General features: G+C 60.1%; 92 protein-coding genes, 1 other RNA gene, 1 pseudogene and 1 riboswitch. Of the genes and pseudogenes, 47 read left to right on the top strand and 47 right to left on the bottom strand.

What is annotated here, in order from left to right; all coding sequences use genetic code 11:
• Window positions 1-233: 233 nt before the first annotated feature.
• Complete coding sequence (locus AO240_RS26015) at window positions 234-1,508, bottom strand: uracil-xanthine permease family protein (protein WP_058414310.1); 1,275 nt, start codon at window positions 1,506-1,508, stop codon at window positions 234-236.
• 2 nt (window positions 1,509-1,510) lie between these two features.
• Complete coding sequence (upp, locus tag AO240_RS26010; protein ID WP_058414309.1) at window positions 1,511-2,149, bottom strand: uracil phosphoribosyltransferase; 639 nt, start codon at window positions 2,147-2,149, stop codon at window positions 1,511-1,513.
• A 165-nt stretch (window positions 2,150-2,314) separates the two neighbouring features.
• On the opposite strand from upp, the gene AO240_RS26005 reads away from it, so the two are divergent.
• Together AO240_RS26005 and AO240_RS26000 are read left to right on the top strand one after the other, a co-directional pair.
• Window positions 2,315-2,872, top strand: coding sequence for a hypoxanthine-guanine phosphoribosyltransferase (locus AO240_RS26005; RefSeq protein WP_058414308.1), 558 nt, complete (start codon window positions 2,315-2,317; stop codon window positions 2,870-2,872).
• A gap of 3 nt (window positions 2,873-2,875) precedes the next feature.
• Window positions 2,876-3,343: a WbuC family cupin fold metalloprotein gene (locus AO240_RS26000; RefSeq protein ID WP_099240353.1), complete on the top strand. Its 468-nt coding sequence runs from the start codon at window positions 2,876-2,878 to the stop codon at window positions 3,341-3,343.
• 23 nt (window positions 3,344-3,366) lie between these two features.
• On the opposite strand, the gene AO240_RS25995 is transcribed toward AO240_RS26000, so the two are convergent.
• A complete protein-coding gene (locus AO240_RS25995) occupies window positions 3,367-4,557 on the bottom strand; it encodes a M20 aminoacylase family protein (protein WP_099240351.1) in 1,191 nt (396 codons plus the stop codon).
• A gap of 165 nt (window positions 4,558-4,722) precedes the next feature.
• On the opposite strand from AO240_RS25995, the gene AO240_RS25990 reads away from it, so the two are divergent.
• Window positions 4,723-5,010 carry a PA4642 family protein gene (locus AO240_RS25990; RefSeq protein WP_099240349.1) on the top strand — a complete coding sequence of 96 codons (288 nt, stop codon included), beginning with the start codon at window positions 4,723-4,725 and terminating at the stop codon, window positions 5,008-5,010.
• A 77-nt stretch (window positions 5,011-5,087) separates the two neighbouring features.
• Here the strand turns inward: AO240_RS25990 and mqo (AO240_RS25985) are convergent, their stop codons facing one another.
• From mqo (AO240_RS25985) to AO240_RS25980, 3 genes are all read right to left on the bottom strand, one after another.
• Window positions 5,088-6,596 carry a malate dehydrogenase (quinone) gene (gene mqo / locus AO240_RS25985; RefSeq protein ID WP_099240347.1) on the bottom strand — a complete coding sequence of 503 codons (1,509 nt, stop codon included), beginning with the start codon at window positions 6,594-6,596 and terminating at the stop codon, window positions 5,088-5,090.
• Window positions 6,597-6,773, bottom strand: a complete 177-nt coding sequence (locus tag AO240_RS28775; protein WP_158231403.1) for a hypothetical protein — start codon at window positions 6,771-6,773, stop codon at window positions 6,597-6,599.
• A 546-nt stretch (window positions 6,774-7,319) separates the two neighbouring features.
• A complete protein-coding gene (locus AO240_RS25980; RefSeq protein WP_058414303.1) occupies window positions 7,320-7,553 on the bottom strand; it encodes a hypothetical protein in 234 nt (77 codons plus the stop codon).
• A gap of 182 nt (window positions 7,554-7,735) precedes the next feature.
• Between AO240_RS25980 and AO240_RS25975 the strand changes: the two genes are divergently transcribed.
• Window positions 7,736-8,320, top strand: coding sequence for a YajG family lipoprotein (locus AO240_RS25975; RefSeq protein WP_058414302.1), 585 nt, complete (start codon window positions 7,736-7,738; stop codon window positions 8,318-8,320).
• A 56-nt stretch (window positions 8,321-8,376) separates the two neighbouring features.
• Here AO240_RS25975 and AO240_RS25970 read toward each other — a convergent pair whose 3' ends face one another.
• Complete coding sequence (locus tag AO240_RS25970; protein WP_058414301.1) at window positions 8,377-8,586, bottom strand: hypothetical protein; 210 nt, start codon at window positions 8,584-8,586, stop codon at window positions 8,377-8,379.
• A 183-nt stretch (window positions 8,587-8,769) separates the two neighbouring features.
• On the opposite strand from AO240_RS25970, the gene AO240_RS25965 reads away from it, so the two are divergent.
• Window positions 8,770-9,027, top strand: a complete 258-nt coding sequence (locus tag AO240_RS25965; protein ID WP_099240345.1) for a hypothetical protein — start codon at window positions 8,770-8,772, stop codon at window positions 9,025-9,027.
• Window positions 9,028-9,272: 245 nt separating this feature from the next.
• On the opposite strand, the gene AO240_RS25960 is transcribed toward AO240_RS25965, so the two are convergent.
• Window positions 9,273-10,436: a 1-acyl-sn-glycerol-3-phosphate acyltransferase gene (locus AO240_RS25960; protein ID WP_177445870.1), complete on the bottom strand. Its 1,164-nt coding sequence runs from the start codon at window positions 10,434-10,436 to the stop codon at window positions 9,273-9,275.
• Between the two features lie 130 nt (window positions 10,437-10,566).
• Here AO240_RS25960 and AO240_RS25955 point away from each other — a divergent pair, with 130 nt between their 5' ends.
• From AO240_RS25955 to AO240_RS25940, 4 genes are all read left to right on the top strand, one after another.
• On the top strand, window positions 10,567-10,749 hold the full coding sequence (locus tag AO240_RS25955) for a CPXCG motif-containing cysteine-rich protein (RefSeq protein ID WP_099240341.1): 183 nt from the start codon (window positions 10,567-10,569) through the stop codon (window positions 10,747-10,749).
• Window positions 10,750-10,760: 11 nt separating this feature from the next.
• Complete coding sequence (locus AO240_RS25950) at window positions 10,761-11,021, top strand: putative signal transducing protein (protein ID WP_058414297.1); 261 nt, start codon at window positions 10,761-10,763, stop codon at window positions 11,019-11,021.
• Between the two features lie 36 nt (window positions 11,022-11,057).
• On the top strand, window positions 11,058-11,678 hold the full coding sequence (locus tag AO240_RS25945; protein ID WP_058414296.1) for an SOS response-associated peptidase: 621 nt from the start codon (window positions 11,058-11,060) through the stop codon (window positions 11,676-11,678).
• Between the two features lie 123 nt (window positions 11,679-11,801).
• Window positions 11,802-12,620, top strand: coding sequence for a M48 family metallopeptidase (locus AO240_RS25940; RefSeq protein ID WP_058414295.1), 819 nt, complete (start codon window positions 11,802-11,804; stop codon window positions 12,618-12,620).
• Window positions 12,621-12,793: 173 nt separating this feature from the next.
• On the opposite strand, the gene AO240_RS25935 is transcribed toward AO240_RS25940, so the two are convergent.
• The 3 genes from AO240_RS25935 to AO240_RS25925 all read right to left on the bottom strand — a co-directional run bounded on the left by AO240_RS25935 (window position 12,794) and on the right by AO240_RS25925 (window position 15,632).
• Entirely contained in the window at window positions 12,794-13,378 is a 585-nt protein-coding gene (locus tag AO240_RS25935) for a TMEM165/GDT1 family protein (protein ID WP_058414294.1), read from the bottom strand.
• An 88-nt stretch (window positions 13,379-13,466) separates the two neighbouring features.
• Window positions 13,467-13,585, bottom strand: a riboswitch (yybP-ykoY riboswitch).
• Window positions 13,586-13,636: 51 nt separating this feature from the next.
• Window positions 13,637-14,635 (bottom strand): class I SAM-dependent methyltransferase, encoded by a 999-nt coding sequence (locus AO240_RS25930; protein WP_099240339.1) that lies wholly within the window; start codon window positions 14,633-14,635, stop codon window positions 13,637-13,639.
• 31 nt (window positions 14,636-14,666) lie between these two features.
• Complete coding sequence (locus AO240_RS25925) at window positions 14,667-15,632, bottom strand: 2-hydroxyacid dehydrogenase (RefSeq protein ID WP_099240337.1); 966 nt, start codon at window positions 15,630-15,632, stop codon at window positions 14,667-14,669.
• Between the two features lie 84 nt (window positions 15,633-15,716).
• On the opposite strand from AO240_RS25925, the gene AO240_RS25920 reads away from it, so the two are divergent.
• The 5 genes from AO240_RS25920 to AO240_RS25900 all read left to right on the top strand — a co-directional run bounded on the left by AO240_RS25920 (window position 15,717) and on the right by AO240_RS25900 (window position 25,525).
• Window positions 15,717-16,349: a LysE family translocator gene (locus tag AO240_RS25920; protein WP_099240335.1), complete on the top strand. Its 633-nt coding sequence runs from the start codon at window positions 15,717-15,719 to the stop codon at window positions 16,347-16,349.
• A gap of 354 nt (window positions 16,350-16,703) precedes the next feature.
• Complete coding sequence (locus AO240_RS25915) at window positions 16,704-18,386, top strand: fatty acid--CoA ligase (protein ID WP_099240333.1); 1,683 nt, start codon at window positions 16,704-16,706, stop codon at window positions 18,384-18,386.
• Between the two features lie 333 nt (window positions 18,387-18,719).
• Window positions 18,720-20,582, top strand: a complete 1,863-nt coding sequence (locus AO240_RS25910) for a DUF1302 domain-containing protein (RefSeq protein ID WP_058414289.1) — start codon at window positions 18,720-18,722, stop codon at window positions 20,580-20,582.
• A 43-nt stretch (window positions 20,583-20,625) separates the two neighbouring features.
• Window positions 20,626-21,990 (top strand): DUF1329 domain-containing protein, encoded by a 1,365-nt coding sequence (locus AO240_RS25905; RefSeq protein WP_099240331.1) that lies wholly within the window; start codon window positions 20,626-20,628, stop codon window positions 21,988-21,990.
• A gap of 805 nt (window positions 21,991-22,795) precedes the next feature.
• Entirely contained in the window at window positions 22,796-25,525 is a 2,730-nt protein-coding gene (locus tag AO240_RS25900) for a LuxR C-terminal-related transcriptional regulator (RefSeq protein WP_099240330.1), read from the top strand.
• Between the two features lie 12 nt (window positions 25,526-25,537).
• Here the strand turns inward: AO240_RS25900 and AO240_RS25895 are convergent, their stop codons facing one another.
• Genes AO240_RS25895 through AO240_RS25880 form a run of 4 tightly spaced genes read right to left on the bottom strand, consistent with a single transcriptional unit; the run spans window position 25,538 to window position 28,974 of the window.
• Complete coding sequence (locus AO240_RS25895) at window positions 25,538-26,098, bottom strand: membrane integrity-associated transporter subunit PqiC (protein WP_099240328.1); 561 nt, start codon at window positions 26,096-26,098, stop codon at window positions 25,538-25,540.
• A gap of 14 nt (window positions 26,099-26,112) precedes the next feature.
• A complete protein-coding gene (locus AO240_RS25890; protein ID WP_099240326.1) occupies window positions 26,113-27,762 on the bottom strand; it encodes an intermembrane transport protein PqiB in 1,650 nt (549 codons plus the stop codon).
• The gene (locus AO240_RS25885) at window positions 27,743-28,387 is read right to left on the bottom strand and encodes a paraquat-inducible protein A (RefSeq protein WP_099240324.1); all 645 of its coding nucleotides are present in this window, start codon (window positions 28,385-28,387) and stop codon (window positions 27,743-27,745) included. Before AO240_RS25885 ends, AO240_RS25890 begins: the two co-directional genes overlap by 20 nt.
• Entirely contained in the window at window positions 28,384-28,974 is a 591-nt protein-coding gene (locus AO240_RS25880; RefSeq protein ID WP_099240322.1) for a paraquat-inducible protein A, read from the bottom strand. The genes AO240_RS25885 and AO240_RS25880 overlap by 4 nt, the downstream gene beginning before the upstream one ends.
• A gap of 513 nt (window positions 28,975-29,487) precedes the next feature.
• Between AO240_RS25880 and mqo (AO240_RS25875) the strand changes: the two genes are divergently transcribed.
• Window positions 29,488-31,140 (top strand): malate dehydrogenase (quinone), encoded by a 1,653-nt coding sequence (gene mqo, locus AO240_RS25875; RefSeq protein ID WP_099240320.1) that lies wholly within the window; start codon window positions 29,488-29,490, stop codon window positions 31,138-31,140.
• Between the two features lie 326 nt (window positions 31,141-31,466).
• Window positions 31,467-32,255: an OmpA family protein gene (locus AO240_RS25870; protein ID WP_099240318.1), complete on the top strand. Its 789-nt coding sequence runs from the start codon at window positions 31,467-31,469 to the stop codon at window positions 32,253-32,255.
• A 68-nt stretch (window positions 32,256-32,323) separates the two neighbouring features.
• Here AO240_RS25870 and AO240_RS25865 read toward each other — a convergent pair whose 3' ends face one another.
• From AO240_RS25865 to AO240_RS25850, 4 genes are all read right to left on the bottom strand, one after another.
• Window positions 32,324-32,905 (bottom strand): BON domain-containing protein, encoded by a 582-nt coding sequence (locus AO240_RS25865; protein ID WP_058414278.1) that lies wholly within the window; start codon window positions 32,903-32,905, stop codon window positions 32,324-32,326.
• Window positions 32,902-33,495: a phosphoheptose isomerase gene (locus tag AO240_RS25860; RefSeq protein WP_007904374.1), complete on the bottom strand. Its 594-nt coding sequence runs from the start codon at window positions 33,493-33,495 to the stop codon at window positions 32,902-32,904. Before AO240_RS25860 ends, AO240_RS25865 begins: the two co-directional genes overlap by 4 nt.
• Before the next feature lie 92 nt (window positions 33,496-33,587).
• A complete protein-coding gene (locus tag AO240_RS25855) occupies window positions 33,588-33,959 on the bottom strand; it encodes a YraN family protein (protein ID WP_099240316.1) in 372 nt (123 codons plus the stop codon).
• The gene (locus AO240_RS25850) at window positions 33,959-35,770 is read right to left on the bottom strand and encodes a penicillin-binding protein activator (protein WP_099240314.1); all 1,812 of its coding nucleotides are present in this window, start codon (window positions 35,768-35,770) and stop codon (window positions 33,959-33,961) included. Before AO240_RS25850 ends, AO240_RS25855 begins: the two co-directional genes overlap by 1 nt.
• 176 nt (window positions 35,771-35,946) lie before the next feature.
• On the opposite strand from AO240_RS25850, the gene rsmI reads away from it, so the two are divergent.
• From rsmI to lpxC, 18 genes are all read left to right on the top strand, one after another.
• Window positions 35,947-36,852, top strand: a complete 906-nt coding sequence (rsmI, locus tag AO240_RS25845; RefSeq protein ID WP_177445869.1) for a 16S rRNA (cytidine(1402)-2'-O)-methyltransferase — start codon at window positions 35,947-35,949, stop codon at window positions 36,850-36,852.
• 96 nt (window positions 36,853-36,948) lie between these two features.
• An RNA gene (gene rnpB, locus AO240_RS25840) (RNase P RNA component class A) lies at window positions 36,949-37,302 on the top strand.
• Between the two features lie 355 nt (window positions 37,303-37,657).
• On the top strand, window positions 37,658-38,113 hold the full coding sequence (gene mraZ, locus AO240_RS25835; protein WP_058414275.1) for a division/cell wall cluster transcriptional repressor MraZ: 456 nt from the start codon (window positions 37,658-37,660) through the stop codon (window positions 38,111-38,113).
• Window positions 38,110-39,057, top strand: coding sequence for a 16S rRNA (cytosine(1402)-N(4))-methyltransferase RsmH (gene rsmH, locus AO240_RS25830; RefSeq protein ID WP_058414274.1), 948 nt, complete (start codon window positions 38,110-38,112; stop codon window positions 39,055-39,057). The genes mraZ and rsmH overlap by 4 nt, the downstream gene beginning before the upstream one ends.
• The gene (gene ftsL / locus AO240_RS25825; protein ID WP_058414273.1) at window positions 39,054-39,347 is read left to right on the top strand and encodes a cell division protein FtsL; all 294 of its coding nucleotides are present in this window, start codon (window positions 39,054-39,056) and stop codon (window positions 39,345-39,347) included. Before rsmH ends, ftsL begins: the two co-directional genes overlap by 4 nt.
• A complete protein-coding gene (locus AO240_RS25820) occupies window positions 39,347-41,089 on the top strand; it encodes a penicillin-binding protein 2 (RefSeq protein WP_177445871.1) in 1,743 nt (580 codons plus the stop codon). Before ftsL ends, AO240_RS25820 begins: the two co-directional genes overlap by 1 nt.
• Window positions 41,089-42,552 (top strand): UDP-N-acetylmuramoyl-L-alanyl-D-glutamate--2,6-diaminopimelate ligase, encoded by a 1,464-nt coding sequence (locus AO240_RS25815; RefSeq protein ID WP_099240310.1) that lies wholly within the window; start codon window positions 41,089-41,091, stop codon window positions 42,550-42,552. Before AO240_RS25820 ends, AO240_RS25815 begins: the two co-directional genes overlap by 1 nt.
• Window positions 42,545-43,915, top strand: a complete 1,371-nt coding sequence (gene murF, locus AO240_RS25810; RefSeq protein ID WP_099240308.1) for a UDP-N-acetylmuramoyl-tripeptide--D-alanyl-D-alanine ligase — start codon at window positions 42,545-42,547, stop codon at window positions 43,913-43,915. Before AO240_RS25815 ends, murF begins: the two co-directional genes overlap by 8 nt.
• Window positions 43,915-44,997, top strand: a complete 1,083-nt coding sequence (gene mraY / locus AO240_RS25805; protein ID WP_058414269.1) for a phospho-N-acetylmuramoyl-pentapeptide-transferase — start codon at window positions 43,915-43,917, stop codon at window positions 44,995-44,997. Before murF ends, mraY begins: the two co-directional genes overlap by 1 nt.
• A 6-nt stretch (window positions 44,998-45,003) precedes the next feature.
• Window positions 45,004-46,350 carry a UDP-N-acetylmuramoyl-L-alanine--D-glutamate ligase gene (gene murD / locus AO240_RS25800; protein WP_099240306.1) on the top strand — a complete coding sequence of 449 codons (1,347 nt, stop codon included), beginning with the start codon at window positions 45,004-45,006 and terminating at the stop codon, window positions 46,348-46,350.
• The gene (gene ftsW, locus AO240_RS25795) at window positions 46,347-47,564 is read left to right on the top strand and encodes a putative lipid II flippase FtsW (RefSeq protein ID WP_099240304.1); all 1,218 of its coding nucleotides are present in this window, start codon (window positions 46,347-46,349) and stop codon (window positions 47,562-47,564) included. Before murD ends, ftsW begins: the two co-directional genes overlap by 4 nt.
• Window positions 47,554-48,624: an undecaprenyldiphospho-muramoylpentapeptide beta-N-acetylglucosaminyltransferase gene (murG, locus tag AO240_RS25790; protein WP_099240302.1), complete on the top strand. Its 1,071-nt coding sequence runs from the start codon at window positions 47,554-47,556 to the stop codon at window positions 48,622-48,624. The genes ftsW and murG overlap by 11 nt, the downstream gene beginning before the upstream one ends.
• The gene (gene murC, locus AO240_RS25785) at window positions 48,617-50,062 is read left to right on the top strand and encodes a UDP-N-acetylmuramate--L-alanine ligase (protein WP_099240300.1); all 1,446 of its coding nucleotides are present in this window, start codon (window positions 48,617-48,619) and stop codon (window positions 50,060-50,062) included. Before murG ends, murC begins: the two co-directional genes overlap by 8 nt.
• Window positions 50,059-51,015, top strand: a complete 957-nt coding sequence (locus tag AO240_RS25780) for a D-alanine--D-alanine ligase (protein ID WP_099240298.1) — start codon at window positions 50,059-50,061, stop codon at window positions 51,013-51,015. Before murC ends, AO240_RS25780 begins: the two co-directional genes overlap by 4 nt.
• A gap of 4 nt (window positions 51,016-51,019) precedes the next feature.
• Window positions 51,020-51,889, top strand: coding sequence for a cell division protein FtsQ/DivIB (locus AO240_RS25775; protein WP_099240296.1), 870 nt, complete (start codon window positions 51,020-51,022; stop codon window positions 51,887-51,889).
• A gap of 15 nt (window positions 51,890-51,904) precedes the next feature.
• The gene (gene ftsA / locus AO240_RS25770; protein WP_057724626.1) at window positions 51,905-53,167 is read left to right on the top strand and encodes a cell division protein FtsA; all 1,263 of its coding nucleotides are present in this window, start codon (window positions 51,905-51,907) and stop codon (window positions 53,165-53,167) included.
• Window positions 53,168-53,297: 130 nt separating this feature from the next.
• Window positions 53,298-54,503 (top strand): cell division protein FtsZ, encoded by a 1,206-nt coding sequence (ftsZ, locus tag AO240_RS25765; protein WP_058414262.1) that lies wholly within the window; start codon window positions 53,298-53,300, stop codon window positions 54,501-54,503.
• A gap of 112 nt (window positions 54,504-54,615) precedes the next feature.
• Window positions 54,616-55,527 (top strand): UDP-3-O-acyl-N-acetylglucosamine deacetylase, encoded by a 912-nt coding sequence (gene lpxC, locus AO240_RS25760; protein ID WP_058414261.1) that lies wholly within the window; start codon window positions 54,616-54,618, stop codon window positions 55,525-55,527.
• Window positions 55,528-55,806: 279 nt separating this feature from the next.
• Here lpxC and AO240_RS25755 read toward each other — a convergent pair whose 3' ends face one another.
• The 6 genes from AO240_RS25755 to AO240_RS25730 all read right to left on the bottom strand — a co-directional run bounded on the left by AO240_RS25755 (window position 55,807) and on the right by AO240_RS25730 (window position 65,381).
• Window positions 55,807-57,300: a sensor domain-containing diguanylate cyclase gene (locus tag AO240_RS25755; protein ID WP_099240294.1), complete on the bottom strand. Its 1,494-nt coding sequence runs from the start codon at window positions 57,298-57,300 to the stop codon at window positions 55,807-55,809.
• Window positions 57,301-57,386: 86 nt separating this feature from the next.
• Complete coding sequence (locus AO240_RS25750; protein ID WP_099240292.1) at window positions 57,387-58,709, bottom strand: OprD family porin; 1,323 nt, start codon at window positions 58,707-58,709, stop codon at window positions 57,387-57,389.
• A gap of 320 nt (window positions 58,710-59,029) precedes the next feature.
• A complete protein-coding gene (locus AO240_RS25745) occupies window positions 59,030-60,394 on the bottom strand; it encodes a heavy metal sensor histidine kinase (RefSeq protein ID WP_099240290.1) in 1,365 nt (454 codons plus the stop codon).
• On the bottom strand, window positions 60,384-61,091 hold the full coding sequence (locus tag AO240_RS25740; protein WP_099240288.1) for a heavy metal response regulator transcription factor: 708 nt from the start codon (window positions 61,089-61,091) through the stop codon (window positions 60,384-60,386). The genes AO240_RS25745 and AO240_RS25740 overlap by 11 nt, the downstream gene beginning before the upstream one ends.
• A gap of 31 nt (window positions 61,092-61,122) precedes the next feature.
• Entirely contained in the window at window positions 61,123-64,218 is a 3,096-nt protein-coding gene (locus AO240_RS25735) for a multidrug efflux RND transporter permease subunit (protein WP_099240286.1), read from the bottom strand.
• Window positions 64,215-65,381 (bottom strand): efflux RND transporter periplasmic adaptor subunit, encoded by a 1,167-nt coding sequence (locus AO240_RS25730; protein ID WP_099240284.1) that lies wholly within the window; start codon window positions 65,379-65,381, stop codon window positions 64,215-64,217. The genes AO240_RS25735 and AO240_RS25730 overlap by 4 nt, the downstream gene beginning before the upstream one ends.
• Window positions 65,382-65,599: 218 nt before the next feature.
• Here AO240_RS25730 and AO240_RS25725 point away from each other — a divergent pair, with 218 nt between their 5' ends.
• From AO240_RS25725 to AO240_RS25715, 3 genes and pseudogenes are all read left to right on the top strand, one after another.
• Window positions 65,600-65,833: a hypothetical protein gene (locus AO240_RS25725; RefSeq protein WP_058414254.1), complete on the top strand. Its 234-nt coding sequence runs from the start codon at window positions 65,600-65,602 to the stop codon at window positions 65,831-65,833.
• A gap of 158 nt (window positions 65,834-65,991) precedes the next feature.
• Window positions 65,992-66,786, top strand: coding sequence for a transporter substrate-binding domain-containing protein (locus AO240_RS25720; protein ID WP_099240282.1), 795 nt, complete (start codon window positions 65,992-65,994; stop codon window positions 66,784-66,786).
• Between the two features lie 220 nt (window positions 66,787-67,006).
• Window positions 67,007-67,747, top strand: a pseudogene (locus tag AO240_RS25715) (transporter substrate-binding domain-containing protein); the annotation flags it as partial.
• A 7-nt stretch (window positions 67,748-67,754) separates the two neighbouring features.
• Here AO240_RS25715 and AO240_RS25710 read toward each other — a convergent pair.
• The 5 genes from AO240_RS25710 to AO240_RS25690 form a co-directional block, all read right to left on the bottom strand.
• Window positions 67,755-68,498: a YkgJ family cysteine cluster protein gene (locus AO240_RS25710; RefSeq protein ID WP_099240278.1), complete on the bottom strand. Its 744-nt coding sequence runs from the start codon at window positions 68,496-68,498 to the stop codon at window positions 67,755-67,757.
• A gap of 109 nt (window positions 68,499-68,607) precedes the next feature.
• The gene (locus AO240_RS25705) at window positions 68,608-69,090 is read right to left on the bottom strand and encodes an N-acetyltransferase (RefSeq protein ID WP_099240276.1); all 483 of its coding nucleotides are present in this window, start codon (window positions 69,088-69,090) and stop codon (window positions 68,608-68,610) included.
• A 3-nt stretch (window positions 69,091-69,093) separates the two neighbouring features.
• Complete coding sequence (locus AO240_RS25700) at window positions 69,094-69,996, bottom strand: chemotaxis protein CheV (protein ID WP_058414250.1); 903 nt, start codon at window positions 69,994-69,996, stop codon at window positions 69,094-69,096.
• Between the two features lie 129 nt (window positions 69,997-70,125).
• Window positions 70,126-71,100, bottom strand: a complete 975-nt coding sequence (locus AO240_RS25695; protein ID WP_099240274.1) for a D-glycerate dehydrogenase — start codon at window positions 71,098-71,100, stop codon at window positions 70,126-70,128.
• A 627-nt stretch (window positions 71,101-71,727) separates the two neighbouring features.
• Window positions 71,728-72,696: a LysR family transcriptional regulator gene (locus tag AO240_RS25690; protein ID WP_053254489.1), complete on the bottom strand. Its 969-nt coding sequence runs from the start codon at window positions 72,694-72,696 to the stop codon at window positions 71,728-71,730.
• A gap of 182 nt (window positions 72,697-72,878) precedes the next feature.
• On the opposite strand from AO240_RS25690, the gene AO240_RS25685 reads away from it, so the two are divergent.
• Genes AO240_RS25685 through AO240_RS25670 form a run of 4 tightly spaced genes read left to right on the top strand, consistent with a single transcriptional unit; the run spans window position 72,879 to window position 77,639 of the window.
• Window positions 72,879-74,390, top strand: coding sequence for an efflux transporter outer membrane subunit (locus AO240_RS25685; RefSeq protein ID WP_099240272.1), 1,512 nt, complete (start codon window positions 72,879-72,881; stop codon window positions 74,388-74,390).
• Window positions 74,391-74,400: 10 nt separating this feature from the next.
• On the top strand, window positions 74,401-76,578 hold the full coding sequence (locus AO240_RS25680; RefSeq protein WP_099240270.1) for an FUSC family protein: 2,178 nt from the start codon (window positions 74,401-74,403) through the stop codon (window positions 76,576-76,578).
• Window positions 76,568-76,768 carry a DUF1656 domain-containing protein gene (locus AO240_RS25675; protein WP_099240268.1) on the top strand — a complete coding sequence of 67 codons (201 nt, stop codon included), beginning with the start codon at window positions 76,568-76,570 and terminating at the stop codon, window positions 76,766-76,768. The genes AO240_RS25680 and AO240_RS25675 overlap by 11 nt, the downstream gene beginning before the upstream one ends.
• A gap of 10 nt (window positions 76,769-76,778) precedes the next feature.
• Window positions 76,779-77,639 carry an HlyD family secretion protein gene (locus AO240_RS25670; protein ID WP_099240266.1) on the top strand — a complete coding sequence of 287 codons (861 nt, stop codon included), beginning with the start codon at window positions 76,779-76,781 and terminating at the stop codon, window positions 77,637-77,639.
• A 1,157-nt stretch (window positions 77,640-78,796) separates the two neighbouring features.
• Here the strand turns inward: AO240_RS25670 and AO240_RS25665 are convergent.
• Genes AO240_RS25665 through AO240_RS25655 form a run of 3 tightly spaced genes read right to left on the bottom strand, consistent with a single transcriptional unit; the run spans window position 78,797 to window position 80,489 of the window.
• Window positions 78,797-79,198 carry a hypothetical protein gene (locus tag AO240_RS25665; RefSeq protein WP_058414244.1) on the bottom strand — a complete coding sequence of 134 codons (402 nt, stop codon included), beginning with the start codon at window positions 79,196-79,198 and terminating at the stop codon, window positions 78,797-78,799.
• On the bottom strand, window positions 79,199-80,011 hold the full coding sequence (locus AO240_RS25660; protein WP_099240264.1) for an SDR family oxidoreductase: 813 nt from the start codon (window positions 80,009-80,011) through the stop codon (window positions 79,199-79,201).
• A 13-nt stretch (window positions 80,012-80,024) separates the two neighbouring features.
• Window positions 80,025-80,489, bottom strand: coding sequence for a multidrug transporter (locus AO240_RS25655; protein ID WP_099240262.1), 465 nt, complete (start codon window positions 80,487-80,489; stop codon window positions 80,025-80,027).
• Between the two features lie 543 nt (window positions 80,490-81,032).
• On the opposite strand from AO240_RS25655, the gene AO240_RS25650 reads away from it, so the two are divergent.
• Window positions 81,033-84,395: a dermonecrotic toxin domain-containing protein gene (locus tag AO240_RS25650; protein WP_256586057.1), complete on the top strand. Its 3,363-nt coding sequence runs from the start codon at window positions 81,033-81,035 to the stop codon at window positions 84,393-84,395.
• A gap of 50 nt (window positions 84,396-84,445) precedes the next feature.
• On the opposite strand, the gene AO240_RS25645 is transcribed toward AO240_RS25650, so the two are convergent.
• The 14 genes from AO240_RS25645 to yaaA all read right to left on the bottom strand — a co-directional run bounded on the left by AO240_RS25645 (window position 84,446) and on the right by yaaA (window position 104,621).
• Window positions 84,446-84,721: a DUF3077 domain-containing protein gene (locus tag AO240_RS25645; RefSeq protein ID WP_099240260.1), complete on the bottom strand. Its 276-nt coding sequence runs from the start codon at window positions 84,719-84,721 to the stop codon at window positions 84,446-84,448.
• Window positions 84,722-86,385: 1,664 nt separating this feature from the next.
• Complete coding sequence (locus AO240_RS25640; protein WP_099240258.1) at window positions 86,386-87,837, bottom strand: mannose-1-phosphate guanylyltransferase/mannose-6-phosphate isomerase; 1,452 nt, start codon at window positions 87,835-87,837, stop codon at window positions 86,386-86,388.
• Between the two features lie 170 nt (window positions 87,838-88,007).
• On the bottom strand, window positions 88,008-88,661 hold the full coding sequence (locus AO240_RS25635; RefSeq protein WP_058412017.1) for an alginate O-acetyltransferase AlgF: 654 nt from the start codon (window positions 88,659-88,661) through the stop codon (window positions 88,008-88,010).
• 16 nt (window positions 88,662-88,677) lie between these two features.
• Window positions 88,678-89,862 (bottom strand): alginate O-acetyltransferase, encoded by a 1,185-nt coding sequence (locus tag AO240_RS25630; protein ID WP_099240256.1) that lies wholly within the window; start codon window positions 89,860-89,862, stop codon window positions 88,678-88,680.
• 10 nt (window positions 89,863-89,872) lie between these two features.
• Window positions 89,873-91,405, bottom strand: coding sequence for an MBOAT family protein (locus tag AO240_RS25625; RefSeq protein WP_099240254.1), 1,533 nt, complete (start codon window positions 91,403-91,405; stop codon window positions 89,873-89,875).
• Window positions 91,406-91,633: 228 nt separating this feature from the next.
• On the bottom strand, window positions 91,634-92,743 hold the full coding sequence (locus tag AO240_RS25620) for a mannuronate-specific alginate lyase (RefSeq protein ID WP_099240252.1): 1,110 nt from the start codon (window positions 92,741-92,743) through the stop codon (window positions 91,634-91,636).
• 8 nt (window positions 92,744-92,751) lie between these two features.
• Window positions 92,752-94,200 carry an alginate O-acetyltransferase gene (locus tag AO240_RS25615; protein WP_099240370.1) on the bottom strand — a complete coding sequence of 483 codons (1,449 nt, stop codon included), beginning with the start codon at window positions 94,198-94,200 and terminating at the stop codon, window positions 92,752-92,754.
• 11 nt (window positions 94,201-94,211) lie between these two features.
• Entirely contained in the window at window positions 94,212-95,801 is a 1,590-nt protein-coding gene (algG, locus tag AO240_RS25610) for a mannuronan 5-epimerase AlgG (RefSeq protein WP_099240250.1), read from the bottom strand.
• Window positions 95,801-97,288, bottom strand: coding sequence for an alginate export family protein (locus AO240_RS25605; RefSeq protein WP_099240248.1), 1,488 nt, complete (start codon window positions 97,286-97,288; stop codon window positions 95,801-95,803). The genes algG and AO240_RS25605 overlap by 1 nt, the downstream gene beginning before the upstream one ends.
• The gene (gene algK / locus AO240_RS25600) at window positions 97,285-98,808 is read right to left on the bottom strand and encodes an alginate biosynthesis TPR repeat lipoprotein AlgK (RefSeq protein WP_371918680.1); all 1,524 of its coding nucleotides are present in this window, start codon (window positions 98,806-98,808) and stop codon (window positions 97,285-97,287) included. Before algK ends, AO240_RS25605 begins: the two co-directional genes overlap by 4 nt.
• An 8-nt stretch (window positions 98,809-98,816) precedes the next feature.
• Window positions 98,817-99,983, bottom strand: coding sequence for an alginate biosynthesis protein Alg44 (locus AO240_RS25595; protein WP_099240246.1), 1,167 nt, complete (start codon window positions 99,981-99,983; stop codon window positions 98,817-98,819).
• A 35-nt stretch (window positions 99,984-100,018) separates the two neighbouring features.
• Window positions 100,019-101,500, bottom strand: coding sequence for a mannuronan synthase (gene alg8, locus AO240_RS25585; protein WP_177445868.1), 1,482 nt, complete (start codon window positions 101,498-101,500; stop codon window positions 100,019-100,021).
• Between the two features lie 113 nt (window positions 101,501-101,613).
• On the bottom strand, window positions 101,614-102,930 hold the full coding sequence (locus tag AO240_RS25580; RefSeq protein WP_058412009.1) for a nucleotide sugar dehydrogenase: 1,317 nt from the start codon (window positions 102,928-102,930) through the stop codon (window positions 101,614-101,616).
• A 911-nt stretch (window positions 102,931-103,841) separates the two neighbouring features.
• On the bottom strand, window positions 103,842-104,621 hold the full coding sequence (gene yaaA, locus AO240_RS25575; protein WP_099240242.1) for a peroxide stress protein YaaA: 780 nt from the start codon (window positions 104,619-104,621) through the stop codon (window positions 103,842-103,844).
• A gap of 119 nt (window positions 104,622-104,740) precedes the next feature.
• Between yaaA and AO240_RS25570 the strand changes: the two genes are divergently transcribed.
• From AO240_RS25570 to moaE, 5 genes are all read left to right on the top strand, one after another.
• Complete coding sequence (locus tag AO240_RS25570) at window positions 104,741-105,865, top strand: polysaccharide deacetylase family protein (RefSeq protein WP_099240240.1); 1,125 nt, start codon at window positions 104,741-104,743, stop codon at window positions 105,863-105,865.
• A gap of 346 nt (window positions 105,866-106,211) precedes the next feature.
• The gene (locus AO240_RS25565) at window positions 106,212-107,606 is read left to right on the top strand and encodes a PhoH family protein (RefSeq protein WP_058412006.1); all 1,395 of its coding nucleotides are present in this window, start codon (window positions 106,212-106,214) and stop codon (window positions 107,604-107,606) included.
• A gap of 96 nt (window positions 107,607-107,702) precedes the next feature.
• Window positions 107,703-108,176 (top strand): cyclic pyranopterin monophosphate synthase MoaC, encoded by a 474-nt coding sequence (moaC, locus tag AO240_RS25560; RefSeq protein WP_058412005.1) that lies wholly within the window; start codon window positions 107,703-107,705, stop codon window positions 108,174-108,176.
• Window positions 108,173-108,415, top strand: coding sequence for a molybdopterin converting factor subunit 1 (gene moaD, locus AO240_RS25555; protein ID WP_099240239.1), 243 nt, complete (start codon window positions 108,173-108,175; stop codon window positions 108,413-108,415). The genes moaC and moaD overlap by 4 nt, the downstream gene beginning before the upstream one ends.
• A gap of 2 nt (window positions 108,416-108,417) precedes the next feature.
• Window positions 108,418-108,867, top strand: coding sequence for a molybdopterin synthase catalytic subunit MoaE (moaE, locus tag AO240_RS25550; protein WP_099240237.1), 450 nt, complete (start codon window positions 108,418-108,420; stop codon window positions 108,865-108,867).
• The last annotated feature ends 850 nt before the right edge of the window (window positions 108,868-109,717 follow it).

The raw sequence follows: 109,717 nt of genomic DNA, 5'->3' as shown, positions 1-109,717 counted from the left end.
GGCACCGAGTGGTGGGGCGAGGACCTTTTGGTTACTTTTGGCTGGGCCGGCTTCCGGTCCTTTCAAAAGTGACCCGCTGTAAGAGCGGAACCGATATAAGCCATAAACTCAACAACGGATATGCACTCAAAACCCAAGCCACAAACCTAAATAAACTTTAATAGCAAAAACAATAGCTTATTTGTAGTTTGTCAGGAAGTGGCTTGCTCCCACATTTGGTTTCGCGGCGTCAGTTACAGCAGCGGCTCATCCGGCTTTTTGTTCTTCCAGCCGTCATTGCCCGGCAGCAGCAGGTTCAAACCAATCGCCACCACCGCACACAGGGCGATGCCCTTGAGGCCGAAGTCATCCGGGCCGGTGCCGGTGCCGACCAGCACACCGCCAATACCGAATACCAGCGTCACCGACACAATCACCAGGTTGCGCGCTTCGCCGAGGTCGATCTTGTGGCGGATCAGCGTGTTCATGCCCACCGCCGCAATCGAGCCGAACAGCAGGCACAGAATGCCGCCCATCACCGGCACGGGGATGCTCTGCAGCAGTGCGCCGAACTTGCCGATAAACGCCAGGCTGATGGCAAACACCGCCGCCCAGGTCATGATTTTCGGGTTGTAGTTCTTGGTCAGCATCACGGCGCCCGTGACTTCGGCGTACGTGGTGTTCGGCGGGCCGCCAAACAGGCCGGCGGCCGTGGTGGCAATGCCGTCACCCAGCAACGTGCGGTGCAGGCCCGGCTTTTTCAGGTAGTCGCGACCGGTCACGCTGCCCACCGCAATTACACCGCCAATGTGTTCAATGGCCGGGGCCAGGGCCACCGGCACGATAAACAGAATCGCCTGCCAGTTGAACTCCGGCGCGGTGAAGTGGGGCAGGGCGAACCAGGGCGCGGCGGCGATCTTCGCCGTGTCGACCACGCCGAAGTAGAACGCCATGGCAAAGCCGACCAGAACGCCGGAGATGATCGGCACCAGGCGGAAAATACCCTTGCCGAATACCGCCACGATCAGCGTGGTCAGCAGCGCTGGCATCGAAATCAGCATCGCCGTCTGGTAATGGATCAACTCGGCACCGTCGCCGGATTTACCCATCGCCATGTTCGCGGCAATCGGCGCCATGGCCAGGCCAATGGAGATAATCACCGGCCCGATGACTACTGGCGGCAGCAGCCGGTCGATAAAACCGGTGCCTTTGATCTTCACCGCGAGGCCCAGGAAGGTATAAACGAAACCGGCCGCCATCACCCCGCCCATGGTCGCCGCGAGGCCGAACTGGCCTTTGGCGAGAATGATCGGCGTGATAAACGCAAAGCTCGACGCCAAAAACACCGGCACCTGACGCCCGGTTACCACCTGGAACAGCAACGTGCCCAGGCCCGCGGTGAACAGTGCAACGTTTGGATCCAGACCGGTGATCAGCGGCATCAATACCAGCGCGCCAAATGCTACGAAGAGCATTTGTGCGCCAGACAGGATCTGGCGCCAAAGCGGGTCATTGAAATCATCCTGCATGCTCACGCGTCCTTCTGCTTGGTGCCGAAGATCTTGTCACCGGCATCGCCAAGGCCCGGGATGATGTAGCCGTGTTCGTTGAGGCGCTCATCAATCGAGGCGGTGTAGATTTGCACGTCCGGGTGGGCTTTCTCGACGGCGGCGATGCCTTCGGGCGCAGCCACCAGCACCATGGCGCGGATGTCTTTGCAACCGGCCTTTTTCAGCAGGTCGATCGTGGCAACCATGGAGCTGCCGGTGGCGAGCATCGGGTCGATGATCATTGCCAGGCGCTCGTTGATTTCCGGGACGAGTTTTTCCAGGTAAGTGTGTGCCTGCAAGGTTTCTTCATTGCGGGCAACGCCTACGGCGCTGACTTTGGCACCCGGAATCAGGCTGAGTACGCCTTCGAGCATACCGATGCCGGCGCGCAGAATCGGCACCACGGTAATTTTTTTACCGGCGATTTTCTCGACCTGGACGGTGCCGGCCCAGCCAGCAATCTCGTAGCTTTCCAGGGGCAAATCTTTGGTGGCTTCGTAAGTGAGCAGCGCTCCGACTTCCTGAGCAAGCTCACGGAAGTTCTTGGTGCTAATGTCGGCGCGGCGCATAAGGCCGAGTTTGTGTCGGATCAGCGGGTGGCGGATCTCGCGAGTGGGCATGGGAAAGGCTCCGGCGGCGGGCAAAAAAACCGGCTTAGATTAATCTATCCGAGGGTGTTGTCCTATAGACATCTAGTACGTTAGTCCATTAAGGCTTGAACGTTACGCCTCACATGCGTACCTTTGCCCGCTTTTCTTGCCACAGCATCCACCTTGGAGAGCGCCATGTCCGCTGATCTCGAGCATATCCGTCAAATCATGCGCGAGGCTGACTGCCTGTACAGCGAAGCGCAAGTCGAAGCAGCGATCGCCAAGGTTGGCGCGCACATCACGCGTGAAATGGCCGACACCAACCCGGTGGTCTTTTGTGTGATGAACGGTGGCCTGATCTTCGCCGGCAAATTGCTCACGCATCTGCAGTTCCCGCTGGAAGCGTCCTACCTGCACGCGACGCGTTATCGCAACGAAACCACCGGCGGCGACCTGTTCTGGAAAGCCAAGCCGGAAGTCTCGTTCATCGACCGCGATGTGCTGATCATTGACGACATCCTCGATGAAGGTCACACCCTGGGCGCGATCATCGACTTCTGCAAACACGCCGGCGCGCGCAACGTGCACACCGCCGTGCTGATCGACAAAGACCACGACCGCAAAGCCCGGCCCGACCTAAAAGCCGATTACGTGGGCCTGCCGTGCATCGACCGCTACATCTTCGGTTATGGCATGGACTATAAAGGCTACTGGCGTAACGCCAATGGCATCTACGCCGTTAAAGGAATGTAATTGATGGTGCGCTTTCTTGATCAGACCCTGTTTGCCGAACTGGCCGAGAAGGCCACCGAAAGCCCGCGTGGCCGGCATCATCACAACTTTCACCAGATGGAAGAGCCGTGCCATCGCCTCGCCGTCGCGCTGCAGCCGAGCACTTATGTGCCGCCGCATCGGCACCTGAGCGCAGACAAGGCGGAGTCCTTGCTGGTGCTTAAGGGTAGCCTGGGTTTGTTGGTTTTCAGCGAGACCGGCGAAGTGCTCGCCAAGCGCGTGATGCAAGCGGGTGGCGAGTGCGCTGGTGTCGATTTGCCGCCGGGCGTGTTCCATGGCCTGGTGGTGCTTGCGCCCGACACCGTGATGTTCGAATGCAAGGCCGGGCCGTACCGGCCGGTGGGCGAGGGCGAGTTGGCTGACTGGGCGCCGCGCGAAGGCGATAGCGGCGTTGCCGAGTATGCGCGCTGGATGCGTGCCCAGTTCGATTGAACCATCGGCTGAGTCGCCGGCAGTTATCGTGGTAGCCCTTGCTCCACCAATGAGGCCAAAAGCCCGGCACCCAGGGCGATAACGTTGTCGTTAAAGTCGTAGCGGTCATTGTGCAGTTGGCAATGGCCTGCGCCGTCGCTTTGCGCGCCACCCTGGCCGAGGTAGATGTAGGCGCCCGGACGGGCCTGCAGCATGTACGAAAAGTCTTCGGCGCCCATGGTCAGCGGCTCATTGCACCTGACGTTTGCGCTGCCGACCACGCTACGTGCAACGTCGGCGGCAAACAGTGCCTCTTTGGTGTGGTTAACCGTTGCCGGGTAACCGCGCTGGTAGTGAAAAGTCAGTGTTGCGCCGAACGCCGTCGCGACAGACCGGGCAATTTCACCCATTCGCCTTTCGAGCAGGTCGCGGTTGGCCTCGGTAAAGCTGCGCGCGGTTCCAATCATCTTCACGTGGGCCGGGATCACGTTATTGGCTGAGTGCTGGCTGGTTTCCAGGCTGGCGACCGTGATGACACCGGCTTCCAGCGGGTGCAGGTTGCGGCTGACGATGCTCTGCAAGGCGACGACAATATGGCTGGCGACCAACACCGGGTCGATGGCCATATGCGGGATCGCCGCATGCCCGCCGCGACCGATCACCACCATTTCAAAGCTGTCTGACGCGGCTTCCACTGGGCCGGGCTGCACCGCAATCACACCGGCCGGGTAGTCCGGGTTGTTGTGCAGGGCGTACACCGAATCTACCGGGAAGCGTTCGAACAAGCCTTGCTCTATCATCACCTGTGCACCGCCGCCGCCTTCTTCGGCGGGCTGGAAGATCACCACCGCAGTGCCGCTGAACTGGCGTGTTTGCGCAAGGTAGCGGGCCGCCGCCAGCAGCATGACCGTGTGCCCGTCATGGCCACAGCCATGCATCAGGCCGGGGTGCACCGAGCGATGCGCGAACTCATTGGCTTCACGCATCGGCAGGCAATCCATGTCGGCTCGCAGGCCCATGCTCGGGCCAGGTTTGGCGCCCTGAATAACCCCTACGACACCGGTGCCCGCCAGCCCCAGGTGAACTTCAATGCCCAGCGCCTGCAAAAAGGTCGCAACAATTTTTGAGGTCCTGTGTTCATCAAAGCCCAGTTCGGGGTGAGCGTGCAGGTCACGCCTCAGTGCGGTGAGTTCTGCAAGGTAGGGTTCGATGGCCGCGACTGGATTCAAAGGCATTTTTGGATTCTTCTTGTTTTGGATGAGCGCAAACGCTACAGGTTGCGAAGGGTACAGGGCGCAAGGTAGTGCAACCAAACGTGTCTGCTACCGGCGCCTACACAAGCTCGCGCCCCGCAGGTAGACTTCAAGCCCCGTGTAAATGTCTGCAGGCTGGAGTCGGTAATGCGTAAAGATAAGCAACAGGTGATTGGTGACGAGATCGGCGACGATCAAATCAAGTTGTTCCTGGCTTTCGAGCCGGTTGACGCGACTTCACCGTCCCTGCACAAACTGATCAAAGCCTACCGTGGCCTGCGTATCGATGACTTTGAGCGTTTCCTGGGCTTTTTCAGGGAAGCCGGCCTGGACCTCGACGGCAAAGACGAACAGGGCCAGACGTTTGTTGAACTGATCAAGGACCAGCGCAACGCCGCCGAGTACATTGAGCTGATCGAAAAAGCCCGCGGCTGATTCCCGGGCATAAAAAAACGCCCGACGCTCATCACGAGCGCCGGGCGTTTTTTATTGCCTTCCCGCAGGAGGCAGCCTCAAGCGTAGCTTTCGGCCTCGTTGCTTTGCTCAACCAGTTCCAGGCTGATGTTGTTCTGCGCGTTAACCTTGCGATACAGCTCTGCATCGGTTTCCAGCAGTTTTTCGCGCGCCGGGAAAATCTCTTGCAGCTTGGCCGCCCACTCACCGGCAGTTTTGCCCGGGAAGCAGCGCTCGATCAGTTCCAGCATGATCGACACGGTGACCGATGCGCCGGGGGAGGCGCCCAGCAGCGCTGCCAGCGAGCCGTCTTTGGCCGCGACCAGCTCGGTGCCAAATTGCAGCACGCCGCCTTTTTTCGGGTCTTTCTTGATGATCTGCACGCGTTGGCCAGCCACTTCGAGGCGCCAGTCTTCAGCTTTCGCTTCGGGGTAGAACCGGCGCAGCGATTCCAGGCGCTGTTCCATCGACTGGCGCACTTCGCTGACCAGGTACTTGGTCAGGTCCATGTTGTCGCGGGCCACGGCCAGCATCGGGCCGATGTTACCGGCGCGAATCGACAGTGGCAGGTCGAGGAACGAGCCGTGCTTGAGGAACTTGGTGGTGAAACCGGCATACGGTCCGAACAGCAGGGACTTTTTGCCATCAACCACACGCGTGTCCAAATGCGGCACGGACATCGGCGGCGAACCCACCGCAGCCTGGCTGTAGACCTTGGCCTGGTGGTGTTTGACCACTTGTGGGTTATCGCAACGCAGCCACTGGCCGCTGACCGGGAAACCGCCAAAACCTTTGCTTTCTTCAATGCCCGAGGCTTGCAGCAGCGGCAGCGCCGCGCCGCCGGCGCCGAGGAAGACGAACTTGGCGTCGATTTCACGGCTGTCGCCAGTGTTGACGTCCTTGATGCTCACGGTCCAGCCCGCGCCGTTGCGGGTGAGGCCCGTCACGCGTTTGTTGTACTTGACCTGGGCGTCCGGCGCGCTGCTCAGGTGGCTGAGCAACTGATTGGTGAGTGCACCAAAGTTGACGTCGGTGCCGTTCATCACGCGGGTGGCAGCGATTTTTTCGTCGAGCGGGCGGCCCGGCATCATCAGCGGCATCCACTCGGCCATCTCGCTACGGTCTTCGGTGTAGTGCATGTCCGAGAACGCATGGTGCTGGCTGAGGGTTTCAAAACGCTTCTTGAGGAAGGACACGCCTTTTTCGCCCTGCACGAAACTCAGGTGCGGCACCGGGCTGATAAAGGATTTGGACGAGCCAAAGGTGCTCTTTTTGGTCAGGTACGCCCAGAACTGCTTCGACACCTCAAACTGAGTGTTGATGTGCACCGCTTTTTTGATGTCGATGGAACCGTCGCCCGCCTGCGGGGTGTAGTTCAGCTCACACAGGCCGGCGTGGCCGGTACCGGCGTTGTTCCACGGGTTGGAACTTTCCGCGGCACCCGAATCCATCAGCTCAACGACTTCCAGCGTAAGGCCGGGGTCGAGCTCTTTAAGCAGTACGGCCAGGGTGGCACTCATGATGCCGGCCCCAACCAGTACTACGTCGACTGCTTCGTTATGCGCCATTTAACGCGTCTCCAAAATCTGCAGCACCAAATTGTCGGCATGGCTGCCAGGAGTGACAGGGCGGTTCACGTATTGCCCCAGGTTACCCATGGCCAGGATCGCCATGTCCGATTCGCAATTCTTTGCAACTTCAGCGCACGCGTCCTGCCGGGCTAATTTGCCTATGAACGCATTCATGGGCGCCTGTGGCAATTCGACTTATGGTCAACGCGTGCGATTTGTGCAATCAATCCGTAGCGGACATGCTCAAGCTCCGGTTTTTGAGGCGTGCTCGGTCCTGTGTGGTTGGGCTGTTCCAGACGCTGATGGTGCTTGTACAAACGCCAAACTATTCATTTGCTCGCCACACTCTTGTGAAGTTGTGAAAACCCGTTTTTTCACGCTCTTTTGAAGACGTGAACCTCAAAAAAGGGCTGCCCAGCCTGGCACCTGGCCCGCAAACCTCTGCCGACGCGCGGCAAAACGGGCAAACAACTCAAGTGGCCGAGCGCAATGGCAGCTCTGGCAGATTCGGTAAAGAGGGGAGGTTTGCAAAAAAACAGCAAGCACGCCAGCTTCACTCGATCTGTGTGGGCGGCTCTCTGTGGGCGATTTTGGGGCTAATGCCGAGGCATTAACGATGCTGCGAGGCCCGATCAGGAGACGTCCTTATAATCGGGGGGAGATTGTAGCGAAGAACGCCGGGGAAATGGGCGTGTTTTATGACTTTTATTAGCGCTGCGGTCAGGAAGCCATCGAGTGTCGGGTTTGCGCGTGCATTACCTTCGGGCTGACCCGGGCACTCGTCGGCAGCGGGCGGTGCATCCAGCCTATGTGAGTCTCCGACACTTCCACCCAGCCTTCGCCGACAGGCGGCAGAGTGCACTGCTTGAACGCCAGGCAATAGCCACGCGCATCAAGCAGCGCGTAGTTGCGGTGACGAGGATGTTGCATAAACAATGACTTGAGAAGGCGCATGGCGGTGTACCTGTTTCGTTACATGCTCAGAGCTTGTCAGTCTGCCATGACACTCGAATGACGGATTTATGCGAAATTGTAATTTGAGCATCGCTTCAGCCTGCGTTCAGGATGGCTGGTGAGTGGCGCGCGTGCACCGTTATACTGGCGGCCTGTTTGCATCTAGTCCTGGAGAAATGAGTATGTTGCAACGCCTGTTGTTTGGTTTGATCACTGTGACCAGTTTGACCCTGGTTGGCTGCGCCAACAGCCCGCAACAACTCAGCCCGCAACCTAAAGTCACCGCACAGTTGGCGGCCGTGGGCCACGGCCAGCCAGTGTCGGTGCGGGTAGTGGATGGTCGCCCGTCGCCGACCCTGGGTTCGCGTGGCGGCCTGTACCCGGAGACCGCGCTTATTTCGGTGACCGGCCAGGATGTGCTGCCCAAGCTGCAAGCCCAGGCTGAAGCCGCCGTGCGCCTGCTGGGGTTCACCCCAACCAACTCGCCGGGCGCGCCGCAATTGACCGTCACCCTGGCCGAACTCAAGTACCAGTCGCCCAAACAGGGCCTGTATGTGACTGAAGCGTCTATCGGCGCGACGTTCAAGTCTGACGTCAGTGCCGGCACCCGTCGCTACAGCGGCCGTTATGCTGCCTCGCTGAATCAGCGCTTCGGTATGTCGCCTAACGAGGAGACCAATACCAAGTTGGTCAGCGACGTGCTGAGTGACGCCCTGACTCGCCTGTTCAAAGACCCGAGCATCGGCCAGTTGCTCAGCGCGCAGTAACCGCTGCAAAAAAACCGGGCTCAGCAATGAGCCCGGTTTTTTTACGCCTGGCGCTTTCAGGCAGCCGTTTCTACGTAGAAGTCCAGCATGCTTACGCCCGTCAGCAAATCCAGCTCCGGCAGGTCGGCATGTTGGTGCCCGCCGAGTGCGCAATAGACCAGCCAGTGGCGATCCTGAACGTTGAATGCGAGGCCGCCGACCAGCGCTTCCTGCTCATCGTTTTGGGCGATCAGATACAGCCGATCCTGGTTTTGCGCATGCAGCATGACAAGCTCCCGAGCGTTCGAAGGGCAACAGAGTGGCTTGTTAAGGTGACGTTCAGGTGACGCTGTAAATTACTCGATACATTATTGGCGAGTGGGGGATGGAGCGTTTAAGTGGAGGGACGCCACTATCGTTCAGGTTTGTATCTGAATCGATACCCAGACACTGATGCACCGAGGTTTGCGATGGCGCTGTCCGCACTGCTGATTAATGCTGTGGCTTTATTGGTAGCCTGCCCAGGGGCAGCGCTGCTGTTTGTGACGCGTTTGCGTGAGCAACGTGCGATGGCGGAGTTGACCGCGCAGAGTGAAGAGCGCGCGATTGATCAGCCGATGTTGTTTCTGGATGTGCGTACCGAGCGGGCGCACCGGTTGGCTTACCGCGTGGGGTTTGCTTGCCTTGGGCTGGCGCTGGTGGTGTCCTGGATTAGTGCGCACCTCTGAGGGCGCTGCACAAGCCATGATCGTTCCCACGCTCTGCGTGGTAGAGCGCCGCTCTGGGCGGTCCGCGTCCCGTTGGGATGCAGGCCGCTTGGTACATCAGGTGTACCGAGTGGATGCTATCGCGAGCAAGCCCGCTCCCACACAAGCCCGCTCCCACATAAGCCCTCTCCCACACAGGCTTGCTCCTACACAGGCCTGCACCTACAGAGGCTTGCTCCTACACGGGCCTGCGCCTGCACGTTTGTTTACAGGGCTAGCCCTGCCTTCACCCGGTACTGATTACGCACGGGCGTGGCGTATTGCACCACCAGATACGGCCGATGCTCGGGCGGGCACTGGTTCAAGCGCCGCTCCCACTCCGCTGTCGCCTTGGCCAACTCGTCGGCCGGGAATACGTCGGCTGCGCTGGGCACCTGCAATTGCGGTTCGGCGTCGCTCCACTGCGCGTACGCCAGGTAGTGCACCGGGAATAACCGATAACCGCCGAGAATCTGCCGATCCATTTCTATGGCCAGCAGCTTGGTGTCTTCAAAACGCTCGGTGATCGGCGGTGCAAAGTTCACGTGCACGCGGCCCTTGTAGCCGGTGATGCCCAAGGCAATGCTCACATCGTCCTCGCCGGGCGCTTTGCTGTAGGTGCCGGTGGTGGCGCGGATATACAGCTCGCGGGCCTTTGCGGTGTCGCACGGGTCGTATTCGTAGCTGATCGACACCGGCGTCAGGTTCAACGACTGGATCACCTCGGCGAACGGCTCGTCTTTGCGGCTGACGTGGAACATCTTGAGGATCGCCGACTCGGTGCGGTCATCGCCATCCTTGGCACGGCCTTCGGCCTGGGCTATCCAGATCGACTGGCAATCGTTGCGGATCGAATGGTTGATATAGGCCGACAGCAAATTGAACGCCGCCATTTTTTCCTTTCGCCCAGTGATCGAGCGGTGCACGATAAAACTCTTGTTCAAGCGCATCAGGTCGCTGACAAATGGCTTTTGCAGCAAATTGTCGCCGATCGCGATGCGCGGTGTTGGCAGGCCAGCGTGGTAGACCGCGTAGTTGACGAAGGCCGGGTCCATCACGATGTCGCGGTGGTTGGCCAAAAACAGGTACGCGGTGCCCGACTTGAGCTGCTCGACGCCGGTGTAGGTCACCCCGTCGGTGGCACGGTCGATGGTGTGGTCGACGTAATACTCGACTTTGTCCTGTAGGGTCGCCACCGTGGTGACGCCGGCGAACTCACGGCGTAACTTGCGCGCGATCATAGGCTTGAGCAACCAGCCCAGGGCGCCTGCGAACCGCGGGAAGCGGAAATGGGTCAGGATGTCTAGAAAGGCCTTGTCACTGAACAGCCGTGCCAGCACTGCCGGGACTTCGCTGTCGTTGTAAGGTCGGATGGTATCGAATTCGCCCATCATGCTCTCTTGTTAGAAACGGCTAGGGTAAGTAAAGGAAATATCGGCATGCGGCAAAAGTTTGGCTCTGCCGGGAATAGCCCTGTAAATAGACCGGCGATTATACGCACAAGTCACTTGGGAGACCGTGATGCTGGAAACCGAGCCGTACGATTGTCCTTATTTTGGTGAGCCCGCCGAGGCGGTGTTGGACCTTTCTGGTGGCGATCAGTCATACATAGAAGACTGCCCGGTGTGTTGCCGGCCGATTAATTTCACCCTGCAAACGGATGGGCAAGAATGGATGCTTGAAGTCCGTGCCGAGAACGACTGACAGGTGCGCCTATGCAGCGAATTTACGAACCTGAAAACCTGATGGAAGGCGAGTTGCTGCAACAAATGCTCGCCAGCGAGGGCATCGAGGCACACCTGGTGGGGCGCCATTTGCTCGGTGGCACCGGCGAGCTGCCGATTTTTGGCCTGCTGGGGCTGGAGGTCGGCAACGACCAGGCCGCTTACGCCCGCGAGCTGATCACCGCCTACATCGGTGCGCAGCCGCTGCCTGGCGAAGAACCCGACAGCTTCCCCGACGTGTTGGTCTGTTAGGCTGTCGGTCGGTTTACCCAAGAGTCGTGTTACCCCATGTGTGGACGTTATGCCCTGTTTCGCTGGAACCCCACGTTTGCTGCCTTGCCGGGCTTTCCGGCTGACCAGCAGGCCCAGTGGAACATCTCCCCCAATGATTCGGTGCTGATTCAGCGCGCCACCGACGGTCAGCACACCCTCGCTCGCGCCCGCTGGGGCCTTACGCCGCCGTGGCTGACAGACCTGTCGCGCACCCCGGCTCACGCCCGCGCAGAAACCCTCGCCGAGCAACCGATGTTTCGCGAAGCCTTTCGCCAGCGCCGCTGCCTGCTGCCGGCCAATGGTTTTTACGAATGGCGTGGCACGTTGCGCAAGCGCCCGTACTGGCTGACGCCGGGTGAAGGTTCGACGCTGTTTTTTGCCGCAATCTGGGAGGCGTATCCGGTGCAGGAGCAGGTGTGGCTGAGCACGGCGGTGGTCACCCAGGCCGCGCAGAGTCAGCGCCGGCCATTGATTCTGGATGCGGCGGGGCAAGCGGCCTGGCTGGACCCCGAAACTCCATTGCCGGTGTTGCAGAGCTTGCTGGCGAGTGAGCCGGCGGCGCTGCGCGAGCGCGTGCTGGCGAATATGGTGAATGATCCGAAATTGAATGGCCCGGAGTGTTTGACGCCGGGTTGACAGGTCACGCGTTCAGCCAGCGTGTGCGATGTATCGGTTATTGGGCGGTTACACGTCTTTTGTATCTGGCGCCGATACACATGACCGCCTACGATACGCGCCATGTTTTCAGGGAGCGTGTTCATGAAGAAGTCATTGGTCGTAAGTGGGTTGTGTGCGGCGCTGCTGCTGGCCGGTTGCCAGTCGGTTAATACCACCAGCGGCGGGGCCGTTGGGGTCGAGCGCAAGCAGTACATGTTCAGCATGCTGTCGAGTCAGGAAGTCGACCAGATGTATGCCCAGTCTTATCAAAAGACGTTGGGCGAGGCGAGCGGCAAAGGCATGGTCGACAAAACCAGCGCCAACGCCAAGCGTGTACAGGCGATTGCCGACCGCTTGATCGCCCAGGCGCCGAACTTCCGCCCGGATGCGGCGCAGTGGAAGTGGGAAGTTAACCTGATCAAAAGCGACGAGATGAACGCCAACTGCGGGCCTGGCGGCAAGATCTTCGTGTACAGCGCGTTGATCGATAACCTTAAACTTACCGATGACGAACTGGCTGCGGTGATGGGCCATGAAATCGCGCATGCCCTGCGCGAACACGGGCGTGAAGCCATGTCCAAGGCCTACGGCATCCAGATGGCCAAGCAGGGCGCCGGCGCCTTGTTCGGTCTGGGCCAGGACAGCCTGGCGTTGGCTGATACCGTGGCCAACTACGGCATGACCTTGCCCAACAGCCGCGCCAATGAAAACGAAGCCGACCTGATCGGCCTCGAACTGTCGGCCCGCGCCGGTTACAACCCGAATGCGGCCATCACGCTGTGGAACAAAATGGCCAAGGCCTCGGAAGGTTCGCCGCCGGAGTTCATGAGCACGCACCCGGCTTCCGACAGCCGAATCGCCTCGTTGCAGGCGGCGATTCCGAAAGTGATGCCGCTTTACCAACAAGCCAGCAAGTCCTGACGGCGCGAACGGCAAGCCGCAAGCCGCAAGCTGCAAGCTGCAAGCTGCAAGCCGCAAGCTGCAAGCTGCAAGCCGCAAGCTGCAAGCTGCAAGCTACAAGCCGCAAGAAACGGCGCTGCTTCTTCTTGCAGCTTGCAGCTTAAAGCTTGGAGCTTAGTGCTTGCCGCTTAAAGCTAGATCCAGCCGCTGCTTTGCATGGCTTTGTAGACTGCCACCACGGCCAGGATGAAAAACGCCGTAGCCGCCAGTCGACGGATCAGCGTCAACGGCAGTTTGTCTGCAGCAAAATTCCCCGCCAGAACCACCGGCACGTTGGCAATCAGCATGCCCAGCGTGGTGCCGATGATCACCAGCCACAGCTCCGGGTATTGCGCCGCCAGCATCACCGTGGCGATCTGCGTTTTGTCACCGATTTCTGCGAGGAAGAACGCAATCAGCGTGGTCAGGAACGGCCCGAACTTGCGTGTGGTACTGGCTTCGTCATCGTCGAGTTTGTCCGGCACCAACGTCCACAGCGCCGTGGCGCAGAAGCTCGCCGCGAGAATCCAGTGCAGCACCGCATCCGAGAAGAAGCTGCCGAACCAGGCACCCACGGCACCCGCAGCGGCATGGTTGGCCAGGGTCGCGGCGACGATGCCGGCGATGATCGGCCAGGGTTTGCGAAAGCGTGCGGCAAGGATGAGCGCGAGCAATTGCGTCTTGTCGCCGATTTCGGCCAAGGCAACGACTGCGGTAGGGACGAGCAGAGAATCCAGCATCAGGTAGGTTCCAGGGGCGGGTCGACACGGCTATGACACGTACAGCCTTCCCGCCCCGGGTAAGGTGTGCGTGTCATAGGTCTTGTCAAACCCCGGCCCGTCTGTGCGGACTCCTGGGTCGCATACGCCATGGTCTGTTGACCAAGTATGTTGACGTATGCCGGACGAGCGTGGGCTCGTGGGAGACTACTCCCCTAGGACGGAGCGGATTCTGCCTAGGCAAAATCCATTCGGCAAGCCTTCATTGGGAAAAATATTTCAGGGGCGCTTGGCACGATAAATGCGAAAACCCTGGCCTTGCGCCTTGACTGCGCACACGCCCAAGTGCTCCTCGATCAGCGGTTGGTACTTCAGGAAGCTGTTCGCGACCAGCCGCAGTTCGCCGCCTTTTGCCAGATGTTTGCCTGCTTTTCGCAGCAAGTTCTCCGTTGCTAAATAGTCGGTGTGCACCCCGACATGAAACGGCGGGTTGCTCAAAATCGCGTTCAAACCCATCGGCGCAGCGTCAATCCCATCACCGGTCAACACCTCGGCTTCCAGGCCATTGGCCGCCAATGTCAGGCGGCTGCTGGCAGCGGCGAAGGCATCCACGTCGAGCATCGTGACGGTGTTATGCGGATACCGGCGTTTTACCGCCGCCCCCAGCACGCCGGCGCCGCAACCGAAGTCGAGCAAATGGCCGCTGGGCAATTTATCCAGATGCTCCAGCAACAGCGCCGTGCCGCGGTCCAGCCGGCCATGGCTGAATACGCCCGGCAAGCTCACCACCTTGAGTGGCCCATCGGCCAATGGCACCTCGAAAACTTGGGCTAGGCTTTCCAGTTCGACCGCTTGCGGCGCGTTGGCCACGGTGATCTGCCACAGTTGGCAATGCCGCGCGTTGTCCAGCTTGCGCGGTTTGCCGAAGGGGCTCATCTGCTTGGCGGCGCTTTCGATACCGCTTTTTTTCTCGCCCACCAGGTACAGCTCGGCGCCGGGCAGGCGTGCGGCCAGGGCGTTGAGCAGGTAGTCGGTGAGGTCTTTGGACTTGGGCAGGAAAATCACCGCCGCATCAAATGCCCGCTTGGGCACGTTCACGCCGAACTGGCTGCGCTCGGCGAAGCGCGCGTCGAGCGCCGCCTGATCACCGGCATGCCAGCTCCAGCCGTGCGCATTGGGCAAGCGGCCGAGCAAGTCGTCGGCGGGCAAACCTGCCAGCAGCACGTTGCCTTGAAAAAGGTTGGCCTGACGAAGCAGTACTTCACTGCGCGGATCCATGGTCTGCTCCTTGAAAAAGGGGCGCAGTTTATCAACTGACGACGCGCAGCGGGGCGCCGCTGAAAAAGCCTCGGGCGTTTTCGGCCAATTGGCCGACGATTCGTTGCCGCGCCTCGCGGCTGCCCCAGGCGTTGTGGGGTGTGACGATCAGCCGAGGGATGTCGGCGGCCAGCAGCGGGTTGCCCTGCACTGGCGGCTCCACGCTGAGTACATCGGTCGCCGCGCCGCCCAAATGGCCGCTGCGCAAGGCGTCGGCCAGCGCCTGTTCGTTGATCAAACCGCCGCGCGCGGTGTTCACGACAAACGCGCCCGGCTTGAGCAGCGCCAGCTCACGCGCGCCGATAAAGTCGCGGGTGTGTTCGTTGAGCGGGCAATGCAGGGTCAGCGCATCCACTTGCCCGAGCAATTCGGCCAGCGGCACGCGGTCGGCGCGGGCAGGGCGGCCAGGAATCGCGCCGAGCAGCACGCGCATGCCGAAGGCTTCAGCCAGCCGCGCCACGGCGCTGCCCAGTTCGCCATGCCCGAGCAGGCCGAGGGTTTTGCCTTGCAGCTCGACGATCGGATGGTCGAGCAGGCAGAACTGTTTGGCCTGTTGCCACTTGCCGGCGCCGACGTCGCGTTGATAGTCCTGCAAACGTGTGGCCAGGTTGAGCAACAGCATGATCGTGTGTTGCGCCACCGACGGCGTGCCGTAGCCCTGGCAATTGCTGACGGTAATACCCTGGGCGCGCGCGGCTTCGAGGTCGACGTTGTTGGTGCCGGTGGCCGACACCAGAATCAGCTTGAGTTCAGGGCACGCCGCCAGGGTTTGCGTGGTGAGGGCGATCTTGTTACTGATCACCACGTGGGCGCCTTGCAGGCGCTCCAGCAGATTTTGCGGCGTGGTGTCAGTAAACAACTCAAGCTCGCTGAAGCTGATATGCAACTCGCTGAGGTCGAGGTCGCCCAGGTCCAGCGACGGGTGATCAAGGAAGACGGCGCGGCGATTGTTCGTCATCAACTGTACCTTTTGCGACAGGGTTCGAAGGCGTAATCTGCCGAGCCTATCAGATGGGTTAATCCGTTACGCAAAGGAGTGAGCATGTACGCCACCGAGTTTTTGACCGTAGCCTTGATTCACTTGTTGGCGGTGGCCAGCCCAGGTCCCGATTTCGCCGTGGTGGTGCGCGAAAGTGTGACCCATGGTCGCCGCGCCGGAACCTGGACCGCGCTCGGCGTGGGTTCGGCGATTTTCCTGCACGTGGGCTACTCGTTGCTCGGTATCGGTTTGATCGTGTCGCAATCAATCGTGTTGTTCAATGCGCTGAAATGGGCGGCGGCGGCGTACCTGCTGTACATCGGCTTCAAGGCCCTGCGCGCGCAGCCGGCCAAACCTGTCAACGAAGGTGACTTGCAGCTTGAAGTGGGCGAGCGCACCCCGCGTGGCGCGTTTACCGCAGGTTTTGTGACTAACGGTTTAAACCCTAAAGCCACGTTGTTTTTCCTGTCGCTGTTCACCGTGGTGATCAACCCGCACACGCCGCTGGCGGTTCAGGCCGGTTACGGTGTGTACCTGGCGGTGGCGACGGCGTTGTGGTTCTGCCTGGTGGCGATGTTATTCAGCCAGCAGCGCGTGCGTGCCGGGTTTGCGCGGATGGGGCATTGGTTTGATCGAACCATGGGCGCGGTGTTGATTGCCATTGGGGTGAAGCTGGCGTTTACCAGCATGAAATGAGTGGCGCCCTGGCGGTGGGTCAGCCAAGTATTTTTCAACGCCCGAAAGCCGACCCAATCCCCCAAGCAGAACTCGGTCAAACTGTGGGAGGGGGCTTGCTCCCGATGGCGGTGGGTCAGTCAATTCATGTATCAACTGTAAAACTGCTATCGGGAGCAAGCCCCCTCCCACACAAAGCAAAAATCTGCTGTGTACTGCACACCCGCTTTTGATCTGCTTTAGCCCTGGATAATGGCGCAAAGCTAGCATTCATTGGGGTCTGCAAATCATTCCTTTGGCTGATTTAGCCGAAACATAACGTCTCTAAAGTGAGGTGCTTCACGCCAAGACGTGCCGTCATAAAAAGGGATTCCTATGTTGCAGACTCGTGTTATCCCACCCGCCGAAGGCGCTTACCAATACCCGCTGTTGATTAAACGCCTGCTGATGTCCGGGGCCCGCTACGAGAAAACCCGTGAAATCGTCTACCGCGACAAACTGCGCTATTCCTACCCGACACTGATCGAGCGGGTCGCCCGTTTGGCCAATGTGCTGACCGCAGCCGGGGTCAAGGCCGGTGACACCGTCGCGGTGATGGACTGGGACAGCCACCGGTACCTGGAATGCATGTTCGCCATCCCGATGATTGGCGCAGTGGTCCATACCATCAACGTGCGCCTGTCACCGGAACAAATCCTCTACACCATGAACCACGCCGAAGACCGCTTTGTGCTGGTTAACAGCGAGTTCGCGGGGCTCTACCAGGCCATCGCCGGGCAATTGACCACGGTGGACAAAACCCTGCTGCTGACCGACGCTGACTCCAAAACCTGCGAGCTGCCCAACCTGGTCGGCGAATATGAAACCCTGCTGGCCGCCGCCAGCCCGCAGTACGACTTTCAGGATTTTGACGAAAACTCGGTCGCCACCACCTTCTATACCACCGGCACCACCGGCAACCCCAAGGGCGTGTACTTCACCCATCGCCAGCTGGTGCTGCACACCCTCGGCGTGGCGACCATCATGGGCAGCATCGACAGCGTGCGTCTGTTGGGCACCAACGATGTGTACATGCCAATCACGCCGATGTTCCACGTGCATGCGTGGGGCCTGCCGTACGTGGCGACCATGCTCGGTTTGAAACAGGTTTACCCCGGCCGTTACGACCCGGAATACCTGGTGGAGTTGTGGCGCAAGGAAAAGGTCAGCTTCTCTCATTGCGTGCCGACCATTCTGCAAATGCTGCTCAACGCCAAGGCTGCGCAAGACGTCGACTTTGGCGGCTGGAAAATCGTCATCGGCGGCAGTGCGCTCAACCGCTCGTTGTATGAAGCGTCCAAGGCACGTGGCATTCAGCTGACCGCCGCGTATGGCATGTCCGAGACCGGGCCGCTGGTGTCGTGCGCTCACCTCAACGAAGAACTGCTGGCCGGCACCGAAGACGAACGCACCAGTTACCGCATCAAGGCCGGCGTGCCGGGGCCGTTGGTGGAAGCGGCGATCGTCGACGGCAACGGTCACTTCCTGCCCGCCGATGGCGAGTCTCAAGGCGAGTTGGTGTTGCGTGCGCCCTGGCTTACCGAAGGCTATTACAAAGAACCGCAGAAGGGCGCCGAGTTGTGGGCCGGTGGCTGGATGCACACGGGCGACGTGGCCACCCTCGATGCGTTTGGCGTGATCGATATTCGCGACCGCATCAAGGACGTGATCAAGACGGGCGGCGAATGGATCTCTTCACTGGCGCTTGAAGACCTGGCCAGCCGCCACCCGGCGGTACGCGAAGTAGCGGTGGTGGGCATCGCCGACCCGCAATGGGGCGAGCGCCCGTTTGCGTTGCTGGTACTGCGTGATGGCCACGTGATAGGTGCTCGCGAGCTTAAAGAACACCTCAAGCCGTTTGTCGAACTGGGCCATTTGAGCAAGTGGGCGATTCCAAGCCAGATCGCCGTTGTTACTGAAATTCCCAAGACCAGTGTAGGAAAACTCGACAAAAAACGTATCCGTATCGACATCATTGAATGGCAGGCCAACAACAGCACGTTCCTCTCCACGCTATGACACAGCGCAGCGTGCCCTTTTGGGCACGCACTGCTCTATCTCGCGCCTTCACTTGTGATTTTAAAATTTTCAGCCATCCTTCTCGCGTCGACCTTCGTCGGCGTGGCGAAAGGGCTGTGGCAGACGGGTTGGTGATGCAAATCACACTTTAGAGGGATCAAGCGATACCCCCTGCTGGCTATAGTCCCAACCAGAGTTTTGCAAGGATGTTGCGCTTCGGGCCATGGGGGCCTGGTTGCCGAGCGGCATTGGAATAGTTGTATTCCGGCTGTTACATGCATCCACGAAGCAAAAACTCACTGCCATAACAATAATGCACATGGAGTAGCGTCGATGACCTCAGTAAACCAGTTCTGGCGCCGGGCAAAACTGCCCCTGGCCGTCAGTCTCGCTTCTACGCTCGCCGGGCCCGCATTCGGCGTCAGTTTTAATATCGGTGAAATCGAAGGCAGCTTCGACTCATCCCTGTCGGTGGGGGCGAGTTGGTCGACTGCCGGTCGGAATAAAGACCTGATCGGTGCCAACAACGGCGGCAAGGGGTTATCGCAAACGTCTGATGACGGTCACTTGAACTTCGACAAGGGTGATTCCTTCTCGAAGATCTTCAAGGGTATCCATGACCTTGAATTGAAATACGGTGACACCGGCGTGTTCGTGCGTGGCAAGTACTGGTATGACTTCGCGCTTCAAAACGAAGACCTGGATTTCAAAAACGTCAGCAACAACAACCGCAAAGAGGGCGCCAAGTCGTCTGGCGGGCAGATTCTTGATGCGTTCGTCTACCACAACTACAGCATCGCCGATCAGCCGGGTAACGTGCGCTTCGGCAAACAAGTGGTGAGCTGGGGTGAAAGTACGTTCATTGGTGGCGGTATCAACTCCATCAACCCGATTGACGTGTCCGCGTTCCGTCGTCCGGGCGCCGAGATCAAGGAAGGCTTGATTCCGGTCAACATGTTCTATGTGTCGCAGACCCTTACCGACAACCTGTCGGCCGAGGCGTTTTATCAGTTGGAATGGGACCAGACCGTAACGGATAACTGCGGTACGTTCTTTTCACAGCCCGACATCGTTTCCGACGGTTGCTCCAACAACCTTAGAGTGTTGAATAAACGCTCGACTATCCCGGCGGCATTTTTGCCGGCACTGGCAGCGCGCGGGGTTGATATAAACAATGAAGGTGTCCTGGTGCGACGCGGCGCTGACCGTGACGCGCGTGACAGCGGCCAGTGGGGCGGTGCGCTGCACTACAATTTCGAACCGCTCGATACCGAGTTCGGCGCGTTTTTCATGAACTATCACAGCCGCGCGCCGATTTTCAGCGCACAGGGCGCTTCCCGCGCTGCGTTCGCCAGCGCCGCGCAATTAGGCCAATTAGCGCCGCTGGTGGTGGCGGGTAACTCCAACTACTTCATCGAATACCCGGAAGATATTCGCCTGTACGGCTTGAGCTTTTCCACAACCTTGCCCACCGGCACCGCGTGGAGCGGTGAGTTGAGCTATCGCCCGAACGCGCCGGTACAACTGAACTCCACCGACATTCTGTTTGCGGGCGTGAAACCGCTTGGCGGTCCGGTATTGGGCAATGCTTCGCTGCTCAACGGCGTCCCTGGCCAAGACTTGCACGGCTATCGTCGCAAGGAAATTACCCAGTTCCAAACCACGTTTACGCACTTCTTCGACCAAGTGATGGGCGCTACTCGCCTGACACTGGTAGGTGAAGTCGGCGTGACCCATGTGGGCGGTCTGGAAAGCAAGTCTGACGTTCGTTACGGCCGTGACCCGGTGTTTGGCCCAGGCACTTTGCCGAATGGCGCGTGCGCTGCGTTGAACACCTCTACCGCTAACGGTGCGGGCCTTCCCAATTCCAATGGGCTGAACACCAACTGCAATAACGATGGCTTTACCACGGCAACTTCCTGGGGCTATCGCAGCCGTGCCATCTGGGAATACCCGGACGTGTTCGCCGGTGTAAACCTTAAGCCCAACGTTGCGTGGTCCCACGACGTCAAAGGCTACTCGCCAGGCCCTGGCGGCAACTTTGAAGAGGGCCGCAAGGCCGTCAGCATGGGCGTCGATGCCGAATACCAGAACACCTACACCGTTAGCCTGAACTACACCAACTTCTTTGGTGGCAAGTTCACCACCGTGGATGACCGTGACTTCATCGCTTTGAGCGCCGGTGTGAACTTCTAAGCACACTCTTTTCAAGCTGTATGTTTTCAGGAAGAGCCAGACTATGAGAATAACTAAAAATCTGTTGCAGGTGAGTGTGCTGGGGCTGTCGATCATGGCGGGTAGCGTGATGGCCGCCGTCTCGGCCGATGAAGCCGCCAAACTGGGTACCAGCTTGACCCCGATGGGCGCCGAAATGGCCGGTAATGCGGCAGGCACCATTCCTAAATGGTCGCCGCTGCCAACCAACGCCGGCGCGGTGGATGCGCGTGGTTTCCTGGCCAACCCGTATGCCAGCGAACAGCCGCAATTCATCATCACCGCGAAGAACGTGGAACAGTACAAAGACAAATTGGCGCCGGGGCAGTACGCGATGTTCAAGCGTTACCCGGACACCTTCAAAATGCCGGTGTACCCAAGCCATCGCGGCGCCACGGTGCCGGCTGATGTGTTTGCCGCCATCAAGAAAAACGCCACCACCACCAACCTGGTGTCGGGCGGTAACGGCCTGGAAAACTTTGAAACCGCCGTACCGTTCCCGATTCCGAAAACCGGTGTGGAAGTGATCTGGAACCACATCACGCGTTATCGCGGCGGCAGCGTGACGCGCCTGGTGACCCAGGCCACGCCACAAACCAACGGCTCGTTCAGCCTGGTGTACTTTCGCGATCAGTTCGTGTTCCGCGACAAAATGAAGGACTTCGATCCAAAAAATCCGGGCAACGTGCTGTTTTACTTCAAGCAGCAAGTGACCGCGCCGGCGCGTCTGGCCGGTGGTGTGCTGCTGGTGCATGAAACCCTGGACCAGGTTAAAGAGCCGCGCTCTGCCTGGGTTTACAACGCCGGGCAGCGCCGGGTACGGCGCGCGCCGCAAGTGTCGTATGACGGCCCGGGCACCGCCGCCGATGGTCTGCGTACTTCGGATAACCTTGATATGTATAACGGCGCGCCAGACCGTTATGACTGGAAGCTGGAGGGTAAAAAAGAGATCTACATCGCGTCCAACAGCTACAAGATCGATGATCCGAAGCTTAAGTACGCTGACATCATCAAAGCAGGCCACATCAACCAGGACCTGGCACGTTATGAGCTGCGCCGCGTTTGGCATGTGGTTGCGACCTTGAAGGAAGGCCAGCGGCACATTTACGCCAAGCGTGACTTCTTTATCGACGAAGATACCTGGCAAGCGGCGGTGATCGATCATTACGATGGCCGGGGCCAGTTGTGGCGCGTTGCTGAAGCACATGCCGAGAACTATTACGATAAACAAGTGCCTTGGTACGCGATCGAAACGCTGTACGACTTGCAGTCTGGCCGTTACTTGGCATTGGGTATGAAGAACGAGGAGAAGCAGGCGTATGACTTTGGTTTTACCGCGACTACCAGCGACTTTACTCCTGCAGCATTGCGCCAGGACGGGGTTCGCTAAGCCGAACTAGTGAGTGTTCAAATGTGCGAGGCGCTACGGCATCTTTGATGTAGCGCTGTCGCGCTGCGAGCGGGCTTGGGGTGTTTTTTAGGGTGGGTATATATCCTTTATTTGGGTGATGGCTTATATCGGTTTCGCTCTTACAGCGAGTCACTTTTGATAGAGCCCAAAAGTAACCAAAACGCTCTCGCCCCACCACTCGGTGCCTCGCTTAGGCTCGGCATGCCCGCCCACAGGCTTGAATCCGTGGGCCGCCGCGATGGGCCATCCTTGGCCCAGCGCGGCTACCCCGGCGTCCTGCCGGGTTACCCACGGATTCAAGCCTGCGTGCGGCCATCGTGGTTTAACGGGGCGCTTCTTAGATCAAAAGCAAGAGCACGGCGGCCTGAAAGCCGACCTGAGTGGTTGAAGCGGATCAAGGGCGGGTTTGCATGCACAGCAGATCTGCTTTTTTTGCTTTTTGTGCTTTTTGTGGGAGGGGGCTTGCTCCCGATAGCAGTGTGTTAGTTGAAAAATATTTATCTGACACACCGCCATCGGGAGCAAGCCCCCTCCCACAGTTTGACCACATTCGGCTTGGGGGATGATCGTTCCCACGCTCTGCGAGGTAATGCCGCTCTGGACGCTCTGCGTCCGGCTTTAAAAAGCGGTTTTGTGGGCCTCCCGTTCAGCCATGGAATCTCCCACATTTTTTGTCGCAGTTCTTTTTCAGCCAATTTTTGCAAAGTCCTACAACCCCGCCGCGTTTACCGCTAGTCTGCGGACATCTGCAATGCCGACGACAGCCTTCTACAAGAGCCCGGCGATGACTGATCTGTCCCGAATCCAAGGCCCTGCAAACGCTGTGATTCCGACCCTGGAAGCGCGCTTTTACAGGCCTCCGCTGCCTGACGGCTATGTGCTGCGCCCGCGCCTGTGCGAACGGCTGAGTGCCGGTTTGCACGGGCGACTGTTGCTGGTCAGCGCCCCGGCCGGGTTCGGCAAAAGCTCGTTAGCGGTGGAGTTCTGCCAAGGCCTGCCGGCGCATTGGCAAAGTTTGTGGCTGGGCCTGAGCGCTCGCGATAACGACCCCGGGCGTTTCCTTGAGCGCCTGCTCGAAGGCTTGCAACACTACTTCCCGCAACTCGGCAATCAGTCCCTGGGCTTGCTGAAAATGCGCCAGCGTCACCAACCTTTTGCGTTTGAAGAATGGCTCGACGGTCTGCTCGATGAGCTGACGGTGCACCTGTCCACGCGTGCGCCTTTATTGTTGGTGCTCGATGACTACCATTTGGCCCAAGGCCCGGTGCTGGATCGCTGCCTGCAGTTTTTTCTCAATCATTTGCCGGATGGGCTGGTGGTCATGGTTACCAGCCGCCAGCGCCCGGACTGGCATCTGGCGCGGCTGCGGCTGTCGCGGCACTTGCTGGAGCTGAGCGAACAAGACCTGCGCCTGACACACGACGAGTCCCTGGCGTTACTGGACCGGCACAGCAGCTCGTTGCGCGGCGAGGCACTGGACAACTTGATCCGTCGCAGTGAGGGCTGGGTGGCCGGGTTGCGTTTCTGGCTGCTGGCGGTCTCCGAAGCCGGCAATGAAGGCGCGTTGCCGCAGCACTTGAACGGTGGCGAAGGGCTGATTCGCGATTACCTGCTGGAAGAAGTGATCGACTGCCTGCCGGTCGAGGTTCAAGCGTTCTTGTACGACACCGCTCCGCAGGATCGTTTTTGCAGTGAACTCTGCGACGCCGTGCGCGAAGCCCATGACAGCGCGGAAATCCTCGGTTATTTGCAAGCCCATCAAGTCTTTCTGGTGCCGCTGGACGAGCAGGGCCACTGGTTCCGGTATCACCACCTGTTTTCCGATTTGCTGCTCACCCGCCGTGCCAGCAATGCCACGTTGTCGATTGCCAGCCTGCACCTGCGTGCTTGCCGCTGGTTCAACGCGCAGGGCTTGATCGATGAAGCGGTGGAGCAGGCGTTGCGCGCCGGCCACCTCGACGTGGCGGCAAACCTGGTGCAAAACCTGTCGGAAGAGCAACTGCTGGCTGAACAGAATGTCGGCATGCTGCTGCGCTGGAAAATGGACTTGCCCGAAAGCCTGCTGGTCAGCACGCCGCGGTTGATCGTGCTTTACAGCTGGGCGCTGGGGCTGGCCTGCCAACTGGATGCTGCCGAAGAATTATCCGGCTACCTCAGCCGTTACCTGCCGGCACCGTCGGCGACTGCGCAAAAATCGATGCTGGCGCAATGGCTGGCGCTGAGCGGGATTATCGCGCGGGGCCGAGGGGACCGCGAGTTGACCCAGCGTTATTGCAGCGAGGCGTTGGAAAGCCTGCCGCAGAAACGCTACGGCCAGCGCCTGATGTGCCTGTCGACCCTGTCCAACCTGGCCATCGTCGATGCCGACCTGTGGCGCGCGCGCAGGTTGAACCGCGAATCGCTGGAGCTGGCGCAGCGCGTCGGCAACCCGCTGTTTGAAGCCCTGGCCCACTACGACCGTGCACGTGTGTTGCAGGCGCGCGGCGAAATCCTGCGCTCGCTCGACGAGGTGCGTCAGGGCCTGCAACGCTTGCACGGCGTGGCGCCGCAACGGCTGTACGCCGTGCGCGCGCGGTTGTCGCTCTACGAAGGTTATTTGCTGTTGCTGCGCTGTCAGCCTGAAGCCGGTCTCGCTCGCCTGCGCTCCGGCCTTGGCGAAGCCCGCGCCTGCCGGGACATCAGCGTGCTGATCGGGCATTGCGTGATCGCCAACTTCGAAGGGCGGCGTGGGGATTTCCCCAAGGCCTTTGCCGAACTCGCCGAGGCCGAGCGCTTGATGCATATCTGGGATGTGCCGCCGATCTACTACCTGGCGATGATCACCCTGATCAAATGTGAATTGTGGCTGGCCCAAGGCCGTACCGACCTCGCCGACGCCTGGCTGACTCGGCTGGGGCAGACCTACAACGGCGAACATGCCGCCGCCGCGCCGGAGTTTCATCCACACTTGGCGCAACACATAGGGCTGCAACACGCAGCACTCGATGCTATTCGCCATCAACCTGCTGCCGCGCTGCAACGCCTCGAAGCGCTGGCGCAACAGGCGCAAAGCAGCGGGCGCCAGATGATTGCCCTGATGGCGCTGACTCAGCAGGTGCACTTACTCTTGGCGTGCGGCCAGGAAACCAAGGCGCGAGCGACCGTCGCTCAGGCCCTTGAGGCTGGCGCCGGTGGCGCGCTGCAACCGTTTGAGCGCCTGCTGGAAACTCACCCGGTTTGGATGCGCGAACAGTTGGGCAAAGAGCCCAATGGGGTATTGAGCCAAAGTTTGCTGGCGTTGTTGCCGGTTGTCGCGGTGGTTGAGGTGGCGCCCAACCACGAAACCCTCAGCGCCCGCGAACTGGCAGTGCTGCAACTGATCGCCCAAGGCTGTTCTAACCAGGAAATCAGCAATCAGTTGTTCATTTCACTGCACACCGTGAAAACCCACGCCAGCCACATCAACAGCAAGCTGGGCGTGGAGCGCCGTACCCAGGCGGTGGCGCGGGCCAAGTCGATGGGCTTGCTGGCCTGAACCTGCAGCCGTTTATTGCGCCGCCGGGCACGCTTTGAGCTGCTTGTCGACCACCTGGCTGACCAGCGTGGCGAAGCGCTTGAGGTTGTTCTGGTGCGCCGCCACCACCTCGTCAATGCTCGGGCCTGCCGGCGACTGCAAGGTGCTGCGGCAGGTCAGCGTCGGGCGATCACCGCCACTGGTTTGCCGCAAGCGCCAGCGCACGTCGAGCAGCGCGTATTGGCCGGGCACCGAGTCAAAACGTTGCACGTCAAGGCGCAACGACACGGCTTGGCGGGCATCGCTGTTGGCGAACTGATCGACCAGCGCACTTTTCAGCTCATCCGCCAGGCTGGCGGCCCACCATTGCGTCTCAAGAATCGCCACGCCACTGTTGCCCTGGCGAATCACGATCTGCGGGCGGTCGACTTGCGGCGGCACGCTGATGCTTTCAATGCGAATACCACCCGCGTCGGCGCGCGTCGCGTTACTCCAGTGCGCCGGGGTCAGCGTGTGAAATGCAATTGGCTCACTGCTGCACGCCGCGAGTAGCAGCAACGCAGTCATCAGCGTGATCTTAAACGGAAACGTCATGGCTGCTCCAATAGTCATTTGCGTGGGGGCGCCTGCAGGTCCAGTGGCGCGGCATTTTCAGGGCGACCGCGAATCAGCGATTCCGGGTGCCTGCCCAAGTAATCCGACAGCTCGCGCAAGGAGCGCGACATGCGGCCAAGTTCATCCAGGGTTTGGGTCAGTTGCTCACGCTGCGGCGAGTCTTCGGCCAGGGTGGAATTGGCCGACTGCAATGTCTTGCTCACGTCACCCAAGGTGTTTTGCACGGCGGGCAAGGTCTTGGCGTTGAACTGGGTCAGGCCCTTGCGCAACTCGACCAGGTTGCTGTCGAGGTTGCCGGCAATCCGGTCAATTGGTAGCTGGCTGATCTTGTTGACGATGCCTTCGAGTTTTTCCTGCAACTGTTCCAGGTTACCGGGGATGGTCGGGATGCTGACCGGCCGCTGGCTCGCGTCAAACCTGACTTTTTCGGCCTTCGGGTAGAAGTCCAAAGCGATGTAGAGCTGGCCGGTCAGCAGGTTGCCGCTGCGGGCCTGGGCGCGCAGGCCGTTTTCGATAAACGTGCCGATCAGGCGTACGCCGCTCGCCTCATCGTCAATTTTATGGTCCATGGCTTTAAGCAGTTTGGTATGCGCCTGCCCGAGCAGTTGTGGGTAGATCACGATGCCGACGTTGATCGGAAAGCTGCGTTTTTTGGCATCGAAATCCATGTTGATCGACACCACCTTGCCGAACTCGACGCCGAGAAACTCCACCGGCGCACCGACTTTCAGCCCACGCAGTGCCTGATCAAACCGCAGGACCATGTATTGCCCCTCACCGTTAGGCGGGGCGAGGGCGCTTTGCTGGTCGTCGAACAGTTCATAGGCGTGATTTTCGTCGGCCGGCTTGTCGTTGGGGCTGTAAGGCGGTGCCACAAAAGCGATTCCACCGGCGAGCATCGAGGACAACGATTCGGTTTTGAGTGCGAAGCCATTCGCGCCGACACTCAGGTCTATGCCGCTGGCGTTCCAGAAACGCGTGTTGTCGGTGACATACACATCATTCGGCGCATGCACAAACACGTCGATATTCACGCCTTTGCCTTCGTTATCAAGCGCGTAGGCCACGACCTGGCCGACCGGGATTTTCCGGTAGTAGACCGGCGAGCCAATATCCAGCGAGCCGAGGCTTTGGGTATGCAGGGTGAAGCGTTTGCCCGGTTCGCCGTAGGTGATCGGCGGCGGGTTTTCCAGGCCCTTGAATTGGTGCGAGCGCGTATCGGACTGGCCGATGTCGGCGCCGATGTAGTCACCCGAAAGCAGGGTGTCGATGCCGGACACGCCCCCCGCGCCAATGCGCGGCCTGACCACCCAGAACTTTGAGTCTTCACGGGTGAAGCTTTCAGCCTGCTTGACCAGTTTGATGGTGGCATTGACGCTTTTCTGGTCATCACTCAAGGCCACGTCGGAGACTTGGCCGATCACCACATTGCGGTATTTGACCTCGGTTTTGTTGGCGGTCAGGCCGCTGCCGGTCTTGAAGTTGAGGACGATGGTAGGGCCTTGCTGGAGCATGCTGTGAATGACCAGCGACAGCCCCACCAATACCGCAACAATCGGCACGATCCATACCAGCGAAACGCTGAAACGCTGCGTCTTGATCGCAGGCGACCCGGCGGGGGTGTCAGCCTTGTGTAACGTCATCCGAGGTTTCCTCGTTGTGTGGGTTTTCCCAGATCAGCCGTGGGTCGAAACTCATGGCTGCGAGCATTGTAAACACGACCACCAAGCCAAAAAACAGAATGCCCAGGCGCGGCTCGATGGTGCCCAGCGCCTGGAACTTCACCAGTGCGGCCACCAGCGCTACCACGATCACATCGAGCATTGACCAGTAACCAATCAGCTCGATAAACCGAAACAGCTTCGAACGTTGCCTGCGCGCCCACAGGCTGTTGCGCTGCACGGTAACCAGCAGCAGCGTCAACGACACAAACTTGATGCCGGGCACCGCAATGCTGGCGATGAAAATGATCAGGGCGATGTCCCAGGCGCCATGCTGCCAGAACTCCAGTACGCCGCTCATGATAGTGCTGTCCGCGCCCGAGCCGAGCATGTTGGTGTTCATCACCGGTAATAAATTCGCCGGAACATAAAACGCGAGCGCGGTGAGCATGAACGCCCAGGTGCGTGTCAGTGAGCGCACCTTGCGCCGGTGCAAGGGCGCGCCGCAGCGTTCGCACTCGGTGGGCTCGGTGCTCATGTCGCAGGCATGGCCACAGGTGTGGCACAGGCACAGGTTGAGTTCGCGGGCAGTTGGCGGCGGCTTCATACGCTGTCCCACAGGTCACGCACGTCGCGCCCGGCAATGCGGATCAGCAGCAGGCTGAGGGCGCCCAGCGCAAACAGCCCGGTGCCGGGCGCCACATCGAGCATGCCGGCCAGCTTGAACACCGCGACCATGGCCGCCAGCAGGCAAACTTCGAGCATGCTCCACGGCCTCAGCGCTTCGAGCCAGCGCATGCACAGCTTGAACGCCGGTGAGCGCTTGCCGGACAGGGCGAAACTTAACACCCATATCAGCAACAGCAGTTGAAACACCGGCGCGATGATGATGGAAATGGCCGCCACCAAGGCAATAAAGGTGATCGGCCCCAGGCTCAGTGCCACGACTGAATCCCATAAGGTCGCGCTGCTTTTCAAACCTTGCAGGCTGATGCTCATTACCGGGTAAAAGTTAGCGAAGGCCCACAGCACGGCGGCGGTCACGGTCAGGGCGAGCCGTTGTTGCACCGACAGGCCGTTGTAGCGCTGCAGCACGCCTGAGCAGCGTGTGCACACGGCCTTTTGATGTTTGGCGAGCGTGACTTTTTCGTACACGCAGTCGCAGTGTTCGCAGATGACCCGTTTATTCGGCATAAGTCGTGCTCCAAACGCGACGCGCTGCGGTGCTGGATGTTGCTCTTGGTTTAATCGCGGATGAGTAGCTTACCAGTTGCCGCATCACCCGCCTGATCCCTTGCGCAGCAGGGGCAACGTCCATTATCCGTGATTAGCCGCAAGCGATGGCGAGAACAGCAAAAAGCCAAATCGTTCCCTCCCGGCCGTCGAGAGTGGCAAATAGACGCACCCTAGCATTGTATTGCCATGGCGGAGCCGCTAATGTGAGCGCAAATTTTATCCTCGCTCCAGTTTCTTAAGGTTTAACGCCTGGAAGCAGGGCCAAGTATTCATAGTTTCTCAAGCAGCTGAAGACAACCTACAAGAAGTCAGCGCAGGGGGCATGAGAGTTAGGTCGATGCAGTTTATTGGCCTGTATGTTCATCCCNCCCGCCGGGTCTGCGATTGCCCGCTTTTGTGGCAAGCCGTGAGCCGTAAAACCGTACGTTTGCGGCGGGCAGGCGGATGACCTTCTATCCTGGAAATCACAGTATGTTGAAGAAAGCGAACAAGGCCCTGTTGGGCCTGGCCTTGTCTATGGGCCTTATGCAGGCTCATGCGGCAGAGACCAAAAAAGTCGACGTGTTGCTGGTTGGCGGCGGCATCATGAGTGCCACCCTCGGTGTTTGGCTTAACGAACTCGAGCCAGGCTGGACCATGGAAATGGTCGAGCGCCTTGATGGCGTTGCCGAAGAAAGCTCCAACGGCTGGAACAACGCCGGTACGGGCCACTCTGCGCTGGCCGAGTCCAACTACACCCCGTATGGCAAAGACGGCAAGATCGAAATCGCCAAAGCGATCGAGATCAACGAGGCCTTTCAGGTTACTCGTCAGTTCATGGCCTGGCAGGTCAAGTCGGGCGTGTTGAAAAACCCGCATTCCTTCATCAACACCACCCCGCACATGAGCTTCATGTGGGGCGACGATAACGTCAAGTTCCTGAAAGAGCGCTACGAGGCACTGCAGCGCAGCCCACTGTTCGCCGGCATGCAATACAGCGAAGATCAGGCGCAGATCAAACAATGGGTTCCGCTGATGATGGAAGGGCGTGACCCCAAGCAGAAAATCGCGGCTACCTGGACGCCGATCGGCACCGACGCGAACTGGGGTGAAGTCACTCGCCAGTACGTTGCTGCCCTGCAAACCAAGCCTAACTTCAGCCTGAAGTTGTCCAGCGAAGTGGAAGAAATCACTCGCAACAAGGACGGCGGCTGGCACGTCGAATACAAAAACCTGAAAGACGGCACCACCCACGCCACTGATGCGAAATTCGTGTTCATCGGCGCAGGCGGCGGCGCATTGAAGCTGCTGCAAAAAGCCGACATCCCTGAAGCCCGCGATTATGGTGGCTTCCCGGTAGGTGGCTCGTTCCTGGTGACCGAAAACCAAGACATCGCCATGCAGCACATGGCCAAGGCATACGGCATCGCTTCGACCGGCGCACCGCCCATGTCCGTACCGCACCTGGATACCCGTGTACTGGACGGCAAGCGTATGGTGCTGTTCGGGCCATTCGCGACGTTCTCCACCAAGTTCCTCAAAAACGGTTCGTACTTCGACCTGTTGTCGACCACCACGCCGCATAACGTGTGGCCAATGACCAAAGTCGGCGTTGAGCAGTATCCGCTGATCGAATACCTCGCAGGCCAGTTGATGATGTCGGATGACGACCGCTTCAACGCGCTGAAAGAGTATTTCCCGCACGCCAAAAAAGAAGACTGGCGCTTGTGGCAAGCTGGCCAGCGCGTACAGATCATCAAGCGTGATGCCGATAAAGGCGGTGTGTTGAAGCTGGGTACCGAGGTTGTGTATTCCCAGGACCGCACCATCGCTGGCCTGCTGGGCGCTTCGCCAGGTGCCTCGACCGCTCCACCGATCATGATCGATGTGCTGGAAAAGGTCTTCAAGGACAAGGTCGCGACGCCTGCCTGGCAGGAGAAGATGCACCAGATCGTGCCGAGCTACGGTACCAAGCTTAATGAGTCGCCAGCGCGCGTTCAGCAAGAATGGGACTACACCGCTGAGGTTCTGCAACTGAGCAAGCCGCCAGTGATCGACGTGACGGCCTACTCCAATGCGATCCCTGCTCCGGCCAAGCCTGCTGCTCCGCAGGAGAGCAAACCGGCTCAGGACATGGCGCTTTAAAGCGGCCTGACCTGAAAAGAGTCCGGCGGGTGCTGTAACTGCTGTTACTTGAGCAGTTGAGCACGCGCTGGCCTTACTTAAAAATCCGATGCCATGGCCTGGCATCGGATTTTTTTATGCCTGTTCAGTGGGGTTAACCCGCAGCATCCCCAGCGTGCGTTCAGCCCGCGTCTGCTACCTTTTCACTGCCGGTAAGCGCGGCCAATGTTTTGTCGACGCTTAAAAAGTGCCCACGGAATTTTTACCGTTTGTCGCGTTCAAAACTCGGCACAGGCCCATTGCCGATGTCCTCTGCACCACAGAATGCAAAAGTAGGAGCTTTCCTCATGTTCACGCCACGTCGTCTTCTTGTTGTTGCCACCGCCGTAGCCCTTTTGTCCGGCTGCGCTTCACCTAATCCTTATGATGGCAGCCAAGGGCAAGCAAATAACCAAACGCAAGGCGGTATGAGCAAAACTGCCAAGTACGGCGGCCTGGCTGCATTGGCCGGTGGTTTGGCGGGTGCCGCAATCGACCATAACAACCGTGGCAAGGGCGCTCTGATTGGCGCCGCCGTCGCAGGTCTGGGTGGCGCAGGTTATGGCTACTACGCCGACCAGCAAGAAAAGAAACTGCGTGAGAGCATGGCCAACACCGGCGTTGAGGTGCAGCGCCAAGGCGATCAGATCAAGCTGATCATGCCGGGTAACATCACCTTCGCGACCAACTCGGATGCGATTTCCAGCAGCTTCTACACGCCGCTGAATAACCTCGCGGGCTCGCTCAAGCAGTTCAACCAGAACACCATCCAGATCGTTGGCTACACCGACAGCACCGGCAGCCGCCAGTTGAACATGGACCTGTCCCAACGCCGTGCGCAAAGCGTGGCCAACTACCTGACCTCGCAAGGCGTGAGCCCGACCAACTTGAGCGCACGCGGTGCCGGCCCGGATAACCCGATTGCCAGCAACGCCGACGTGAATGGCCGTGCGCAGAACCGTCGCGTAGAGGTTAACCTCGGCCCGATCCCCGGCCAGCAATATGGCCAGCCTGCTCAGCAGCAGCAGCAGCAACAGCAACAGGCGCCACAGCAGAACAACCAGTTCCAGGGCAACCCGTACCAGCAGTACCAGTAAACGCTGGCCACTAAAAAGGGCGCCGTGCAGTCAATGCACGGCGCCCTTTTTTGTGGCGGTCGATTACCTCAGTCGATGTATTCGAAGACCTTCACGATTTTTTGCACACCAGACACGCCTTGTACCAAGTTGGAGGCGCGAGTGGCTTCTGCCTGGGTCAGCAGGCCCATCATGTAGACGATGCCGTTATCGGTGACGATTTTAATCCGCGAGCCGGGAATCGCACTGTCGGTGAGCATTTGCGCCTTGATCTTGGTGGTCAGCAAGGCGTCGTTGCTGATAGCCAACAGCGTGATCGGGTCCATCACTTGCAGTTCGTTATGGACCTTCTTCACCCGTTGCACGGTGGAGGCGGCTTGCTCGGCTTGAGCTTTGAGGTCGGCACGCGGCGTTTGGCCAGCGAGCAGTACAACGCCGTTGAAGCTGGTCACGACGATACGCGATGCGCCGTTGCCGAGGTCGGTAGCCGCCTTGGCGACGTTTACTTCGACCTTGGTTTCGATCAGCGAGTCGTCAATTTTGCTGCCGAATGTACGTGTGCCCTTGTCGTCCTGGATGGGGGTGTCACGTGTCGCGGTGATTGCCGTGCTGCAGCCGCTGATGGCAAGGCACAGCGTAATGGCCAAAAGGCTGAGGCGGTTAACGGTCATTCTTCACTCCCGAACAGTTGGCTGTCGATCAGATCGCACAGGCAGTGGATCGCCAGCAGGTGGACTTCCTGAATGCGTGCAGTGACATTGGCCGGGACGCGAATCTCTACGTCCTCGGGCAGCAGCAACGAGGCCATGCCGCCGCCGTCGCGCCCAGTCAATGCTACGACAATCATTTCGCGATCATGTGCGGCCTGGATCGCTTGAATAATGTTTGCCGAGTTGCCGCTGGTGGAGATCGCCAGCAGCACGTCGCCGGGTTGGCCCAGCGCGCGGATCTGCTTGGAGAAAATTTCGTTGTAGCTGTAGTCGTTGGCGATCGAGGTGATCGTCGACGAGTCAGTGGTCAAGGCGATGGCCGGCAGGCTTGGGCGCTCGCGCTCGAAGCGGTTGAGCAGCTCGGAGGAGAAATGCTGGGCATCACCGGCCGAACCGCCATTGCCGCACGAGAGCATTTTGCCCTCGTTGAGCAAGGCATTGACCATGACCTGACTGGCTTGCTCGATGTGCGGTGCAAGTACGTCCATCGCCTGTTGCTTGGTGTCGATGCTGGCCTGGAAAAGCTGGCGAATTCGGGATTGCATGTCCATCTGTGTGACCTTAAGTAGCGCGGCTGTTTGGCACAGTCATGTGCAGCCCGCAATGCAAAGAGCAAAAGTGTGGGGTGAAAATGTCTGGTGAATCAGCTGTCGAAGGCATTTTTCAGCCAGTTCGGATCAGCCGGGCCAGACGGTGTGCTTTCTATGGCAACCACATCGAAACGGCAGGGGGAGTCAGCCCAGCGATGCTCTTTGAGCAGGTAAAACTGCGCGGCGAGTATCAGCTTCTGACGCTTGCGCCCGTCGATACTGGCGAGCGCGCCACCCCATTGTGCGTGTTTTCTATAGCGGACTTCGACGAATACTACTGTATCGCCGTCAAGCATGACCAGATCAAGCTCACCGCGTTTACACAACCAGTTCTGCGCCAGAAGGCGCAGACCCTGTTGTTGCAGATAGTTGAGGGCTTGAAGTTCGGCATCCTTGCCGCTTTGAGCACTGGACCGCTCGGGCATCAGCGCGGGGTGTCCGGCAGGCGCTGGATTTCGCCGCCGACAAATTTGGCCCATGGCATCTGGCGATCAACGCGCTGGTTGGCGCTGACGCCCAGGCTGCCCGAAAGACCGTCAACGCGCGTGTCCGGCAATGCCTTGAGCTGGCCCAGGCGCGGCGCCAGGCGGTAGGCATCAACGCCCATCGCGTACAGGCGGCCGAGGCTGCCGTTGGCTTGGGGCCATTGGGCGGTCACCTGGTTGCGCAGCGGGTCAGTGGTGTTGAGCAACCACGGTGTTTCGCAGAACATCACGTTAGTCATGTCCAGGTACTGGTTCTTGTCGCCGCTGGCGCTGAACACGTGTGAGGTCGCGTACACAGGCACATCACCGGCGTACTGGAAGTTCAGCGTCGGCTTGATCTGTTGGGCCAGTTGCGGCGTAACCGCCATGAAGATGAACTCGATGTCCTGGCGGCGCGACGGCTGCGCCGCTACATCGGCACCGACGGTGTTTTGCAGGCTCTTGGCGCGACCTTCGCTTTTACGCAGTTGGAACAGGTCGGCAATTTGTTGGGCGAGGGCAACCGGCTGGTCAACGTACTCGACGCCGACGACGGTGCCGCCATTGGCTTCCCAATCCTGGCGGAACGCTCTGTAGACACGCTCGCCCCATTCGCCTTTGGGCACCATGGCGGCGGCGCGGTGCAGGCCATCGGCGCGGGCGCGGCGCGAGACTTCGCGGGCTTCGTCTTCAGCGGCCAAGCCGAACTGGAACAGTTGCGGCGGGCTTTGATCGGTTTCGCTGTAGTTCAGCGCCAGGGTGGTAATCGGCAATTGCGCGCGTGCGCTGAGTTGCTTGACCAGCGGTTTTTCGAGCGGGCCGATCACCAATTGCACACCGGCGGCCTGGGCCTTGGCGTAAAAGTCATCAAGCGAGGTCAGGCGCGAGGTGTCATAGAACTCGATGACCGGCGGTTTTTGCCCGGCTTGTTCAGCCTGGTAGTGAGCCGCCATGAAGCCTTCGCGCAGGGCTTTGGCAACACCGGCCAGCGGGCCGTCCTGCGGCAGCAGCAGGGCGATTTTGTTCAGCGGTTGGCTCGCCAGCTCCTTGAGCTTGGTCAGCGGGGTCGGCAGGTTCACCGCCGCTGGGTGGCCAGGGTTTTGCGCACGCCACGTGTCGATGGCCGCTTGCTGTTGCTCCAGCGTGCCCGCGCCCTTGACCGCTTGGGCCAGACTGATCCAGCCGTCGAGTGTCGGGTTGCCGCTGGCTTGCAACTGTTCGGCAGGCAGTGCGGCAATCAGCGCCCAGATGGCTTCGTGGTTGCTTTTGGCGGCATCACCACTCAGCAGCGGGGCCATGGCGACACGCTCGCGAGCGGCAGCCAGGGTCTGGCCATCGGCTTCATAAGCGCGTGCATGCACGGTGCCGGTGCGGATCTGCTGGTCTGTCGGCAGCTCCTTCAGGCTTTGCAGGCTGGCGTGGTTGAGTGCCGTCAACGCGGCCTTGGGCTGATTGCGCGCCATGGCCAGTTCGGCCGCCAGCGTGCTGGCAAATATTTGCGCGGCTGGCTTCAGGACACCCAACGGCACTTGCGCAAGAATCTGCGACGAGCGGCCAGGGTTGTTCTGGTGGTAAGCCAGGTCAGCCGCGCTCAGGCGCAGCAACGCGGCCTTTTCCGGCGTGCTGGCGGCGGTGGCCTGTTCGAGCAGTTGCTCGATACTGGCATCCGGGGTCCGTGGGAGGTCGCCAAGGCTGGATGAGGGCGAGCTGGAACACGCGGCCAATAAGGCAGCGAGGCAGAGGGCGGAGAGCAGCCGTAGGCAAGCGATCATGTAAGTGTTCCTGATACCGATCAAGTGAGCGTGGAAGTGTACCCAAGCACTGGCCCAGGCGCGATGTTAGTGGCATTAAACCGTCGATTTAGGTCGTGCAATTGTTGCAAACGGCCATCGACAGCTGAAAAGGCAATGGCGTTGAGGGCATATTTTAAGGGCGCCTACGCGCTACAATGGCACTTTTGCCAACCATCGAGGTGTGCGTTTTGACTGCTCCAGGTCCTTTGAATTCCACTGCAGGCTCGCTATTTGTGGTGGCGACGCCCATTGGCAACCTGGACGACATCAGTGCTCGGGCGCTTAAAGTGTTGCGCGAGGTTAAATTGGTCGCGGCGGAAGACACACGGCACTCCCAGCGTTTAATGCAGCATTTTGGTATCAGCACGCCATTGGCTGCGTGCCACGAGCATAACGAGCGCGAAGAAGGCAGCCGTTTTATCACCCGTCTATTGGCCGGTGATGATGTGGCGTTGATCTCCGATGCCGGCACGCCGTTGATTTCCGACCCTGGCTACCACCTCGTGCGCCAGGCGCGCGCGGCTGGTATCAATGTAGTGCCTGTTCCGGGAGCGTGCGCGCTGATTGCTGCTTTATCTGCTGCTGGGTTGCCATCGGACCGGTTTATCTTCGAGGGTTTCCTGCCGGCCAAGGCCGTTGGGCGGCGCGCGCGCCTTCAAGCCCTGAAGGAAGAACCGCGCACGCTGATCTTTTACGAAGCCCCGCACCGCATCCTCGAATGCCTGCAAGACATGGAACTGGTGTTCGGTGGCGAGCGCCTGGCGCTGCTGGCCCGCGAGTTGACCAAAACCTTCGAAACCCTCAAGGGCTTGCCGCTGGAAGAACTGCGCGCGTTTGTCGAGGGCGATAGCAACCAGCAGCGTGGCGAATGTGTGGTGTTGGTAGCGGGCTGGACGGCACCGGAGAATGAGGACGCGGTCGGCAGTGAGGCCATGCGTATTCTGGATTTGCTGCTTAAAGAGATGCCGCTGAAGCGGGCGGCCGCACTGGCGGCGGAAATTACCGGGGTGCGAAAAAATGTGCTGTATCAAGTGGCGCTTGATAAACAGAAGGGCGAATAGTTCCGGGGTTAAACCGGTATTCCGTCTGAACGTGATGGCATTGCTGCACTTTTAATACTTGTCCTAAGCCCCTCGTGCCGTTAACCTTTGCGGCGGAGAGTCGATTGGACAGTCGCTGCCCTCTATGAAAATTAGGGGGGGGAGGAAAGTCCGGGCTCCATAGGGCGAAGTGCCAGGTAATGCCTGGGAGGCGTGAGCCTACGGAAAGTGCCACAGAAAATAACCGCCTAAGCACTTCGGTGCCGGTAAGGGTGAAAAGGTGCGGTAAGAGCGCACCGCACGACTGGCAACAGTTCGTGGCTAGGTAAACCCCACTTGGAGCAAGACCAAATAGGGTCCCAAGGCGTGGCCCGCGCTGGGACCGGGTAGGTTGCTAAAGATGTCCAGTGATGGCCATCGTAGACGAATGACTGTTCAAGACAGAACCCGGCTTACAGATCGACTCTCCACCTTTTTTCCTTCTGTCCGAATCTCGGTCAGAAACCCGGTAGTAACGCAAGAATCCTTCCCTGCCAAATCATTGGCAGATGCGTCTTCGTAATACCAAAAAAATCTTACTCTTAATAAATCACTTTAACTTTAAGCCCTAGCTCTATGAGCTATTTGCGGTTGTTGAGTCAAAAACCTCGTCGAACTCTGGTTTCTCCTCCTTTTACGCTCCTAAATCTCCGTTCTGTAAGGCTTTTCCTTGAATCCGCGCCTTGACGGTGTGGTGGGCGCATTCCTATAGTGTGCGCAAGTGGCGGAAAGTGGCACAAAGTGGGTTTTTTGAACGTAAAACGCTAAAATTTGGAGAAACGCACCTGTGTTTCGCGGAGCTAACGCTATCAGTCTCGATGCAAAAGGCCGTCTCGCTATGCCGAGCCGGTATCGTGACGAGCTGATTTCGCGAAGTTCCGGGCAATTAATCATCACCATTGATGCCGTTGACCCTTGTTTATGTGTTTACCCGCTTGATGAGTGGGAGTTGATTGAAACCAAACTGCGCGCTCTGCCTTCATTGCGTGAAGAAAACCGCCGCCTGCAACGCTTGCTGATTGGTAATGCCGTCGACCTCGAACTCGATGGCAGTGGCCGTTTCCTGGTGCCGCCGCGTTTGCGCGAGTACGCCAAGCTCGACAAGCACGCAATGCTGGTCGGCCAACTGAACAAGTTCCAATTGTGGGACGAAGGTGCCTGGGACGCTGTTTCTGCAGCTGACCTGGCGGCTATTCAACAACCGGGCGCTATGCCTGATGAACTGCGTGATTTGATCCTGTGACTATTGATAGCGGCTTTAACCACATCACCGTACTGCTTGACGAAGCCGTTGAGGCTCTCGCCGTACGCGCGGATGGCTGCTATTTGGATGGCACGTTCGGCAGGGGCGGGCACAGCCGGTTGATACTCAGCCAGCTCGGGCCAGACGGCAAGCTCCTCGGGTTTGACAAAGACCCTCAAGCGATTGCCACCGGGCAAGCGCTAGCGGCCGAAGACGGCCGCTTTGTCGTTGTACAGCGCAGCTTTGCCGAGCTGGGTGCCGAAGTCGCCGAGCGCGGCATGGCAGGCAAGGTGGCCGGGGTTTTGCTCGACTTGGGCGTGTCCTCGCCGCAACTCGATGACCCGGAACGCGGTTTCAGTTTCATGAACGACGGCCCGCTGGACATGCGCATGGACCCGACGCGCGGCGTCAGTGCTGCCCAGTTCATCGCCACCGCGCCCCACGAAGAAATTACCCGTGTGTTCAAAGAGTACGGTGAAGAACGTTTCGCCGGCCGCATGGCACGTGCCGTGGTCGAGCGCCGCGAAATCCAGCCGTTTGAACGCACCGCTGACTTGGCCGAAGTGCTGAAAGTCGCCAACCCGGCATGGGAAAAGGGCAAGAACCCGGCGACCCGTGCGTTTCAGGGCCTGCGCATTCACGTCAACAACGAACTGGGCGACCTTGAGGCTGGCCTCGAAGCCGCGCTGGAAGCCCTCGAAGTTGGCGGTCGCCTGGTAGTGATCAGCTTCCACTCGCTGGAAGACCGCATCGTCAAACTGTTCATGCGCCGCCTGGTCAAGGGCGAGTCGGATAACCTGCCGCGCAACCTGCCGGTACGTTTTGAAGCCTTCGTGCCGAAAATTAAAATCCATGGCAAAGCGCAGTTCGCTTCTGAAGCTGAACTCAAGGCCAACCCACGTTCGCGCAGCGCTGTCATGCGTGTCGCGGAGAAGTTGCGGTGAGCAAGCTTTTCGCCAAACCCCTGCCGGGCGGCAGCTTCTTTATGTTGCTGCTGTTTGTCGGCGTGCTGGTGTCCGCGATTGCGGTGTCCTACAGCGCCCACTACAACCGCCAACTGCTCAATACCCTGTATGGGGAGTTGAGCGTGCGTGACAAAGCGCAAGCGGAATGGGGTCGGCTGATTCTCGAACAAAGCACCTGGACCGCGCATAGCCGCATTGAAGTGCTGGCGACTGAGCAGTTGAAGATGCACATTCCAAGCGCGGCCGACGTTCGCATGGTGGCGCCATGATGAAGCTCGAGGGTGCACTCTACCCGTGGCGCTTCCGCCTGATGATCGGCCTGCTGGCGCTGATGGTCAGCGCGATTGCCTGGCGCATCATCGACCTGCAAGTGATCGATCGTGACTTCCTGATCGGTCAGGGCGACGCGCGTAGCCTGCGGCATATCCCGATTCCTGCGCACCGCGGTTTGATCACCGACCGTAACGGCGAACCGCTGGCCGTGAGTACGCCGGTGACCACGCTGTGGGCCAACGCCAAGGAACTGCAAACCGCCAAGGAAAAATGGCCACAGCTGGCGTCCGCCCTGGGCCAGGACCCGAAAGCCTTGGCCGAGCGCCTGGAAGCCCAAGCCAACAAAGAATTCATCTACCTGGTTCGCGGGCTCACGCCTGAGCAGGGCCAGCAAGTGCTCGACCTCAAGATCCCTGGTGTCTACGGCATCGAGGAATTTCGCCGTTTCTACCCGGCCGGTGAAACCACCGCGCATATGGTCGGCTTTACCGACATTGATGACCATGGCCGCGAAGGTGTAGAGCTGGCCTACGATGAATGGCTGGCGGGTGTGCCTGGCAAACGGCAGGTCATCAAGGACCGGCGCGGCAGATTGATCAAGGATGTGCAAGTCACCAAGAACGCCAAGGCTGGCAAGCCCTTGGCGTTGTCGATTGACCTGCGCCTGCAGTACCTGGCCAACCGCGAGCTGCGTAACGCGATCATCGAGAACGGCGCCAAGGCCGGCAGCCTGGTGATCATGGACGTGAAGACCGGCGAGATCCTCGCCATGGTCAACCAGCCGACCTACAACCCGAACAACCGTCGCAACCTGCAACCGGCGATGATGCGTAACCGCGCAATGATCGACGTGTTTGAGCCAGGTTCGACCATGAAAGCCATTTCCATGAGCGCCGCTCTGGAAACCGGGCGCTGGAAGCCGAGCGACAAGGTCGAGGTGTACCCAGGCACGCTGCAGTTGGGCAAATACACCATTCGTGACGTATCGCGTACCGAAGGCCCGGTGCTCGATTTGACCGGTATTTTGATCAACTCCAGTAACGTCGGCATGAGTAAGGTCGCCTTCGATATTGGCGGCGAAACCATTTATCACCTCGCGCAGAAAATCGGTTTGGGCCAACCCACCGGTCTCGACTTCCCCGGCGAGCGCGTGGGCAACCTGCCGAACTACCGCGACTGGAAAAAAGCCGAGACCGCCACGCTGTCCTACGGCTACGGCCTGTCGGTGACCGCGATCCAACTGGCGCATGCTTTCTCTGTATTGGCCAATAACGGTCGGATGGTTCCTTTAAGTCTGATCCACGTAGACGAAGCGCCGAAGGCCACCCAGGTGATTCCGGAAAACGTCGCCAAGACCATGCAAGGCATGCTGCAACAAGTGATCGAAGCACCGCGCGGCGTCTTCCGTGCGCAGGTGCCGGCGTATCACGTGGCAGGCAAGTCGGGTACCGCGCGTAAAACTTCGGTGGGCACCAAGGGCTATGCCGAAAACTCTTATCGTTCGCTGTTCGCAGGCTTCGGCCCGATGAGCGACCCGCGCTACGCCATCGTGGTCGTGATTGATGAGCCGAGCAAGGCCGGCTACTTCGGTGGCCTGGTCTCGGCGCCGGTGTTCAGCAAAGTGATGTCCGGCACCCTGCGCCTGATGAACATCACGCCGGACAACCTGCCGCCGACTCAACAGGCGAACGCCGGGCCACCGGCCGCTGCTGCCAAAGCCAATGGAGGGCGCGGCTGATGTCTCTTAGCTTGAACAAAATTTTTGCACATGCCGGCCGCGATCTGCTGATTCGCGAGTTGAGCCTGGACAGCCGTAATGTACGCGCCGGTGACCTGTTCCTGGCGGTGCCTGGCGGCAAGTTCGATGGCCGTGCGCACATCGCCGATGCGTTGCAGCGCGGTGCGGCGGCAGTGGCGTATGAAGTGGAAGGCGCCACCGTGCTGCCGATCACCGACGTTCCGTTGATTCCGGTCAAAGGCCTGGCGGCGCAACTGTCGGATATTGCCGGGCGTTTTTATGGCGACCCGAGCCGTCAATTGAACCTGGTGGGCGTGACCGGCACCAATGGCAAAACCAGTGTGACCCAACTGGTCGCGCAAGCGCTTGACCTGCTGGGCCAGCACTGCGGCATTGTCGGCACGCTGGGCACCGGTTTTTATGGCGCGCTGCAAAGCGGCATGCACACCACGCCCAACCCGATTGCGGTACAAGCTACCTTGGCCGACCTGAAAAAGGCCGGTGCCAAGGCGGTCGCCATGGAAGTCTCCTCCCACGGCCTCGACCAGGGGCGCGTTACGGCCTTGGCCTTTGACGTGGCGGTGATGACCAACTTGTCGCGCGACCACCTTGACTACCACGGCACCCTGCAAGCCTATGCCGCGGCCAAGGCCAAGCTGTTTGCCTGGAATGATTTGAAGTGCCGAGTGGTCAACCTCGATGACGCATTCGGTCGCCAGCTGGCTGCCGAAGACAGCGAGCCGCGCCTGATCAGCTACAGTCTGGAAGACGCCAGCGCTTACCTGTATTGCCGCGAAGCCCAATTTAACGACGAAGGCGTGCGCGCCACGTTGGTTACGCCACAAGGCGAGCATCACTTGCGCAGCACCTTGCTCGGGCGCTTCAACCTGAGCAACGTGCTTGCCGCCATCGGCGCGCTGCTCGGCCTGGATTACGCGCTGGATGAAATCCTGCGTGTGCTGCCCAAGCTCGAAGGCCCGGTCGGTCGCATGCAGCGTTTGGGTGGCGGCACCCAGCCGCTGGTGGTGGTCGATTACGCGCACACCCCGGACGCACTGGAAAAAGTCCTCGAAGCCCTGCGCCCACACGCCAAGGGCAAATTGCTTTGCCTGTTCGGCTGCGGCGGTGACCGTGATCGCGGCAAACGCCCGTTGATGGCCGAGATTGTCGAGCGTTTGGCCGATGGCGTGCTGGTGACCGACGACAACCCGCGCAGCGAAGCCCCACGCCAGATTTTTGATGACATTCGTGCAGGCTTTAACGACGCGTCCAAGGTGACCTTCGTCGCCGGTCGCGGCGCAGCCATTGCCCAACTGATCGCCGGAGCCAGCGCCGATGACGTGGTGGTACTGGCCGGTAAAGGCCACGAGGACTACCAGGAAATCAACGGCGAACGCCAGGCTTTCTCCGATCTGGTCGAGGCCGAGCGCGCCCTGGCTGCCTGGGAGCTTGCCCATGCTTAAAGCGATGAAGTTCAGCGAACTCACCCAGGCCCTGTCGGCCCGCGTAGTGTCGAGCGATTGCAGCTTCGACGGCGTCAGTATCGACAGCCGTAATATCCAGCCGGGGCAATTGTTTGTCGCGCTGACGGGCCCGCGTTTCGATGGTCACGACTACCTGAATGAAGTCGCCGCCAAAGGTGCCGTCGCCGCCTTGGTGCAGCGTGAAGTGGCAGATTCGAGCTTGCCGCAATTGTTGGTCGCCGACACTCGCCTGGCCCTTGGGCAACTCGGTGCACTGAACCGCGCCGCCTTTAACAAGCCGGTTGCGGCAGTCACTGGCTCCAGCGGCAAAACCACGGTCAAGGAATTGCTGGCCGGCATTCTGCGTACGCGTGGGCCGGTACTGGCGACCCGTGGCAACCTGAACAATGATTTCGGCGCGCCGCTGACCCTGCTCGAACTGGCCCCGGAACATACGGCGGCGGTGATCGAACTGGGTGCTTCGCGCGTCGGCGAAATCGCCTACACCGTGGCGCTGACCAAGCCTCACGTAGCAATTATCAACAACGCCGGTACTGCGCACGTTGGCGAGTTCGGCGGCCCGCAAAAAATCGTCGAAGCCAAGGGCGAAATCCTTGAAGGCCTTGATGCTTCGGGCACCGCCGTATTGAACCTCGACGACAAGGCTTTCGAAACCTGGCGTGTACGCGCCGCCGGGCGCAAGGTCTTGACGTTTGCCGTGCTCAACGCGGCGGCTGATGTTCACGCCTCTGCGGTCACCGTCGATGCGCGTGGTTGCCCCTCCTTTACCTTGCACACCCCGCAAGGTAACGAACACGTGCAACTGAATTTGCTCGGCAACCATAACGTCGCGAATGCCTTGGCCGCCGCTGCTGCTGCGCACGCCCTGGGTGTCTCGCTGTTCGGTATCGCCACCGGCTTGGGCGCGGTGCAGCCGGTCAAGGGCCGTACGGTCGCGCAACTGGCGAGCAATGGTATGCGGGTGATCGACGACACCTACAACGCCAACCCGTCCTCGGTTAATGCCGCTGTTGACCTGCTCAAAACATTTGCCGGGCGCAAGGTTTTGGTACTCGGTGACATCGGCGAGCTGGGCGATTGGGCTGAGCAAGGCCATCGCGAAGTCGGTGCCTACGCCAGCGATAAAGTCGACGCCCTGTATGCGGTCGGCCCGAACATGGCACACGCGGTTGATGCGTTCGGCCTGGGTGCGCGGCATTTTGCGACCCAAGCCGAGTTGATTCAGGCGCTGAGTGCGGCTGAGCAAGACCCACACACCACTATTTTGATCAAGGGATCGCGCAGCGCGGTGATGGAAAACGTCGTCGCGGCTTTGTGTGGCTCAAGTACGGAGAAACATTAATGCTGCTGCTGCTGGCTGAGTATCTGCAACAGTTCCACAAAGGCTTCGCGGTCTTTCAGTACCTGACCCTGCGCGGGATTCTGGGTGTGCTGACCGCGCTGTCTCTGTCGCTGTTCCTGGGGCCGTGGATGATCCGCACCCTGCAGAACCTGCAAATTGGTCAATCGGTTCGTAATGACGGCCCGCAGTCGCACCTGTCCAAATCCGGCACCCCGACCATGGGCGGCGCGCTGATCCTGTCGTCTATCGGCATCAGCACCTTGCTCTGGGCTGACTTGCACAACCGTTACGTCTGGACGGTGTTGCTGGTGACCCTGTTGTTCGGCGCCATCGGCTGGGTGGACGACTACCGCAAGGTCATCGAGAAAAACTCCAAGGGGCTGCCAAGCCGCTGGAAGTATTTCTGGCAGTCGGTGTTCGGCCTCGCCGCCGCGATCTTCCTTTACACGACGGCGCCGAGCGCAGTCGAGACCACCTTGATCATCCCGATGCTCAAGGACGCCAGCATCCCGCTGGGCATCGGTTTTGTGGTGCTGACCTACTTTGTGATCGTCGGCTCCAGCAACGCGGTCAACCTGACCGACGGCCTCGACGGTTTGGCGATCATGCCGACCGTGATGGTCGGCGGTGCGCTGGGCATTTTCTGCTACCTGTCGGGTAACGTGAAATTCGCCGAATACCTGCTGATCCCTTATGTGCCGGGCGCGGGTGAGCTGATTGTGTTCTGCGGCGCGCTGATCGGTGCCGGCCTCGGGTTCCTGTGGTTCAACACCTACCCGGCGCAAGTTTTCATGGGCGACGTCGGCGCACTGGCGCTGGGCGCAGCCTTGGGCACCATCGCGGTGATCGTCCGCCAGGAAATCGTGCTGTTCATCATGGGCGGTGTGTTCGTGATGGAAACCCTGTCGGTGGTCATCCAGGTGGCCTCCTTCAAATTGACCGGGCGCCGGGTATTTCGCATGGCGCCGATTCACCACCACTTTGAACTCAAGGGCTGGCCCGAGCCGCGCGTGATTGTCCGTTTCTGGATCATCACCGTGATTCTGGTATTGGTCGGCCTTGCCACCCTGAAACTGAGGTAGAAACGAGTGTCCCTGATCGCTTCAGACCACTTCCGCATCGTTGTCGGCCTCGGCAAGAGCGGCATGTCCCTGGTTCGCTTCCTGGCGAACCGGGGCACGTCGTTTGCCGTGGCCGATACGCGGGAAAATCCACCGGAGCTGGTCACGCTGCGCCGTGACTACCCGCACGTGGAAGTGCGTTGTGGCGAACTGGACGTCGAGTTTCTGTGCCGCGCCGACGAGCTTTACGTGAGCCCTGGCCTGGCCCTGGCAACGCCCGCTCTGCAAGCGGCAGCGGCGCGTGGCGTGAAGCTTTCGGGCGATATCGACCTGTTCGCGCGTAACGCGAAAGCGCCGATTGTGGCCATCAGCGGTTCGAACGCCAAAAGCACCGTGACCACACTGGTTGGCGACATGGCGGTTGCGGCCGGCAAACGCGTGGCGGTGGGCGGCAACCTCGGCACACCGGCGCTGGACTTGCTGAGTGACGACGTCGAGCTGTACGTGATGGAGCTGTCGAGTTTCCAGCTGGAAACCACCCATGACCTCGGCGCTGAAGTGGCCACCGTGTTGAACGTCAGCGAAGACCACATGGACCGCTACAACGGCCTGCCGGCGTATCACTTGGCCAAGCACCGGATCTTCCGTGGCGCCCGGCAAGTAGTGGTCAACCGCCAGGATGCCCTCAGCCGTCCGTTGATGGGCGAGGGCCTGCCGTGCTGGACCTTCGGCCTGAGCAAACCCGACTTCAAAGCCTTCGGCATTCGCGAAGAGAACGGCGAGAAATACCTGGCCTTCGAATTCCAGAACCTGATGCCGGTGCGCGAGCTGAAAATCCGTGGCGCGCATAACCAGTCCAATGCCTTGGCGGCCTTGGCTTTGGGCCATGCCGTCGGCCTGCCGTTCGATGCCATGCTCTCCAGCTTGCGCACGTTCGGCGGGCTTGAGCATCGCTGCCAATGGGTACGCGACCTCAACGGCGTCAGCTATTACAACGACTCCAAAGCCACCAACGTCGGCGCCGCATTGGCTGCCATCGAAGGCTTGGGTGCCGACATCGACGGCAAGCTGGTGCTGATCGCCGGTGGCGACGGCAAAGGCGCCGACTTCAAGGACCTTAAAGGTCCTGTGGCTGCGCATTGCCGCGCCGTGGTGCTGATCGGCCGCGATGCCGATTTGATCGCTGCCGCCCTCGGCGACGCGGTGCCGCAAATTCGCGCGACCTCTTTGGACGCTGCAATTGCCCACTGCAAAGCCCTGGCTCAGCCAGGCGATGCGGTGCTGCTGTCGCCGGCATGCGCCAGTTTCGACATGTTCAAGCACTACGAAGAGCGCGGCCAGCTGTTCGCCCGCGCCGTGGAGGCCTTGGCATGAATTTCAGAAATATCATCAAGCCGTACCCGTCGCCGATCATCACCGGGCGTGGCATCGACCTTGATTTCCCGATGCTTGCCGGTTGCCTCGCGCTGCTTGGCCTTGGGCTGGTGATGATCACCTCGGCGTCCTCCGAAGTGGCCGCCGTGCAGTCGGGCAACACCCTGTACATGATGATCCGTCACTTGGTGTACCTGGTGATTGGCCTCGGTGCGTGCATTGTCACCATGATGATTCCCATCGCCACCTGGCAGCGCCTGGGTTGGTTGATGCTGATCGGTGCGTTCGGCCTGCTGATCATGGTGATCCTGCCGGGCATCGGGCGCGAGGTGAACGGTTCGATGCGCTGGATCGGCTTCGGTGCGTTCAACGTGCAGCCATCGGAAATCGCCAAGGTGTTCGTGGTGATCTACCTCGCCGGTTACCTGGTGCGCCGCCAGAAAGAAGTCCGCGAAAGCTGGATGGGCTTTTTCAAACCGTTCATCGTGCTGCTGCCAATGGCCGGCCTGTTGCTGATGGAGCCCGACTTCGGTGCCACCGTCGTGATGATGGGCGCGGCCGCAGCGATGCTGTTTCTCGGGGGCGTGGGCCTGTTCCGCTTCACCTTGATGGTGGTGCTGGCTGTGGCCGCCGTGACGGTGCTGGTGCAGGCGCAACCTTATCGCATGGCCCGTCTGATTACCTTTACCGACCCGTGGTCCGACCAGTTCGGTTCCGGCTACCAGTTGACCCAGGCGTTGATCGCTTTCGGTCGCGGCGAATGGTTGGGCGTGGGCCTGGGCAACAGCGTGCAGAAGCAGTTTTACCTGCCGGAAGCGCACACCGACTTCGTGTTCTCGGTACTCGCCGAAGAGCTCGGCGTGGTCGGTTCGCTGTGCACCGTGGCGCTGTTCGTGTTCGTGTGTGTACGCGGCATGTACATCGGCTTGTGGGCCGAGAAGGCCAAACAGTATTTCGCCGCGTACGTGGCGTACGGCTTGTCGTTCCTGTGGATCGGCCAGTTCCTGATCAACATCGGTGTGAACGTCGGCCTGCTGCCGACCAAGGGCCTGACCTTGCCGTTCCTCAGTTACGGCGGCAGTTCGTTGGTGATTTGCTGCGCGTGCCTCGGTTTGTTGCTGCGCATCGAGTGGGAGAGTCGAACCCACTTGGGCAGCGAAGAGATGGAGTTCAGCGAAAGCGACTTCGCCGAGGAGCCGACCCATGGGCGCTAACGTGCTGATCATGGCGGGCGGCACCGGGGGCCACGTGTTCCCGGCCCTGGCGTGCGCGCGTGAATTCCAGAACCGTGGCTACAGCGTGCACTGGTTGGGCACACCGCGCGGTATCGAAAACGAGTTGGTGCCAAATGCCGGTTTGCCGCTGCACCTGATTAACGTCACCGGCTTGCGTGGCAAGGGCAAATTATCCCTGCTCAAGGCGCCGTTTGTGCTGCTCAAGGCCGTGTGGCAAGCGCGCAAAGTGATTCGCCAATTGCAGCCGGTGTGCGTGCTCGGTTTCGGCGGTTATGTGACCGGCCCTGGTGGCGTGGCGGCCAAGCTCGCGGGCGTGCCGGTGATCGTGCACGAACAGAACGCCGTCGCCGGCACCGCCAACCGCTTGCTGGTGCCGTTGGCCGCGCGGGTGTGTGAAGCGTTTCCGAAGACCTTTAGCGCCTCGGGCAAATTGCGCACCACCGGTAACCCGGTGCGTACCGAACTGTTCATGGGCATCGCCCGCGAAGCACTGGTCGGGCGCAAGGCGCACTTGTTGATCCTGGGCGGAAGCCTGGGCTCCGAGCCCTTGAACACATTGCTGCCTGAAGCGCTGGCGCAACTTCCGCTGGAAGTGCGTCCGCACGTGTTCCATCAGGCTGGCAAGCAGCATGCTGAAGTCACCGCAACGCGTTATCGCGAAGCCGGTGTTGAGGCCAATGTGCAGCCCTTCATCAAAGACATGGCCCAAGCCTATGGCTGGGCCGACCTGGTGGTTTGCCGCTCCGGCGCGCTGACCGTCAGTGAACTGGCCGCCGCCGGTCTGCCGTCCTTGCTGGTGCCTTTGCCCCACGCGATCGACGATCACCAGACCCGCAACGCCGAATATTTGGCCGGGGAGGGCGCTGCCTTCCTGCTGCCGCAAAGAACGACTGGCGCCGCTGATTTGGCGGCACGCCTGACCGAGGTTTTGATGCAACCGGAACGACTCAACAGCATGGCGAGCACCGCAAGCCGCCTGGCCAAACCTGACGCAACCCGCACCGTGGTCGATATTTGCCTGGAGGTGGCCCATGGTTGAGAATCAGAAAGCCATGCCACAGCCGGAAATGCGCCGCATCCGTCGCATCCACTTCGTCGGCATCGGCGGCGTGGGCATGTGCGGGATTGCCGAAGTTCTGCTGAACCTCGGCTACCAGGTGTCCGGCTCTGACTTGAAAGAGTCGCCGGTCACCGACCGCCTGAAAACCTTCGGCGCGCACATCTTCATCGGCCACCGTGCCGAGAACGCGGCCGAGGCTGACGTACTGGTGGTTTCAAGCGCCGTGAACACCTCCAACCCGGAAGTCGCGACTGCCCTTGAGCGGCGTATTCCGGTGGTGCCGCGTGCCGAAATGCTCGCCGAGCTGATGCGCTATCGCCACGGCATTGCCGTCGCCGGTACGCACGGCAAAACCACCACCACCAGCCTGATCGCGTCGGTGTTCGCCGCCGGTGGCCTGGACCCGACATTCGTGATCGGTGGCCGTCTGAATGCCGCGGGCACCAATGCCCAGCTCGGCACCAGCCGTTACCTGATCGCCGAAGCCGATGAAAGTGACGCGAGCTTCCTGCACCTGCAGCCGATGGTTGCGGTGGTCACCAACATCGACGAAGACCACATGGCGACCTACGACGGTGACTTCAACAAGTTGAAGAAAACCTTCGTCGAGTTCCTGCATAACCTGCCGTTCTATGGCTTGGCCGTGGTGTGCCTGGACGACCCGGTGGTGCGCGAAATTCTGCCGCTGGTCAAACGTCCGACCGTGACTTACGGCTTCAGCGAAGACGCCGACGTGCGCGCGATCAACGTGCGCCAGGCAGGCATGCAAACCTACTTCACCGTGCTGCGCCCAGACCGCGAGCCGTTGGATGTGTCGGTCAACATGCCGGGCAACCACAACGTACTTAACTCCCTGGCGACCATCTGCATCGCTTCCGATGAAGGCGTCAGTGATGAAGCCATCGTCGAAGGCCTGTCGCGCTTCGCCGGTGTCGGCCGTCGCTTCCAGGTCTACGGCCAACTGCCGGTAGACGGCGGCGACGTGATGCTGGTCGACGATTACGGTCACCACCCAACCGAAGTCGCCGCGGTGATCAAAGCCGTACGCGGTGGCTGGCCGGAGCGCCGCCTGGTGATGGTTTACCAGCCGCACCGCTACAGCCGTACGCGCGACCTGTATGACGACTTCGTCAATGTATTGGCCGATGCCAACGTGCTGCTGTTGATGGAAGTCTACCCGGCCGGTGAAGAGCCAATTCCGGGCGCCGACAGCCGCAAGCTGTGCAACAGCATCCGTCAGCGTGGCCAGTTGGACCCGATCTACATCGAGCGTGGTGTAGACCTGGCGCCGATCGTCAAGCCGCTGCTGCGTGCCGGTGACATCCTGCTGTGCCAGGGCGCCGGCGACATCGGTGGTCTTGCGCCTAAATTGCTCGCGAGCCCGTTGTTCGCCGCTGTGCAGGGGACGTCGAAATGAGCATGAATTACGACAGCCTGTTTTCCACTATCACGCCTGCCGATTTCGGCCGCGTGGCGGTGTTGTTCGGCGGCAAGAGCGCTGAGCGCGAAGTGTCGCTCAAGTCCGGCAATGCGGTACTTGGAGCACTGCTGAGCGGCGGCGTGGATGCGTTCGGTATCGACGTGGGCGATGATTTTCTGGCTCGCCTGCAAGCTGAAAAAATCGACCGCGCCTTCATTATTCTGCACGGCCGTGGTGGTGAAGACGGCAGCATGCAGGGCTTGCTGGAGTGCGCCGGTATTCCTTACACCGGCAGCGGCATTCTTGCCTCGGCACTGGCCATGGACAAGTTGCGCACCAAGCAGGTGTGGCACAGTTTGGGCATTCCTACACCGCGTCACAGTGTTCTGTGCAGCGAAGACGATTGTATTTCTGCAGCAAAGGAACTGGGCCTGCCTTTGATCGTCAAACCAGCCCATGAAGGCTCCAGTATCGGCATGGCCAAAGTGAACTCGGCCGCCGAATTGATCGACGCATGGAAAGCGGCAAGTACCTATGATTCGCAAGTGATGGTGGAACAGTGGATTCAAGGTCCCGAGTTCACCATCGCCACCCTGCGTGGCCAGGTATTGCCGCCTATCGCATTGGGCACGCCCCATACCTTTTATGACTACGACGCCAAGTACGTGGCTTCCGATACTCAGTACCGGATTCCGTGTGGCCTTGACGCAAACAAGGAACAGGAATTGATGGACCTCACGGCGAAAGCCTGTGAGGCGCTGGGTATCGCCGGTTGGGCGCGGGCAGACGTGATGCAGGATGACCAAGGGAATTTCTGGTTCCTTGAAGTCAACACTGCTCCCGGCATGACCGACCACAGCCTGGTACCCATGGCAGCCCGTGCAGCCGGTCTGGATTTCCAGCAGTTGGTGCTGGCGATTCTAGCGGCAAGCATTGAGCCTAGAGGCTAAGAACATGAACGGCGCATCGCTTCGTCATCAGCCCCCACAAGCACCCGGCCGCAAGCCGGTGCCACGGGGTGCCAGCCGAATGGTGGCTAAAGAGCCGATGTCGGCGCGCCTGCCCAAAGCCAACTTTGGTTTTATCAAAGCGCTGTTCTGGCCGGTGTTGCTGGTGGTGTTGGGCTTCGGTACTTACGAGGGCGCACAGCGTCTGTTGCCGTATGCCGACCGCCCGATCACCAGGATCAGCGTGCAGGGCGACTTGAGTTACATCAGCCAGCAAGCGGTGCAGCAGCGTATCGGCCCGTTCCTGGCGGCGAGCTTCTTCACCATCGACCTGGCCGGTATGCGCTCAGAGCTGGAACAGATGCCGTGGATCGCCCACGCCGAAGTCCGCCGCGTATGGCCGGACCAAGTGACGATCCGCCTGGAAGAACAACTGCCCGTGGCCCGTTGGGGTGATGAGGCGCTGTTGAACAACCAGGGCCAAGCGTTCACCCCGCGTGAACTGGCCAACTACGAGCACCTGCCGCAGTTGTTCGGGCCGCAGCGGGCGCAGCAGCAAGTGATGCAGCAGTACCAGGCCTTGAGCCAGATGCTGCGGCCGCTGGGCTTCTCCATTGCACGCCTGGAACTGCGTGAACGGGGCAGCTGGTTTTTGACCACCGGGGCAGGCAGTTCCGGCCCGGGTATCGAGTTGTTGCTGGGACGCGACCGCTTGGTGGAAAAGATGCGCCGCTTTATTGCCATCTATGACAAGACCTTGAAAGAACAGATTACGAACATTGCGAGCGTCGACCTGCGTTACGCCAACGGCCTTGCCGTCGGCTGGCGTGAACCGGCTGCGCCCACGGCAGCGCAACCCGCTGTCGCGAAGAATTAAGAAGAGGCAGGACCCATGGCAAACGTGCAAAGCGGCAAAATGATCGTCGGTCTCGATATCGGCACCTCCAAGGTGGTGGCGCTGGTGGGCGAGGTCGGGGAAGACGGCACGATCGAAATCGTCGGTATTGGCACGCATCCGTCCCGTGGCCTGAAGAAGGGCGTGGTGGTGAACATCGAGTCCACTGTGCAATCGATCCAGCGCGCGATTGAAGAAGCGCAGCTGATGGCCGGTTGCCGGATTCACTCGGCGTTCGTCGGCGTTGCCGGCAACCATATCCGCAGCCTGAATTCCCACGGCATCGTGGCGATCCGCGACCGCGAAGTCAGCGCGGCCGACCTTGAGCGCGTGCTTGACGCCGCCCAGGCCGTGGCGATCCCGGCTGACCAGCGCGTGCTGCACACCCTGCCGCAGGACTACGTAATCGACAACCAGGAAGGCGTTCGCGAGCCGCTGGGCATGTCGGGCGTACGCCTGGAAGCCAAGGTTCACGTAGTGACCTGCGCCGTCAACGCTGCGCAAAACATTGAAAAATGTGTGCGTCGCTGCGGCCTCGAAATCGACGACATCATTCTTGAGCAGTTGGCCTCGGCCTACTCGGTACTGACCGACGACGAAAAAGAACTCGGCGTATGCCTGGTCGACATCGGCGGCGGCACCACCGACATCGCGATCTTCACCGAGGGTGCGATTCGTCACACCGCGGTGATCCCGATTGCCGGCGACCAGGTCACCAACGACATCGCCATGGCGCTGCGTACACCGACCCAGTACGCCGAAGAAATCAAAATTCGCTACGCCTGCGCCCTGGCCAAACTGGCTGGTGCCGGTGAAACCATCAAAGTGCCAAGCGTCGGCGACCGTCCGCCGCGCGAGCTGTCGCGCCAGGCATTGGCCGAAGTGGTCGAGCCACGCTACGACGAGCTGTTCACGCTGATTCAGGCTGAACTGCGTCGCAGCGGCTACGAAGATTTGATCCCGGCCGGCATCGTGTTGACCGGTGGCACCTCGAAGATGGAAGGCGCAGTCGAACTGGCCGAAGAAATCTTCCACATGCCGGTGCGCCTGGGCGTTCCGCATGGCGTCAAAGGCCTCGGCGATGTGGTGCGCAACCCGATTTATTCGACCGGCGTGGGCTTGCTGTTGTACGGGCTGCAAAAGCAGACCGACGGCATTTCCCTGTCGGGCCCGAGCATCCGTGACAGCTACCGCAGCGACGACGAAGCGAAAGCGCCGTTGTTCGAACGGCTGCAGGCTTGGGTCAAAGGCAATTTTTAAAGAAGCAGCGGCAAGCGTCAAGCCGCAAGCTTCAAGTAACACGCTTCAAGCTTGCAGCTAATAGCTTGCAACTTGTAGCTGATGTAAAGCAGTAGGCGAAAAAACTAGAGATAACGAAAGGAGAGGGAACATGTTCGAACTCGTAGACAACATCCCCGCAAGCCCGGTCATCAAAGTGATCGGTGTCGGCGGTGGCGGCGGCAACGCTGTCAACCATATGGTCAAGAGCAACATTGAAGGCGTTGAATTCATCTGCGCCAACACTGATGCCCAGGCGCTGAAAAGCATCGGCGCGCGGACCATCCTGCAATTGGGCACTGCGGTGACCAAGGGCCTCGGCGCTGGCGCCAACCCGGAAGTCGGCCGTCAAGCCGCGCTGGAAGACCGCGAGCGTATTGCTGAAGTGCTGCAAGGCACAAACATGGTGTTCATCACCACCGGCATGGGCGGCGGTACCGGTACCGGTGCAGCCCCGATCATTGCCGAAGTGGCCAAGGAAATGGGGATTCTGACCGTTGCTGTCGTGACGCGTCCGTTCCCGTTTGAAGGCCGCAAGCGTATGCAGATCGCCGACGAAGGCATCCGTCTGCTGTCTGAAAGCGTCGACTCGTTGATCACCATCCCCAACGAGAAGCTGCTGACCATCTTGGGTAAGGACGCCAGCCTGCTGTCGGCTTTCGCCAAGGCTGACGATGTACTGGCCGGTGCCGTTCGCGGTATCTCCGACATCATCAAGCGCCCGGGCATGATCAACGTCGACTTTGCCGACGTACGTACTGTCATGAGCGAAATGGGCATGGCGATGATGGGCACTGGCTGCGCCAGCGGTCCTAACCGTGCACGTGAAGCCACCGAAGCTGCGATTCGCAACCCGTTGCTCGAAGACGTGAACCTGCAAGGTGCACGCGGCATCCTGGTGAACATCACCGCCGGCCCTGACCTGTCCCTGGGTGAGTACTCCGACGTGGGTAGCATCATCGAAGCCTTTGCTTCCGAGCACGCCATGGTCAAAGTCGGTACTGTTATCGACCCGGACATGCGCGACGAACTGCACGTGACCGTAGTTGCTACCGGCCTGGGCGCAAAAATCGAGAAGCCTGTGAAGGTCATCGACAATACCGTTCACACCGGCCACAACAGCCACGCCAGCCAATCGGCTGCCGCTCCAGCGCCTTCGCGCCAGGAACTGCCGTCGGTTAACTACCGTGATCTGGACCGTCCTACCGTGATGCGCAACCAGGCTCAGGCCGGTGCTGCGGCCTCGCGTAGCCCGAATCCACAAGATGACTTGGATTACCTGGACATCCCGGCATTCCTGCGTCGTCAGGCCGATTGATGGAATGTATCAGGGCTATGAAGGTGATTGGTGTTCAGCAAAGGTCTGGTCTGCTATTATCGCCAGCCTTTGTTGATACCAGTTCGCAATTTGCGCTCAAGCGGTCCAAGCCATGATTAAACAACGCACCCTGAAGAATATTATCCGTGCCACAGGTGTAGGTCTGCACTCCGGGGAGAAGGTATACCTGACCCTCAAACCTGCACCTGTCGACACCGGCATCGTGTTTGTTCGTGCCGACCTGGACCCTGTGGTGCAGATTCCTGCTCGCGCGGAAAATGTTGGCGAAACCACGATGTCGACCACGTTGGTCAACGGTGACGTCAAAGTGGACACGGTGGAGCACTTGCTCTCGGCCATGGCTGGCCTGGGCATCGATAACGCCTACGTCGAGCTCTCCGCGTCCGAAGTCCCGATCATGGATGGCAGCGCTGGACCCTTCGTATTCTTGATTCAATCTGCCGGCCTGGAAGAACAGGACGCAGCCAAGAAGTTCATTCGCATTCTGCGGGAAGTGACAGTAGAAGACGGCGACAAGCGCGCCACCTTCGTCCCGTTTGAAGGCTTTAAAGTGAGCTTTGAGATCGATTTCGATCACCCGGTATTCCGTGACCGCGTACAAAGTGCAAGCGTGGATTTTTCCAGCACTTCGTTTGTAAAAGAAGTCAGCCGCGCCCGTACCTTTGGTTTCATGAGTGACATCGAGTACCTGCGCAAGCACAACCTCGCACTCGGCGGCAGCGTTGAAAACGCCATTGTGGTCGACGCGGATGGTGTACTGAACGAAGACGGCCTTCGCTACGAAGACGAATTCGTGAAGCATAAAATCCTCGATGCAATCGGTGACCTCTACCTGCTGGGCAATAGCCTGATAGGCGAGTTCAAAGGCTTCAAGTCGGGCCACGCCCTTAACAACCAGCTGCTGCGCAAGTTGATTGCTCAGACAGACGCTTGGGAAGTCGTGACCTTCGAAGATGCCAGCACCGCACCGATCTCTTACATGCGTCCCGTCGCGGCGGTGTAAGCAACAACTCTCTTTTCTTTAGTTTTAAAAGGCTGCCTTCTGGTGGCCTTTTTTTATTGTCAAAAATTCGTGCACCGGCCTGTGGCGAGCGGGCCGGCTTTGGAGAGCGGGCTGTTGTGGCGAGCGGGCTTGCTCGCGTTGGGCTGCGCAGCAGCCCTGGAACCAGGCACCGCGCCGTGCCGGGTGTACCTGCTCAGCAGCCGGGACCGCTTCGCGCTCCAACGCGAGCAAGCCCGCTCGCCACAACGGCCACGCTCGCCACTCGTTGATTTGTCTGATTCACGCGATTGTGGCGTCGACAATTCGGTTGCGCCCGCTGCGTTTAGCCTCATACAGCGCCTGATCCGCACTCAGCAGCAGCGCCTCCAACGACGTGCGGCTGTGTTTCTCCCAGATGCTCATGCCGATACTCACGGTAATCGGCCGTTCGGCGTCGGCCACCAGTGGCAAAAGCTCGACACTGTTGCGGATATGCTCGGCGATCACCCAGGCACCCGTCAGGTCGGTATGCGGCAATACCACCGCGAACTCCTCACCGCCATAGCGCGCGGCCAGGTCGGCGGGGCGGCGGATATTGCTGCCGATCACCTGGGCAACCGTGCGCAATGCCTCGTCGCCACCGTGGTGACCATGGCGGTCGTTGAAGGCTTTGAAGTGGTCGACGTCGATCATCAACAGCGCCATCGGCTCAGTCGAGCGCTGTGCGCGGTCCCATTCCAGGCGCAGGCGCTCATCAAGGGTGCGACGGTTGGCCAGGCCGGTCAGGGCATCGGTGGCTGCCAGTTCTGACAGCACCTGCTCGGCGCGATGGCGGCGGCGCAGCTCAAGGCGCAGCATCCACGTCAACCACAACAGGCCAATGCAGAGCACGCCGGTGGCCCCGCTGGTCAGCCAGGTAGCGCGCTTCCAGGGCGCGAGTACGTCTTCACTGGACAGCGCCACCACCACAATCAGCGGCAGCTCCCCGACCGTGGTGAAGGTGTAAAAACGTTCCTTGCCGCTGGTGGTCGAGACGGCCTGGAAGCTGCCGCTGCCTTCGCGCAGCATGCGCTTGAAGTTCGGCCGATCGCTGAGGTCCTTGTTGATCATGTCGCGTTCGAGCAGCGGCTGCTGGGCCAACAGAATACCGTTGATGCTCAGCAGGTTCACGGTGCTGCCGTTGCCAATGGTGAGGCTGCTGAATAGCTGGTCGAAGTACGCCAGGCGCATGGTCGCCACTGCAACGCCGGCGAATTCGCCGTCGGGGCCAGACACGCGTCGGCTGAATGCAATGCGCCAGACCTGCTCGCAATCGCAGTGGATCTTGAACGGTCGGCTGATAAACAAACCCGCCTGCGCGTCGTTTACATGTACCTGAAAATAATCGCGGTTGGCAAAGTTGCGCGGCGTGGGCTTGAGGGTAGATGAGTCAGCGACGACTGCGCCGTTCGCGTCCAGCAATAGCACTTCGCCCTTGAAGGGCGCAGCCGTAGAGAGATCAAACTGCACCAGGTGCTGGATGTCAGCGGACACCTGCGACAAGTCTTCGCGTTGTTTTGCCTGGATCAGCCCCTTAAGGGCCAGGTCATACAGCTCGACGTTACGCAGCACATCGGCGTTGATCAGTTGGGCAATATTGGTGGTTGAGCGCGTCGCCGCCCGCAGGGTGCTCGCATGCTCACGGATCAGCAATGCCGCGACGATAATCACAATCAGGATGACCGTGAGGCTACTGCCCAGAATCAGCAACATGTCCGGGAGTGCAGGCGGTGTACGAGCAGGGCGTTGACTCATCGCGCAGACTTCAGCAGTGAAGATGCTGGCAGTTTAGTTCTACGCGATGAAAATTGAACGGTGGGTATGAAAGAAAGATTTGCGCGTTAGAACACGTTGATCGGATAGTCGACGATTACGCGGTATTCATCCATATCCCGGTCCACCGCCGAATAGCCGTTACTCCCACGGTTTTCGGCCCACTGCAGGCGTACCGCCAAGTTCTTCGCCTTACCGCCTTGCACCACGTATTTCACGTCGATGTCGCGTTCCCAATGCTTGGCGTCTTTGCCATCAGCGCTGTACCACGTGCTGTAGCCACGGCTGTTGGGGTCGACTTTGGTGAGGTCGGTCTTGCCGCTGACATACGACACGGCGGAGGTCAGCCCAGGCACGCCGAGGCCGGCGAAGTCATAGGCGTACTTGAGTTTCCACGACCGCTCGTTGGGGCCGTTGAAATCCGAGTACTGCTGCGAGTTGTCCAGGTACACGCTGTCGCCCTGGCTGATGTAGTCAAACGGCGTGTCGCCGTGTACCCGCTGGTAGGCGGCCGTAACGCTGTGGTTGCCCACGCCCACGGTGAAATGCAGGCTGTAGGTGTTGTTGTCGATGTTGCCCAGCAGCGACTGGCCGGTGTCCTGGGTGTGGTAGTAGTGCAGGCCCGGGTTGAGGCTTACCCAGTCGTTCAGCGCGTAGGTGTAATCCAGGTCGTAGTAATACTGATGCCATACGTCCTTGAGTTCGGAGGCATACAGGTTGCTGGTCAGCCCCGGCAGGCCGCTGAAAGACACGCCCGCCCAGTTCAGGTGCTGGCTGTCGGCAGTGTTCGGCAACACGCCGTAGCTGGTGCCGATGCGCCGGTGGCCGCTCTGGTTGTAAAGCTTGGTGAAGCTGGCCTGGCCGCCCTCGAACATCCAGCCGTCGAAGCTGTGGTTGGTCAGGCTTACGCCACGAAAGGTCTGCGGCAACATGCGCGTCATGCCGCCGGCGATCACCGGGTTATTAAGGAACAGGTCGCCGGCCTTCAACTCGGTGTCCAGGGCGCGCATTTTCAAGGTGCCGCCTGCGGTCGAAAACGACCCCGGTGCTTTACCGTTGCCGCTGCCGTAGGGAAGGATGCTGGAACCGTCGGTGCCGCCACCGCCGTCGAGTTTCAGGCCGAGCATGGCGTTGAGGTCCAGGCCAAAGCCGAGCGTGCCTTGGGTGTAGCCGGATGTGAACGTGCCGATAAAGCCCTGGCCCCACTCCTTGCTGTCATCGGTGTGAATGTCGCGCCGGTCGCGGTTCATGTAGTAATTGCGGGTGTTGATCGTCAGGTGTGAGCCTTCGATAAAACCGTCGGCAGGCGCCGCGTCTGCTGCGTGGGCGAGGGGGGCGATAATTGCTGTGATCGCTAGGAATAGTGGGGTTAACGTCAGCGAGTTCTTCACTGGGGGAGCTCCTTTGATCAATCGAAAACGGCCAATGTCGTGGGGGTGTGCCTGGCCTTTTTTGCGGCAAAAAAAAGCCGCTTGAGTCAGCGGCTTTGAGACGGAATCCTAGGTTAGAGCCCTGGGAGTCAGTCGATGTGGATTCGAGCAAGCGGAAGCTGTCTTTGCTGTCGCGCTGATGCGTACTTGAAAAGCAGGCAGTTGAGCGGCGGGGGCGGAGTGTAACAAGATAATGACTGTTGCCCAAATCGCAACAGTCAGACCGACAGGAACAGCGCTCCCACATTTCTGGCTGAGTTCGGCCCTGTGATTCAGGTCAGCTAAACCGGCAGGGTAATGCCAAAGGTATTACCGCCGCCCTCACTGCGCACAAACACGTCCCCGCCATGCATCAACGCAATCGCTTTAACAATCGCCAACCCCAACCCATGGTTCGCCCCGCTGTTACTGCGCGACGCATCCACCCGATAAAAGCGCTCAAATAGCCGTGGCAAATGCTCGCTGGCAATCTGCTCGCCGGGGTTGGTCACGCCAATCGTCACCTGATGTTCGCGCACGTCAATGTTCACCTCGATAACCTGCCCAGGCGCGGTGTGCTGCACCGCATTGCTCAGCAGATTAATCAGCGCACGGCGCAAGTGGGCTTTTTCGATGTGCACCAAGGCATCACCGTTTACCCGCACGTTGACTTGAGCGTCTTCCAGGATGAAATCGAGGTAGTCGAGCGTGGTCGCCACTTCATCCGCCAGCGAGCTTTGCGTCAGTTTGGTCGCCTTGCTGCCCTGGTCGGCGCTGGCGAGGAACAGCATGTCATTGATGATCGAACGCAAGCGTTCCAGCTCTTCAAGGTTGGATTGCAGCACCTCGAAATAATGCTCGGCCGAACGGCCACGCGTCAGCGCGACTTGGGTCTGCCCGATCAAGTTGGTCAGTGGCGAGCGCAGTTCGTGAGCCACGTCGGCATTGAACGACTCCAGGCGCGAGTAGGCCTGCTCCACGCGGTCGAGCGTGGCGTTGAATGAGTTGACGAACTGGCTCAGCTCCGGCGGCAGCGGCGTCAATTGCAGGCGCCCGGAGAGTTTCGGCGGCGCGAGTTTCTGCGCCTCCTCCGAGAGTTTGCTCAACGGCTTGAGGCCGATACGCGAGACCCAAAACCCCAGTAGCGCCGCCAGCACCACGCCGACAAACGCCAGGCCGATCAACGCGATCAGCAGTTGGTGCTGGGTGGCGCTGAAGTTTTCGGTGTCGATCGCGATCATAAAACGCAGCGGCGGGCGCTGGTCTTTGGCCGGGAACTGGCTCACCAAGACTTTGAACGAGTGTTCACGCGCAGGCAGGCGCAAGTCGCGCTTGCCGGTCGGGCCTTCGGCGAAGGCACGTATCTGCGCATCAGGGTTGCCATATTCGTAGTTCGGATCGCTGCTCACCACCCAGAAGCGGATGCGTTTGTCTTCCTCGCCCAACAGCTTGAGTTTGGCCTTGATCTTCACCCAATGCTCCGGTGTGCCGAAGCGGCTCACCGACGATTCAAGCACGCTGTAGCGCGCATCCAGCTCGGCGCCCGGCAGTAACCCCAAGCCGCGGTCGACCTGTTGATAGAGTGCGCCGCCGATCAACATGAAGATCAGCAACGCCACCAGCGTGAACATGCCGCTCAGGCGCAGCGCGATGGAGTTAGCCGCCACTGTGGTTCTCCAGCACACGGTTCTCCAGCAGGCGGCTCTCGAGTACGTAGCCCATGCCGCGAATGGTGTGCAGCAGTTTTTCTTCGAACGGCCCGTCGAGTTTGGCGCGCAGGCGCTTGATCGCCACTTCGACCACGTTGGCGTCGCTGTCGAAATTGATGTCCCAGACCATTTCCGCAATCGAGGTTTTCGACAGAATTTCACCCTGGCGCCGCGCCAACACGCTGAGCAGCGAGAACTCTTTGGCGGTGAGGTCCAGGCGCACGCCGTTGCGACTGGCCTTGCGGCTGATCAGGTCGATCCACAGGTCGGCGACGGTGACTTGCACTGGTTCGTGGCCGCCGCTGCGGCGGGTCAACGCTTGCAGGCGCGCCACCAGTTCGAGGAACGAAAACGGCTTGCCCAAATAATCGTCCGCGCCTTCACGCAGGCCGCGAATGCGGTCTTCCACGCGCTCGCGGGCGGTCAGCATGATCACCGGCGTCTGCTTGCGCGCGCGCAATGCGCGCAACACGCCGAAGCCATCGAGGCCGGGCAGCATCACGTCGAGCACGATCACTGCGTAATCGTTCTCCAGCGCCAGGTGCAGGCCTTCGACGCCTTCGCGCGCCACGTCGACGGTGTAGCCTTGCTCCGTCAGGCCGCGGTGCAAGTAGTCCGCGGTTTTTTCTTCATCTTCAATAATCAGGACTCGCATGAGCCTTTTGCTCCAGGGCGGGGCCTCAGCCTCAATGTGTGGTCGTCAGCGCCAGCGCTGGTTTGGGCCTGTGGAAAAACTTCTCCAGGTACAAGTATATGACCGGTGTGGTGAACAGCGTCAGCGCTTGGCTCACCAGCAAGCCGCCGACCACGGCAATACCCAGTGGCTGGCGCAGTTCTGCGCCTGGCCCGGAGCCAAGCATCAGCGGCACCGCGCCGAGCAAGGCTGCGAGGGTGGTCATGATGATCGGCCGAAACCGCGTGACGCACGCCTCGTAAATCGCCTCCTCGGGCGGCAACCCGCGCACGCGCTGGGCTTCCAGCGCGAAGTCGATCATCAGGATGCCGTTTTTCTTGACGATACCGATCAGCAGCACCAGCCCGATCAACGCCATGATCGAAAAGTCCTGGCCCAGCAGCCAGAGCATGATCAGCGCGCCCAGGCCCGCCGAGGGCAAGGTCGAGATGATCGTCAGTGGGTGCACAAAACTCTCATACAGCACACCCAGAATGATGTAGACCGCCACCAGCGCGGCCAGAATCAGCCACGGCTGGCTTGCCAATGAGCTTTGAAACGCTTGCGCCGCGCCCTGGAACGAGCCGATCAGGGTGGCCGGCATGCCGATTTCGTTCTTGGCCTGGTTGAGCATGATCACGGCATCGCCCAACGCCACGCCAGGCGCCAGGTTGAAGGACAGGTTGGCCGCCGGGAACATGCCGTCATGGCTGATGGACAACGGCCCCACGGTCGGCGGGTCGACCTTGGCGACTGCCGACAGCGGCACCATTTCGTTGGTCAGCGGTGAGCGCAGGTAGAAGTAGTTCAGGCTCTCGGCACGGCCGCGTTGTTGGGTGTCAAGTTCCAGCACCACTTGGTACTGGTTGATCTCGGTCTGGAACTCGTTGATCTGGCGCTGGCCGAAGGCGTCGTACAGCGCCTGGTCAACGTCGGTCGCCGTCAGGCCGAAGCGTGCGGCAGCTTGGCGGTCGATGCTGATGTGGGTGATGCTGCCGCCCAGTTGCAGGTCGTTGGACAAGTCGCGGAAGGCCGGGTTGGCGCGCAATTTTTCGGTCAGGCGCTGGGTCCAGGTGTTCAGCGTCGGGCCGTCGTTGCTTTTAAGCACATATTGATACTGGGCGCGGCTGGGGCCGGAGCTCAGGTTGATGTCCTGGCCGGCGCGCAGGTAGAGCACGATGCCTGGCACTTTCGCCAGTTTCGGGCGGATGCGGTCGATGAACTGGCTGGCGGACACATCGCGATCACCGCGGTCTTTCAAGGCGATCCAGAAGCGGCCGTTGGCGATGGTCTGGTTGCTGCCGGTGACGCCCACCGAATGCGAAAACGCCTCCACCGCAGGGTCGGCCTTGACGATCTCGGCCAGCGCCTTGTGCTTGGCGACCATGTCCGGGTACGACACATCCGCCGCGGCTTCGCTGGTGCCCAGCACAAAACCGGTGTCCTGGACCGGAAAGAAACCCTTGGGGATAAACACGTAGCCGACCACCGCCAAGGCCAGGGTCACTGTAAAAATTGCCAGCATGCTGCGCTGATGCGCCAGCGCGCGGCGCAGGTTGCGCGCGTAGCTTGCGAGCAAGCGTTCGCTGAAACCCGGTTTGTCGTGAACAGCATGGGTCGGCGCGCGCATGAACAGCGCGGCCAAGGTGGGCGCCAGCGTCAGCGAGACCACCACCGAAATCAAAATGGTCGAGGTGGCGGTCAGCGCAAACTCCTTGAACAGCCGCCCGACCACGCCGCCCATGAACAGCAGCGGAATAAACGCCGCCACCAGCGAAAAGCTGATCGAGACCACAGTAAAACCAATCTCGCTGGAGCCCTTGATCGCCGCCTCACGTTTGCCCAGGCCCGCTTCCAGGTGACGGTGAATGTTCTCCACCACCACGATGGCGTCGTCCACCACAAACCCCACGGCGATCACGATGGCGACCAGCGTGAGGTTGTTGAGGCTGAAGCCCATCAAATACATCAGCGCGAAGCTGGCGATCAACGACACGCCGAGCACGCTGGACACAATCAGCGTGGCCGACAATTGGCGCAGGAACAGCGCCATCACCGCCACCACCAGCAAGATGGCGATCAGCAGGGTCATTTCCACTTCATGCAAAGAGGCGCGAATGGTCTTGGTGCGGTCGGTCAACACGCTGACCTGCACCGAGGCCGGCAACATGCCTTGCAGGCGCGGCAGCTCGGCTTGAATGCGGTCGACGGTCTCGACGATGTTGGCGCCGGGCTGGCGCGAAATCACCAGGTTGACCCCCGGCGTGTCGCCGGACCAGGCCTGCACGTAGGCGTTTTCCGAACCGTTAACGACTTTGGCGATGTCGCGCAGTTGAACCGGTGCACCGTCTTTGTAGGAAACGATTAACCGGGCGTATTCATCCGGGTGAAACAACTGGTCGTTGGTCGACAGCGTCGACACGCTGTTCTCACCGTAAATCGCGCCCTTGGCCAGGTTCAAACTGGATTGCTGGATGGCCACGCGCACGTCAGCCAGGGTCAGGCCGATGGCCGCAAGTTTGTCGGGCGAGGCCTGCACGCGAATCGCCGGGCGCTGCTGGCCGGTGATGTTGATCTGGCCGACACCGTCGATCTGGCTGATCTGGCGCGCCAGCAAGGTTTCCACGTAGTCGCTCAGTTCGGTGCTGGGCATGCTGCTTGAGCTGACGCTGAGGATCAGCACCGGGCTGTCTGCCGGGTTGACCTTTTTCCAGGTCGGCAGGCTTGGCATATCGCTGGGTAATTTGCCGGACGCGGTATTGATTGCGGCCTGCACTTCCTGCGCTGCGGTGTCGATGCTTTTGCTCAGGGTAAATTGCAGGGTTAACAGGCTGGAGCCCAAGGCGCTGCTGGAGGTCATTTGCGTCATGCCGGGGATGGCACTGAATTGCACCTCCAACGGCGTTGCCACGGATGACGCCATGGTGTCCGGGCTGGCGCCGGGCAATTGCGCGCTGACCTGAATCGTCGGGAACTCCGCTTCCGGCAGTGGCGCGATGGCCAGGCGCGGGAAGGCAATGGCGCCCAACAGCACCAGGGCAAAGGTCAGCAGCAGGGTGGCGACCGGGTGGTCAACGCACCAGGCGGACGGCGAAAGGCGGCTGCTCATCGCTGCACCTTGGCGTCGACGATCTGGATCACCTGCGGTGGTTCCTTGAGCACTTCCACTTGGGCTCCGGCCTTGAGGCGCGACTGGCCATCGCTGACCAGCACATCGCCGGCTTGCACGCCCTTGATAATGTTCAGGTCGCTGTTCTGGTAAACCACCTGCACCGGCACCACCTCGACTTTGTCAGCGTTTACCCGGTACACAAAATGCGTGTCCAGGCCACGTTGCACCACGGTCGGCGGCACTACCAGCGCAGCTTTGTCGAGGGCGGTCTGAATCTTGATGGTCACCAGTTGCCCCGGCCACAGGCGCTGCGAGGCGTTGGTGAACTCGGCCTTGGCGCGCAAGGTGCCGGTGCTGGAGCTGATCTGGTTGTCGATCAGGCTCAAGTGGCCTTCGCCGAGCAAGTCGCCGGTCTGGCCGTCGGTGTCGGCGCCCAGGTAGGCATCGACGCTGGCCTGGGCAGGCGCCGCGATCAGGCCTTGCAGGGTCGGCAGCATCTGTTGCGGCAAGGAAAACTCGACGCTGATCGGGTCGATTTGCGTCACGGAGAACAGGCCTTGGGTATCACTCATGCGCAGGAAGTTGCCTTCATCCACATTGCGAATGCCGACGCGACCTGTGACCGGCGAGCGAATTTGCGTGTAGGAAAGCTGCACCTGAGCCGAATCAATCGCCGCCTGATTGCCCTGCGCCGTGGCCTTCAGTTGGTTGACCAGCGCTTGTTGCTGGTCATAGGTCTGCTTCGACACGCCGTTGTCGATGCTCAGTTCCTTGTAACGTTTGAGGTTCACCAGCGCCACTTGCAGTTGCGCCTGGCTTTCGCCGAGTTGCGCCTTGGCCTGGTCGAGGCTGGCGCGGATCGAACGGTCATCAATGCTCGCCAACAGGTCGCCGGCCTTGACCCGTTGGCCTTCCTTGACCAGCAATTGGGTGAGGATGCCATCGACTTGCGGGCGAATCACCACACTGTGCATCGACAGCACCGAGCCGATACCGCTGACAAACCGCGGCACGTCCTGTTGCATGACGCTGACCACGCGTACCGGAATCGCGGTGGGCGCCGCCAGTTTGGTCTTGGCCGGCCGGGTCAGTGCCCAGGCTGCAATCGCCACTACCACGACGACACCCACTATCAGGACAGTTTTGCGTTGAATGTGCATGGGATTACGCCGTAGGCGCAGTTGCAGGTTTCTAGCTGCAAGCCGCAAGTTAGAATGTGTATGAGTGCTTTATAGCGCTATGAGCCGGTCAGGATCGTGACGGCTAACTGACAGCCGTGACAGCTAACGTTTGTTAACCTGTCGCTTGAAGCTTACCGCTTGCAGCCCCGGCCCCGGTATACTCGCGGTTTTACACCTATAGCTGCGCCGGAGCCCTTATGACTTCCCCGACACAACCGCCTGTTGAAGCGACCGACCTCGTCGATCCGGCCGACGCTGCAAGCGTTGAACAAGCCGAGATCCCGGCGTTCAAGTTTCCGTTCAAACCAGGTGAACTGGCCGGGGCCAAGAATGCCGCCCAGCCCTGGTACAAAAATGGCGCTAAAAACGGCCATACCAAGTCGCCAGGCATGGCTCCGCCGGGTACTCGCCGTTCGATGGGTAAACGCTGAGACTAACAACCCGCACACCGTATCGGCATTTGCCTACAACGCTTGCTGATAATTCTGCTTGTAGCGCTACGGTCGGTTCTAGAAAGCTTGTATGACATTGGCTTCGCCCCGGTTTTTTTGGGGCCGGGGCGTGGTGAAGCTGGTCTTTCTGGAAAAGGATGTTCGCTGTGGTGTTAGTACGGGTTTCTGTTGCGCCTGCCTTATTGGTGCTGGTCGCTGTTTTTTGCGCACCTGCGACAGCTGAAGAATCAAAGCGCGCCCTGCGTTTTGCGGTCGCCGCGCAATTCCCGCCTTTTCAAAGCCGTAATCAGCAAGGTCAGTTGGTGGGGTTGAATATCGATTTGGGCAATGCCTTGTGCCAACAGCTCAACGTGCGCTGTACCTGGGTCGATCAGGTTGTCGTGGAAAATTTTGCAGCCCTGGAGGCCCGCCAGTTCGATGCGATCATGGGCATGGCCGCCACGTCGAGGCGGCGCCAACGGGTGAATTTCACCGATAGTCTTTATCCGTTCACCACCCGCCTGGTGGCGCGCAAAACCTCAGGGTTGCTGCCGACCGTGCGCTCGCTCAAAGGCAAGCGCGTCGGCGTGCTGCTGGGCAGCAACCGTGAAGCGTTTGCTCAATCCAACTGGGCGCCGTCCGGCGTGATTATCCAGAGCTTTTGGCTCAATGATGAACTGGCTCGCAGCCTGGTGGCGGGCCATATCGATGCGACGTTGCAAGGCACCGTGGAAATCCGCCAGGCATTCCTCGACACCGCTGAAGGCCAGGATTTCGACTTTCTGGGCCCGGCGGTGTCGGCTGACCTGCTCGGCGACGGCGTGGCAATTGCGCTGCGCAAGCCTGATACCGAGCTGCGCAATCAACTCAACCATGCGCTGGAACAACTGATGCACAGCGGCGAGTACCAACGAATTCTTGCGCACTACCCACTGGAAGCCAGCGATGGCTGACGGCGGCAAACGCCACCAGGGCGCTAACGCGTCTACCCCTACTTTGGGAATTTGCCTACGAACTAAACAGGCGAGTCGCAGTTAAAGACCGGCCAGTGCTTGTTAAAACGTCTGGGGCGTTTTGGCCATGGGTTACGTGGCCCGCATGCCTCACACTACTTTGGCACTGGACGGGTATATGACTACGGCAAGACAACTGCTGACACTGACGACGTTTTTTATGATTTTACTGGTCGGGGCGGGCTGCGCGGTTGTGCCCCCGACCGAGAACCTGTGGCGTGAAATACGCTTCGGGGTCGAGGCGGATGTGCCGCCTTTTGAATTTCGCAACGCCCAAGGCGAACTCGCAGGCCTGGACATCGAGCTGGGTAGCGCTCTGTGCACAGAGCTCAACGCGCGTTGCGTGTGGGTCGATCAAGCGTATGCGACCAACATTGCCGCGCTGCAGGCCGGGAAGTTCGACGCAATCATGCCCATGACCGCCACGCCGGCGCGCCGTGAAATCGTCGATTTTACCCACGACCTCTATGCGCTCGAAAGCCGGTTGGTTGTTCCCGCAGGCTCCAACCTGCTGCCAACGCCACACTCGCTCAAGGGCAAACGCGTCGGCGTACTGGCGGGTACCAGCCGCGAAGCCTTCGCCAACGCGCGGTGGGCGCCTCAAGGGGTCGTGGTACGCAGCTTCGGCCTCAATAGTGAGCTGATCCGCAGCTTGCAGGCCGGTGAAATTGACGCCACCTTGCAAAACACCATCGAAATCAGCGAGGCGTTGTTGAACATCCCTCAGGGCACCGCCTTCGCCTTTGCCGGGCCCAGTGTTGTCGATGAAATGTTGGGTGGCGGTGTCGCCATTGCGACGCGCAAAGCCGACCCTGAACTGACCGCAGCGCTGAACAAGGCACTGCAACGCTTGAAAGACACGGGTAAATACACGGCCATTACTCGGGCTTACCTGGGCCCGCTGCCGGTTAAGCGGCGCGTAACGAGATAAACGCATAGTTGGCCGGCACCTCGGTGGCAAGCTGCGCCCCGGCGTCGAGCAATTGCTCGGCGATGTCCATCCCGGAGACGTGGAACACCCACTCATTGGCCACGCTCGGCTGGTCAGCGGCCAACTCGATCGCCTGCGCAAAGGCGTGCATGTCCGGCAGGTACGCGGTAAACCCGTCGCCCTTGAGTGCCGTGGTGCGAATACCCAGCAAGGCGCACACGGCCTCCTTGGTGTGCACGTCGTCACGGTCGGCCTGGCGTGAGCGGCTGATTAAGTCAGCCAACTCCAGGTCCACCAATTGGCCACCGACGATCAGCGCAGGGCCTTGCTCCCAGGACTCCGGCGGGCAATCCTTGGCGGCAGGGTTGAGGGGGATGTGCGGGTTGATCTCCATCGGGTAGATGCGACACACCAACGGGCGACGTTCATAGATGCGGCACCGGTTGTCTTCGTCAAGATTCCGGCAGCGCCCGGCGTTGTAGGCGGCAAAGGTAATTGCCACAAACGCCTCGGCGCTGCCGCAAGGCACGACGACCGAGCGCCGCTGAGCGTGCTCACGTTGTTGCACGGGCAAGCCCAGGCCGGTGCCCAGAAAACCTTCCACCAGAACGATGACGTTACCGCCGTCCGCCGCCCACTGGCGGGCCTCTTCGAGGGTCAGTGGCACATGATGGTCGGTGCAGCATTTGCCGCAACCTACGCAGGAAAAGTGAGTGTTCATGGAGGTTCTGTCACCAGGCTAGGTCAAGAGGGCACGCTTGAGCCGTGACGGGTTTTTACCTCTTCGCACTGCTCAGAGTCTTGGGAAGCAAGTTATGCGCCAGCGCCTGTCAGGCCTCGGGCACCCGGTCGCGCAGCACCAACACCATGGCCGCGCTTGCATAGAGCTGCCGGGCGCGCGCATTGCTTTCGCGCACCTTGAGGTCGACCCACGGTTCGCCGCGCTGCTTGAACACCGCAAAGGCCTGCAGCAACAACGCGCGGCCCAGCCCTTGGCCCTGTGCGGCGGGGTGTATGCACAGGTTCTTGATAAACGCGCTGGTCCAGCAGTGCGCGACGCCAAAAATGCCATCGTCATGACTCGCCACCAGGCACAGCGTCGGGTCGAACTCGGCATCGGTCAGGAACCGTTGGCGCCATTGCTCCAGGCTGGCCACACGGCCGCCGCCCTGCGCCTCGCCCAAGCGCAACACCGCGTGAATCGCCGGGGCCAGCTCGTCGCTGTAATGCTCCAGTCGCGTACCCGCTGGCCACTGCGGCGCGGGCAGGCTGCCGGTGAGGTCGCGGCGCAACAGTTGAAAATACTCCGCCACTGCTTACAGGCCTTTTTGCGCCACGGTCTGCGCAGCAATCACCAGGCATTTGGTCAGCTCGGGCGAGGAAAACTTCGTCAGTACCGCGTCGGCCCCGGCCAGGCGGGCTTTTTCGCTGTTCATGGCGCTGTCCAGGGAGGTGTGCAACAGCACGTAAAGCTCCTGGAAATCCGGGGTTTCGCGCAGGGTGCGGGTGAGGGCGTAACCGTCCATTTCGGACATTTCGATGTCCGACACCATCACGTTGATCTGCTCGACGGTGCCCTGCAATTCCAGCAGCACGTCAATCGCTTCCTTGGCGCTGCGGGCGGTGTGGCACGTCAGGCCGAGGTTGCGCAAGGTGTGTACCGACTGCTGCAAGGCCACTTGGCTGTCGTCTACCACCAAAATTCGCGCGTTGCCCAGCACTTCGGCCTCTTCCATGGTCAGGTCGGTCGGCGCCACTTCAATCGGCGCCGGCGCGATACCGTGGATAACCTTTTCGATGTCGAGCACCTGCACCAGCCCGCCTTCAACCTGAGTAACACCGGTGATAAACGAGCGATTGCCGCCGGAGCCATAGGGCGGCGGGCGAATGTCGGTGGTCAGGCAGTGCACAATTTTGCTCACCGCTTGCACGTGCAAGCCCTGCTTGGAGCGGCTGACGTCGGTGACGATCAGGCAGCCGCCGTTCGGGTCTTCCAAGGGCATTTCGCCCAGCGCGCGGCTCAGGTCGATCACCGACAGCGACGCACCGCGCAGGGTGGCGATGCCTTTGACGTGAGGGTGCGACTCCGGCAGCTTGGTCAGCGGTGGGCAGGGAATAATTTCGCTGACTTTCAACAGATTGATGGCCATCAGCTTGCCGCTGCGCAAGGTAAACAGCAGAAGCGAGAGTGAGTCTGCGCGGGCTTTGGTGGTGGACATAAAAACCTTCTGTGGATCAGGGAAGACAATCTATAGAGGGTTATCGACTTGTCAGCGCCAGGCTTTAACCGGATTTTATGATCGTTGCCACCAGAGCATGGGAACGATCATTCGTCTGGAATGGTTGGGTCAGCCTTTCCACACCTGCGGGTTCACCAGGTCCTGCGGGCGCTGGCCGAGCAAGGCGCTGCGCAGGTTTTGCAGCGCGCGGTTGGCCATGGCCTCACGCGTTTCATGGGTGGCCGAGCCGATGTGCGGCAAGGTCACCGCGTTGCTCAGTTGGAACAGCGGCGACTCAGCCAGCGGCTCCTGCTCATACACATCCAGCCCGGCACCCCGAATGCGTTGGCTTTGCAGGGCTTCGATCAGCGCCGGCTCGTCTACTACCGGGCCACGCGAAATATTGATCAGGATTGCGCTGGGCTTCATCAGGCCCAACTCGCGCGTGCTGATCAGGTGGCGAGTCTTCTCGCTTAACGGCACCACCAGGCAGACAAAGTCCGACTCGGCCAGCAATTGGTCGAGGCTGCGAAATTGCGCGCCCAGTTCCTGTTCCAGCGCGGGTTTGTGGCTGTTACCGCTGTACAGGATAGGCATGTTGAAACCCAGTCGCCCACGCCGGGCCACGGCTGCGCCGATGTTGCCCATGCCGACGATACCGAGGGTTTTGCCGTGTACATCGCAGCCGAACAATGGCGCGCCGACGCTGGCTTTCCACTGGCCGGCCTTGGTCCAGGCGTCCAGCTCGGCCACGCGGCGCGCGCTGCTCATCAGCAAGGCAAAGGCCAGGTCGGCGGTGCTTTCGGTGAGTACATCGGGGGTGTTGGTGAGCATGATCCCGCGTTCGTTGAAGTACGCTACGTCGTAGTTGTCGTAGCCTACGGAGACGCTGGAGACCACTTCAAGCTTGCTCGCGCCTTCGAGCTGCGCGCGGCCGAGTTTGCGGCCTACACCGATGAGGCCGTGGGCGTGGGGCAGGGCTTCGTTGAATTGAGCGTTGAGGTCGCCGCGCTTGGGGTCTGGGGCGATGACGTCGAAATCCTGTTGCAGGCGTTCGATCATTTGCGGGGTGACGCGGCTGAAGGCGAGGACGGTCTTTTTCATGGCAGGCGGGCTCATCGACTACTGAAGAATGGTAAGCACGCTAACATTGCTGTCCGTTATTGTCAGGACGCTGAGTGGTTGGATTGGATCTTTGATGTGGCGCTTTCGCGCGGCAAGCGGGCTTGGGGTGTTCTTTGGATTTTCGTACATATCCGTTGTTTGGGTGATGGTTTGTATCGGTTTCGCTCTTACAGCGAGTCACTTTTGAAAGGACCCAAAAGTAACCAAAAGGTCCTCGCCCCACCACTCGGTGCCTCGCTTAGGCTCGGCATGCCCGCACACAGGCTTGAATCCGTGGGCCGCCGCGATGGGCCATCCTTGGCCCAGCGCGGCTACCCCGGCGTCCTGCCGGGTTCCCCACGGATTCAAGCCTGCGTGCGGCCATCGTGGTTTAACGGGGCGCTTCTCAGATCAAGATCAAAAGCAAGAGCACGGCGGCCTGAAAGCCGACCTGAGTGGTTGAAGCAGATCAAAAGAGGGTTTTGCATCACAGCAGATCTGCTTTTTTTGCTTTCTGTGGGAGGGGGCTTGCTCCCGATTGCGGTGTGTCAGATAAGTATTTTTCAACTGATACACCGCAATCGCGAGCAAGCCCGCTCCCACAGTTCGGCTGTCTGGCCTGCCCCGTCAGTTCGCCAGGCGTGCGCCGCTCAGGCTGCCGCTCAATTCGTACGCCACCAACTCTGCCTGATGCGCCGCCAGAATCTCCGGCAAGGAACCGCGCAGGTATTCCACCCAGGTCTTGATCTTTGCATCCAGGTACTGGCGCGACGGGTAGATGGCGTACAAATTCAGCTCTTGCGAACGATAAGTCGGCATCACCCGCACCAGGGTGCCGTTGCGCAGGCCTTCGATGGCCGCGTACACCGGCAGCAGGCCGACGCCCATGCCGCTGGTGATCGCGGTTTTCATCGCGTCGGCCGAGTTGACCAGAAACGGCGAGGTATTAATCGCCACACTTTCCTGGCCTTCGGGGCCATTGAAGGTCCATTTATCCAGTTGAATCACCGGGCTCACCAGGCGCAGGCAGGCGTGGTTGAGCAAGTCCTGTGGCCGTTGCGCGCAACCTTTGGCTTTGACGTAATCCGGCGAGGCGCAGGCGATGCTGTAGGTGATGCCCAAGCGTTGCGACACAAAACCCGAGTCCGGCAGCTCGCTGGCCAGCACGATGGACACGTCGTAACCCTCGTCGAGCAGGTCCGGCACGCGGTTGGCCAGGGTCAGGTCGAAGGTCACGTCGGGGTGGGTGCGGCGGTAGCGGGCAATCGCGTCGATCACAAAATGCTGGCCGATGCCGGTCATGGTGTGCACTTTCAACTGCCCGGCGGGGCGTGCGTGTGCATCGCTGGCTTCGGCCTCGGCTTCTTCGACGTAGGCGAGGATTTGTTCGCAGCGCAGCAAATAGCGTTTGCCGGCTTCGGTGAGTGCGATACGGCGGGTGGTGCGGTTGAGCAAGCGGGTTTGCAGATGGGCCTCAAGGTTGGAGACCGCGCGCGAGACGTTGGCGGTGGTGGTGTCCAGTTGCACGGCGGCGGCGGTGAAGCTGCCCGCTTCGGCCACGCAACTGAAAGCGCGCATGTTTTGCAAAGTGTCCATGGAGAGTTCTCAGGGGAGATGACAAATTGTGACAGAAAGTTGCACCGTCCAGTGATCCCTACCAACGGATTATCGCGTGAACGGTAACAAAGATTCACAGGAATGCCAGCTTATCGTCGTGCATGCCGCCGCCTAGAATTGCGCCACTTTCCCCGCCTTACCCTCTCAGGAATTCGCTTGCCGTGCCGCGTCGCATCAGCAGAGAGCTGAAGACTCTCAGTGTTTGGGCCTTATCGTTAGCAATCAGCGGCTGCATCGGAACCGGAGGAATCGCCCCCCAAGGCCAGGCGCTCAACGCCGACCAACTGGCCACCGATGCAGCCATACAAAGCGCCGCCAGCGATGCGCATTGGCCCACCCGTCAATGGTGGCAAGCCTATGGCGACCCGCAACTGAACCGCTGGGTCGACCTCGCGACTCACAATAGCCCAAGCCTGGCCATGGCCGCCGCGCGGGTGCGCGAAGCCCGCGCCATGGCCGGGGTTGCCGAGTCGGCGGAGTCGTTGCAGGTCAGCAGCGACACCACGCTCAAACGCCACAACTGGCCGAAAGATCAGTTTTACGGGCCCGGAGAATTGAGCGGCGCAACGACCTGGGACAACAATGCTTCGCTGGGCCTGAGCTACGCCCTCGACCTGTGGGGGCGTGAGAGTAATGCCAGCGAACGCGTCGTCGACGTGGCCCATACGCGCGTCGCCGAAGCACGCCAGGCTCAGCTCGAACTGCAAAACAACGTGGTGCGCGCCTATATCCAGCTGTCGTTGCATTACGCCAACCGCGATAGTGTTGCCGCCACCCTGGCCCAGCAACAGCAGATACTCGACCTGGCGAATAAACGCCTGAACGCGGGCATTGGCACGCACTTGGACGTCAGCCAGGCCGAAACGCCGCTGCCGGAAACCCATCGTCAGCTCGACGCGCTGGACGAAGAAATCGCCCTGAGCCGTAACCAACTGGCGGCGCTTGCCGGTAAAGGCCCAGGCGAAGGTGCGCAGTTGCAACGCCCAAGTGTGTCGCTCGCCGCGCCGCTGAAATTGCCCGCACGCTTACCGGCGCAGTTGCTCGGCCAGCGCCCGGACGTGGTTGCCGGCCGCTGGCAAGTGGCGGCTCAGGCGCGTGGCATTGATGTGGCCCACGCCGGTTTCTACCCGAATGTCGACCTGCTCGGCAGCCTTGGCTACATGGCCACCGGCGGTGCGCTGCTGGGCTTTCTCAGCGGTCAGAAATTCAACTACAGCGTCGGCCCGGCGATCACTTTGCCGATCTTCGACGGCGGCCGCTTGCGCGCGCAATTGGGCGAGGCCAGCGCCGGTTATGACATCGCCGTGGCCCGGTACAACCAAACCTTGATCAATGCGCTCAAGGGCATCAGCGACCAGTTGATCCGCCGCGAGTCGATGGACAAGCAGTCGGCCTTCGCCGCGCAGTCGGTGGCCTCGGCGCAGAAAACCTATGACATCGCGATGATCGCCTACCAGCGCGGCCTCTCCGACTACCTGAATGTGCTCAACGCGCAAACCCTGTTGTTTCGCCAGCAGCAAATCGAGCAGCAGGTACAGGCCGCACGCTTGAGCGCGCACGCCGAACTGGTCACTGCCCTGGGTGGCGGGCTCGGCGCCGGCGACGATGTGCCGCCGCCGGGCAAAATCGCCCCTGCCAAAGCTCCGGCGGCACTTGCCGCGTTTGATCACTGAGGCGCCTTGCATGACGACCTTGCCTGCACCGCTGCGCTGGCTGCATTCGCTGGAGTGGCGGCGTGGTTTTTTTGCCTGGGCACGCAGCGATGGCGTGACGTGGGTGTACATCTTCAAGGTGTTGATCGCCGCGTTCCTCACGCTGTGGCTGGCCATGCGCCTGGAATTGCCGCAACCGCGCACCGCGATGATCACGGTCTTCATCGTGATGCAACCGCAGAGCGGCCAGGTGTTCGCCAAGAGTTTTTACCGCTTCCTCGGCACGCTGGCGGGCTCGGCGGTGATGGTTTTTCTGATCGCCTTGTTTGCGCAGAACACCGAGCTGTTTCTCGGCGCGCTGGCGATCTGGGTGGGTATTTGCACGGCCGGTGCGACGCGTAATCGCAACTTTCGCGCCTATGGTTTTGTGTTGGCCGGCTACACTGCGGCGATGGTCGGCCTACCGGCCCTGGCGCACCCGGACGCGGCTTTTATGGCGGCGGTGTGGCGCGTGCTGGAAATCTCCCTGGGGATTATCTGCGCCACGCTGGTCAGCGCCGCGATCCTGCCGCAAACCAGCAGTGCGGCCATGCGCAACGCCCTGTACCAGCGCTTTGGGGTGTTCGCGCTGTTTGTGACCGACGGCCTGCGCGGGCGCAGCCTGCGTGAAGATTTCGAGGCCGGTAACGTGCGTTTTATCGCCGAAGCAGTGGGCCTGGAAGGGCTGCGCAGCGTGACCGTGTTCGAAGACCCGCACATGCGTCGGCGCAATGGCCGGCTCAGCCGCCTCAACAGCGAATTCATGAGCATCACCACGCGCTTCAACGCCCTGCACCAACTGCTTGAACGGCTGCGCGCGGATGCCGCCGACCCCGTGGTGGTCGCGATCAAACCCGGCCTGCAAGACCTCGCCGAAGTGCTTGACGGTTTTTCCGGTCGCGCGCTCACCAGCCCTGATGCCGCGCGCCTGGTCAACGCCCTTAGCGCCTACAAGGACGGCCTGCCCGCCAAAGTACGCAGCCTGCGCGCGAGCTTTCAGCAGGGCGACCCGAGCGAAGCCGCGCAACTGGATTTTCACACCGCTTACGAGCTGCTGTACCGCTTTGTCGACGACCTGCACAACTACGCGCTGACCCACGCCTCGCTGGCAGATCACCGGCATGCGCGCGAGCAGTGGGACGAAACCTTTACCCCTAAAACCAACTGGCTGGCCTGCGCCGCGTCGGGTATTCGCGCCGCGTTTATCTTGATCGTATTGGGCAGTTATTGGGTGGCCACGGCCTGGCCCAGCGGCGCAACCATGACCTTGATCGCCGCCGCCACCGTGGGCTTGTCCGCCGCCACGCCGAACCCCAAACGCATGGCGTTTCAGATGGCCTGCGGCACGTTGATCGGCGCGCTGGTGGGGTTTGTCGAAATGTTCTTTGTGTTCCCCTGGATCGACGGTTTCCCGCTGCTCTGCGTGATGCTCGCGCCGGTGATTATTTTCGGCGCTTTCCTCGCCTCACGCCCGCAATACGCTGGTGTTGGCGTCGGCTTGCTGATTTTCTTCAGTACCGGCTCGGTGCCGGACAACCTCACGGTCTACAACCCCTACAGTTTCATCAATGACTACATTGCGATGGTGATCGGCATGCTGGTGTGCGCGGCGGCGGGCGCGATCATTTTGCCGCCCAACAGCCGCTGGCTGTGGCGCCGATTGGAGCAAGACCTGCGCGAGCAAGTGGTGTACGCCATCAGCGGCAAGCTCAAAGGCCTCGCGTCGAGCTTTGAAAGCCGCACCCGCGACCTGCTGCACCAAGCGTATGGCCTTGCCGTCGGCCAACCGCAGGTGCAACGCGATTTACTGCGTTGGATGTTCGTGGTGCTGGAGGTCGGCCACGCGATTATCGAGCTGCGCAAAGAGCAGGCGATTCTGCCGGTGCACCCGGCGTATGCCGAACCCCAGCCGTGGCGCCAGTCGATCCGCGTGATGGGCCGCTCGCTGGTGCGGCTGTTCCTGCACCCCAGCGCAAGCAACCTGGAGCGCGGCCTGATCGCCGTCGACCATGCGATCAGCCGCGTGCAGGCCACCGACGAACCCTTTGCGCCGCACTTCGATACCTCCGCGCTGCGCCGGGTGAAAAGCTACCTGCACTTTATCCGCACCTCGCTGCTGGACCCGCAATCGCCGCTGGCTGCCCTCAAAGGATCCCCGCATGCCCCGTGAAATCGCCTTCCACGGCCTGTACATGCCCACCGTCACGCTGATGTTTGTGATCGCGGCCGGTCTGGCCTGGGCGCTTGACCGCTTCCTGGCCGGGTTGGACCTGTACCGGTTTTTCTGGCACCCGGCGTTGCTGCGCCTGAGCCTGTTCGTTTGCCTGTTCGGCGCGCTGGCGCTGAGCGTCTACCGTTGAGAATGCCCCGATGAAAAAGTTTTTCAGCCTGCTCGCGACCTTGCTGGTACTGGCCCTGGCGATCTGGATTGGCCGTACGTTGTGGGTGCACTACATGCAAACGCCGTGGACCCGCGACGGCCGCGTGCGCGCCGACATTATCAACGTCGCCGCCGATGTGACCGGTGAAGTGGTCGACGTGCCGGTGCGTGACAACCAGCTTGTCAAAAAGGGCGACCTGCTGATGCAAATCGACCCCGAGCACTACCGTATCGCGGTCAAACAGGCGCAATCGCTGGTCGCCTCGCGCAAGGCCACGTGGGAGATGCGCAAGGTCAACGCCCACCGCCGTGCCGACCTCGACGCCCTGGTGATCTCCACGGAGAACCGCGACGACGCGAGCAACCTGGCAGGCGCAGCCCAGGCTGATTACCAACACGCGTTGGCGCAATTGGAAGCGGCCGAGCTTAATTTGAAACGCACGCACGTGTTGGCGGCTGTCGACGGTTACGTCACCAACCTTAATGTGCATCGCGGCGACTACGCGCGCATCGGCGAGGCGAAGATGGCGCTGGTCGATATGAACTCGTTCTGGGTTTATGGCTTCTTCGAAGAAACCAAGCTGCCGCATGTGAGGGTTGGCGATAAAGCCGACATGCAACTGATGAGCGGCGAGACGTTAAAGGGCCACGTGGAAAGCATCTCGCGCGGCATTTATGACCGCGACAACCCCGAGAGCCGCGAGCTGATCGCCGACGTAAACCCGACCTTCAACTGGGTGCGCCTGGCCCAGCGCGTGCCGGTGCGCATTCACATCGATGAAGTGCCGGAGGGCGTGCTGTTGGCAGCGGGCATCACCTGCACCGTCATCGTCAACCCAGCACAAAACTAAACGGGGGCAGGGGGGGTTGACGGTGTCAGGCCTTGATAAAGGGTTCATGCGCAGTGACGGGCTCACACCGATGAAGTACCGAATGGCATCTATCGGCAGCAACACGAAACTGTGGGAGGGGGCTTGCTCCCATAGCGGAGTGTCAGTCACTGATGCTTTGACTGAACCACTGTCATCGGGAGCAAGCCCCCTCCCACAGTTTTTGAGCTGTGTCAGGCTTTGATAAAGGGTTCATGCGCAGTGACGGGCTCATATTGATGCTGTGCCGGAGGTCGTTCTATCGGCAGCAACATGAAACTGTGGGAGGGGGCTTGCTCCCGATAGCGGAGTGTCAGTCACTGATGCTTTGACTGAACCACTGTCATCGGGAGCAAGCCCCCTCCCACAGTTTTTGAGCTGTGTCAGGCTTTGATAAAGGGTTCATGCGCAGTGACGCACTCATATTGATGCTGTGCCGGAGGTCGTTCTATCGGCAGCAACACGAAACTGTGGGAGGGGGCTTGCTCCCGATCGCGGCGTGTCAGTCACTGATGCTTTGACTGAACCACTGTCATCGGGAGCAAGCCCCCTCCCACAGTTTTTGAGCTGTGTCAGGCTTTGATAAAGGGTTCATGCGCAGTGACGCACTCATATTGATGCTGTGCCGGAGGTCGTTCTATCGGCAGCAACACGAAACTGTGGGAGGGGGCTTGCTCCCGATAGCGGAGTGTCAGTCACTGATGCTTTGACTGAACCACCGCCATCGGGAGTTCAAGCCCCCTCCCACAGTTTTTGAGCTGTGTCAGGCTTTGACAAAGGGTTCATGCGCAGTGACGGGCTCATATCAATGCTGTGCCGGAGGTCGTTCTATCGGCAGCAACACGAAATTGTGGGAGGGGGCTTGCTCCCGATAGCGGCGTGTCAGTCACTGATTTTTTAACTGACCCACCGCCATCGGGAGCAAGCCCCCTCCCACAGTTTTTGAGCGTGTCAGGCTTTGATAAAGGGTTCATGCGCAGTGACGGGCTCATACCGATGAAGCACCGAATGGCATCTATCGGCAGCAGCACGAAACTGTGGGAGGGGGCTTGCTCCCGATGGCGGCGTGTCAGTCACTGATGCTTTGACTGAACCACCGCCATCGGGAGCAAGCCCCCTCCCACAGTTTTTGAGCTGTGTCAGGCTTTGATAAAGGTTTCGTGCAGGTGGCGCCACAGCAGCGCGCCGCTTGCTTGTTTCTCGAACACCACCGTCGCCCGTCGATCCGTTTGCGTGCCGCTGGCATCCACCTGATGCTCGCGGTAAGTCACTGTTGCACCGCGCGCATGCCGGTCAATCCCGGCCATTTCACTCAAGGTGATTTTTAACCCAGGGCGCATGCCGCCGAGGCGGGTGAACAGCGCATTCACCCCCGCCGCATTGACGCGCGTGCCGGTGGCGGGCGCAACCATGCTGAACTCGGGGGAGAACCGCGCAAGCAAGTTCTGCAGGGTGCCTTCAGGTGCAACGCCTGCAAACCATTGTTCGATCTCGACGTGCGTCTGGATCACTTCTTCGAAAAAATCGCTGTAGTCGATCATTTATAAACTCCTGTTCAATCCAAAACGTTTCTTCAACACCGTCTCCAGCAGCCCCTTGGGCAGCAACGCCGCGAGCAATGGCAACGCGCGGCTGCCGTTGCCTGAGCGCAGCAAGCGCGGCGGTTGCGGCCGTTGTACTGCCTTGAGCACCTCAGCGGCGAACACGTTGGCGGCTGTCGGCTTGTCTTGCGAGGCTTGCGAGCGCGCACGAATGCCCTCGCGCAGCGGCCACCACGGCGATTTTTCGCTGATCAACAATTCAGCCTGCGCGCCGGCATTTTTGGCGAAGCGCGTATCGATCGCCCCCGGTTGCACTTCCATCACGCGTACGCCAAAGGGCGCCAGTTCCATGCGCAGTGCATCGCTCAGCGCATGCACGGCTGCCTTGGACGCGCAGTACGCGCCGGCGAACGGCGTGACCAGTACGCCGGAGACGCTGCCGATATTCACCACCAAACCTTTGCTGCGCCGCAGCGCCGGGAACAGCGCCTGGGTGACGCCGACGATGGAAAACACATTGGTGTCGAACTGGCGCTGCATCGCGTCGGTGCCGCCATCGAGCAACGGGCCCATGGCGCCGTAACCGGCGTTGTTGATCAGCACATCCAGCGTGTCGCACTGCTCGGCCAGGCGCTGCAAGGCGCCGCGGTCATTCACATCCAGCTGCACCGCGTTGAAGCCGGCGGCGGCCAGGTTGGCGACGTCTTGCGGCTGGCGGGCGCTGGCCCATACGTCGAAGCCTGCGGATTTAAACGCGTCGGCCAGGGCGCGGCCGATGCCGCTGGAGCAACCGGTGATGAGTACGTTGGGCATGGGTCAATCCTTGTCAGTCCGAGAAACTGCCTTGCAGGTGCTCGGCGCGAAATTCCAGGGTTTGCGGGCGGTAGCCGGGGCGCAAAGGCGGTGTGGGCAGGCAGTCTTCCCACGTCGCGCCGGCCTGCAACTCGCCGGGGCCACGATAGCGTGGGGCAGCGTAAACGTTGTCGGCGAGGTTGACCGTGTCGCCCGGCGCATAAGCGGCAAGGCGCCAACGCAGTTCGGCCAGGGGCACGTCGTTGCCGTTGTTGAGGGTCAATTTCAGTGGGCGGTCGGCGGGGCACTCCTGCGGCGCGTAGCTGATGCGCACTTCCAGCCGCGCCAGTTGCGCGGCTTCGCGGTTATCCAGCCACACCACCCAAATGGCCACCAAGCCCAGCCCGACGGCGGCGGCCAGGGAAACCGGCAATGCCTTGGCCGGGTAGCGCAGCAGCAGGATCAACCAGGTGATGATCAGTAGAACGCCGAAGAACATGGAGGCAGCCTCACAAATGGATGAACCATCCTACCCGTCGGCGGGCGAGATTGACTATGCACATGTCTTGGGCGGCACGTGGGCTGACAGCGATTTGGTACTGGAGCTTACATTTGCGGCAGGAACCAGCTCATCTTCAACAGTCACTTATCTGACTAATTACAGGGAATGTAACGACAACGTTAACCACCTCCATGTAAGGCTCAAATTATGTTGGCACCTTCCCAAGCTTCGCTCCGCACTGGCCCCGTGGGTTCTCGCGATGCCTACTTGTTAGCCGCAGCCGTCGCCGGCGATGATAAAAAAACTCAAGACCCCACACCGCCTTCGCCCGCCTTGACCTTCGCGCCCACTGGCATTGCTGTGCCCACCTCGCCCGGCATACCGGCGGTCACAGTGGAGTACCCAGCCTTGGTGAAGACGTTCAATGTCACCGATCAGGAAGCGCTGGTCACCCAACATGCTTTTAAAACCAGCGACATGCAGCGCTTGCACAATGAGCAACCGCGCTTCGAGAGTTTCCTGCGTGAGCAGCTGCTGCAAATGTTTGCGGACACGCCGGGCCTTAAGCCAGAAGATCTGACCTTCCAGCGCAGGCAGACACTGATTAACGATGGCAGCACCAAGACACTGTCTTCGCAGCCTCTGCTGGAGGCGTTGAACCAAAAGATTGCGGCGCTGCTGGCCAATCCTGACAAGCCGCTCGAAGGCAACAGCGCGGTGAGTTCCGATATATTCACCGCCAAAACCGCTAACGAGCCGAGCAGGCTAGTGGTAACAAGAATTTCGCTGGACGAGGTTGCCCAGCGCATTGTCACGCAATTCCCGAAGAGCCTTGAGGCATTCTGGACCACACCTCGCCCGACGTTGCGAGATCCCGGCGTTCTGGCGTCGCCTCAAAACCAGTTATTGACCTTGCACAAGCAACAACTGTCGACCCTCGCCGCAGTGCGCGTGAGCGATGGAACGCTGAGCGCAGCGAGCAAGCGATTGATCGACGCCGCGTTACAACACCCCACACTGGCCGAGCGCGAAGCAGCCTTCGCCGATGGTGCACGGCCTGGTGTGTACCCGCTGACTGTGGATGACGGCACAGAGCGGGGCGCATTGCTGGCGGGCAGCTTCCTCCTCACCAGCACCGACGGTTCCCACGCTACGGTGCCCACTTGGCCCAAAGGCCGGGCCTTGCCACTCGATAACGCCAACGGGCCGGTCGTGCTGTATACCCAGGGTTGCGGGTACGAAGAGTTCGCCACTCCTGCGCTCGCACGCCAGGCGATTGCCCAGCGCCTGGATGAGGGCGGTGCCGACGCGGATCAACTGCTGCAAACGTTGCCGTTGGCGCTGCAAAACCGGCCCGAGCCGCCCTCCGGCAACGATGTGATGCTGAGCGCTGAAGCCTTAAACGGTGATGTGCTGGCTGAGGCTATACCCTGGATGCTCAAGCGTCAGCAAGAGGAAACCAAGGCGGCATTTGCCCGGTCTGCGACAGACCCTGCGGCCTTAAAAGCCATCGATGATGCTGCCGACTGGTCGTACCTGCTCAGTGGCGATAATGCCATGGCGGCGCGGGATGAAAAGCTTGTCGATAAGCTGGCGCCGCAGTGGCTGAAAAACCTGAGCCCGGCGCAAGATGAGCTGTTTGGTTTTCTGGAACATTGCGAGGCAAGCAGTGCGCGGGTGCTGGCACCCTTGCTTGAAAAAATCCCGGCGTTGGTCGTCTTTTCTCGAGAGCGGATGAATCAAGCCATCCAAACGCTGTACCCCACCGCGCAGGTGGATGCCGATAAGTTGATGGTGCAGGTGCACACCAGGACCGGTATTCACAGCGGCGGACAAAGCAGTACGCATACGCGCAGTGTCAAAAATCACCAGCTGCCGTTAACGGATCTGGCGCTGAAAAACCCCAGTGAGTTTCCATCCGTCCAGAATGGCCTGTTCACCCAAGTGACCTTCACATTGCCGCTGACTGACGCCCAAGGCAAACCCATCCTGGGCGCCGACGGTGAACAGGTCATCCTGGACTCCGAGCAGCTCAAGGCGATGGTCAATACCGCCGATGTCGGGGGAGGGTATAGCCAACTGCTTAAACAGGCGTTGGCGACAGACGCTCAGTGGGGTGCTGCGGGTGAAGTGCGCAAGGCGTGGAAAACCAACCTGAGCGACATGCTCGATAAAGAGGCTTTTCTGGCAGCACTCAACCCGGCTACCTATAAGGCAGACGCCAGTCAAGACACCAGCAGCAAGCTGGGAGCGCAGTGGGTCGCGGCGGTGCTTGATCATCCTGACCCGGCTGACCGGCCTCAGGTTGATGGAAAAAATATTCTCGCCAATGCCCTTATCCAGCATGGGTTGACGGTTCAGGGCGTGATGGTCATTGGCAATGCGACCGATGCATCGCTGGTGCTGTGCACGCCGGATGCGCCCGACGGTGTGGTTTTTCGCGAAGTGGCGGACATCGGCGCACTGAATGCCTTGATGGATAAAAAAGAGTGGAAGCTCTACACCGCGAGCAGAAAATCACTGGTCAATAAAGATGATGTGGATAAGGCGCGTGCAGCATTCAAGGAGTACGCCTTCGATTTGACGAAGAGTCCCGGCCGCACCCTTGATGTGTTCATCAAAATGCTTAACTTGACCAGTGATCCCGTCACGCTCAAACCCATCGACGGCAATGTTCAGGATGAACTGTACAAGCAGAAAGTAGCGTCGGTCATCGACAGCGCGGCGCACCAATCGGTCAGCAGCGCAGAGGTCGCGGCGCAGTCGAGAATCAACAAAGTGTTGTTTGGCGTTGAAGTGGCGCTGATTTTTATAGACTTGCTGCCAGTGGTCGGCAAAGGCGCGTCCCTCGGGCTTCGCTTGGGAAAGGCTGGCGTGACGGCCTTGCGCGCCAACGCTCGAGTCCTGCCGCGGCTGATCAGAAGTCCGGGCGGGTTGCGTGCCATCTACTCGAAGTTCACCCTCGCCGCCTCAGGTATTCCCAACGTGAGTGCCGCGCCGTTGCGGCCGGTGGTAAAGAGCCCGGTGGCGCTGGCGGCCCCTTCAGCAATCGGCCCAGCGCCATCGACGGCCGCAAGCCAAAACCTCAACGTGAGCGCCTTCGCCGTATCGGATGACGTCATCAAGGGCCGACCTTTGGGGGCAAACGGTACCTACAATGCCGACGGCAACTGGTACGTGCGGTATACCGACAGTACCGAGGTCAGCAGGGTGTATCAGATTGACTCGGCGTTTCACGCACGAGACATGCGCGTCGCTATCGTAGATCCGACTGCGCCATTGACGACGCCAAAGCTCTTTAGAATCAAGGCATTTTTGCAGAACGCCGGTAACGGCGAATGGCGATCAAGCCGACTGCCAGGCGGTGATCCAACTGCCGCGGGCACCGCTCAAGCAACCAAACGGGCGGCGGGCCCAGCGGGCTCAAGTGGCCAGCCAGCCTATAAGCGACCGAGAGTGCCTGAAAGTTTTCCGGGTGAAAAAGCGCTGATGGAGCCCCCCGTCAAAGGCAAGACGGTTTTTTATCACTACACCGGGGCCAAGCCGCATGCCGCGATCAGTGCCAGCCAGAATCTTGAGCCTTCAAGTTCAAAACTCACCGGTGAACCTTTACCCCGAGGGCACGGCAGGCATTATTTTACCGACTTGGCGCCGGGGGATATGCCTACGCGGCAAGTGTCAGAGAGCATTTTCGGGAAGCGTAAATACGGTAATGCGCTGGACAAAATGACGCATTACTACGAAGTGAATACGTCGGGGTTAAAGGTCGTCCAAAGCCCCGATAACCCGCATATTTTTTATGTGGACGTGCCGTTTTCCATTCCCCTGACCTATCGGGGTGGCCCTAACGGTGATTTGGTCAAACGCGTCATTTCTCACGGGAAGACGCCGATGACGTTCTGACGCCCGCGGCGCCATCGCAGGCAAGCCGAATCGTTACGCCGATGACTTACTTACTGAGCAGAGGACTCTGCCTGCAAGCCATCAATGGACGCTTCAACCAGCGCCAACCCCGTTTCGGCCAAGTGCAGGCTGGCCCAATTCAGGTAGCTCTGCTGTTCAGTGCAGAGGCCTTGCGCCGCCAGGGTGAGCACGCGCGCGGTGCCCAGAACATAACTGGCATGCTCAAGGGCATGTTCAATGGGGATGCCGGGTTGTACGCAGAAGAGCGGTTCTTCGCTGCGTTCGCTGAGGCCGAAAGGGGTGGGGCGGGTGGTTGGTTTGGACATGGTGGATCTCCTATAAAAATTGGAGTTGCCACGCTTCGCCGTCAAACGAGTAGGTGGCAACTGTACGCAGGTTGACGGACCGGTATAGGAACCCGGCGCGCTCGAAAGCGCCCCACGCACAGTCGCCATAACGCTGTGCTTGTTCCTATGAGTTTCCGAGGCCGTCAAACCTCATCACGAATGAGTCGTGACAGGCGCGAGGATAGGCAGGATGCGGGCGTGGGTCAATGATGGCGGTTGTGCTTTCGGACGCCATCGGGAGCAAGCCCCCTCCCACAGTTGGACCGGGTGCAGCTTTGGAACAGGGTCAAACTTTGAGGGCTTGCCCTTCCCACAGTCGGACCGGGTATGGCTTTGGAACAGGGTCAAACTTTGGAGGCTCGCCCCTCCCACAGTTGGACCGGGTGCAGCCTTGGAACAGGGTCAAACTTTGAGGGCTTGCCCCTCCCACAGTCGGACCGGGTACAGCCTTGGAACAGGGTCAAACTTTGAGGGCAGCCCCTCTCACAGTTGGACCGGGTGCAGCTTTGGAACAGGGTCAAACTTTGAGGACTGCCCCTCCCACAGTTGGACCGGGTGCAGCTTTGGAACATGGTCAAACTTTGAGGGCTTGCCCTTCCCACAGTTGGACCGGGTGTAGCCTTGGAGCAGGGTCAAACTCTGGGGGCTTGCCCCTCTCACAGTTGGACCGGGTACAGCCTTGGAACACGGTCAAACTTTGGGGGCTTGCCCTTCCCACAGTTGGACTGGGTGCAGCTTTGGAACAGGGTCAAACTTTGAGGACTGCCTTTCCCACAGTTGGACCGGGTGTAGCCTTGGAGCAGGGTCAAACTCTGGGGGCTTGCCCCTCTCACAGTTGGACCGGGTACAGCCTTGGAACACGGTCAAACTTTGGGGGCTTGCCCTTCCCACAGTTGGACTGGGTGCAGCTTTGGAACAGGGTCAAATTTTGGGGGCTTGCCCTTCCCACATTTGGACTGGGTGCAGCTTTGGAACAGGGTCAAACTTTGAGGACTGCCCCTCCCACAGTTGGACCGGGTGCAGCCTTGGAACAGGGTCAAACTTTGAGGGCTTGCCCTTCCCACAGTCGGGCCGGGTATGGCTTTGGAACAGGGTCAAACTTTGGAGGCTTGCCCCTCCCACAGTTGGACTGGGTGCAGCCTTGGAACAGGGTCAAATTTTGAGGGCAGCCCCTCCCACAGTTGGACCGGGTGCAGCCTTGGAACAGGGTCAAACTTTGAGGGCTTGCCCTTCCCACAGTCGGGCCGGGTATGGCTTTGGAACAGGGTCAAACTTTGGAGGCTTGCCCTTCCCACAGTCGGGCCGGGTATGGCTTTGGAACAGGGTCAAACTTTGGAGGCTTGGCCTTCCCACAGTCGGGCCGGGTATGGCTTTGGAACAGGGTCAAACTTTGGAGGCTTGCCCCTCCCACAGTCGGGCCGGGTATGGCTTTGGAACAGGGTCAAACTTTGGAGGCTTGCCCCTCCCACAGTTGGACCGGGTATAGCCTTGGAATACGGTAAAACTGTGGGAGCGGGCTTGCTCGCGATGAGGCCCTCAAACCCCCTGCAACCCACCTGCAAAACACCAAAAAAAAGCCCCCACCCAACCCACTGCGGATAGGGGACGCAGTGGGCTGAATGAGGGCTTCTTGTACGACTGCTTTATTGCGCGATAGTTTTCACCGACACGCCACGTTCTATCGGCGTGGAGCGACCATAGATATCTTCAAAGCGCTCGATGTCGTCTTCGCCCAGGTAGCTGCCCGATTGCACTTCGATGATCTCCAGCGGAATCTTGCCCGGGTTGCGCAGGCGGTGCACCGAGGCGATCGGGATGTAGGTGCTCTGGTTTTCGCAGAGCAGGAACACGTTCTCGTCACAGGTGACTTCGGCAGTGCCGCTGACCACAATCCAGTGCTCGGCGCGGTGGTGGTGCATCTGCAGCGACAGGCACGCGCCCGGCTTGACCGAGATGTGCTTGACCTGAAAACGCCCGCCCATGTCCACCGAGTCGTACGAGCCCCACGGGCGGTAAACTTCGCAGTGGTTCTGGGTTTCGTTGCGGCCCTGCTCGTTGAGGGTCGACACCATCTGCTTGACGCCCTGCACCTTGTCCTTGTGGGCGATCATCATCGCGTCCTTGGTTTCCACCACCACAATGTTGTCCAGGCCGATCACCGACACCAGTTTGCCGTTGCCGTGGATCATGCAATTGCGGCTGTCCTGGATCACCACGTCGCCTTTGCTGACGTTACCGTTGACGTCTTTATCGTTGACCGCCCACAGCGACGCCCAGCAACCGACGTCGCTCCAGCCGGCACTCAGCGGCACCACGCAGGCGCGCTGGGTTTTTTCCATCACGGCGTAGTCGATGGAGTTGTCCGGGCAGCAGGCGAACGTCGCTTCGTCGAAGGTGATGGTGTCGGCATCCTGCTCGCTGCGTTCCAGGGTCAGTACGCAGGTGTCGTAGATGTCCGGCTCGTGCTTTTTCAGCTCTTCAAGGAAGCGGCTGGCGCGGAACAGGAACATGCCGCTGTTCCAGAAATAGCCGCCGCTTTCGACGAACTCGATGGCGCGTTTTTCATTCGGTTTTTCAACAAACTGCTCAACCCGGCTGACGCCTTCGGGCAACAGCGAATCGTTGCTCGACTTGATGTAGCCGTAACCGGTTTCAGGGCGGGTCGCCGGCACGCCGAACAGCACCATTTCGCCACGCTCAGCCGCTACAGTGGCCAGCGCCAGTGCACGTTGCAGGGCTTTCTGGTCGTCCAGCACGTGGTCGGCGGGCAGCACCAGCATCAGTTCGTCGCGGCCTTCGTTTACCAGCATCATCGCGGTGAGGGCCACGGCCGGCGCAGTGTTGCGGCCGAACGGTTCCATCAGGATGCGTTGGGTTTCGAGCTTGCGGGCGCTCAGTTGCTCGTTGACGATAAAGCGGTGGTCCTTGTTGCACACCACGATCGGGGTGTCCATGCCTTCGAACACCAGGCGCTCCAGGGTTTGCTGGAACAGCGTGTGCTCGCCGGTCAGGGCCAGGAACTGTTTCGGGAACTGTTTACGCGAAAGCGGCCAAAGACGTGAGCCACTACCACCGGAAAGGATTACTGGGATCATGTGTTTCTCCTTGAAACGATATGGGTCAGAGCTACGAAGGTTTGTCGTTTCACTCTTGTATTTGTCTCGGTCCTTGTGGGAGCTGGCTTGCCTGCGATGCAGGCGACTCGGTCTGTCAGTGACACCGAGGTGATGCCATCGCGAGCAAGCCCGCTCCCACAGGGAAATAATCAGCGGGTCGACACGGGGCGTTTTACCCAGACTGGCGAGATGCTCGAACCCGAGCCGGTCACATACAGCACCGCCGCTTCACCACGTTCCAGCGCGACCGGCTTCACATCGCCGACTTTCTTGTCACCGTCGTACAACGCCAGGCTGACCTTCACCGGGTTGATTTCGCGTTCGCCACGGCCCTTGGCAGCCACGGACTTGACCACGTCGGTCTTGCCGTCGGCGGTTTTCAGGGTCAGCGCCTTGTCACTCAGGTTTTGCACGCGCACCAGGGATTTTTGCTTGTTCTTGAACGGCGGTTCTTCGATCAACTGCGGCTGGCCGCTGCCGTTATTCACCAGCGTGTAGTAATGGTCAGCGGCGAGTTTCACCGGCACGGTCTGGCTGCCCAGCTTGGCGCTGTAGTCACCGCCCGGCATAAAGCTGAAGTCGCTGCTGGCCAACGGCGCCACTTCGCTCAGGTTGGTGCTGCCCACGGTGGCGCTGACTTCCTGGTTGCTGGCGTTGTACACGCGCACAAAGCTTGAGCCTTTGGGAGCGACGGGGCCGTACAGGGCGGCGTCGCCGGCGAAGGCGGACATTGAAGCAACGCTGATACCGGCAGCCAGGGCCAGAGTCTTGGCGAGACGACGAGGAGTTGTAGTGAAAGTCATGTGAGTTACCTCTCTTTCAGTTTTGCGCCCGGTCGGGCGTCTCGGATTTTTGCTGGTTAACTGGGGTGTTGCTTGCCATGTTCTGGTGACGTGAACCGGCTTGTTTAAGCTGTGCAACCCACTGCGGGTCGGCATCGCCGATTTCGTTGTTCACCGGCAGATAACGTTCAGGAAACTCCCAGATCAGCACCTGTGGCGGGCTGTTCTTGAAGTCGTCGCTGTTCAGGTAGCTGAGCATCGGCAGGATCGGCCCGTGGCCGTCTTCGGAGTAATTGATAACGTCGCTGTGCAAGGCTTGCTTGAGCGCGCCGACGAAGTTCCAGTTGGGGTTGGCGCTGTAGCTGGTGCCCACCAGTGCCACCGGGGTTTCGCTGTCGCTGAACAGCCCGTCGTCACCTTTGTTTTCAGCCAGGTGCGTGACGCGTTTTTGCAGCGGCTCTTTGGGCGGCATCAGGTTTTCAAACAGCGGGTCCAGTGGCAGGAACAACCGCAGGTCGCCCTTGTGCGGCTCGGTTTTCTCGGCTTCGGTGACGAAGCGCTGCGGCGCGCCGCTGAGCGGGGTTTTGTCGGCAATGGTTTTGGCCAACCGCTTGGCGGCGATTTCGGCGCCGTCCGGGGTCCAGTGGGTGTCGGTGCGCAGGAACACTTGGGTGCCGCCCAGCTTGGCCTGTTGCAACGGGCCGAGCAGGTCGGGGGCGATGATCTTGTCGGCCGCCACGCGGGCATGGAAGTCCTGGTACAGGTTGGCGTGGATGCTCGCCGGTTTTACTTCGCCCAGGTGCTCCGGGTACAGGCGCACCTTGGCAGGCACAATCGCCATCACCAGTTGAATGCCTTTGGCCTTGAGCGTCTGGCGCACGCCTTCGACCAGCGCATAGTTGCCTTCAAGGTTCTGGTCTTCATTGACGGCGGGGTTGAACTCCTCGTCGCTGTACAACCAGTGATCGCGGCCCAGCACCACACCGGCGCGGCCTTCATTGAACAGCTTGTAGTCCAGCGCGGCCCAGAGGTTGGTGCCCAGGCGCTTGATCGGGAACGCGTCGTCGTAGTGCGTCTCGACGGCTTTGCTCCAGCGCCCGTTGAGCACCGTCGCGTCGGCGTTGGTGCTGAAACCCATGAAGCTGCGCAGCGACCAGGCGCCCAGCGCCAACAGCACCAGCATGAACAGGCTGACATAGAGCACGCGTAATGAACGAGTCATGGCAGGCCCCTCAGAATTGGAAGTAAAGGAACGGCGAGAAACTCTGCGCCGACAGTTTCAGAATCGACGCCACGAACAGCAGCAGCACCGCCGCGCGCATCGCGTAGCGAGGCCAGTCAGCCGCCCAGTAGGCCGGTTGCACGGTGGCGTCTGTGCCCACCGTGAAACCTGGCTGGTGGATGCTGCCGGGGTTGTCGCCCGGCACGGCCTTGATCAGGCTCGGGTCGGCCGGCTTGGCTTTTTCCGCTGGGCGGTTGGTGTAGAAATCGCGCAGGCCGAAGAACGCCAATGTGGCGTACGCCACCACCAGGGTTGCGACTTGCAGGCCGGTGAGGTTGGCGCGGTTGAGTTCCGACAGCGACCACTCGCCAAAGCTGAACATCGCACCGTACATACGGCCGGCGACGTGCAGGTTTTCGGAGCGGAAGATCACCCAGCCCATCACCACCAGCAGGAAGGTGAAGGCCCAGCGCACCACGTTGAAGCTGCGCGGCGCGGTGTTCAGGCCGATGGCTTTTTCAATCGCCAGCCACATGCCGTGCCAGGCACCCCAGACGATGTAGGTGATGTTCGCGCCGTGCCACAAACCGCCCAGCAGCATGGTCAGGAACAGGTTGCGGTAAGTGGTGAGCGTGCCTTTACGGTTGCCGCCCAGCGTGATGTACAGGTAGTCCCGCAACCAGGTCGACAGGCTGATGTGCCAGCGGCGCCAGAATTCGGTGATCGACTGGCTGATGTACGGCTGTTTGAAGTTTTCCATGAAGCGAAAACCCATCATCAAGCCCAAACCGATGGCCATGTCGCTGTAGCCGGAGAAGTCGAAGTAGAGCTGCGCGGTATACGCCAGTGCGCCGAGCCAGGCATCACCGGTGGTGGGGTTTTGCAGGGCAAAGCAATGGTCGGCGACCACCGCCAGGGTGTCGGCGATAAATACCTTCTTGATGAAGCCCTGCATGAACCGCGTGCAGCCCTCGGAGAACTTGTCGAGGGTGTGCGTGCGGTTGTTGAACTGGTCGGCGAGGTCGCGAAAGCGCAACACGGGGCCTGCGATCAAGTGCGGGAAAATCGCCACGAACGCCGCAAAGTCGATGAGGTTGCGGGTGGCCGGGGTGTCGCCGCGGTACACGTCGATGATGTAGCTGATGGACTCGAAGATGTAGAACGAGATACCGATCGGCAACAGCACGTGCGTGAGAATAAATGGCTCAAGGCCCGCCGACTTCATCATCAGGTTGATGCTGTCGACGCCGAAGTTGGCGTACTTGAAGTAGCCGAGGATGCACAGGTCGACCGCCACGCCCAGCAGCAGCCAGCGCTGCGCCGGCTGGGTGCGCACGCCGGCCGCACCGACCTTGAGGCCGATCCAGTAATTCCACAGCGTGACGGCGGCGAACAGCGCCAAAAAGTCCACTCGCCACCAGGCGTAGAACACGTAGCTGGCAATCAGCAGCAGCAGGTTGCGATAGCGTTGCCCGCTTAAGTAGTACAAGCCGAGAAAGATCGGCAAGAACAAAAACAGGAACACATTGGACGAGAAAACCATCCCGATCTCTCCATGTTTAACCAACAGTCAAGGGCCGCAGCCCCCCCAAACCCCCCCACGATTTCGCGGGAGGGCGGTACAACATTTCCACTGACAAAACCGGCTCAAACGGTGGGAGGGTGCTTGCTCCCGATAGCGGTGTGGCATTCAACACAGAGGGCGACTGTTACACCGTCATCGCGAGCAAGCCCGCTCCCACATTTGAACCCGGTTTTGTCCGCTGGATTTTCAGCTGCCTTTGTTGCCCTTCTCGTGCGTCGGGTCGTAGACCTTGGTCAGGTCACCCCCCAGCCGGAAGGTCTTGAACGGTTGCATCGCGTGCTTGCGTTCGATCACGTCCGGGGCGCAGGTGTAGAGGGTGCAGAAGGGCTCAAGCCAGGCAAATTTCATGTCTTGCTTGAGGTCCTTCATGTCCTGCTCTTTGCCGTTCTTCTGCTCGAAGATCTCCGGGTCTTTCACCCCGGCCAGCACTTTTTCGCCGAGACGTTTAAGCGCGCTGTTGTTTTCCTGGCGTAAATCAACACCGTTGACCAGCGCGAAACTGGCGATCATCGACAGCGGTGGCAAGGCGTAGTTGTGGTACGACAACGCGCGTTGCTGACGCTTCAATTCGTTCGGCAAAAAGCCTTGGGCGTCGACCTGGTTGGCGCCGACCTTGTATTCCTTCACCGCCCAGTCAAACAGGTCGCGGCGGTTGGTGGCGACGGACGTGGCCATCACCGACCAGGCGGCCCAGTAGGAGTGGTTGTTGGTTTTTTCCAGCGGCAGATTGTCCCAGTCGCTGACCACCTGATCCGCCATTTTGCTGAACCAGCTCTCGATCAACTGCGATTCCTGCTGGCGGTTGGCCAACGGGTGAGAGTCGGAGAACTTCAGGCGCACATAGGCCGAGGCCATGCTGCCCAAGGCCCATTTGCGCATGGACTTGCCGGTGTGGTTGAAGTCTTTGGACATCAACGCATCCGCCTTGGCCCAGCTGGTCAGCCAGTTCAAGGTGCATTCCAGTTGCTCCGGGCGGCCGTCGCGCATGAACTGCATCACGCGCTTGCTGGTGTCTTTTTCCAGCGTGGTGATGTCGGCGGTGCTGTCGCGAAAGGCTTTTTCGGATTGCACGTTCAGGGTCGAGCGCGCCTTGTCGGAGCCTTCGTACTTGCTGCGAAATTGCAGCGAGCCGGTGTAGGGCGCGGGCATGGCGCCGCAGTCATTCTTGAAATCACCGGTCTTGAACGCTTCGATCGGGGCCATGTAGCCCTGTGGCGGACGCAGTGGGGCGGCGGCGTTAACGGAGCCGGCGAAGATCGCCATGCCCAGCAGCGTTGGAATCAATAACTTCTGCATAGGTAACCTCATTGCCCAAGTTGAGCGGTCTGTTGACCACTGCTCGGGAATACGTTGCGTGTGCAAATTTTCGCTTCAACCTTCTGCGCGGCCTGGCCCGCTTCCGGGCCTTGCACTTCCACGGCCAGCAAGTTCTGCGAGGCCCAGTCTTCATCGGTACGCAGTTCAAAGGCGAAACGCCCGTCTGTATCGGATGTTTCGGGTTTTTCGATTTTGATGTCCTCGTGGCGCCCGTTCATGTACCAGAGGGTGGCTTGCAGGGTTTTCACCGACGGGTCGGCGAAGCGGATGTCTACCTGGTGACTGCCGTTACGCAGGTCTTTGTTCGAACTGTTAACCAGCAATTCGTTCTTGCCGGGTTTGAGCGTGGTGCTGGCGCTCATCTGCGCGGTTTTGCCTTCGCAGCCGTTGTCGAGCAGCGACATCATCTGGCGGTAGATGGTCTCTTGGTCGAGGCGATACAGCGGCGAGAATTCCCAGATCAGAATTTTCGGCGGGCTTTTCTGGAACTCCTCGCTGCCCAGGTACTGGATCATCGAGCCCTCAAGGCCACCGCCAGGGAAGGCCACGTTGAGGATGTCGGCACCGATTTCCTGTTCAAGAAAACCGGCAAAGTTGTAGTTCTTGCCGCTGTGGCTGGTGCCGACCAACGTGATCTGCGGGTTGCCCGTATCACCGAACAGGTCGCCGTCGCCGGCCTCGCCCTTGGGCTCGGTGGTGAACTGGTCCATGTACTGGATGGCGTAGCTGGTGCCGCAGAGTTGCCCGGCCATGTTGTGCAGGGTGCCGGTCTTGCCCATGCGCCCGGAGCGTTTGGTTTCGAACTCACGCTGGGGGATGTCGGCAAACTCAGGCATCGCACGCACTTTGGCGCCAACGATTTTTGCCGTGCGCTGGGCGCCGTACGGTGTCCAGTGTTGGTCGCCACGGAAGTAAAAATCGTGCGCGGGCAATTCGTCCGGCAGTTGCTCGTTGGTCAACGGCGAGAGGTCCGGCACCACGTAGCCCATCTTGGCGAAACGCCCGAGCATGGTCTTGTAGTTGCCCAGCGCCTTGTCGAAATCGAACGAGGCTTTTTCTTGCGGGTTGAGCTTGTTGCGGTTCACCAGGCCACGGGTCGGCTGGTAGACCACGACCAATTCGACGCCCTTGGCCTTGAACGCATCGTGCAGCTGTTGCATGCGCTTGTAGCCGGCGGGGCTGGTGTCGAATTCGGTGCGCAAGTCTTCCTGGGTACGGAACAACCAGTCGCCCTGCGCTTGCACCAGGGTGGTGAAGTTCTGCTGGTAACGCGTGGTGTAGTTCTTTGCGTCATGCGCTGCCGGGCACAGGCTGCAGCACGGTTCGGCGCTGAAGGTCGGCGCCTTCACATCGTCGGCGCGTACGCCTTGGCTGGCCGCCAGCAGGCCGAGGGTCAAGCCCGAAAGGCTGAGCAGTTTGATCATGTGTGGGTGCATAAGGGTCATCCTCAGTCCTGCATTTCGGTCTGGCGTTCGACAGGGTCGATCAGCACGGCTTTCTGCTGGCGCACCAGCAGGTCGAGAATTTCTTCCTGGCGATCACCAAGAATTCCGGAGAAGCTGATGCCGCTGGATTTGCTCGGCGCCAGCATCGACACGCGGTACAGCTCGATGCTCAGCGGCGAATCAATCGACAGCGGCCCGCTGCCGTTACCCGCCAGCTCACCGCCGACCACGATCAGCGACACCTTGGCGTCGAACGGGTCGAGGGCGATGTCGCGGTCGGTATCGGTCAAGTCTTTGATGTGGCCGTACACGCCGGTCAAGCCGTTGGCCATCGAGGTGTTTTCGTAGAGGCGAATGTTCACGCTGTTACGCACCCGAATGCCGTGGCGACGGTTGGCGATCACCTTGTTGCCCCACAGCAGGTTGTCACCGCTCTCATAGAGCGTGATGCCGTCGGTGTGGTTGCGGTAAAACTCGTTGTCGGCGACGAGGTTATTCACGCTGTTACGGTCGAGCACCAGGCCCGAGAGCTTGTTGTCGTAGCTGCGGTTGTTGAAGATGAAACTGTCGTTCACCTCCCGGGAAATGATGATGCCGTGCTTCTTTTTTGTGCCGTACACGGTGTTGTCCGCGATGATCAGGCCGTGTGAACGGTCGTGCGGGTCAATGCCGTAGACGATGTTGTCTTTGTAGGTATTGCCCTTGAGCACAAAGCCCGTGGTCTCGTAGCAGTAGAAGCCGTAAAACAGGTCGGAGAACTCGGAATCAATGATCCAGCCGGTCGGCTCGGCACGTTTGAGCACCTTGGCCATGTTCGGCGTGTACTGGGAAATACTCACCCCGTACGACTTGCTGTTGGCGTAGCCGAAACTGGCCATTTTGGTCTTGGAAATGTAGGTTTCGGTGCCGCCCCAGGCCAACAGGAACGGGCGAAATTCCTTGGGCGACTGGAAGGTCGCCGGGCCATTGGTTTTTTCGTTCCAGCCGGTGATTTTGGTGTCACGCACAAACAACTGGCCGTCGTTGATCAGGAACGCACCGGCTTGCTGGGACAGGCGCAGCTCTTGGGTCTTGTTGTCGATGTCGAGGATGCCTTTGCGCCCGACCACGATCGGCAACTTGGCCAAAAACACCCCCGGCGAGGTTTCGCTGAGGTACTGCTTGGGCACTTTGCCGAGCAGGTCCTTGAGGTTCAGGTAGCCGTCGTCGACGAAGATCGCCTGGGGAATACCGTGCTGGCGCACCACCCATTCGGCCATCTTGTTGTCGCCACCGATAAAGTCCTTGAGCGCGTCTTCCTGCATCATGCGGCGGATGCTGACTTTGCCCACTTTGGTGCGCACAATCTTCTTTTCCATCGCTGCCGCGGTGTAGCCCGACAGGTCCGGCAGGGTTGGCTTGGCCATTTCCAGCGGCGCCGTCGGCGGGCTGGAAATGGTGTAGGTCTTGGCCTGTTGCAGCTCTTTGGCGATGGTCGGCGCCTTCACCGGCGCACCGTCGGCAAAGGCCGAAGTGCTGGCCAGCAGCATCGCTGCAACCAGCAGGCTGACCGAGCCTTTGAGGGCTTGAGGGTTCATCGCGCAGGCTCCCATCAGAATTTCCAGACCACGTCGACAAACGCGCGGTGCATGTAGGAGTCGACGCCGCTGCCATACGCATCGCCCGGCTTGAACACGCCGGCACGCAAGCGCACCAGCGCCGACGGTTCGTCGACCGACTGGCTGAGCGCGGCCGGCAGCAGGCCTTTTTTGAAGTACTTGGTGACGACCAGGTCCATCTCTTGGCCCAAGTCTTTCTTGCCGTCTTCAAGCGGCAACGACGTGCTGGAGAGGATCGCGCCGGTCACGTCATCGGTGTTGTTTTGCACCGCGTCCACACCGTTGCTGCCCACCGGCTTGTTGCCGTCCACGCGCCAGAACTTGTGGTACACCAGGCTTGCGTCGTAGTCCTCGCGCAACTGCCAGGAACCGAACAGGCTCATCGACTGCATGTTGTTCATTTCACCGCGAAACGCTTCACCGAAGCGGTGCACGCGCGATTGCGTGCCGGTCCAGTTCGAGCGGTTGCTTTGCAGGCCGTTCTGCTCGTATTCGGCGCTGGCGCGCGAATAGGCCGCGCCGACTTGCCACTGCGGGTCAAGGCGCAAGCGCACGCCGAGGTCGGTGGCCCAGCCACTCACATCATCGCTGCGCTTGGCGTTTGTCGGGCGGCTGCCGTCGGCGTTCAAGGCGTTGACCGTGTCGCGGTCGCCGCGCATGCCGGTGACGCTGGCCCAGTAGTTAACGGTATTGGTGTTGCGCCAGTTATAGGCGTCGCTGTTGGCTTCGATGCCGAGCCATGTCAGGTCGCCGTTTTCGCGCTTGTCCAACGGGTCGCTGGCCACCCCCGGTTCGGCATAGTCGAGCTTGCCGTCGTCATGCGTGTGGTGGCCGCGCACGCCGACCCAGTTGCCCGGCGCCCACTGGTAAGCGGCGTCTGCGTAGAGGTGCTGACGGTCTTTATCGACCGGCGACAGTTCTTTGAGGTCGGTGCGGTATTCGCTGAAACGCTCGGCCGCGCCGACATTCGCCTTGAGCAGCGTGGTGTCGAAGGTCCAGTTGAGTGCTTCGATGTTGGTGTCGCGCCATTGGCCGTCGTCGTTGCGCAGGCGTTGGCGACCCAGTTTGAGGATCTCGCCGGGGTAGGGCGTGAAGCCGCTGTAGCCAACCCAGAACTCGCGCAGGGCCAAGTAGTTTTTCTTGGTTTTGCGGTCGTCGTTGCTCGATTGCTCGGTGCTGTCATCGGAGGACTGTTGCAGGGTGTCGGTCTCGATGATGTCACTCGAAGCCACCGCCTGGCCCATCGCGTAGGCGCTCCACGCGCCGCTTTCGCCGTAGACCCACGGGCGCAGGTCGAGGCCGATGCCGTTAACGTCGCCGCCTTTTTGCGTGCCGAGGTCGCGGTCGTCTTCGGACTGCCCGGTGATTTTTACATCGACGCCGAAGTTCTTGGTTTCGGTCAGCGCAGCCAGGGTCGGGCACGACCACAGCAGGGCAAAGGTCAGGCCGATACCGGCCTTGACGAATGGGTTGAGCTTCATAGGGATTCCTCGCCGTCTTCTTCTTGCAGGGCATGCAGTTGCAGCGTGTTCTGGGCCAGGCTGCCGCGCGCGGCCAGTTCCTGTTGCACCAGGCGTTGGCCTTCGGCGCGTTGCTCAGGCGTCAGCGGGGCTTCGAGCTGCGTGGCCAGTTCATTCGCCTCTGGCGTGTCCTGGGCTTTGGCCAATTGGCTGAAGACATAGGCGTTCAATGGGTTGGGCTGGGTGCCCTTGCCTTGGGAAAACAACTGCGCGATGGCGAAGTCGGCGCTGTTCTGGCCGTTGCGTGCAGCGGTCAGCAAGTGGTCGAGGGCTTTTTGCGAATAGACCTTGCCCAAGTAACCACGGCGGTAGATCTGGCCGAGGTAATAATCGGCGGCGACTTCCTTGCCCACGGCTTTTTCGAAATGCGCTTCGGCCGCCTTGGCATCTGCCGGTACCCACTTGCCTTCGAAGTAGAGTTTGCCCAGCACCAGTTCGGCGCGCGGCTGGTCGGCGGCGCGGCCGTTGTCCAGGTACTTCATCATCTGGTCGACGTCGCCCAGTTCCGGGAAGTCGTAGAGCAGTTGCGCCAGGCTGACCCAGGACGCCGGGTAGCCGGGGGCGATTTTTTCGAGCAGCGCCTGCGCGGTTTTTTCGTCGGTTTTGCCCAAGCTGGCATCACCCAACACGCGCGCCACGCTGTCGACGCGTTGTGCGGTGACGGTGCCACGGCTGTAGCCCGCTTGCATCTGCTTGAGCAGTTCGGCTTGCTTTTCCGGCTCGGCTTTTTTCTGGTAAACCGTGGCCAGCTCGACGTAGCAGATGTCGGTGCTGTTCAGCGCGGCCTTGCAGATGCGCTCCACGTCATCCAGGTGCTGGTCGTAGGTGCCCTGAGTGCGATAGAGCAGCACTTGGGCCAGACCGGCTTCCGGGTAACCCGCCGCTTGCCAGGTGTTGATTTGCTGCTGGGCATTCACGTTCGGGAAGCTGTGCGGGTATTGCAGGTAGAGCATTGCCAGCGGGATCAGGGTATTGCCTTCGCCATTGGCAAAGGCTTTTTTCAGCAAGCCTTCGGCCTCGTGCTGCTCGGCCTCGGTGGCGCCCGGTTTGGCCACCAACAGGCGGCCCAGGCGTGCCTGCGCGCGCGGCGAGGTATCGGCGGCCGCGCGGTAAGTGGCTTCGGCCTGCTTGATCTGCGCCGGGTCGCGGGTGCCGACCTGAATGTCGGCGAGGCCGACTTGGGCGTCGCTGTAGCCGAGGTTGGCGAGCTGCTGATAATTCTGCTGCGCGGTCACCGTGTCGCCACGCTTCAAGGCTTCGTTGGCCAGGCGCTGGTCAGGCAGGCCGGCGCAACCGGCCAGGCTCACCGCCAATGCCAACGCGCAGTACGCAGAGGCTGACTGAAATCTGCTCTGTGTGGGAGCTGGCTTGCCTGCGATGGCATCGGCACGGTTTGTCAGGGACACCGAGTCGCCTGCATCGCGGGCAAGCCCGGCTCCCACAGGGGGCAGTGCTGTTTTTGAAATAGGCTTCACAGGCATGTCCTCGCTTACAGACCGTGAGCCATGGCTTTGTCGATCAGCCAGTTCAGGGACGGGCCACGGTCGCTGGTGACTTCTACCGGGCGACCGGCGTAGGTGCTGTCCAGCGGCGCATCGGGCTTGATCTGCACACGGATGTCGGAAGACAAGTCGGCGCTGTTCAGGCTGGTGCTGCTGACGATGGTGCCGGTGCGGGTCTGTTCTTCGTCGGCCACCTGGAAGTTAACCTGCGTGCCGGGGCGCACGTCGCCGAACTGGCGGTAGGTGAAGCGTGCTTCAACCGTGGCCTGGCTGCCGCGGGGCACCAGTTGGAAGATCGCATCGCCCTTGCTGGCGTACTGGCCGTCGGCGACCAATTGTTGGGCAACCACGCAATCGCACGGCGAGGTCAGGGTGCCGGTCATTTGCTTGCCGAACAGTTCTTCAACCTTGGCCGGTTGCAGTTGGTCTTCGTCCAGATGGCCCTTGAGTACATCGAGCATGCTGGTGCTGAAGGTGGCGAGTGGCGCGCCTTTGGCCGCTACCGAGTCACCTTTGAGCAGGCTTTGCACGGTGCCGTCGCGCGGCATGGTCACGTTTATACCGGGTACGCTGACCAGGCCCGCCTGGGCGTGGCTGACGAAGTACATGCCGTACACCGATTTGAACACGAAACCGAACGCCGCCAGGCCCACCAAAAAGATCGCCAGGCTGAATGTCACGGCGCGCAGGCGCCCGAACGCGGTCATGCCGCTGCCGCCATCCTTGACCTTGCGCGCCTTGGTGAAGTTGTCACGTTGCAGGGTGGCGAGCACGTCGCCCATCGACACGATGTCACCCGACAAGTGCGAGGTGATCAAGTGGCGCAGGGTCGAGATGTCTTGCTGTTCGAGGTTCTGGAACTGGCAGCCGGTGCGGCCGTCCTGGCGGTTGTAAGAGCGAATTTGCAGCTCTACGTCCATCGCCAGGCCGAGGTTATCGATGACGAATTGCAGGCGGCCCTTGTGCACTTCACCCACGGTTAACGGCTGGGTGGCGGTGAACGCCAGGCCGCCGGCGGAGAGGTCGATGACCCGCGCTTCGGTCGCTTTGCCGTCATTGCCGAAAAAGCGCAACTTGGCGGGGATTTTGACCCGCGCATGTTGGCGCTGGGCTTCGGATTCGTGAACTACGTTGGCGTTTACTTGGCTGTTCATCAGGGCATTCCTTAAGTTAATTCAGGCTTGGCAGGTCAGACCATCATCAGCAACACGGCAACGAAAATGCTGCCGGCGGAGAAGGTCATGGTCCGAGACGACCAGGTGTTGAACCAACGTTGAAAGCTGGCCAAATCGCGGGTCAGTTTGGTGTCCTGGCGGGTCCAGGACTGTTGATCAAGGCGGAAGAACACGTAGATTTTCACCAGTGCGCCCATGATCTGGTTGTAATACAGAATTACCGGGTACGCCGGGCCGATCGTATGGCCGGAGCACGACAGCAACAGGGTCAGAATCAGGCGGGTGATGCCGATCCAAAGCAGGTACGCGAGGATGAAGGCACCGCCGTATTTGAAGGTGGCGATGATCGCCACGGTCAGGCCGAGCAGCGAGGTCCACATCGACACGCGCTGGTCGAACAGCACGATGCTGGTGAACACACCGAGACGGCGAACACCCAGGCCGAGGGCGCGAGAGTTCTGGCGCAGGTTGTTGCCGTACCAGCGAAACATCAGTTTGCGGCTGGCCTTGATGAAGCTCTTTTCCGGCGGGTGTTCCACGGTGTTGATCGCGGCGTCGGGCACGTAGAAGGTTTCGTAGCCGAGGCGCATCAAGCTGAACCAACTGGACTTGTCATCGCCGGTCAAAAACTTGAAGCGGCCCAGGCGCCAGTGTTGCAGCGAGTCGCTTTCCACGTCGGCGATAAAACCCGGGTCGGTGACGACGCTGGCACGGAACACCGACATGCGCCCGGTCATGGTCAGCACGCGTTTGGACAAAGCCATGGAGCACATGTTGATGTGGCGTTGGGCGAAGCGCAGCTTGTGCCATTCGCTCATGATGTAGCCGCCGCGCACTTCGCAGAACTCGTTGGTGGTCAGGCCGCCGACATTGCCGAACAGCTGGAACCACGGCACGGTTTTGCGCACCACGCCTTCGGCCAGCACAGTGTCGCCGTCGATCACGGCAACCACCGCGCGGTCATCCGGCAGGTGGCGGGAGATGGCGCGGAAACCGAAGGCCAGGCCATCGCGCTTGCCGGTGCCGGCGATGCGCACGAAGTCCAGCTTCACGTGTTCCGGCGGGTTCATGCGTTCCCACAAGCTCTTCACCAGCAGCTCATCGGACATTTCCACCAGCGAGCAGACCACGGTGGTGGGGAAGCCGCATTCGATGGCTTCGCGAATCACCGAGCTGTAGACCTGCGCGGTGGTCAACGCATCAATCCTGAAGCTGGTGACCATCAGGAACACATGCGAGGGGTCGGCGGCCTTGCCCAGCTTGCGCACTTTGCGCCGCAAGTGGGGGTAGACCACGTACAGGAACAGCATGCCGCGAAAGAAGTGCGTAGCACCCATCGAGTAGCGCCAGATACCCACGGCGCCAATCAGGAAGATAAAATTCTTCGACTCGGCGTCGAACGTACTCGCCGGCAACAGCAAGGCGAGTCCCATCAGCAGGCTCAAAAACAATAGCCAGCCTGCCGACTGTAGAAGTAGGTGTTTTAACTTGGACATGAGCGTCATCCGAAGGTGGTGAAAGCGGCTAGTTACAAGCCGCAAGCCGCAAGCTGCAATTGGCGGTGCTTTTACTCGCAGCTTGCAGCTCGAAACTTGCCGCTGCTCTTCCGTTACCAGCAAATGCCTTCGGTGCGGCCAGTCACGCTGGTGGCCTTGGACATGAAGCCCACCAGGTCGACCACTTGCTTGCCGTGCGGTGCGTTATGCGCCAGGGCACGGAATTTCTCGTCGCGGTTGCCCAGGATGATCACGTCGGAGTTGTTGATCACGGCGTCGAAGTCCGAGTTGAGCAGGGACGACACGTGCGGGATCTTGCCTTCGATGTAGTCTTTGTTCGCGCCGTGCACGCGGGCATATTCGACGTTGCTGTCGTAGATGCTCAGGTCGTAACCCTTGCCGATGAGCATTTCCGCCAGCTCGACCAATGGGCTTTCGCGCAGGTCATCGGTGCCGGCCTTGAAGCTCAGGCCCAGCAGCGCGACTTTGCGTTTGTCGTGGCTTTCGACGATGTCGAAGGCGTTCTGCACTTGCGACTCGTTGCTGCGCATCAGCGAGTTGAGCAGCGGCGCTTCCACGTCCAGCGAACCTGCGCGGTAGGTCAGGGCACGCACGTCTTTTGGCAGGCACGAGCCGCCGAACGCAAAGCCTGGGCGCATGTAGTACTGGGACAGGTTGAGGGTTTTGTCCTGGCAGACCACTTCCATCACTTCGCGACCATCGACGCCGACCGCCTTGGCGATGTTGCCGATCTCGTTGGCGAAGGTGACTTTGGTGGCGTGCCACACGTTGCAGGTGTACTTGATCATTTCGGCGACCGCGATGTCCTTGCGGATGATCGGTGCGTCGAGTTCTTCGTACAGCGACTGCAAGACATCGCCGGAGGCTTTGTCGAATTCGCCGATGACGGTCATTGGCGGCAGGTCGTAGTCGGCGATGGCGGTGGATTCACGCAGGAATTCCGGGTTGACCGCAACGCCGAAGTCGACGCCGGCTTTTTTGCCGGAGCAGTCTTCAAGGATCGGGATCACCACATTGGCCACGGTGCCGGGCAGCACGGTGCTGCGCACTACCACGGTGTGGCGGGTGGTTTTGTCACGCAGCACAAAACCGATCTCGCGGCACACCGCTTCGATGTAATCGAGTTCCAGGTCGCCGTTTTTCTTGCTGGGCGTACCGACGCAAATCATCGACAGGTCAGTATCACGGATCGCGTCGGCGAAGTTGGTAGTGCCACGCAGTCGACCGGTTTCGATACCTTGGCTCAACAGTTCGCCCAAACCCGGTTCAACGATGGGCGATTTGCCTGCATTGATCAGGTCGATCTTATCCTTTGAGATGTCTACGCCGACCACTTCATGGCCCCGTGCAGACAGGCAACCGGCACAGACTGCGCCAACGTAACCCAAACCAAATATGCTAATGCGCATCGCATTTACCTCAATATTAATCATGCCAATTAGATGGCCGGAGTTCATGTTTGCAAACGTCACTGTTATCGCGAAAGTTAGGCGAATAGACGCCTGCTTACTGCGAAACGGCAGGTTAAATAACGAGTGACTAACAATGGCACTCAAGTTGTGCGCAACGTGGCCTTGTAATTGGGGCTTGCCCTGGAATGCAGCCAGCCTTCATGGGAGAAGGGCCTGACGCCAGTGCCGCAGGGTATTGATAAAGGTTATAAGCCTTTGATTATCAATGCCTTGGGTTGTCCCACTGACACATTCAGGTAAGCTCGGCCTTGGCCTTATAGTGTGTGGCAATTCATCCTTGTCGCCGCTCTTAACTATTCAATGGACAGGTGACCTGTGAGTCAAAGTTTAGCCGTGGCAACTTTGCTACTTCCGCTGGTCTTCAGGTAAGCCTTCTCTTACAGCAACAGAGAATTTCGCTACCGGTGGTATGAGCGGCGGTTCAGGATGAAGTTCCTGGCCACTCATCCTGTTTGCGGAAATTTCTTGAAATATTAGAAAAGATGGCACTGGTAGTATATTGATAGTACCGGCTACTTGAACCCGTAGTTGCAGGGAGTTGATGCGAAGAGATGGTTTTGTGCCACTACTGTTTTGAACATTTGGTGCCACTACGAAAAAAAATGAAAATTGTCGAATGAAATTTTTTTCATAAAGACGTACGGACGGTTTTCTTGCGTCAGATAAATGACGACCGGAGGGAGACACGCGGAAAAAAAATGTGGGAGGGGGCTTGCTCCCGATAGCGGTGTTTCAGTCATAGCTGCTTCGACTGACCCACCGCTATCGGGAGCAAGCCCCCTCCCACAGTTGACCTTAAGCAGCCTGAACAGCTGGGTATGGGAACGATCAATGGGCTGGGTAGGGCGCTATTGCGGTGCGTGATCGCGCAAAAACACCAGGTTGTCCGGCTTGGACTGCTCCGCATCGAAGCGATAGCCCTGCACATCAAACTGCTTGAGCTTGGCCGGGTCGTTGATGCGCTCTTCGATCACAAAGCGGCTCATCATGCCCCGCGCCTTTTTGGCGTAGAAGCTGATGATCTTGTACTGGCCGTTTTTCAGGTCTTTGAACTCGGTGTTGATGATTCGCGCGTTCAGCGCCGTGCGCTTGACCGCTGAGAAGTACTCGTTGGACGCCAGGTTCAGCAGCAGGTCATCGCCTTGTTCGGCGAGTGCTTCGTTAAGCCATTCGCTGATGCGCGTGCCCCAGAAGGCGTAGAGGTCTTTGCCGCGCGCGTTGGCGAGTTTGGTGCCCATCTCCAGCCGGTACGGCATCATCAGGTCCAATGGGCGCAGCAGCCCGTAGAGGCCCGAGAGCATGCGCAGGTGGTCCTGGGCGTAGCTGAAATCTGCGTCGCTGAAAGTGTCGGCATTCAGGCCGGTGTAAACGTCGCCTTTAAAGGCGAGCAGGGCTTGTTTGGCGTTGGCCGGGGTGAAATCCGGGGTCCAACTGCCGAAGCGCGCGGCATTCAGGCCACCGATTTTGTCGGACACGTGCATCAGTTCGCTGATGTGCGCTGGGCTTAGTTGGCGCAGTTGCTCGATCAGTTCCCGGGAATGGTCCAGGTACTGCGGCTGGGTAAAGCGCTGGGTTACCGGCGGGGCCTCGAAGTCGAGGGTCTTGGCGGGGGAAATCACCATCAGCATGAAGTCGTCTCCTGTAATCGTGAGGGGATTCTAGGGGGTTGGGCGTTTTGACTCCACCGATGATGGCTATAGGCATGATCCGCTATGATGGGCGGTGACTCTGGAGAGGGAGACCCCGTGTGCGAATAGCGCTTTTATTGTCCGCGTGCCTGATAGGCCTGACCGCACACGCCGCCCCGGTGGATGTGGCCAGCCTGGACCGTGGCACCTGGCCCGAAAAACTCAGCAGCCCGGCGTTGTTCGACGTCGCCTCACGCGCTGAAATCCTGATGTTCGCGCACAGCCTGATCGCCAGCGAAAACCAGGACGAAGCCGCGCTCAAGCAACGCCTGGGCCTGAAGATCATCAACCTGGCCGCCATTGACGATTTGCGCCGCCAGCTCTGGCAGCGCCTGCTGGAAAACTACACGTTCGCCCAGCAAAGCTGCGAGGAAGACGCCTCGTTCTGTTACCTGGTCGAAAGCATGGATGACCTGCGTGAGCAGGCGGGCAAGTTCGCGCTCAGCGACGACTCCTTTTATATAGGCTGGGCTGGCCCCAGCCATAACTTCCATGAGCGTTACCTGGACGAGCTGCTGCGCAAAGCCGCGCTGTTCCCGCAGATCAGCAGCGAAGTCGCGCGTTTTGGCGACCACGAACGCAATGGCGAAGAATTCAACGATCGCATGTTCCTGATGACCTTCGACGGCGGCCCGGCACCCGTCAGCGGCGCTACCGACTGGCTCACCGACTACCTGCGCAAACAAAAGATGAGCGCCACCTTTTTTGTGCTCGGCAGCAGCCTGCAAACCCGCGTCGAGCGCAGTTCTGCTGCGGATGTGCAGGCGCTGTATCAGGGCCAGTGCGTGGGCATACAGGGCTGGCAATACCGGTCGCACAGCCATTGGGTCGACTGGCAAAGCTCAATCACCCGCAGCGCATCGCTGGTGCAGAACCTGATGCCGGAAAACTACATGCCGCTGTTTCGCCCGCCTTACGGCCAGCGTCGCGCCGACAGTCAGGGGTTCTTTCAAGCCCAGGGTTTGCAGGTGGCGTTATGGGGCATCGACTCTCAGGACGAACCGGGCAAACTCAAGGCCGATGAGTCGCAGGAGCGAGTGCTGACCTTGATGTTGCTGTGGCGCAAAGGCGTGATTGTGTTTCATGACACCCAAGACAAGGCGCGGGTAGCGTTGCCGATGTTATTGCAGGCAACGGCGCAAAGTGGGCTGGGTTGGCAGGACTGCCGGGAGGCGTTTCGCTGAAAAGCTCAAGTGCCCGGCCCTGCTGGGCATGAGGCGTTCAAGCGGTGATTTTTCGCGACATTTCGATGCAGGCGGACTTCCGACTTTAACGGCGTAGCTGGCACTCGGCTAGTGCTATTCGTCATCCTGAAAAATAAACTTCAAAAAAACGTCAAAGTGCTTTTTCCTGTCATGCCTTTTGCGGTATTACGAAGTCAGACCGCCGAAACCTGCAACACAGGTGGCGTCTTCCAAGACTCCTCATGTGGGCATGCACTTGACGTCCCTCAGGTGCATTCGGTGGTCGAATCGAGGCGCAGCACTGTTGTGGTATTGCGTCGACTGGCTCCCACAAAGGTGACCGAGTATGGATGATCATGGACGTAACCCTTCTTCCGACCAGCCAATCCTTTATGTGCTTGATACCAACGTATTGATTCACGATCCAAACGCACTGCTCAATTTCGAAGAACACCACGTCGCCATCCCGATGATCGTGCTTGAGGAGCTCGACAAACTCAAAAGCGGGCACCACAGCGTTGCCGCCGAATGCCGCCAGGCCATCCGCCTGATCGACAAGACGCTGGGCGAAGCCTCGCCCGATGACGTTGAAGTGGGTGTGCCGATCCAGCGCGGTAAAAGCGGGCCGAAGGGCTTGCTGTCGATTCTGATGAACAAGCGCAGCGAGCCCAACAGCCTGCTACCGGAGAATCTGAACGACAACAAAATCATCAACCAATTGATCGACCTGCACGCACGCGACAAGGACCTGCGCCTGGTGCTGGTGACCAAAGACATCAATATGCGCCTCAAGGCACGAGCGTGTGGGATCGCTGCCGAGGACTACAGTACCGACCAACTGGTCGACGACGTGTCGATGCTTTCGCGTGGTTATCACACGGTGACCGGCTCGTTCTGGGACCTTGTGAGCAAGGTTGAAACCCGTCAGGACCACGGCCGCACCTGGCACCAGGTGCAGTTGATCGACAACCTGCCTTCTGTGCACATCAATGAATTCATTATTGATGAACAGGGTTTTGTCGGCTGGATCAAAGAGATTCAGGTCGACAAGCTGCTGATTCTTGATCTGCACCAGGAACCCCTGTTGCATCAGGAAGCCTGGGGCCTGAAACCGCGTGACATCTACCAGAGCCTGGCGCTGTATGCGCTGCTCGACCCGGACATCCATTTGGTCAACCTGACGGGCGCTGCAGGTTCGGGGAAAACCATCCTCGCACTGGCGGCGGCCATCGAGCAGACCATGGTCACCAAGCGCTATCGGCGCATCATCGCTACCCGCAGCGTGCAGGGCCTGGACCAGGAAATCGGTTTTCTGCCCGGCACCGAAGCGGAAAAAATGGAGCCGTGGCTTGGGGCGATCACCGACAACCTCGAAGCCTTGCACATGGATGACGAAAACACCCATGGCAGCGTCGATTACATCCTCAGCAAAGTGCCGTTGCAGTTTAAATCCCTCAACTACATCCGCGGTCGCAGCTTCCAGCAAAGCCTGATTTTGATTGATGAATGCCAGAACCTGACACCGCACCAGATGAAAACCATCATCACGCGTGCCGGCGCCGGGTCCAAAGTAGTGTGCCTGGGCAACCTGGCGCAAATCGATACCCCTTACCTGTCCGCGACCAGCTCCGGGCTTACGTACCTGACGGAACGCTTCAAAGACTTCCCGAACGGCGTGCACATTGCGCTGCAAGGGGTTCCTCGCTCGATTCTGGCTGAATACGCCGAGTCGCATCTCTAAGCAGCAAGCTTTAAGCTACAAGCTGCAAGTGGGTTCAGTGGGTTGTTCACTGACCGCTTGCGGCTTGTAGCTTTTTTGTTGCCTCAAGGAGGCCCCGTGCTGACTCATCTCGATTCCCAAGGTCGCGCCCATATGGTCGACGTCACTGACAAAGCCGTGACGTTCCGTGAGGCCGTGGCCGAAGCGCGGGTGCGCATGCTGCCCGACACCCTGAAAATGATTGTCGACGGCGCCCATCCCAAGGGCGACGTGTTTGCCGTGGCGCGTATTGCCGGTATTCAGGCGGCTAAAAAAACCAGTGATCTGATCCCGCTGTGCCACCCGCTGATGCTCACCGGGGTCAAGGTTGAGCTGCGCGCCGAGGGCGTCGACGCGGTGCATATCCTGGCGCGCTGCAAACTCAGCGGCCAAACCGGTGTGGAGATGGAGGCCTTGACCGCCGCCAGCGTCGCGGCGCTGACCATCTACGACATGTGCAAGGCGGTGGACCGTGGCATGACCATCGAAAGTATTCGCCTGCTGGAAAAGCTCGGCGGTAAAAGTGGGCACTTCAAGGCGGATCAAGCATGAGCATCAACGTATTGTTTTTTGCGCGCTACGCCGAGGCGGTGGGCCTGGATTCACTGGAAGTCGAAGGCGACTTCGCGACAGTCGACGCGGTGCGCCTGGCGCTGGCCGGTGACCCGGGCTTTGAAGTGCTCAACGAGACGAGCCTGATGTGTGCACGCAACGAGGAGCTGTGCGGCCTCGACGAGCCGTTGCAAGCAGGTGATGAAGTGGCTTTTTTCCCGCCTGTAACCGGAGGCTGACCATGGCCATTCGGGTGCAGGCCGAGGCGTTTGATCCCGGTGCTGAGCTGAACGCCATGCACGCAGCCAATGTTGGCGTGGGCGCGGTGGTGAGTTTTGTCGGTTATGTGCGCGACTTCAATGACGGCCACGCGGTGTCGGGGATGTTCCTTGAGCATTACCCCGGCATGACCGAAAAAGCCCTGGCCAAAATTGCCGTGGAAGCCGGGCAACGCTGGCCGCTGCTCAAGCTGGAAGTGCTGCACCGTATCGGCGCGCTGGAGCCGGGCGAGCCCATCGTCTTCGTCGCCGCCGCCAGCGCGCATCGCCAGGCCGCGTTTGATGCCTGCGCGTTTGTGATGGACTACTTGAAGACCCGCGCGCCGTTCTGGAAGAAAGAAAACACCCCAGAAGGCCCGCGCTGGGTGGACGGGCGGGGCAGCGATCACGCAGCGGCGGATCGCTGGAAGTAAAGGTGGGAGGGAGTAGGCCCCCTCCTATCAAGCTAAAAATAACCTGTTGTTTTTGCTATTAAAATTTATTCAGGCTTGTGACTTCGGCTTTGAGTGCATATCCGTTATTGAGTCTATGGCTTATATCGGTTCCGCTCTTACAGCGGGTCACTCTTGAAAAGCGCAAAGTAACCAAAACGCTCTTGCCCCACCACTCTTTAACGGGGCGCTTTTCAGATCAAAATCAAGATCACAAGCAGGCGGCCCGAAAGCCGACCCAATCTCACACGTTGAATGCGCNACCGGCGTCCTGCCGGTTTACCCGCTCCGTAATATCTGCGTTCGGCCATCGTGGTTTAACGGGGCGCCTTAGATCAAGATCACAAAGATCACAAGCAGGCGGCCTGAAAGCCGACCCAATCTCACACGCTGAATGCGGTTACATGTGGGAGATTCTATGGCTGAAAAAGCGGGACGCAGAGCGTCCGGAGCGGCATTACCACGCAGAGCGTGGGAACGATCATCTAAGCCGAACTCGGTCAACTGTGGGAGGGGGCTTGCTCCCGATGGCGGTGGGTCAGTTAACTCATTTATCAACTGTAAAACTGCTATCGGGAGCAAGCCCCCTCCCACAAAAAGCAAAAAAAGCAGATCTGCTGTGTACTCAAGACCCGCCTTATCAACTGTAAAACTGCTATCGGGAGCAAGCCCCCTCCCACAAAAAGCAAAAAAAGCAGATCTGCTGTGTACTCAAGACCCGCCCTTGATCTGCTTCTGATCTGCTTCAACCACTCAGGTCGGCTTTCAGGCCGCCGTGCTCTTGCTCTTGATCTTTGTGATCTTGATCTGAGAAGCGCCCCGTTAAACCACG

Origin of the sequence: Pseudomonas sp. ICMP 460 (assembly GCF_002723595.1) — a bacterium.
Lineage (GTDB): Bacteria > Pseudomonadota > Gammaproteobacteria > Pseudomonadales > Pseudomonadaceae > Aquipseudomonas > Aquipseudomonas kitaguniensis.
The sequence above is the reverse complement of the archived record's forward strand: the minus strand, read 5'-3'. Positions and strand labels throughout refer to the sequence as shown.

Bases quoted from the DNA above. Each gene is read 5' to 3' on its own strand.
- AO240_RS25740 (WP_099240288.1), bottom strand. From the start codon at position 61,091: ATGCGAGTCCTGATTATTGAAGATGAAGAAAAAACCGCGGACTACTTG.
- AO240_RS25930 (WP_099240339.1), bottom strand. From the start codon at position 14,635: ATGGATCCGCGCAGTGAAGTACTGCTTCGTCAGGCCAACCTTTTTCAA.
- AO240_RS25780 (WP_099240298.1), top strand. From the start codon at position 50,059: ATGAGCATGAATTACGACAGCCTGTTTTCCACTATCACGCCTGCCGAT.
- algK (WP_371918680.1), bottom strand. From the start codon at position 98,808: ATGCCTGTGAAGCCTATTTCAAAAACAGCACTGCCCCCTGTGGGAGCC.
- AO240_RS25755 (WP_099240294.1), bottom strand. From the start codon at position 57,300: ATGAGTCAACGCCCTGCTCGTACACCGCCTGCACTCCCGGACATGTTG.
- upp (WP_058414309.1), bottom strand. From the start codon at position 2,149: ATGCCCACTCGCGAGATCCGCCACCCGCTGATCCGACACAAACTCGGC.
- AO240_RS25675 (WP_099240268.1), top strand. From the start codon at position 76,568: ATGCCCCGTGAAATCGCCTTCCACGGCCTGTACATGCCCACCGTCACG.
- alg8 (WP_177445868.1), bottom strand. From the start codon at position 101,500: ATGTCCAAGTTAAAACACCTACTTCTACAGTCGGCAGGCTGGCTATTG.
- AO240_RS25900 (WP_099240330.1), top strand. From the start codon at position 22,796: ATGACTGATCTGTCCCGAATCCAAGGCCCTGCAAACGCTGTGATTCCG.
- AO240_RS25870 (WP_099240318.1), top strand. From the start codon at position 31,467: ATGTTCACGCCACGTCGTCTTCTTGTTGTTGCCACCGCCGTAGCCCTT.
- AO240_RS25990 (WP_099240349.1), top strand. From the start codon at position 4,723: ATGCGTAAAGATAAGCAACAGGTGATTGGTGACGAGATCGGCGACGAT.
- AO240_RS25645 (WP_099240260.1), bottom strand. From the start codon at position 84,721: ATGTCCAAACCAACCACCCGCCCCACCCCTTTCGGCCTCAGCGAACGC.
- murG (WP_099240302.1), top strand. From the start codon at position 47,554: ATGGGCGCTAACGTGCTGATCATGGCGGGCGGCACCGGGGGCCACGTG.
- AO240_RS25855 (WP_099240316.1), bottom strand. From the start codon at position 33,959: ATGCCCGAGCGGTCCAGTGCTCAAAGCGGCAAGGATGCCGAACTTCAA.
- AO240_RS25695 (WP_099240274.1), bottom strand. From the start codon at position 71,100: ATGAAAAAGACCGTCCTCGCCTTCAGCCGCGTCACCCCGCAAATGATC.
- AO240_RS25775 (WP_099240296.1), top strand. From the start codon at position 51,020: ATGAACGGCGCATCGCTTCGTCATCAGCCCCCACAAGCACCCGGCCGC.
- AO240_RS25735 (WP_099240286.1), bottom strand. From the start codon at position 64,218: ATGAGCAGCCGCCTTTCGCCGTCCGCCTGGTGCGTTGACCACCCGGTC.
- AO240_RS25630 (WP_099240256.1), bottom strand. From the start codon at position 89,862: ATGACTCGTTCATTACGCGTGCTCTATGTCAGCCTGTTCATGCTGGTG.
- AO240_RS25975 (WP_058414302.1), top strand. From the start codon at position 7,736: ATGTTGCAACGCCTGTTGTTTGGTTTGATCACTGTGACCAGTTTGACC.
- AO240_RS25615 (WP_099240370.1), bottom strand. From the start codon at position 94,200: ATGCACCCACACATGATCAAACTGCTCAGCCTTTCGGGCTTGACCCTC.
- AO240_RS25710 (WP_099240278.1), bottom strand. From the start codon at position 68,498: ATGAACACTCACTTTTCCTGCGTAGGTTGCGGCAAATGCTGCACCGAC.
- AO240_RS25980 (WP_058414303.1), bottom strand. From the start codon at position 7,553: ATGCGCCTTCTCAAGTCATTGTTTATGCAACATCCTCGTCACCGCAAC.
- AO240_RS25720 (WP_099240282.1), top strand. From the start codon at position 65,992: ATGTTCGCTGTGGTGTTAGTACGGGTTTCTGTTGCGCCTGCCTTATTG.
- ftsW (WP_099240304.1), top strand. From the start codon at position 46,347: ATGAATTTCAGAAATATCATCAAGCCGTACCCGTCGCCGATCATCACC.
- AO240_RS25860 (WP_007904374.1), bottom strand. From the start codon at position 33,495: ATGGACATGCAATCCCGAATTCGCCAGCTTTTCCAGGCCAGCATCGAC.
- AO240_RS26000 (WP_099240353.1), top strand. From the start codon at position 2,876: ATGGTGCGCTTTCTTGATCAGACCCTGTTTGCCGAACTGGCCGAGAAG.
- ftsA (WP_057724626.1), top strand. From the start codon at position 51,905: ATGGCAAACGTGCAAAGCGGCAAAATGATCGTCGGTCTCGATATCGGC.
- AO240_RS25620 (WP_099240252.1), bottom strand. From the start codon at position 92,743: ATGCAGAAGTTATTGATTCCAACGCTGCTGGGCATGGCGATCTTCGCC.
- AO240_RS25890 (WP_099240326.1), bottom strand. From the start codon at position 27,762: ATGACGTTACACAAGGCTGACACCCCCGCCGGGTCGCCTGCGATCAAG.
- AO240_RS26015 (WP_058414310.1), bottom strand. From the start codon at position 1,508: ATGCAGGATGATTTCAATGACCCGCTTTGGCGCCAGATCCTGTCTGGC.
- rsmI (WP_177445869.1), top strand. From the start codon at position 35,947: ATGGCACTTTTGCCAACCATCGAGGTGTGCGTTTTGACTGCTCCAGGT.
- AO240_RS25665 (WP_058414244.1), bottom strand. From the start codon at position 79,198: ATGATCGACTACAGCGATTTTTTCGAAGAAGTGATCCAGACGCACGTC.
- yaaA (WP_099240242.1), bottom strand. From the start codon at position 104,621: ATGCTGATGGTGATTTCCCCCGCCAAGACCCTCGACTTCGAGGCCCCG.
- AO240_RS25965 (WP_099240345.1), top strand. From the start codon at position 8,770: ATGGCGCTGTCCGCACTGCTGATTAATGCTGTGGCTTTATTGGTAGCC.
- AO240_RS25970 (WP_058414301.1), bottom strand. From the start codon at position 8,586: ATGCTGCATGCGCAAAACCAGGATCGGCTGTATCTGATCGCCCAAAAC.
- AO240_RS25580 (WP_058412009.1), bottom strand. From the start codon at position 102,930: ATGCGCATTAGCATATTTGGTTTGGGTTACGTTGGCGCAGTCTGTGCC.
- AO240_RS25625 (WP_099240254.1), bottom strand. From the start codon at position 91,405: ATGGTTTTCTCGTCCAATGTGTTCCTGTTTTTGTTCTTGCCGATCTTT.
- mqo (WP_099240347.1), bottom strand. From the start codon at position 6,596: ATGGCGCATAACGAAGCAGTCGACGTAGTACTGGTTGGGGCCGGCATC.
- AO240_RS25910 (WP_058414289.1), top strand. From the start codon at position 18,720: ATGACCTCAGTAAACCAGTTCTGGCGCCGGGCAAAACTGCCCCTGGCC.
- moaD (WP_099240239.1), top strand. From the start codon at position 108,173: ATGAGCATCAACGTATTGTTTTTTGCGCGCTACGCCGAGGCGGTGGGC.
- AO240_RS25960 (WP_177445870.1), bottom strand. From the start codon at position 10,436: ATGGGCGAATTCGATACCATCCGACCTTACAACGACAGCGAAGTCCCG.
- AO240_RS25650 (WP_256586057.1), top strand. From the start codon at position 81,033: ATGTTTGCGGACACGCCGGGCCTTAAGCCAGAAGATCTGACCTTCCAG.
- mraY (WP_058414269.1), top strand. From the start codon at position 43,915: ATGCTGCTGCTGCTGGCTGAGTATCTGCAACAGTTCCACAAAGGCTTC.
- AO240_RS26005 (WP_058414308.1), top strand. From the start codon at position 2,315: ATGTCCGCTGATCTCGAGCATATCCGTCAAATCATGCGCGAGGCTGAC.
- AO240_RS25595 (WP_099240246.1), bottom strand. From the start codon at position 99,983: ATGAACAGCCAAGTAAACGCCAACGTAGTTCACGAATCCGAAGCCCAG.
- AO240_RS25680 (WP_099240270.1), top strand. From the start codon at position 74,401: ATGACGACCTTGCCTGCACCGCTGCGCTGGCTGCATTCGCTGGAGTGG.
- AO240_RS25635 (WP_058412017.1), bottom strand. From the start codon at position 88,661: ATGACTTTCACTACAACTCCTCGTCGTCTCGCCAAGACTCTGGCCCTG.
- lpxC (WP_058414261.1), top strand. From the start codon at position 54,616: ATGATTAAACAACGCACCCTGAAGAATATTATCCGTGCCACAGGTGTA.
- AO240_RS25690 (WP_053254489.1), bottom strand. From the start codon at position 72,696: ATGGACACTTTGCAAAACATGCGCGCTTTCAGTTGCGTGGCCGAAGCG.
- algG (WP_099240250.1), bottom strand. From the start codon at position 95,801: ATGGGAGCCTGCGCGATGAACCCTCAAGCCCTCAAAGGCTCGGTCAGC.
- AO240_RS25700 (WP_058414250.1), bottom strand. From the start codon at position 69,996: ATGTCCACCACCAAAGCCCGCGCAGACTCACTCTCGCTTCTGCTGTTT.
- AO240_RS25885 (WP_099240324.1), bottom strand. From the start codon at position 28,387: ATGAAGCCGCCGCCAACTGCCCGCGAACTCAACCTGTGCCTGTGCCAC.
- AO240_RS25895 (WP_099240328.1), bottom strand. From the start codon at position 26,098: ATGACGTTTCCGTTTAAGATCACGCTGATGACTGCGTTGCTGCTACTC.
- AO240_RS25815 (WP_099240310.1), top strand. From the start codon at position 41,089: ATGTCTCTTAGCTTGAACAAAATTTTTGCACATGCCGGCCGCGATCTG.
- AO240_RS25565 (WP_058412006.1), top strand. From the start codon at position 106,212: ATGGATGATCATGGACGTAACCCTTCTTCCGACCAGCCAATCCTTTAT.
- AO240_RS25725 (WP_058414254.1), top strand. From the start codon at position 65,600: ATGACTTCCCCGACACAACCGCCTGTTGAAGCGACCGACCTCGTCGAT.
- AO240_RS25605 (WP_099240248.1), bottom strand. From the start codon at position 97,288: ATGAAGCTCAACCCATTCGTCAAGGCCGGTATCGGCCTGACCTTTGCC.
- AO240_RS25945 (WP_058414296.1), top strand. From the start codon at position 11,058: ATGTGTGGACGTTATGCCCTGTTTCGCTGGAACCCCACGTTTGCTGCC.
- AO240_RS25995 (WP_099240351.1), bottom strand. From the start codon at position 4,557: ATGCCTTTGAATCCAGTCGCGGCCATCGAACCCTACCTTGCAGAACTC.
- murC (WP_099240300.1), top strand. From the start codon at position 48,617: ATGGTTGAGAATCAGAAAGCCATGCCACAGCCGGAAATGCGCCGCATC.
- AO240_RS25915 (WP_099240333.1), top strand. From the start codon at position 16,704: ATGTTGCAGACTCGTGTTATCCCACCCGCCGAAGGCGCTTACCAATAC.
- AO240_RS25955 (WP_099240341.1), top strand. From the start codon at position 10,567: ATGCTGGAAACCGAGCCGTACGATTGTCCTTATTTTGGTGAGCCCGCC.
- AO240_RS25660 (WP_099240264.1), bottom strand. From the start codon at position 80,011: ATGCCCAACGTACTCATCACCGGTTGCTCCAGCGGCATCGGCCGCGCC.
- moaE (WP_099240237.1), top strand. From the start codon at position 108,418: ATGGCCATTCGGGTGCAGGCCGAGGCGTTTGATCCCGGTGCTGAGCTG.
- AO240_RS25905 (WP_099240331.1), top strand. From the start codon at position 20,626: ATGAGAATAACTAAAAATCTGTTGCAGGTGAGTGTGCTGGGGCTGTCG.
- AO240_RS25950 (WP_058414297.1), top strand. From the start codon at position 10,761: ATGCAGCGAATTTACGAACCTGAAAACCTGATGGAAGGCGAGTTGCTG.
- mqo (WP_099240320.1), top strand. From the start codon at position 29,488: ATGTTGAAGAAAGCGAACAAGGCCCTGTTGGGCCTGGCCTTGTCTATG.
- ftsZ (WP_058414262.1), top strand. From the start codon at position 53,298: ATGTTCGAACTCGTAGACAACATCCCCGCAAGCCCGGTCATCAAAGTG.
- AO240_RS25920 (WP_099240335.1), top strand. From the start codon at position 15,717: ATGTACGCCACCGAGTTTTTGACCGTAGCCTTGATTCACTTGTTGGCG.
- AO240_RS25880 (WP_099240322.1), bottom strand. From the start codon at position 28,974: ATGCCGAATAAACGGGTCATCTGCGAACACTGCGACTGCGTGTACGAA.
- AO240_RS25850 (WP_099240314.1), bottom strand. From the start codon at position 35,770: ATGATCGCTTGCCTACGGCTGCTCTCCGCCCTCTGCCTCGCTGCCTTA.
- murF (WP_099240308.1), top strand. From the start codon at position 42,545: ATGCTTAAAGCGATGAAGTTCAGCGAACTCACCCAGGCCCTGTCGGCC.
- AO240_RS25670 (WP_099240266.1), top strand. From the start codon at position 76,779: ATGAAAAAGTTTTTCAGCCTGCTCGCGACCTTGCTGGTACTGGCCCTG.
- AO240_RS25640 (WP_099240258.1), bottom strand. From the start codon at position 87,837: ATGATCCCAGTAATCCTTTCCGGTGGTAGTGGCTCACGTCTTTGGCCG.
- AO240_RS25820 (WP_177445871.1), top strand. From the start codon at position 39,347: ATGAAGCTCGAGGGTGCACTCTACCCGTGGCGCTTCCGCCTGATGATC.
- AO240_RS25940 (WP_058414295.1), top strand. From the start codon at position 11,802: ATGAAGAAGTCATTGGTCGTAAGTGGGTTGTGTGCGGCGCTGCTGCTG.
- AO240_RS25655 (WP_099240262.1), bottom strand. From the start codon at position 80,489: ATGTTCTTCGGCGTTCTACTGATCATCACCTGGTTGATCCTGCTGCTG.
- AO240_RS25935 (WP_058414294.1), bottom strand. From the start codon at position 13,378: ATGCTGGATTCTCTGCTCGTCCCTACCGCAGTCGTTGCCTTGGCCGAA.
- AO240_RS25730 (WP_099240284.1), bottom strand. From the start codon at position 65,381: ATGCACATTCAACGCAAAACTGTCCTGATAGTGGGTGTCGTCGTGGTA.
- AO240_RS25865 (WP_058414278.1), bottom strand. From the start codon at position 32,905: ATGACCGTTAACCGCCTCAGCCTTTTGGCCATTACGCTGTGCCTTGCC.
- AO240_RS28775 (WP_158231403.1), bottom strand. From the start codon at position 6,773: ATGAATGCGTTCATAGGCAAATTAGCCCGGCAGGACGCGTGCGCTGAA.
- AO240_RS25925 (WP_099240337.1), bottom strand. From the start codon at position 15,632: ATGACGAACAATCGCCGCGCCGTCTTCCTTGATCACCCGTCGCTGGAC.